Annotated in this window: 94 protein-coding genes, 3 tRNA genes and 2 pseudogenes (1 of these 99 running past the window's edge); 36 read left to right on the top strand and 63 right to left on the bottom strand. The window is 64.9% G+C overall.

Going from position 1 to position 95,560, the window contains the following annotated elements; genetic code table 11:
• Nucleotides 1-87: 87 nt before the first annotated feature.
• Nucleotides 88-1,803, bottom strand: a complete 1,716-nt coding sequence (locus tag PZ895_RS16440; RefSeq protein ID WP_275840073.1) for an electron transfer flavoprotein-ubiquinone oxidoreductase — start codon at nt 1,801-1,803, stop codon at nt 88-90.
• A 203-nt stretch (nt 1,804-2,006) separates the two neighbouring features.
• Between PZ895_RS16440 and PZ895_RS16435 the strand changes: the two genes are divergently transcribed.
• Entirely contained in the window at nt 2,007-2,855 is an 849-nt protein-coding gene (locus tag PZ895_RS16435; RefSeq protein WP_275840072.1) for a uracil-DNA glycosylase, read from the top strand.
• On the opposite strand, the gene PZ895_RS16430 is transcribed toward PZ895_RS16435, so the two are convergent.
• Nucleotides 2,839-3,795 (bottom strand): DMT family transporter, encoded by a 957-nt coding sequence (locus PZ895_RS16430; RefSeq protein WP_275840071.1) that lies wholly within the window; start codon nt 3,793-3,795, stop codon nt 2,839-2,841. The genes PZ895_RS16435 and PZ895_RS16430 overlap by 17 nt on opposite strands.
• 71 nt (nt 3,796-3,866) lie before the next feature.
• Nucleotides 3,867-6,170, bottom strand: coding sequence for a xanthine dehydrogenase family protein molybdopterin-binding subunit (locus PZ895_RS16425; protein WP_275840070.1), 2,304 nt, complete (start codon nt 6,168-6,170; stop codon nt 3,867-3,869).
• Nucleotides 6,171-6,317: 147 nt separating this feature from the next.
• On the opposite strand from PZ895_RS16425, the gene pepN reads away from it, so the two are divergent.
• Nucleotides 6,318-8,951, top strand: coding sequence for an aminopeptidase N (pepN, locus tag PZ895_RS16420; RefSeq protein WP_275840069.1), 2,634 nt, complete (start codon nt 6,318-6,320; stop codon nt 8,949-8,951).
• Between the two features lie 143 nt (nt 8,952-9,094).
• Nucleotides 9,095-11,422: a PAS domain-containing sensor histidine kinase gene (locus PZ895_RS16415; RefSeq protein WP_275840068.1), complete on the top strand. Its 2,328-nt coding sequence runs from the start codon at nt 9,095-9,097 to the stop codon at nt 11,420-11,422.
• 1 nt (nt 11,423) lies between these two features.
• Here PZ895_RS16415 and PZ895_RS16410 read toward each other — a convergent pair whose 3' ends face one another.
• From PZ895_RS16410 to PZ895_RS16260, 31 genes are all read right to left on the bottom strand, one after another.
• Nucleotides 11,424-14,372 (bottom strand): bifunctional [glutamine synthetase] adenylyltransferase/[glutamine synthetase]-adenylyl-L-tyrosine phosphorylase, encoded by a 2,949-nt coding sequence (locus tag PZ895_RS16410; protein WP_275840067.1) that lies wholly within the window; start codon nt 14,370-14,372, stop codon nt 11,424-11,426.
• Entirely contained in the window at nt 14,369-15,799 is a 1,431-nt protein-coding gene (locus tag PZ895_RS16405; RefSeq protein ID WP_275840066.1) for a HAMP domain-containing sensor histidine kinase, read from the bottom strand. The genes PZ895_RS16410 and PZ895_RS16405 overlap by 4 nt, the downstream gene beginning before the upstream one ends.
• Nucleotides 15,799-16,470, bottom strand: coding sequence for a response regulator transcription factor (locus PZ895_RS16400; RefSeq protein ID WP_275840065.1), 672 nt, complete (start codon nt 16,468-16,470; stop codon nt 15,799-15,801). Before PZ895_RS16400 ends, PZ895_RS16405 begins: the two co-directional genes overlap by 1 nt.
• 161 nt (nt 16,471-16,631) lie before the next feature.
• Nucleotides 16,632-18,173: a Do family serine endopeptidase gene (locus PZ895_RS16395; RefSeq protein ID WP_275840064.1), complete on the bottom strand. Its 1,542-nt coding sequence runs from the start codon at nt 18,171-18,173 to the stop codon at nt 16,632-16,634.
• A gap of 105 nt (nt 18,174-18,278) precedes the next feature.
• On the bottom strand, nt 18,279-18,737 hold the full coding sequence (locus PZ895_RS16390) for a cytochrome c-type biogenesis protein (RefSeq protein WP_275840063.1): 459 nt from the start codon (nt 18,735-18,737) through the stop codon (nt 18,279-18,281).
• Nucleotides 18,734-20,728, bottom strand: a complete 1,995-nt coding sequence (locus PZ895_RS16385) for a heme lyase CcmF/NrfE family subunit (protein WP_275840062.1) — start codon at nt 20,726-20,728, stop codon at nt 18,734-18,736. Before PZ895_RS16385 ends, PZ895_RS16390 begins: the two co-directional genes overlap by 4 nt.
• Nucleotides 20,729-20,735: 7 nt before the next feature.
• Nucleotides 20,736-21,173, bottom strand: a complete 438-nt coding sequence (gene ccmE / locus PZ895_RS16380; protein WP_275840085.1) for a cytochrome c maturation protein CcmE — start codon at nt 21,171-21,173, stop codon at nt 20,736-20,738.
• 7 nt (nt 21,174-21,180) lie between these two features.
• On the bottom strand, nt 21,181-22,251 hold the full coding sequence (gene ccmI / locus PZ895_RS16375) for a c-type cytochrome biogenesis protein CcmI (RefSeq protein WP_275840061.1): 1,071 nt from the start codon (nt 22,249-22,251) through the stop codon (nt 21,181-21,183).
• Nucleotides 22,252-22,318: 67 nt separating this feature from the next.
• Complete coding sequence (locus PZ895_RS16370) at nt 22,319-22,765, bottom strand: hypothetical protein (RefSeq protein ID WP_275840060.1); 447 nt, start codon at nt 22,763-22,765, stop codon at nt 22,319-22,321.
• Between the two features lie 97 nt (nt 22,766-22,862).
• Complete coding sequence (locus PZ895_RS16365) at nt 22,863-24,254, bottom strand: ATP-binding protein (protein WP_275840084.1); 1,392 nt, start codon at nt 24,252-24,254, stop codon at nt 22,863-22,865.
• 25 nt (nt 24,255-24,279) lie between these two features.
• Entirely contained in the window at nt 24,280-24,945 is a 666-nt protein-coding gene (locus tag PZ895_RS16360; RefSeq protein WP_275840059.1) for a response regulator transcription factor, read from the bottom strand.
• A gap of 45 nt (nt 24,946-24,990) precedes the next feature.
• Complete coding sequence (locus PZ895_RS16355) at nt 24,991-25,287, bottom strand: hypothetical protein (RefSeq protein ID WP_275840058.1); 297 nt, start codon at nt 25,285-25,287, stop codon at nt 24,991-24,993.
• Between the two features lie 62 nt (nt 25,288-25,349).
• Entirely contained in the window at nt 25,350-25,556 is a 207-nt protein-coding gene (locus PZ895_RS16350; protein WP_275840057.1) for a hypothetical protein, read from the bottom strand.
• A 14-nt stretch (nt 25,557-25,570) separates the two neighbouring features.
• The gene (locus PZ895_RS16345; RefSeq protein ID WP_275840056.1) at nt 25,571-29,428 is read right to left on the bottom strand and encodes a glycoside hydrolase/phage tail family protein; all 3,858 of its coding nucleotides are present in this window, start codon (nt 29,426-29,428) and stop codon (nt 25,571-25,573) included.
• A 12-nt stretch (nt 29,429-29,440) separates the two neighbouring features.
• Nucleotides 29,441-29,863: an NlpC/P60 family protein gene (locus tag PZ895_RS16340; RefSeq protein ID WP_275840055.1), complete on the bottom strand. Its 423-nt coding sequence runs from the start codon at nt 29,861-29,863 to the stop codon at nt 29,441-29,443.
• Nucleotides 29,860-30,690: a DUF2163 domain-containing protein gene (locus PZ895_RS16335; RefSeq protein WP_275840054.1), complete on the bottom strand. Its 831-nt coding sequence runs from the start codon at nt 30,688-30,690 to the stop codon at nt 29,860-29,862. Before PZ895_RS16335 ends, PZ895_RS16340 begins: the two co-directional genes overlap by 4 nt.
• The gene (locus PZ895_RS16330) at nt 30,687-31,322 is read right to left on the bottom strand and encodes a DUF2460 domain-containing protein (RefSeq protein WP_275840053.1); all 636 of its coding nucleotides are present in this window, start codon (nt 31,320-31,322) and stop codon (nt 30,687-30,689) included. Before PZ895_RS16330 ends, PZ895_RS16335 begins: the two co-directional genes overlap by 4 nt.
• Nucleotides 31,323-31,326: 4 nt before the next feature.
• On the bottom strand, nt 31,327-31,893 hold the full coding sequence (locus PZ895_RS16325; RefSeq protein ID WP_275840052.1) for a phage tail tape measure protein: 567 nt from the start codon (nt 31,891-31,893) through the stop codon (nt 31,327-31,329).
• Nucleotides 31,823-32,113 (bottom strand): phage tail assembly chaperone, encoded by a 291-nt coding sequence (locus tag PZ895_RS16320; protein WP_275840051.1) that lies wholly within the window; start codon nt 32,111-32,113, stop codon nt 31,823-31,825. Before PZ895_RS16320 ends, PZ895_RS16325 begins: the two co-directional genes overlap by 71 nt.
• The gene (locus tag PZ895_RS16315) at nt 32,110-32,442 is read right to left on the bottom strand and encodes a gene transfer agent family protein (RefSeq protein WP_275840050.1); all 333 of its coding nucleotides are present in this window, start codon (nt 32,440-32,442) and stop codon (nt 32,110-32,112) included. Before PZ895_RS16315 ends, PZ895_RS16320 begins: the two co-directional genes overlap by 4 nt.
• Nucleotides 32,439-32,855 (bottom strand): phage major tail protein, TP901-1 family, encoded by a 417-nt coding sequence (locus PZ895_RS16310; RefSeq protein ID WP_275840049.1) that lies wholly within the window; start codon nt 32,853-32,855, stop codon nt 32,439-32,441. Before PZ895_RS16310 ends, PZ895_RS16315 begins: the two co-directional genes overlap by 4 nt.
• Nucleotides 32,856-32,894: 39 nt before the next feature.
• The gene (locus tag PZ895_RS16305; RefSeq protein WP_275840048.1) at nt 32,895-33,305 is read right to left on the bottom strand and encodes a DUF3168 domain-containing protein; all 411 of its coding nucleotides are present in this window, start codon (nt 33,303-33,305) and stop codon (nt 32,895-32,897) included.
• The gene (locus tag PZ895_RS16300) at nt 33,286-33,438 is read right to left on the bottom strand and encodes a hypothetical protein (protein WP_275840047.1); all 153 of its coding nucleotides are present in this window, start codon (nt 33,436-33,438) and stop codon (nt 33,286-33,288) included. Before PZ895_RS16300 ends, PZ895_RS16305 begins: the two co-directional genes overlap by 20 nt.
• Nucleotides 33,435-33,767: a phage head closure protein gene (locus PZ895_RS16295; RefSeq protein WP_275840046.1), complete on the bottom strand. Its 333-nt coding sequence runs from the start codon at nt 33,765-33,767 to the stop codon at nt 33,435-33,437. The genes PZ895_RS16300 and PZ895_RS16295 overlap by 4 nt, the downstream gene beginning before the upstream one ends.
• A complete protein-coding gene (locus PZ895_RS16290) occupies nt 33,767-34,339 on the bottom strand; it encodes a head-tail connector protein (protein ID WP_275840045.1) in 573 nt (190 codons plus the stop codon). The genes PZ895_RS16295 and PZ895_RS16290 overlap by 1 nt, the downstream gene beginning before the upstream one ends.
• A gap of 87 nt (nt 34,340-34,426) precedes the next feature.
• Nucleotides 34,427-35,662, bottom strand: a complete 1,236-nt coding sequence (locus PZ895_RS16285) for a phage major capsid protein (RefSeq protein WP_275840044.1) — start codon at nt 35,660-35,662, stop codon at nt 34,427-34,429.
• Nucleotides 35,659-36,327: an HK97 family phage prohead protease gene (locus tag PZ895_RS16280; protein WP_275840043.1), complete on the bottom strand. Its 669-nt coding sequence runs from the start codon at nt 36,325-36,327 to the stop codon at nt 35,659-35,661. Before PZ895_RS16280 ends, PZ895_RS16285 begins: the two co-directional genes overlap by 4 nt.
• Complete coding sequence (locus PZ895_RS16275; RefSeq protein WP_275840042.1) at nt 36,324-36,656, bottom strand: DUF6107 family protein; 333 nt, start codon at nt 36,654-36,656, stop codon at nt 36,324-36,326. Before PZ895_RS16275 ends, PZ895_RS16280 begins: the two co-directional genes overlap by 4 nt.
• A gap of 10 nt (nt 36,657-36,666) precedes the next feature.
• Entirely contained in the window at nt 36,667-37,851 is a 1,185-nt protein-coding gene (locus tag PZ895_RS16270; protein WP_275840041.1) for a phage portal protein, read from the bottom strand.
• 11 nt (nt 37,852-37,862) lie between these two features.
• Nucleotides 37,863-39,209 (bottom strand): terminase family protein, encoded by a 1,347-nt coding sequence (locus PZ895_RS16265; protein WP_275840040.1) that lies wholly within the window; start codon nt 39,207-39,209, stop codon nt 37,863-37,865.
• Nucleotides 39,106-39,573 carry a hypothetical protein gene (locus PZ895_RS16260; protein ID WP_275840039.1) on the bottom strand — a complete coding sequence of 156 codons (468 nt, stop codon included), beginning with the start codon at nt 39,571-39,573 and terminating at the stop codon, nt 39,106-39,108. The genes PZ895_RS16265 and PZ895_RS16260 overlap by 104 nt, the downstream gene beginning before the upstream one ends.
• A 108-nt stretch (nt 39,574-39,681) precedes the next feature.
• Between PZ895_RS16260 and PZ895_RS16255 the strand changes: the two genes are divergently transcribed.
• Nucleotides 39,682-40,662: an IS1595 family transposase gene (locus PZ895_RS16255; protein WP_275840038.1), complete on the top strand. Its 981-nt coding sequence runs from the start codon at nt 39,682-39,684 to the stop codon at nt 40,660-40,662.
• A gap of 42 nt (nt 40,663-40,704) precedes the next feature.
• Here PZ895_RS16255 and PZ895_RS16250 read toward each other — a convergent pair whose 3' ends face one another.
• The 3 genes and pseudogenes from PZ895_RS16250 to PZ895_RS16240 form a co-directional block, all read right to left on the bottom strand.
• A complete protein-coding gene (locus PZ895_RS16250; RefSeq protein WP_275840037.1) occupies nt 40,705-41,022 on the bottom strand; it encodes a hypothetical protein in 318 nt (105 codons plus the stop codon).
• Between the two features lie 76 nt (nt 41,023-41,098).
• A pseudogene (locus tag PZ895_RS16245) lies at nt 41,099-41,443 on the bottom strand (type II toxin-antitoxin system antitoxin SocA domain-containing protein); the annotation flags it as partial.
• A 1,179-nt stretch (nt 41,444-42,622) separates the two neighbouring features.
• Nucleotides 42,623-42,943 (bottom strand): annotated as a pseudogene (locus PZ895_RS16240) (transposase); the annotation flags it as partial.
• A gap of 207 nt (nt 42,944-43,150) precedes the next feature.
• On the opposite strand from PZ895_RS16240, the gene PZ895_RS16235 reads away from it, so the two are divergent.
• The 4 genes from PZ895_RS16235 to PZ895_RS16220 all read left to right on the top strand — a co-directional run bounded on the left by PZ895_RS16235 (nt 43,151) and on the right by PZ895_RS16220 (nt 47,685).
• Nucleotides 43,151-45,304 carry a PBP1A family penicillin-binding protein gene (locus tag PZ895_RS16235; RefSeq protein WP_275840035.1) on the top strand — a complete coding sequence of 718 codons (2,154 nt, stop codon included), beginning with the start codon at nt 43,151-43,153 and terminating at the stop codon, nt 45,302-45,304.
• Nucleotides 45,305-45,397: 93 nt separating this feature from the next.
• Nucleotides 45,398-45,964, top strand: a complete 567-nt coding sequence (locus PZ895_RS16230) for a DUF1214 domain-containing protein (RefSeq protein ID WP_275840034.1) — start codon at nt 45,398-45,400, stop codon at nt 45,962-45,964.
• Nucleotides 45,957-46,496, top strand: coding sequence for a DUF1254 domain-containing protein (locus tag PZ895_RS16225; RefSeq protein ID WP_275840033.1), 540 nt, complete (start codon nt 45,957-45,959; stop codon nt 46,494-46,496). The genes PZ895_RS16230 and PZ895_RS16225 overlap by 8 nt, the downstream gene beginning before the upstream one ends.
• 340 nt (nt 46,497-46,836) lie before the next feature.
• Nucleotides 46,837-47,685: a hypothetical protein gene (locus tag PZ895_RS16220; RefSeq protein WP_275840032.1), complete on the top strand. Its 849-nt coding sequence runs from the start codon at nt 46,837-46,839 to the stop codon at nt 47,683-47,685.
• Here the strand turns inward: PZ895_RS16220 and PZ895_RS16215 are convergent.
• Genes PZ895_RS16215 through PZ895_RS16205 form a run of 3 tightly spaced genes read right to left on the bottom strand, consistent with a single transcriptional unit; the run spans nt 47,682 to nt 50,636 of the window.
• On the bottom strand, nt 47,682-48,014 hold the full coding sequence (locus PZ895_RS16215) for a DUF1491 family protein (protein WP_275840031.1): 333 nt from the start codon (nt 48,012-48,014) through the stop codon (nt 47,682-47,684). The two genes, PZ895_RS16220 and PZ895_RS16215, sit on opposite strands and share 4 nt — an antisense overlap.
• An 11-nt stretch (nt 48,015-48,025) precedes the next feature.
• A complete protein-coding gene (locus tag PZ895_RS16210) occupies nt 48,026-48,871 on the bottom strand; it encodes a peptidoglycan-binding protein (protein WP_275840030.1) in 846 nt (281 codons plus the stop codon).
• Nucleotides 48,843-50,636 carry a HAMP domain-containing sensor histidine kinase gene (locus tag PZ895_RS16205; protein ID WP_275840029.1) on the bottom strand — a complete coding sequence of 598 codons (1,794 nt, stop codon included), beginning with the start codon at nt 50,634-50,636 and terminating at the stop codon, nt 48,843-48,845. The genes PZ895_RS16210 and PZ895_RS16205 overlap by 29 nt, the downstream gene beginning before the upstream one ends.
• A 344-nt stretch (nt 50,637-50,980) precedes the next feature.
• Here PZ895_RS16205 and PZ895_RS16200 point away from each other — a divergent pair, with 344 nt between their 5' ends.
• Both PZ895_RS16200 and PZ895_RS16195 read left to right on the top strand, forming a co-directional pair.
• Nucleotides 50,981-51,349, top strand: coding sequence for a DUF5330 domain-containing protein (locus tag PZ895_RS16200; RefSeq protein WP_275840028.1), 369 nt, complete (start codon nt 50,981-50,983; stop codon nt 51,347-51,349).
• A 36-nt stretch (nt 51,350-51,385) separates the two neighbouring features.
• A complete protein-coding gene (locus PZ895_RS16195) occupies nt 51,386-51,820 on the top strand; it encodes a SufE family protein (protein ID WP_275840027.1) in 435 nt (144 codons plus the stop codon).
• On the opposite strand, the gene PZ895_RS16190 is transcribed toward PZ895_RS16195, so the two are convergent.
• Together PZ895_RS16190 and PZ895_RS16185 are read right to left on the bottom strand one after the other, a co-directional pair.
• On the bottom strand, nt 51,817-52,605 hold the full coding sequence (locus tag PZ895_RS16190) for a DUF6456 domain-containing protein (protein WP_275840026.1): 789 nt from the start codon (nt 52,603-52,605) through the stop codon (nt 51,817-51,819). The two genes, PZ895_RS16195 and PZ895_RS16190, sit on opposite strands and share 4 nt — an antisense overlap.
• An 8-nt stretch (nt 52,606-52,613) precedes the next feature.
• Complete coding sequence (locus PZ895_RS16185; RefSeq protein WP_275840025.1) at nt 52,614-52,919, bottom strand: helix-turn-helix domain-containing protein; 306 nt, start codon at nt 52,917-52,919, stop codon at nt 52,614-52,616.
• Nucleotides 52,920-53,282: 363 nt separating this feature from the next.
• Here PZ895_RS16185 and PZ895_RS16180 point away from each other — a divergent pair, with 363 nt between their 5' ends.
• Nucleotides 53,283-53,549: a cytoplasmic protein gene (locus PZ895_RS16180; protein ID WP_275840083.1), complete on the top strand. Its 267-nt coding sequence runs from the start codon at nt 53,283-53,285 to the stop codon at nt 53,547-53,549.
• A 7-nt stretch (nt 53,550-53,556) separates the two neighbouring features.
• Here PZ895_RS16180 and PZ895_RS16175 read toward each other — a convergent pair whose 3' ends face one another.
• From PZ895_RS16175 to PZ895_RS16140, 8 genes are all read right to left on the bottom strand, one after another.
• Nucleotides 53,557-53,982, bottom strand: a complete 426-nt coding sequence (locus PZ895_RS16175) for a MucR family transcriptional regulator (protein ID WP_275840024.1) — start codon at nt 53,980-53,982, stop codon at nt 53,557-53,559.
• A 256-nt stretch (nt 53,983-54,238) separates the two neighbouring features.
• A complete protein-coding gene (gene mnhG, locus PZ895_RS16170; RefSeq protein ID WP_275840023.1) occupies nt 54,239-54,613 on the bottom strand; it encodes a monovalent cation/H(+) antiporter subunit G in 375 nt (124 codons plus the stop codon).
• Nucleotides 54,606-54,938, bottom strand: a complete 333-nt coding sequence (locus tag PZ895_RS16165) for a cation:proton antiporter (RefSeq protein ID WP_275840022.1) — start codon at nt 54,936-54,938, stop codon at nt 54,606-54,608. The genes mnhG and PZ895_RS16165 overlap by 8 nt, the downstream gene beginning before the upstream one ends.
• Nucleotides 54,935-55,408: a Na+/H+ antiporter subunit E gene (locus PZ895_RS16160; RefSeq protein ID WP_275840021.1), complete on the bottom strand. Its 474-nt coding sequence runs from the start codon at nt 55,406-55,408 to the stop codon at nt 54,935-54,937. Before PZ895_RS16160 ends, PZ895_RS16165 begins: the two co-directional genes overlap by 4 nt.
• Nucleotides 55,405-56,970 carry a Na+/H+ antiporter subunit D gene (locus tag PZ895_RS16155; RefSeq protein WP_275840020.1) on the bottom strand — a complete coding sequence of 522 codons (1,566 nt, stop codon included), beginning with the start codon at nt 56,968-56,970 and terminating at the stop codon, nt 55,405-55,407. Before PZ895_RS16155 ends, PZ895_RS16160 begins: the two co-directional genes overlap by 4 nt.
• A gap of 6 nt (nt 56,971-56,976) precedes the next feature.
• Nucleotides 56,977-57,357 carry a Na+/H+ antiporter subunit C gene (locus tag PZ895_RS16150; protein WP_029660266.1) on the bottom strand — a complete coding sequence of 127 codons (381 nt, stop codon included), beginning with the start codon at nt 57,355-57,357 and terminating at the stop codon, nt 56,977-56,979.
• On the bottom strand, nt 57,354-57,770 hold the full coding sequence (locus PZ895_RS16145) for a Na+/H+ antiporter subunit B (RefSeq protein ID WP_275840019.1): 417 nt from the start codon (nt 57,768-57,770) through the stop codon (nt 57,354-57,356). The genes PZ895_RS16150 and PZ895_RS16145 overlap by 4 nt, the downstream gene beginning before the upstream one ends.
• Nucleotides 57,767-60,139, bottom strand: a complete 2,373-nt coding sequence (locus PZ895_RS16140; RefSeq protein WP_275840018.1) for a putative monovalent cation/H+ antiporter subunit A — start codon at nt 60,137-60,139, stop codon at nt 57,767-57,769. Before PZ895_RS16140 ends, PZ895_RS16145 begins: the two co-directional genes overlap by 4 nt.
• A gap of 193 nt (nt 60,140-60,332) precedes the next feature.
• Here PZ895_RS16140 and msrB point away from each other — a divergent pair, with 193 nt between their 5' ends.
• Both msrB and PZ895_RS16130 read left to right on the top strand, forming a co-directional pair.
• On the top strand, nt 60,333-60,737 hold the full coding sequence (msrB, locus tag PZ895_RS16135) for a peptide-methionine (R)-S-oxide reductase MsrB (RefSeq protein ID WP_275840017.1): 405 nt from the start codon (nt 60,333-60,335) through the stop codon (nt 60,735-60,737).
• A gap of 76 nt (nt 60,738-60,813) precedes the next feature.
• Entirely contained in the window at nt 60,814-62,913 is a 2,100-nt protein-coding gene (locus PZ895_RS16130) for a S9 family peptidase (protein ID WP_275840016.1), read from the top strand.
• Between the two features lie 91 nt (nt 62,914-63,004).
• Here PZ895_RS16130 and PZ895_RS16125 read toward each other — a convergent pair whose 3' ends face one another.
• The 4 genes from PZ895_RS16125 to PZ895_RS16110 all read right to left on the bottom strand — a co-directional run bounded on the left by PZ895_RS16125 (nt 63,005) and on the right by PZ895_RS16110 (nt 66,178).
• Nucleotides 63,005-63,901 carry a cytochrome c gene (locus PZ895_RS16125; RefSeq protein WP_275840015.1) on the bottom strand — a complete coding sequence of 299 codons (897 nt, stop codon included), beginning with the start codon at nt 63,899-63,901 and terminating at the stop codon, nt 63,005-63,007.
• Between the two features lie 3 nt (nt 63,902-63,904).
• Entirely contained in the window at nt 63,905-64,327 is a 423-nt protein-coding gene (locus PZ895_RS16120) for a cytochrome c (protein ID WP_275840014.1), read from the bottom strand.
• 274 nt (nt 64,328-64,601) lie between these two features.
• Complete coding sequence (locus PZ895_RS16115) at nt 64,602-65,204, bottom strand: superoxide dismutase (RefSeq protein WP_275840013.1); 603 nt, start codon at nt 65,202-65,204, stop codon at nt 64,602-64,604.
• Nucleotides 65,205-65,308: 104 nt separating this feature from the next.
• Entirely contained in the window at nt 65,309-66,178 is an 870-nt protein-coding gene (locus PZ895_RS16110; protein ID WP_275840012.1) for a branched-chain amino acid aminotransferase, read from the bottom strand.
• 153 nt (nt 66,179-66,331) lie between these two features.
• Here PZ895_RS16110 and PZ895_RS16105 point away from each other — a divergent pair, with 153 nt between their 5' ends.
• Both PZ895_RS16105 and PZ895_RS16100 read left to right on the top strand, forming a co-directional pair.
• Entirely contained in the window at nt 66,332-66,994 is a 663-nt protein-coding gene (locus PZ895_RS16105; RefSeq protein ID WP_275840011.1) for a haloacid dehalogenase type II, read from the top strand.
• Between the two features lie 223 nt (nt 66,995-67,217).
• A complete protein-coding gene (locus PZ895_RS16100; RefSeq protein WP_275840082.1) occupies nt 67,218-67,943 on the top strand; it encodes a L,D-transpeptidase in 726 nt (241 codons plus the stop codon).
• Nucleotides 67,944-68,022: 79 nt separating this feature from the next.
• Here the strand turns inward: PZ895_RS16100 and PZ895_RS16095 are convergent, their stop codons facing one another.
• Complete coding sequence (locus PZ895_RS16095) at nt 68,023-69,576, bottom strand: helicase HerA-like C-terminal domain-containing protein (protein ID WP_275840010.1); 1,554 nt, start codon at nt 69,574-69,576, stop codon at nt 68,023-68,025.
• A 207-nt stretch (nt 69,577-69,783) separates the two neighbouring features.
• Between PZ895_RS16095 and PZ895_RS16090 the strand changes: the two genes are divergently transcribed.
• A complete protein-coding gene (locus tag PZ895_RS16090; RefSeq protein ID WP_275840009.1) occupies nt 69,784-71,172 on the top strand; it encodes a methylmalonyl-CoA mutase family protein in 1,389 nt (462 codons plus the stop codon).
• 17 nt (nt 71,173-71,189) lie between these two features.
• On the opposite strand, the gene PZ895_RS16085 is transcribed toward PZ895_RS16090, so the two are convergent.
• The gene (locus tag PZ895_RS16085) at nt 71,190-72,188 is read right to left on the bottom strand and encodes an asparaginase (RefSeq protein WP_275840008.1); all 999 of its coding nucleotides are present in this window, start codon (nt 72,186-72,188) and stop codon (nt 71,190-71,192) included.
• 68 nt (nt 72,189-72,256) lie between these two features.
• Here PZ895_RS16085 and PZ895_RS16080 point away from each other — a divergent pair, with 68 nt between their 5' ends.
• Nucleotides 72,257-72,994, top strand: a complete 738-nt coding sequence (locus PZ895_RS16080) for a DUF3750 domain-containing protein (protein ID WP_275840007.1) — start codon at nt 72,257-72,259, stop codon at nt 72,992-72,994.
• 81 nt (nt 72,995-73,075) lie between these two features.
• On the opposite strand, the gene PZ895_RS16075 is transcribed toward PZ895_RS16080, so the two are convergent.
• Together PZ895_RS16075 and PZ895_RS16070 are read right to left on the bottom strand one after the other, a co-directional pair.
• Complete coding sequence (locus PZ895_RS16075) at nt 73,076-73,747, bottom strand: SDR family oxidoreductase (protein ID WP_275840006.1); 672 nt, start codon at nt 73,745-73,747, stop codon at nt 73,076-73,078.
• Entirely contained in the window at nt 73,744-74,910 is a 1,167-nt protein-coding gene (locus PZ895_RS16070; RefSeq protein WP_275840005.1) for an acetyl-CoA acetyltransferase, read from the bottom strand. Before PZ895_RS16070 ends, PZ895_RS16075 begins: the two co-directional genes overlap by 4 nt.
• Nucleotides 74,911-75,052: 142 nt before the next feature.
• On the opposite strand from PZ895_RS16070, the gene betI reads away from it, so the two are divergent.
• From betI to PZ895_RS16030, 8 genes are all read left to right on the top strand, one after another.
• Nucleotides 75,053-75,676 (top strand): transcriptional regulator BetI, encoded by a 624-nt coding sequence (gene betI / locus PZ895_RS16065; RefSeq protein ID WP_275840004.1) that lies wholly within the window; start codon nt 75,053-75,055, stop codon nt 75,674-75,676.
• A gap of 18 nt (nt 75,677-75,694) precedes the next feature.
• Nucleotides 75,695-77,215 carry a choline-sulfatase gene (betC, locus tag PZ895_RS16060; RefSeq protein WP_275840003.1) on the top strand — a complete coding sequence of 507 codons (1,521 nt, stop codon included), beginning with the start codon at nt 75,695-75,697 and terminating at the stop codon, nt 77,213-77,215.
• Between the two features lie 2 nt (nt 77,216-77,217).
• The gene (gene betA, locus PZ895_RS16055) at nt 77,218-78,870 is read left to right on the top strand and encodes a choline dehydrogenase (RefSeq protein WP_275840081.1); all 1,653 of its coding nucleotides are present in this window, start codon (nt 77,218-77,220) and stop codon (nt 78,868-78,870) included.
• Between the two features lie 62 nt (nt 78,871-78,932).
• Nucleotides 78,933-79,079 (top strand): hypothetical protein, encoded by a 147-nt coding sequence (locus PZ895_RS16050; protein ID WP_275840002.1) that lies wholly within the window; start codon nt 78,933-78,935, stop codon nt 79,077-79,079.
• Between the two features lie 21 nt (nt 79,080-79,100).
• Nucleotides 79,101-80,567 carry a betaine-aldehyde dehydrogenase gene (gene betB, locus PZ895_RS16045; protein WP_275840001.1) on the top strand — a complete coding sequence of 489 codons (1,467 nt, stop codon included), beginning with the start codon at nt 79,101-79,103 and terminating at the stop codon, nt 80,565-80,567.
• A 78-nt stretch (nt 80,568-80,645) separates the two neighbouring features.
• A tRNA-Pro gene (locus PZ895_RS16040) sits at nt 80,646-80,722 on the top strand.
• A 143-nt stretch (nt 80,723-80,865) separates the two neighbouring features.
• On the top strand, nt 80,866-81,090 hold the full coding sequence (locus PZ895_RS16035; protein ID WP_275840000.1) for a hypothetical protein: 225 nt from the start codon (nt 80,866-80,868) through the stop codon (nt 81,088-81,090).
• A gap of 157 nt (nt 81,091-81,247) precedes the next feature.
• A complete protein-coding gene (locus PZ895_RS16030) occupies nt 81,248-81,457 on the top strand; it encodes a cold-shock protein (RefSeq protein WP_024589137.1) in 210 nt (69 codons plus the stop codon).
• Between the two features lie 459 nt (nt 81,458-81,916).
• On the opposite strand, the gene PZ895_RS16025 is transcribed toward PZ895_RS16030, so the two are convergent.
• On the bottom strand, nt 81,917-82,816 hold the full coding sequence (locus PZ895_RS16025) for an alpha/beta hydrolase (RefSeq protein ID WP_275839999.1): 900 nt from the start codon (nt 82,814-82,816) through the stop codon (nt 81,917-81,919).
• Nucleotides 82,817-83,061: 245 nt separating this feature from the next.
• On the opposite strand from PZ895_RS16025, the gene PZ895_RS16020 reads away from it, so the two are divergent.
• Both PZ895_RS16020 and PZ895_RS16015 read left to right on the top strand, forming a co-directional pair.
• A complete protein-coding gene (locus tag PZ895_RS16020) occupies nt 83,062-83,478 on the top strand; it encodes a TadE/TadG family type IV pilus assembly protein (protein WP_275839998.1) in 417 nt (138 codons plus the stop codon).
• On the top strand, nt 83,478-85,196 hold the full coding sequence (locus PZ895_RS16015; protein ID WP_275839997.1) for a pilus assembly protein TadG-related protein: 1,719 nt from the start codon (nt 83,478-83,480) through the stop codon (nt 85,194-85,196). The genes PZ895_RS16020 and PZ895_RS16015 overlap by 1 nt, the downstream gene beginning before the upstream one ends.
• 1 nt (nt 85,197) lies before the next feature.
• Here the strand turns inward: PZ895_RS16015 and PZ895_RS16010 are convergent, their stop codons facing one another.
• Entirely contained in the window at nt 85,198-86,826 is a 1,629-nt protein-coding gene (locus tag PZ895_RS16010) for an alpha-D-glucose phosphate-specific phosphoglucomutase (protein WP_275839996.1), read from the bottom strand.
• Nucleotides 86,827-87,071: 245 nt separating this feature from the next.
• Here PZ895_RS16010 and PZ895_RS16005 point away from each other — a divergent pair.
• A tRNA-Gln gene (locus PZ895_RS16005) sits at nt 87,072-87,146 on the top strand.
• A 68-nt stretch (nt 87,147-87,214) separates the two neighbouring features.
• A complete protein-coding gene (locus PZ895_RS16000) occupies nt 87,215-88,345 on the top strand; it encodes a DegT/DnrJ/EryC1/StrS aminotransferase family protein (protein WP_275839995.1) in 1,131 nt (376 codons plus the stop codon).
• Here PZ895_RS16000 and cysQ read toward each other — a convergent pair.
• Together cysQ and galE are read right to left on the bottom strand one after the other, a co-directional pair.
• On the bottom strand, nt 88,342-89,151 hold the full coding sequence (cysQ, locus tag PZ895_RS15995; RefSeq protein ID WP_275839994.1) for a 3'(2'),5'-bisphosphate nucleotidase CysQ: 810 nt from the start codon (nt 89,149-89,151) through the stop codon (nt 88,342-88,344). The genes PZ895_RS16000 and cysQ overlap by 4 nt on opposite strands.
• Before the next feature lie 129 nt (nt 89,152-89,280).
• Nucleotides 89,281-90,270, bottom strand: coding sequence for a UDP-glucose 4-epimerase GalE (gene galE / locus PZ895_RS15990; RefSeq protein WP_275839993.1), 990 nt, complete (start codon nt 90,268-90,270; stop codon nt 89,281-89,283).
• A gap of 140 nt (nt 90,271-90,410) precedes the next feature.
• Between galE and glmU the strand changes: the two genes are divergently transcribed.
• From glmU to PZ895_RS15970, 4 genes are all read left to right on the top strand, one after another.
• Nucleotides 90,411-91,778 (top strand): bifunctional UDP-N-acetylglucosamine diphosphorylase/glucosamine-1-phosphate N-acetyltransferase GlmU, encoded by a 1,368-nt coding sequence (gene glmU / locus PZ895_RS15985; RefSeq protein ID WP_275839992.1) that lies wholly within the window; start codon nt 90,411-90,413, stop codon nt 91,776-91,778.
• A gap of 164 nt (nt 91,779-91,942) precedes the next feature.
• Nucleotides 91,943-92,018: transfer RNA gene (locus tag PZ895_RS15980), tRNA-Lys, on the top strand.
• Nucleotides 92,019-92,067: 49 nt separating this feature from the next.
• Nucleotides 92,068-92,256, top strand: a complete 189-nt coding sequence (locus tag PZ895_RS15975) for a type II toxin-antitoxin system HicA family toxin (protein ID WP_275839991.1) — start codon at nt 92,068-92,070, stop codon at nt 92,254-92,256.
• Between the two features lie 5 nt (nt 92,257-92,261).
• Nucleotides 92,262-92,663, top strand: coding sequence for a type II toxin-antitoxin system HicB family antitoxin (locus PZ895_RS15970; RefSeq protein ID WP_275839990.1), 402 nt, complete (start codon nt 92,262-92,264; stop codon nt 92,661-92,663).
• A gap of 162 nt (nt 92,664-92,825) precedes the next feature.
• Here the strand turns inward: PZ895_RS15970 and PZ895_RS15965 are convergent, their stop codons facing one another.
• A complete protein-coding gene (locus tag PZ895_RS15965; RefSeq protein WP_275839989.1) occupies nt 92,826-93,434 on the bottom strand; it encodes a TetR/AcrR family transcriptional regulator in 609 nt (202 codons plus the stop codon).
• A gap of 191 nt (nt 93,435-93,625) precedes the next feature.
• Here PZ895_RS15965 and PZ895_RS15960 point away from each other — a divergent pair, with 191 nt between their 5' ends.
• The 3 genes in view from PZ895_RS15960 to PZ895_RS15950 are tightly spaced (at most 11 nt apart) and all read left to right on the top strand, a layout consistent with a single transcriptional unit that may run on beyond the window.
• Nucleotides 93,626-94,468, top strand: a complete 843-nt coding sequence (locus PZ895_RS15960; RefSeq protein ID WP_275839988.1) for an FAD binding domain-containing protein — start codon at nt 93,626-93,628, stop codon at nt 94,466-94,468.
• An 11-nt stretch (nt 94,469-94,479) separates the two neighbouring features.
• Nucleotides 94,480-95,001: a (2Fe-2S)-binding protein gene (locus PZ895_RS15955; RefSeq protein ID WP_275839987.1), complete on the top strand. Its 522-nt coding sequence runs from the start codon at nt 94,480-94,482 to the stop codon at nt 94,999-95,001.
• A protein-coding gene (locus tag PZ895_RS15950; RefSeq protein WP_275839986.1) for a xanthine dehydrogenase family protein molybdopterin-binding subunit crosses the window boundary here: on the top strand, nt 94,998-95,560 show its 5' end (the start). The gene runs 1,819 nt beyond the window's last position; the window shows 563 of its 2,382 coding nt (coding positions 1-563); the start codon lies at nt 94,998-95,000; its stop codon lies beyond the right edge, outside the window. Before PZ895_RS15955 ends, PZ895_RS15950 begins: the two co-directional genes overlap by 4 nt.

The raw sequence follows: 95,560 nt of genomic DNA, 5'->3' as shown, positions 1-95,560 counted from the left end.
TGTAGTCGTTTCGGCTACTCACCAACGTCAAGGCCAAAAGCCGACCAACTCCCATTCACTATTCACCATTCACCATTCACTCCCTGCTCACATATTCGGATAGACCGGTCCCTCGCCGCCCTGCGGCGGAACCCAGTTGATGTTCTGGTTCGGGTCCTTGATGTCGCATGTCTTGCAGTGGACGCAGTTCTGCGCGTTGATGACGAAGCGGGCATCCGGCTCCGAATGTGAGACCTCGCCGCCCTTGGTCGGCGATGCCGGACCACCGGTCAGGCCGTTGCCGTCCGCATCCACCCATTCATAGACGCCGGCCGGGCAATAGCGCGTCGAGGGGCCGGAAAAGACCATATATTCCGACCGCTTCTGCAATTCCGGGTCCTTCACCTGAAGGTGGATCGGCTGGCTTTCCTCGTGATTCGTGTTCGACAGGAACACCGAGGACAGGCGGTCGAAGGTGAGGACGCCGTCGGGCTTGGGATAGGCGATCGGCGAATGCTTATCGGCCGGCTCGAGCGCGGCGTGGTCCGGCTTGCCGTGCTTTTGCGTGCCGAAGAAGGAGAAGCCGAAAAGCTGGTTCGTCCACATGTCGAGCCCGCCGAGTCCGACGCCGATCCAGGTGCCGAATTTCGACCAGAGCGGCTTGACGTTGCGCACCCGCTTCAGGTCCTTGCCGATGTCGCTTTGGCGCCATTCGGCCTCGTAGGCGGCCAGTTCGTCGTTGCTGCGTCCGGCGGCGAGCGCCTCCGCGACCTTCTCGGCCGCCAGCATCCCCGACAGGACCGCATTGTGCGAACCCTTGATGCGCGGCACGTTGACGAAGCCGGCCGAGCAGCCGATGAGCGCGCCGCCGGGGAAGCTCAGCTTCGGCACCGACTGGTAGCCGCCCTCCGTGATCGCGCGCGCGCCATAGGAGATGCGCTTGCCACCGTCGAACGTGTCACGAATCGCCGGGTGCGTCTTGAACCGCTGGAATTCTTCGAAGGGGGAGAGATAGGGGTTCTTGTAGTTCAGATGGACGACGAAGCCGACCGCAACCTGGTTGTCCTCGAGGTGATAGAGGAAAGAGCCACCACCCGTTTTCGAATTGAGCGGCCATCCAAAAGAATGCTGGACGAGGCCGGGCTTGTGCTTTTCGGGCGCGACCTGCCACAGTTCCTTCAGGCCGATGCCGAATTTCTGCGGCTGGGCGTCCTTCGAAAGCTCGAACTTCTCGATCAGCTTCTTGGCCAGCGACCCGCGCACCCCCTCGCCGATCAGCACATATTTCCCGAGCAGCGCCATGCCGGGCGCATAGGACGGGCCGTGCGTGCCGTCGCGCTCGACGCCCATGTCGCCGGTCACGACGCCGGTGACCACGCCTTCGTCATTGTAGATGAGGTCGGCCGCCGCGAAGCCCGGATAGATCTCGACGCCCAGCGCCTCGGCATGGCCGGCGAGCCAGCGGCAGACATTGCCGAGCGAAACGGCGTAGTTGCCGTGATTGTTCATCAAGGGCGGCATCAGGAAATTGGGAATGCGGATCGAACCGGCCGGGCCGAGCAGCAGGAACTGGTCGTCCGTCACCGGCGTGTTGAACGGATGATCGCTTTCCGAGCGCCAATCCGGCAACAGGCGGTCGATACCGATCGGGTCGACCACCGCGCCTGAAAGGATGTGCGCGCCGACTTCGGCGCCCTTTTCCAGAACGACGACCGAAAGGTCCGGGTTGAGCTGCTTCAAGCGGATCGAGGCGGCGAGACCGGCGGGACCGGCGCCCACGATCACCACGTCGAATTCCATGCTTTCGCGTTCAACTTCGCTCATGTCGATCTCCCACCCGCTTGTCTCGGTCGCGTCATCGACGACGCTGCCTGATGTCATAATGCGTGCTTATCGCATCGGTTTCCTTAGCGAAACCATATCTGTCTCCATGCGACAGGCCGTAGCGGCCAATCTATATTCCGTTGACGTAAACGTCAAACAATGACGCGCTTGGCCCCCTGCCCCGCGATGGGTATAGAGAATGAATGGCCGATACGATCAACCTGCGCGAACTCCTGCTCTTCTATGCCGATAGCGGCGTGGACGACGCGCTCATGGACGAGGCGGTCGACCGGTTCGCCGCGGCTGAACCGGCAAAGGCATCACATGTCGAGACGCGTCATAGTCCGGCCGCGCCGCCCGTCGATCCGCAGCGCGCCGCAGCCTATGCCAATGTGCCCGCTTCCCCGCCCCGCATAAAGGCGAGCGTCCCCGACGAGGGCAAAAGCGAAAGCGCGCGGATTCTGGCACGCGAGGCGGCGTCGCTTTCCGACCTGCGCGCGTGCCTTGAAGGTTTCGACGGCTGCAATCTGAAATTCACCGCCAAGAATCTCGTCTTCGGCGACGGCAATGGCGAGGCGGACATCATGTTCGTCGGCGAGGCGCCGGGCCGCGACGAGGATATCGAGGGCCGACCCTTCGTCGGCAGGTCGGGGCAGTTGCTCGACCGGATGCTGGCGGCGATCGCGCTCGACCGGACCAGCGCCTACATCACCAATGTCATCCCCTGGCGGCCGCCCGGCAACCGCACGCCGACGCCCATCGAAACGGAAATCTGCCGCCCGTTCATCGAGCGGCAGATCGAACTCGTCAAGCCGAAGGTGCTGGTGGCGCTTGGCGGGCCGTCGTCCAAGATCCTGCTCAACACGAGCGAGGGGATTACCCGACTGCGGGGAAGCTGGCGGGAGCACCGAACCGCAACCGGCCTGGCAATCCCGACGATGCCCCTTCTCCACCCGGCCTATCTCCTGCGCAACCCGGCGCACAAGAAACTCGCATGGCACGATCTTCTGGAGATCAAGGCACGGTTGAAGGTGCTCACGTCGGCGGCGTGACCTTGCGGGCCTGGCCGCGCTTGAGGCCAAGCCTCTGTTCGCGCCAGATGATGAAGAGGCCGGCTCCCACGACGATCGTTCCACCGACGAGCGTGTAGAGCGTCGGCAGGTCGCCGAAGACGAAGAAGCCGACCGCGATGCCGAGAATCATCGAGGTGTATTCGAACGGCGCGATGGTCGACATCGGCGCGTGGCGATAGCTTTCCGTCATCAGGATCTGGCCGACGCCGCCGCAAATGCCGGAGCCGATGAGACAGACGGCCTGCGCGCCGGTGAGCGCGACCCAGCCGAACGGAACGGTGCCGAGCGCGGCGACCGTCGACGTCAACGAGAACCAGAGCACGATGGTCGCGGTCTTTTCGGTGTGGACGAGGCGGCGCACGAGCAGCATGGCGATGGCCGAGACGCCCGCCGCGAGCAGCGCCGCGGTGACGCCCAGGGCCTCGTCATTGCCCATCGCCGAGCCGTCTGTGAAGAGCGTCAGCTTCGGCCAGGAGATGATGACGACCCCGACGAGCCCGACGACGACCGCGCTCCAGCGGAACAGCCGCACGACCTCCCCCATGAAAAGCGCGGAGAAGACGACGACCAGAAGCGGCTGCGCATAATTGAGCGTGATCGCTTCGGGTAGCGGCAGGCGCGTCAGTGCGAAGAAGCCGAGCCCCATCGAGGTGACGCCGACGAGACCGCGGGCAATGTGACTGAAGGGTCGCGCTGTCTTCAGTGCCGAGCGCAGTTCGTGGCGCCAGGCGAGCAGGATAAGGATCGGCAGGATGGCGAAGGCGGAGCGGAAGAAGACGATCTCGCCCGCCGGAACGCGGCCCGCCGCCTTGATGAGCGAGGCCATCGCCACGAAGGCTGCGACGGAAACGACCTTGAGCAGAATGCCGGTCAGCGGATTCCTGTCCGCGTAAAGAGCCTCCGCCTCTTGTCTGTTCATCCGCCCGCTTGCCACAAAATGCGCGGCGACGTTGCCGCCGCGCCGAATCGGAAATCGATTATCCAGTTAACCTATTTCGCATCCTGAATCGCCTGCCATACGCGCTGTGGCGTAGCAGGCATCTCGATGTGGCCGATCCCGTAGGCGCGCCAGAGCGCGTCCGTCACCGCGTTCAGCGCGGCCGGCGTGGCGCCGATCGTGCCGGCCTCGCCCGCGCCCTTGATGCCGAGCGCGTTGGTGGTGGACGGGACGTTGCGGGTTTCGAAATGGAAGTTCGGAAAGTCGTCGGCGCGCGGCACGGCGTAGTCCATGAAGCTGGCCGTGACGAGCTGGCCGTCCTCGCCATAGACCGCCTCCTCGCAAAGCGCCTGGCCGATGCCCTGCACGACGCCGCCATGGACCTGGCCGGCCAGCAGGACGGGGTTCACCGTCGCGCCGAAATCGTCGACGATCGTGTAGCGCACGACCTCGGTCCCGCCCGTCTCCGGGTCGATCTCGACCTCGCAGATATGGCTGCCGTTCGGATAGGTCGCCTCATCCTGAACGAACTCGCCGAAACCCTTGAGATCAGACTCGTTTTTTGCCGCGCGGGCAATGCCGGCGAAATCGATCACGCGGTCGGTGCCGACGATCTTCGCGGTGCCGTCGATGAGCTCGATATCGGCGGGCGATGCTTCCAGTTCCTCGGCCGCGATGCGCTTGAGCTTCTCGGCAAGGTCTTCACCGGCGCGCGCGGCCGAGACGCCGCCGAGCGGAATGGAGCGCGAGCCGCCCGTGCCACCGCCCTTTTCCAGCCGGTCGGTATCGCCCTGATGGACGGTGATGCGCGAAATGTCGATATTCAGCTTTTCGGCGACGAACTGTGCGTAAGCGGTCGCGTGGCCCTGCCCGTTCGACTGGGTGCCGATGGAAAGCGTGACGTTTCCGTCCGCGCCGAGTTCGACATGGGCCGGTTCGGAGCCGGCGAAGGCGCAGGCTTCGACATAGGTCGCCAGGCCGATGCCGCGAATGCGCCCTTTCGACTTCGCCACTTCGTTGCGGGCGTCGAAACCGTCCCACTCGGCGCGCTCGAGGGCGGTGGTCAGATGACCATCGAACTCGCCGACATCGTATTTGCGCCCGGTCGGCGTGGTGTAGGGGAACTGTTCGGGCCGGATGAAATTGCGCCGGCGAATGTCTACAGGCGAGAGTCCCATGTCGCGCGCGCACTGGTCGACCAGCTTTTCAAGCTGGAAGGCCGCTTCCGGCCGCCCGGCCCCGCGATAGGCATCGACGGGCGTCGTGTTGGTGTAGATGCCGCGGATCGTGACGTCGAGCGCAGGGATGTCGTAGACGCCGGTCGCCATCGTCGCTCCGATCCACGGGATGAACGGACCGACCTGCGAGCAATAGGCGCCCATATTGGCGTCGGTCTTCACGCGCAGCGCCAGAAAGCGACCTTCGCCATCCATCGCCATCTCGGCGATCGCGAGGTTGTCGCGGCCATGCGCGTCGGTCAGGAAGTGCTCCGCGCGATCGCTGGTCCACTTGACCGGCTGGCCGAGACGTTTCGCCGCTTCCAGCACCAGCGCATATTCGCGATAGACGAACATCTTGGTGCCGAACCCGCCGCCGACATCGGGCGTGACGACGCGCAGCTTGTCGTGGCCGATGCCGAAGACCTGGTCGCACAGGACCCGGCGCATCGAATGGACGCCCTGCGATCCCGTCGTCAGGGTGAAGCGATCCTCGTCTTCCACCCATTCGCCCAGCGCGGAACGCGGCTCCATGTAATTGGAAACCAGGCGATTGTTCCGGAACTCGATGCGCGAGACATGAGCCGCCTTTGCGAAGGCGGCGTCGGCAGCATCGGCCTTGCCCATCCGGTATTCGAAGGCGACATTCCCGTCGCGCTCGCTCCAGACCTGCGGGGCATCCTGCGCCAGCGCGGCCGCGATGTCCGCGACGGCATCTTCGGGCGCGTAGTCGATCTCGATGAGATCGGCGGCGTCCTGCGCCTGTGCCCGCGTTTCGGCGACGATGAAGGCGACCGCATCCCCGACATAGGCGACCTCATCCGCACACAGGATCGGGATGTCGCGCGTCGGCGCGCGGCTGCCGTCCGGCTGCTTCTGCATCGCGCCCGACTTCAATGCGCCGAGATGCGTGACGTCCGCGCCGGTCAGCACGAGCCTGATGCCCTCGCTTGCCAGCGCCGCTTCCGTCGAACCGATGGAGAAAGAACCCCTGGCGACGGATGAGCGGACCACATAGCCGTGCAGCACGCCCTCGCGCGTCAGATCGTCGGTATAGCGGCCCTGCCCCCGGATGAAGGCATCGTCTTCGAGGCGACGGACGGGCGCACCCATTCCGAACTTCGGCGTCATCACATTCATGGAAAACTTTCCGGATCGTGGGGAGGAATGCCAGTGAACTGGCGCGGAACGACAGTTTTGTCGAGGGCCAGCATCGTGTAAAGACCGGCCAGCATATCAATTCTCGCGGAGTGCGGCAGACCGTTTCCGCATATCCAGGGGCAACGCATGACGATCGACACCGGGAAGGTCTACCGCCTCGAGGACTACCGCACGAGCGACTACGCCATCCGCGCGACCCACCTCGTCTTCCGGCTCGACCCGCGCCATGCACGCGTGACCGCGACGCTTTCCGTCGAAAGACGCGAGGATACCGCGTTCGATGCGCCGCTGGTGCTCGACGGCGACGGGCTGAAGCTCCTGTCGGTGGCGCTCGACGGCACCCGACTGACCGCGCAGGATTACAGCGCGGCGCCCGATCAGCTCACCGTCGCCCGCCTGCCGAAAGGCCCGTTCACGCTCGTCATCGAAACCGAACTCGCGCCGGAGGCGAACTCGGCGCTGATGGGCCTCTATTTGTCGAACGGCGTCTACTGCACGCAATGCGAGGCGGAGGGCTTTCGCCGCATCACCTATTTCCTCGACCGTCCCGACGTGATGTCGGTCTATACGGTGCGGATCGAGGCGCCGAAGGCGACGGCGCCGATCCTGTTGTCCAACGGCAATCCGGTCGAAAGCGGCGACCTCGAGGACGGCTGGCATTATGCCGTCTGGCACGATCCACATCTCAAGCCGTCCTATCTCTTCGCGCTCGTCGCCGGCGATCTCGGCAAGATCACGGACGGATTCACCACCCGCTCCGGCCGCGCGGTCGAGCTCGGCATCTATGTCGAGAAGGGCAAGGAGGCGCGCGCGGCCTACGCGATGGACGCGCTCAAACGCTCGATGCACTGGGACGAGGACGTGTTCGGCCTCGAATACGATCTCGACGTCTTCAACATCGTCGCCGTGTCCGATTTCAACATGGGCGCGATGGAGAACAAGGGCCTCAACATCTTCAACGACAAATATGTCCTTGCCGACGAGGAGACCGCGACCGACGCCGACTTCGCCAATATAGAGGCGATCATCGCGCATGAGTATTTCCACAATTGGACTGGCAACAGAATCACTTGCCGCGACTGGTTCCAGCTCTGCCTCAAGGAAGGGCTGACCGTCTTCCGCGACCATGAATTTTCCGCCGACATGCGCTCGCGCGCGGTCAAGCGCATCGCCGAGGTGCGGACCCTCAAGTCGCTGCAATTTCCCGAGGACCAGGGGCCGCTCGCCCATCCGGTGCGCCCGCGCCGCTATCGCGAGATCAACAATTTCTACACGGCGACCGTCTACGAGAAGGGTTCGGAAGTCGTGCGGATGATCCGCACCATCCTCGGCGCCGACACGTTCCGGCGCGGCATGGACCTTTATTTCGAACGCCATGACGGCGACGCGGCGACGATCGAGGACTTCCTCAAAGTGTTCGAGGACGTCTCAGGCCGCGACCTTTCGCAATTCGCGCTCTGGTATCACCAGGCCGGCACACCGCATGTCAGCATATCCGCCGCCTATGACGAGGCGCGCGGCGAACTGACGCTCGACATCGAACAGTCGGTTCCGCCGACGCCGTCCGAAAGCCGCAAGCGGTTGATGCACATTCCGCTCGCCATCGGGCTCGTCGGTCAGGACGGCAGCGACCTCGAAGCCGTGTCCGCAGATGGCAGCTTCGTCGATGGCCTCATCCATCTGAAAAAGCGGCGTCAGGTGGTTCGCTTCGCCGGACTTTCGCAGCGGCCGGCAGTGTCGCTCAATCGCGGCTTTTCGGCGCCGGTCACGCTGGCGAGCGAGCAGAGCGTCGACGACCGCCTGTTCCTCGCCCGGCACGACAGCGACCTCGTCGCGCGCTGGCAGGCGCTGAACGGGCTTCTCTGCGACTATCTGATCGAGACGAGCAAGACCCCTGTCCGGCAAAGCAACATGACAGGACGGCTGGCCGAAGTGCTTGGCGCCATCGCCGCCGACGATACGCTGGAGCCCGCCTATCGCGCCCTCGCGCTGACGCCCCCGAGCGAGGCGGATGTCGCCCGCGAAATCGGCTCCAACATCGATCCCGACGCGATCCATGACGCGCGCGACGCACTCATCGATGCGATTGCAGCGGCAAATCGTCAATCATTCGAGGCACTTTACGGGGAACTCGAAGACACCGATTCATTCTCGTCCGATGCACAAAGCGCCGGCCGGCGCGCCTTGCGCAACGTGCTGCTCGACTACGCCTCCGCTGCCCGTCGCACACCGGAACTCGCCGCCGGTCAGTACTGCCAGGCGACCAACATGACCGAGCGCGCGGCAGCGCTTGCCGTCCTCGCCCATCGCTTTGCGTCGGAACCATTGTCCGTCTCCGCGCTTGCCGATTTCGAAACCCGCCATGCAGACAATCCGCTGGTGCTCGACAAATGGTTCCAGATCCAAGCGACCATTCCGGGCGATGCGGCTCTTTCCCGCGTCGAGAAGCTCACCCGGCACGGCGCGTTCTCGATCGGCAATCCGAACCGCGTGCGCTCGCTGATCGGCACCTTCGCAAGTTCCAACCAGACCGGCTTCCACCGGGCGGACGGCGCCGGCTACCGCTTCTTTGCCGACCGCATCATCGAAGTCGAAAAGCGCAACCCCCAGGTTGCGGCGCGGCTTGCGACGGCGTTCCGCTCCTGGCGTTCGCTGGAGCCCGGCCGGCAGGAACTGGCGCGGGTGGAACTGGCGCGCATCGTCGCCGTTCCCGGTCTTTCGACGGATCTGAAGGACATCGTCGACCGCACGCTTGCCTAACCGCCGCCATCGATGCGTCAATAATTTATCAAGATTTGGCCGCACGCTCTGGACAGCGCGAATCGGCTCTGATTCCTTATAGACGATTCGGAAGTGCGGCGTTGCCGGATCGATTCGCAAGGTTCGAAATTCGGGAGCCAACAATGGCACTAACGGACGCGTGGGGCGCGGCCGCGGGACATTTCTTTGCCTGGCGCAGGCCGCGCCACAAAGTTCGTCTCGCCGGACATGCGCGCTTCATCGCCGCGCCGGCCTATAAGCGGCTCCTGGCCGCCGAACCTTACTTGCGCCGCTCCATCCCCACGCTGGTCATCTGCTTCCTGCTTCTCATCGCGGCGATGCGCTCGCTGTCGCTCTTCGCCTGGAAAGAGGACCTGGAAGCGACGTCGAAAGGGCTGCTCGGCCTGACCGCCAGCCAGGTCTACCACGCCATGCGAACCAGCCATGGCGACGCGGCCCCTGACCGGCTGATCTCGGAAGCCGTTCTGCGTGACACGACGCGCCATTCCGTCATTGCCGACGCGCAGGTGCTGATCATCACCGACGCCGATTTCGAGATCGTGGCGACCACGGGCCAGCAGCATCTCGTCGGCCAGTCGCTGGAAAACCTGATCGTCGAGGGACAACCTCTCTTCATGTTCGGCCAGCGCGCCGGCGTGCTTGAAGTGACCGTGGCCGGCGAGAGCTGGTTCGCGGCGGCCGAACTTCTCGAAGGGCGCACCGGCGCGGCCTTCACGCTGATCTCGCGCGACAGGGTGCTGGAGGAATGGCGCAAGGCGCTCGCGCTCAACGTCACACTCTTCGTCCTGACCGCCGGAGTGCTCCTCGTCGTGCTCTATGCCTATTTCACGCAGGCCGCACGCGCCGAGGCCGCAGACCAGATCTACGAGGAAGCCAATCTGCGCAACGACATGGCGCTGACACGCGGGCGATGCGGCATCTGGGACTGGGATCTGGCCCGCGGTCGGATGCACTGGTCGCGCTCGATGTACGAGATGCTCGGCTACGAGCCCTGCGAAGGAATGCTTTCCTTCGGCTCGATTTCCGAAATCATCCATCCCGAGGACGGCGACCTGATGGCGATCGCGCAGCGCGTCGCACAAGGCGAAACCGACCAGTTCGACCAGATCTTCCGAATGCGCCACGCCAGCGGCGGCTGGGTCTGGATCAGGGCCAAGGCACAGGTCAACGACCCCGATGCCGCCGACATCCACCTCGTCGGCATCGCCGTCGACATCACCGAGCAGCGCCACCTCGCCCAGCGGTCCGAAACGGCAGATCTGCGGCTGCGCACCGCCATCGAGAACATCAACGAATCCTTCGTCCTGTGGGATGCCAACCAGCATCTCATCATGTGCAACTCGAAGTTCCAGAAGGATCACGGCCTGTCGGATGCCGACGTCTTCCCCGGCACCAGCCGCGAGACCATCGCCAAGCGGATGACGGCCTTCGCGCATGAGCGCAAGCTGGCCAATTCGAACGGGCCGGTCGGCGGGGCAACCTATGAGCGTCAGCTTGCAGACGGGCGCTGGCTACAGGTCAACGAACTGCGCACGCGCGATGGCGGCATGGTGTCCGTTGGCACCGACATCACGCCGATCAAGCAGAACCAGGAGAAACTGGTCGATTCCGAACGCCGACTGATGGCGACGATTCACGATCTGTCGCTCGCCCGGAAGGCCGAAGGCGAGCGCACCCGCGAACTGGTCGAACTCAACCGCGAATATATGAAGGAAACCGAGCGCGCCGAGGCGGCGAACCGGGCCAAATCCGAATTCCTCGCGAACATGTCGCACGAATTGCGAACCCCGCTCAACGCCATAATCGGCTTCTCCGAACTCATGTCGTCGCGACTGTTCGGCCCGCTCGGCTCGGAGAAATACGAAGAATATATCCGCGACATCCACGGCTCGGGCGCCTATCTACTCGGCGTCATCAACGACATTCTCGACATGTCGAAGATCGAGGCCGGCCAGTTCTCGATCGACCGCGAGGGCATCGAACTCAATCCGCTCATCGACGAGGCCATCCGCGTCGTCGCGCTTCAGGCGGCCAAGAAGCAGATCAATGTCGAGACCAAGATTTCCAACACGATGGAACTCTTCGCCGACCGTCGCGCGGTCAAGCAGATCATGCTCAACCTTTTGTCCAACGCGGTGAAGTTCACCGGCGAGGGGGGCAAGATCTCCATGCGCGCGCGCAAGATCGGCAATTCGGTCGTCATCAGCATCGAGGATACGGGCTGCGGCATTCCCAAGGATGCGCTGAAGAAGCTCGGTCGGCCGTTCGAGCAGGTTCAGAACCAGTTCTCCAAGAACCACACCGGATCCGGCCTCGGCCTTGCGATCTCGCGTTCGCTGGCCGAACTGCATGGCGGCGCGCTGAAGATCCGCTCGAACGAGGGCGTCGGAACCATCGTCTCTGTTCGCATCCCCGCCCGCGAGCAGGTGACGGTGAAGCAGGCGGCGTGAGCTATTTGCCGATCAGCTTCCTGAAATGCCCGGACACCGTCTTCGACGTGTCCTTCAGATGCGCCTCCAGCACCTTCAAGTCCGGCAGGTCCGTCGTGCGCAATAGAAGGTCGGCGAGACCCGGCGGCACGTCGTCCGGCTCGAACGGGCCGGTCAGGCACAACCGCAAAATCTGCGTCAGCGACGAGTAGAGTTCATGGGCGGCGACGAGTTCGTCGCGGATGTTAGGATCGCAAAAATCCGGTGACAGGCGCTGCAACGTCTCGACGGTCGAAGCGGTGTGCTCATCGCCGTCGGCGCGGCCGGTCAGCGTCGCCACCTGCGCGATGAATTCAAGGTCGATCAACCCGCCATCGACAAGCTTCACGTCCCAGACGTCGCGCGGCGGCTTCTCGCTCGCAATGAGCTTGCGCATCTCGTTCGCATCCGCGCGGACCTTGCCGGCGTCACGTTTCGTCGCCAGCACATCGGCGACATGCGCGTTGGCCACGGCGATCAGGTTTTCGTCGCCGGCGACTGCGCGGGCGCGCGTGAGCGCCATGTGCTCCCAGGTCCACGCCTCCCCGCGCTGATACTTCGCAAAAGCATCGACATGGGTTGCGACCGGCCCCTTGTTGCCGGAGGGGCGCAGGCGCAAATCAAGTTCGTAGAGCACGCCTTCGGCGGTCGGCGCCGAGACGGCGGCGATCAGGCGCTGTGTGAGCCTGGTAAAATAATGCGCCGGCGCGAGAGGCTTCTCGCCATCGGATTCCTCGACCTGCGCATCGTGATCGTAGAGCAGGATCAGGTCGACATCGGAGCCCGCCGTCAGTTCGCGGCTGCCCAGCTTGCCCATGCCGACGATGCAGACCTTGCCGCCTGCAACAGTGCCATGGCGGATCGCGAACTCCGCCTGCACTGCCTCCAGCGCGCAGCCGATCGTCAGATCCGCGAGATCCGAGAAGGCCTTGCCAGCGCGGCGATGGTCGATGGCGCCGGACAGAAGCCGGATGCCGATCAGGAATTTCTGCTCGGCCGCGAAGATGCGCAGCCGGTCGAGCAATTCCTCATGCAGTTCGACGCCCGTCAAAAAGCCGTCGAGACGTTCGGCGAGATAGGCCTTGTTCGGCAGTTCCGAAAGAAGCCCCGGATCGAGCAGTCCGTCGAAGACGTGCGGGCGGCGGGTGATGATCTGCGCGAGGCGCGGCGCGGCGCCCATGATCGTCGCCAGCAGTTTCAAGAGCGACGGATTCGACTGGAAGAGCGAGAAGAGCTGGATGCCGGCCGGCAGACCCTTCAGAAATTCGTCGAAGCGCAGAATCGCCTCGTCGGCGCGCTTCGTCTGTCCGAAGGCTTCCAGAAGCGCCGGCGTCAGTTCGGTCAGGCGCTCGCGGGCTTCGGCCGATTGCGTCGCGCGGTAGCGACCGAAATGCCAGGTGCGGATCAGCCGCGCGATGTCGCTCGGCCGCTCGAATCCGAGTTCGGAGAGCGTTTGCAACGTGTCCGGATCGTCGACATCCCCGGTGAAAACCAGATTGCCGACCCCGCGCGACAGTTGCGGGGCGGTCTCGAACAGCGCCGCATAGTGTCCTTCGACCAGTTGCAGCGAGGCCCGGAACGCCCCGGAGAACGCCGTCTCGTCCTCGAATCCGAGCATCAGGGCGATTCGGCGCAAGCCTTCATCGTCCTCCGGCAGAACATGGTTCTGCTCGTCCGCGATCATCTGGATCGCATGTTCGACGTCGCGTAGGAACCAGTATTGCCGGGCCAGCGCATCGCGTGCGTCCGCGCTGATCCAGCCGCGTTCGGCCAGCATACCCAGCATCGCGACCGTCTGACGGCCGCGCAATTCCTGGAAACGTCCGCCGGCAATCAGTTGCTGGGTCTGGACGAAGAACTCGATCTCGCGAATGCCGCCGCGTCCCAGCTTGACGTTGTGGCCCTTGACCGCGATCTCGCCATGGCCCTTGTGCGCGTGGATCTGGCGCTTGATCGAATGGACGTCCGCAATGGCCGCGAAGTCCATATATTTGCGCCAGATATAAGGGGTGAGTTCGCCGAGGAACGCCTTGCCTGCCGCTATGTCGCCCGCAAGCGGGCGCGCCTTGATCATCGCGGCGCGCTCCCAGTTCTGGCCGCGGCCTTCGTAATAGTTCAAAGCCGCCTCGGTCGGGATCGCAAGCGGCGTCGAGCCGGGGTCGGGCCGCAGCCGCAGGTCGGTGCGGAAGACGTAGCCGTGCTCGGTGCGGTCCTGCAGGATGCGGATCAGGCGGCGCGCAAGGCGCGAGAAAAGGTCCGTCGCGTCGAACGGATCGAGGATCGCTTCGGCCTCGACGTCGACGAACAGGATCAAATCGATGTCGGAGGAGAAATTGAGTTCATGGGCGCCGAGCTTGCCCATGCCGAGCACGACGAGGCCCGATCCCCTGCCCGGCTTCGCCGGTTCAGGCAGCTTGATCGCACCCCGCTCATGTGTCTCGATCAGAAGGAAATCCACCGCAGCGCCGATGCACGCATCGGCAAGCTCGCTCAGGCACCTCACCGTCGCCTCGGCGGAGTGAATGCCGGCAAGGTCGGCCAGCGCCAGCAAGGCGTGGCCCTCGCCCTTCAACAGGCGCAGCGACTTCATCAGCCCCGTCTCGCCATCCGCCTCGGCAGCGGCCGCGCATATTTCGGCGAGGATCGCCGCCAGTCGCTCGTCGAGCGGCGTCGCGAGGAGCCCTTCAAGAATGGCGGGGCGGCGGCGGGCCGCATCGCGCAGAAAGGGCGAAAGATCGAAGGCTGCTCCGAGGAATGCGGCCACGCCCTTGTCGGCCTCGATCGCATCGGCCACAGCCGCGCAACCGTCGCCGCGGGCGGTTTCGATTAAGTCGGCGACGAGTTCGGCCGCATGGTTCGGGCGAAGCGGCTTCAGCGACGCGCGCCCGAATGCTTGAAGTGTCGTCGGGCTCTTTGCGTCGCTCTTGGTCATGGAGTCGGGGAATCGCCTGCCGGGAAGATCATGGTGACGCATAATCCAGGGTTTTCGCCCGACAATTCAAGCCGTCCGCCGTGAAAGGTCATGACCGCCTTGGCAAGGCTCAATCCGAGACCGGAGCCCGGCTGCGAACGGCTCTGTTCCAGTCGCACGAAACGTTCGGTCGCCCGTCCGCGATCTTCTTGGGGAATTCCCGGCCCCGTGTCGCAGACGGAGACGACGATCTCGCCGTCCTTGCGGGCCGCCGACACGCGCACCTTGGGCGCGTCGCCGAAACCGGCGGAATATTTGATCGCATTGTCGACGACGTTCGACAGGGACTGACCGATGAGTTCGCGATTTCCGGACATGACCAGTTCGGCGGGCGCATCGGCATCGAGCGTGACGCCAACCTCTTCGGCTGCCGGCTCGTAGAGTTCCACCACATCCGCGACGATGGCGGCAATGTCGATCGCCGACGTGTGCTCGGCCGAGTAGCCCGATTCCAGCCGGCTGATCATCAGGATGGCGTTGAACGTGCGGATCAACTGATCGGATTCGGCGATCGTCGCTTCCAGGGCGGCGCGGTGCTGCGGCGCGTTGTCCCCGGCGAGCGCGGCCTCGGCACGGTTCCGCAGCCGCGTCAGCGGTGTCTTCAGATCGTGCGCGATATTGTCGGAAACCTGCTTCAGGCCCTCGTTGAGCGCACCGATCCGCGCCAGCATCTCGTTCAGGTTCTGCGATAGGCGGTCGAATTCGTCGCCTGCCCCGGTAACCGGCAGGCGACCGGACAGATCGCCGCCCATGATGCGCCGGCTTGCATCCGAGATGTTGTCGATGCGTTTCAGCGCGCGCCGCCCGACGAGGAACCAGATGGCGAGCGCACCAAGTCCCATCATGCCGAAGGCGACGATCAGCGCGCGGCGGATCACGTTGCCGAAGCGCTCGGGTTCGCCCAGATCGCGGCCGACAAGCATGATCATCTGGTTGGGAAGGCGCACGACCACGGCCATCGCCATATGCGGGCCTTGCCGTGCGGCGGGAACGTCGGCGCTGCGCGATTCGGCCTCGCCATAGCGTTCATAGGAGAACGGACGGTCGGTCCATCCCTCTTGTGCGAGCACCTGCGATTCGAGGCTTTGAACATTGCCGCCGAGGATGCGACCCGTCGGGTCGGCGATGATGTAGAGATAGGCGCCCGGCTGGCGCGAACGGTTTTCGACGAAGCGCACCAGCGTCGTCAGGCCGCCACGCTGATAGGCACGCCCGAGGCTCAGCACCTCTTCCGAGACCGTGTCCTGAATCTGGCCGGTCAACATGCGCATCGTCAGCGAGCCCATGTAGAAGACGAGCCCGACGGCGCAGATCGCGAACAACAGCAGATAGAGTGCGGAAAGCCGTGCGGCCGTCGTCTTCATCAATGCGGAGATCGAGGCCAGCATCAGGCTTTCAGCATGTAGCCGGCGCCGCGAACCGTATGCAGGACGGGCGTATCGAAGTCCCGCTCGATCTTCGAGCGCAGGCGCGAGATATGGACGTCGATGACGTTAGTCTGCGGGTCGAAATGATAGTCCCAGACATTTTCGAGCAGCATGGTGCGCGTCACGACCTGCCCGGCATGGCGCATCAGATATTCGAGCAGCCGGAATTCGCGCGGCTGAAGAACGATCTCCTTTGCCGCGCGCTTGACCGAATGGGACAGGCGGTCGAGTTCCAGATCGCCCACGCGATAGACCGTCTCGACGTCCTTCGAGCCCCCGCGCTTCTTCAGAACCTCGACGCGGGCGAGCAATTCGGAAAAGGCATAGGGTTTGGTCAGATAATCGTCGCCGCCGGCGCGCAGGCCGGTGACGCGATCGTCGACCTCGCCGAGCGCCGAGAGGATCAGCACAGGCGTGTCATTGCCGCGCGCGCGCAGGGCCGCAACGACCGAAAGTCCGTCGCGCCGCGGCAACATGCGGTCGACGACGAGGACGTCATACTCGCCGGAACTGGCCAGCGCATAGCCGGTTTCGCCATCGGCGGCGATATGGGCGCGATGACCGGCCTCGTCGAATGCCTTTTCGAGATACTCGGCCGCCTCGCGATCGTCTTCGATAACCAGAAGTTTCATCGGCAGCCTGTCTCCAGATAAAAGCGACGGCGGGTGATGGGGACCCGCCGCCGCCGGAACCGGCCGATAGTCTTGGACGTCAACCGGTCCGACGTCCAGCCATTGCGCAGTCTCGGAGCATCTGAAAGCGCGCCCTGACCTGGACCTTCGACTTCGCGGCGTCAGCCTTGGGAGATCGGCAGCGCGACGAAGCGGTTCGAATTGTCGCGGCTGACCTGAAGGAGCACGGCGCTGCGGCCGGCCTGCTCAGCCGACGAAACGGCGTTCGAGACGTCCTGCGACGACCGCACGGGCTGCGAGTTGACGGCGGCGATCACGTCGCCTGGCTCGATGCCGCGCTCGGCGGCCGCGCTGTCGGGGTCGACGTCGGTGACGAGCAGACCGTTTCCGTCTTCGGACGGGATGACCGTCAGGCCGAAATCGGCCAGCGCGACGTCGCCAGTGGGCGAGGTTTCGGACGGGGTCACCGAAGCGAGTTGATCATCGCCGGGAAGCGTGCCCAGTTCCACCTCGACCTCCTGGGTTTCGCCATTGCGCCAGATGTCGACGGTGACGGTGCTGCCAGGCGTCAGATTGCCGACGAGGCGCGCAAGTTCGCGGGGCGATGCGACTGCCTGGCCGTTCACGGCCGTCACGACATCGCCGGACAGGATGCCGGCGGCCACTGCCGGTCCGTCAGCCTGCGGCTGGCTGATCAGTGCGCCGCGCGCGCTTTCGAGACCCAGCGATTCGGCGATCTCGTCGGTGACGGGCTGAATCTGCACGCCAAGCCAGCCGCGCGTGACGGCGCCGTTCTCGATCAGGCTCGACACGACGGTTTCGGCCGTCGATGACGGGATGGCGAAGGCGATGCCCACATTGCCGCCGGACGGCGAGAAGATCGCGGTGTTGATGCCGACGACCTCGCCGTTCAGATTGAAGGCGGGACCGCCGGAATTGCCGCGATTGACGGCGGCATCGATCTGCAGGAAATCGTCATAGGGGCCCGCGCCGATGTCGCGGCCACGCGCCGAGACGATGCCGGCCGTCACCGAGCCGCCCAGCCCGAACGGATTGCCGACCGCCACGACCCATTCCCCGACACGCACATTGCTGTCGTCGGCGAAGGCGACATAGGTAAATTCGCGATCTTCCTCGACCTTGAGCACGGCAAGATCGGTCCGCGGATCGGAACCGACGAGTTCGGCCGAGAGTTCGGTCCCGTCGTCGAGCACGACCGTATAGGCCGAGCCGCCGCGAATGACGTGGTTGTTGGTCACGAGATAGCCGTCGGCCGAAATGAAGAAGCCGGAACCCTGCGAAGATGGCCGCGCCCGCTCGGCACGATCACGCGGGCCGCCGCGACGGCCTTCGGACTGCCGGTCCTGCCCGCGAAATTCTCTGAAGAAGCGGTTGAGAGGATGGTCGCGCGGAAGATCCTCGAAGCCGGGAGCACTGAAGGGCGAGCCCTGCCTGCGATCGGAAACCGGAGCGACCTGCGAATCGACACGCACCGAAACGACCGCCGGCGACACGCGTTCGACGACGTCGGCGAAGCCGGGGTTCTGCTGCGTCGTCTCGACGCGCACGGCCTCGGCGCTAACGGGCAGCGCGCCGGTGGTCACGGCGCCGAAACCGATGGCGCCGGCAAGCGCGAGCGAAGCGGCGGTCGCGAAAAGACGGCGCTTGCGTGTCTTGATCGGAGAAGTTCGATTTGTGTCCATGATAAACCCTCGTGAATCGAGAATGGTGCGATTGCACCTCATGGACCAAGAGATAGGCGCGGCGACATTACGGCGCCATTTCCCCGACATGAAACTTTCGTAATGTCAGTCCCGGTGTCCGAGAATATCGTCGAGCCTGCGCGCTTCCTCGTCGCTCAATCCGCCGGCACTCGTCCTGCGGCGGCGTGCCGAAAGAATCAGGAATGCGCCGCCGCCGACGAGCAGGATGACCGGCATTCCCCACAAAAGCGCATTGCGGGCCGTGAAGGTCGGCCTGAGCAGAACGAACTCGCCATAGCGCGAGACGACATAGTCCATCACCGCTTCGTCGCTGTCACCCGCGGCGATGCGTTCGCGAACGAGCACGCGCAGGTCGCGGGCAAGTTCGGCATCGGAATCGTCGATCGACTGATTCTGACACACCATGCAGCGCAATCCGGCCGACAGCGCCCGCGCGCGCGCCTCCAGCGCCGGATCGTCGAGCATCTCATTCGGGGCCAGCACGGCATGGGCGGCGACGGTCCAGAATGCGAACCAGACAAGGATCAGCCAGCGCGCGATCATTCGGCCGGCTCGATGGCGGGTCGGGCGGGTCTGGCCCGACGCGCGGCGGGCGCTCCGACACGCAGCCGTCTGTCGAGCAGCGAAATCGCGCCGCCGAGCATCATCGCCACGCAGCCGATCCAGATGAACAGCACCTGCGGTTTCCACCAGGCGCGCACGACTATCCCGCCATCGGGCGCCCGGTCGCCGAGCGCCACATAAAGCTGGCTGAAGCCGCGCGAGGCGATGCCGGCTTCGGTCGTCGGCATCTGGCGCGCAGTGTAAAGACGCTTGGACGAAACGATCTCGCCGCGCTCGCGGCCGGAACGGTCCGAATAGGTGAAGCGGCCCTGTTCTTCGGTAAAGTTCGGCCCCTGAACCGGGAACAGTCCATCGAAGCGCAATTCGTAACCTGCAACGTCCATCGCGTCGCCCGGCTGCATGACGGCGATCCGCTCGACTTCCAGTGCGCTCACCGCAACGATGCCGAGCGTCGTCAGGCCGAGGCCAGCATGGGCAAAGGCGGTTCCGAAAACAGAGCGCGGCAGGCCGATGAAGCGGCGCAGCGCAACCGAAGGAGAGACCTTGCCGATGCCCGACTTCAGCGCAAGATCGGTCACGGCGCCGAAGACCAGCCAGAACGCCACCGCGATGCCGAAGGCTGCGAGCGCGCTGACGCGATCGACGATGAAGAAAGTGGCGAGCGCGATCGCGAGCGACAGCCCGAACGCCACGAACAGCCGCTGGCTCGCCGCGTAGAGATCGCCCCGTTTCCATGCGAGCAGCGGGCCGAACGGAACGGCGAGCAAGAGCGGCACGATCAGCGGACCGAAGGTCATGTTGAAGAACGGCGCGCCGACCGAAATCTTCTCGCCCGACACCGATTCCACCAGAAGCGGCCAGAGCGTGCCGATGAGGACCGTCGCCGCCGCCGTCGTCAGGAAGAGATTGTTGAGGACGAGCCCACCTTCCCGCGAAATCGGATGGAAGATGCCGCCGGCCGTCAGCGAGGAGGCGCGAAAGGCGAACAGCGCCAGCGAACCGCCGATGAAGGCGATCAGGATCATCAGGATGAAGACGCCGCGCGTCGGATCGGTCGCGAAGGCATGGACGGAAGTCAGCACGCCCGAGCGCACGAGAAAGGTGCCGAGAAGAGAGAGCGAGAAGGTGAGGATGGCGAGCAGCACCGTCCAGATCTTCAGCGCAGAACGCTTTTCCATCACGATGGCCGAGTGGAGCAAGGCGGTGCCGGACAGCCAGGGCAGGAACGACGCATTCTCCACAGGGTCCCAGAACCAGTAGCCACCCCAGCCGAGCTCGTAATAGGCCCAGTAGGAGCCCATGGCGATCCCGCCCGTCAGCGCCGCCCACGCCGCCAGCGTCCAAGGCCGAACCCAGCGCGCCCAGGCCGCGTCGATGCGCCCTTCGATCAGGGCGGCAACGGCGAAGGAGAAGCAGATCGAAAAGCCGACATAGCCGAGATAGAGCAGCGGCGGATGGATCGCGAGGCCGATGTCCTGAAGGATCGGATTGAGGTCCTGCCCCTCTATCGGCGGCGGATTGATGCGCTCGAACGGATTGGAGCTTGCCAGGACGAAGAGCAGGAAGGCCGCCGCGATCATGCCCTGCACGGCAAGGACGTTTGCGCGCAACGTCGCCGGCAGGTTGCCGCCGAAGATTGCCACCAGCCCCGCGAATGCCGCCAGGATCAGGATCCACAGCAGCATCGAGCCTTCATGGTTCCCCCAGACGCCCGTGATCTTGTAGAGCATCGGTTTTGCCGAATGCGAATTCTCCCAGACATTCGCGACCGAAAAGTCCGACTGGACATAGGCGACCGTCAGGGCTGCGAAGGACAGCGCAATCAGCGCCAGGATGGAGAGCGACGCGGGCTCGGCGATGCCCATCAGCCGGGAATCGCCGATGCGCGCTCCGAAGAGCGGGACGACCGACAGCACGAGCGACAGCGCGAAGGCGAGCACGAGTGCGAAATGTCCGATCTCGACGATCATGGCGCGCCTACTCCCTGTCCTGCCAGATGCCGCGCGCCTTCATGCTGTCAGCGACCTCGCGGGGCATGTAGTTCTCGTCGTGGCGGGCGAGCACGGTGTCGGCGATGAAGTGGCCGGACGCATCGAACGATCCTTCCGCGATGACGCCCTGCTCCTCGCGGAAAAGATCGGGCAGGATGCCGCTGTAGGAAACAGTCACCGTGTCGATCCGGTCCGTCACGGCGAAGCTGACATCCGTCCCGCCGGCACGCGCGATCGAACCGGTCGCGACGAGACCGCCAAGGCGGATGCGCTCGCCGGCGGCAACGCCTTTTTCCGCGACGTCGGCGGGCGTGTAGAAATATGAGGCCTTTTGGCCGAGCGCGACCAGCGTCAGCGTGGTTGCCAGCGCGAGGAAGCCGAAAGCGCCGCCGATCACCGCCAGTCTCTTCTGCTTGCGCGTCATCGCCATCTCAACGTTCCACTTCAAGGCCGAGCGACAGTCCGAAGGCCGCCAGATGGCCGGCTTCCGGCGAACCGGCTCCTAAGGCGTCCCGCGCGCGCTCCAAAGCCGACTGCGCCTCCTGCGGCCTGTCCAATACCATGTAGGACCGGATCAGTTGCTGCCAGCCGTCCACATCGTTCGAATTGACTTCCAGACGCGCCGCAAGGCCCGCCACCATTCCTTCGATGGCCTCGGATCGTTCGGAGAGCATGTCCGCGCCGTCGCTTTCCAGCGCCGCAGCGATGACACCATGCCAGGGCGATCCCTCCGGCAAGTCGGCGCGCATGTCCTGCCACATCCGCCGGGCTTCGTCGCCATTGCCCGCCTGATCGGCAGCCAGCGCAACGAAATAGCGGCTTCGCAAATCGTCCGGCGCAAGCGCCAGCGCCTGTTCGAAGCGGGCCAGCGCGTCCTCGGTGACCCGTCCGTTCGCAGCCGCCGCAAGCGCCTCACCTTCGCCCGCAAGGCGGGCTGCGGTCGGCTCGTCGAGACGCGAAGCATTCGCAAAGGCCGTCGCTGCGTCGGCATAGCGGCCAAGCCGCAGATAGATCGGCGCCAGCACGTCCCAGCCGCGCGCATCGTCCGGCTTGGTCGCAAGATGCGCTTCGGCCCGCGCGATCAGTTCATCGACGGAAGCCTGCGACGGGTCGGAGTGGAGCCGGGCCTGCAAGGGCTGGTCGGCATAACCGGGCGAGCCGGTCGCCGCATAGAGTCCCCAACTCACCAGCGGCAGCGACAAAATGGCGAGCGCCCCGATCCAACGAGCGAGGGAATGCGATCGCGGCATCGATGCGGCCGCGTCGCGCGCATCCGAAAGACGGATGATCTTGCGGCCGATCTCAGCGCGCGCCAGTTCGGCTTCACCGGAACTGATCAATCCGCGTGCCGTGTCGCGGTCGATCTCGAGAAGCTGGTCCTTGTAGACCTCGATCTCATGGGCACGGCTGTCCGCCGCATCCGCCCGGCCGCGCGCCAGAGGTGCAAGCAGCACGAGACATATCCCGAAGGTCAACGCTGCGGCGACAATCCAGAAAACCATGCCCGTTCCTATCGGCAGACGGGTCGATTGCCAATCGCGCCGGGATGCGGCCTTTCGTATCGCCGGTTCAGACGAGCGGCGTCCAGCTTCCGTCCTCGTTGCGGCAGGCGGTACCGCGACCGACCCGCTCGGCGCCGTTCTGGCTGACCGTATGGGTGTATTGTCGGCAGTTCTGCGACCCGACGCGGTAGGGCGGCGCTGCCATCACCCGTCCCGACAAGCGTCCATCTCCCTGCCAGCTAACGGATTCGCCGGAGGCCGTATATTCAAGCGCTCGATATTCAGCCTCGAGCGCTCGTTGGCGGTCGGCGCGGTCGAGATTCTCGCCAAGCGTGCGGCCGATCAGGCCACCGGCCATCGCTTCGGCGATACTGGCCGACATGGGCTGCGCGCTGGCCGCACCCATCGGGCTGGCAAATGCTCCGACCAGCGCCGATCCACCGGTCGAGGGCGACGACATGCATCCCGACACGAGCAGGCCAGCGGCCAAAATTCCTGCAAATCTGATGATCATCTAAGCTGAAACGTCCCATGCTGAACGCGGCGACCGCGTCGATTTCGAGCAACGCATAAGCTAGGGTCTTGGCCGAACTTTGTCATCGGCACGACTTTCAATCGGCAAGTTCATCGCGCTGGCGTTGCAAACGGATCACGGCGCTCAACCCGCCTTGGTGGGAACGGCCGAGTTCGAACGACCCTCCATATTCCTTCACGAGGTCCGCCACGATAGACAGGCCGAGGCCGGTTCCCGGCTTCGTCTCGTCAAGTCTCTGGCCGCGTTTCATGGCAAGCCGCGCCTGGTCTTCGGGAATGCCGGGGCCATCATCTTCGATCGTCAGAACGAAACCCGGCTTGCGGTCGCCGCCGTCGCGCCGCACCGAAACCATGACTGCCGATTTACCCCATTTGGTGGCATTTTCCAGCAGATTGCCGACCAGTTCCTCGAAATCCTCCTTATCGCCGCTGAAGATGATTTCCTCATCGGGCGCGTCGAGCGAAATGTCGAGATGACGGTTGAGCTTGGACAGAACGCGCACGAGTCTTTCGAGCGTCGCGACGACCGGCGTGCGGAACAGCACGCTGTCGCGTTGCGCGGCCACGCGGGCACGTTGCAGATAATGTTCGACCTGGGATTGCATGGCAGTCGCCTGATCGACGATCAGCCCGCCCTTGTGCCCGCCCATCGCCGCGCCTTCGTTGAGAAGCACCGCCAGCGGCGTCTTCAGCGAGTGGGCCAGGTTGCCGACCTGCGTGCGCGAGCGCTCGACGATGCGCCGATTGCTTTCGATCAGGGCATTGGTTTCGTCGGCGAGCGGCGCGATCTCGGCCGGGAAACTGCCGTCCAGCCGCTGTGCGCTGCCGGAGCGGATTTCCGCCAGTGCGCGGCGCACGCGCGAAAGCGGTCGAAGGCCAAGCCAGATGGCAATCGCATTGATCGCGATCATGCCGAAACCGAACAGCGCCAGATAGATGTAGAGCTGGCGTTCGAAATCGGCGATCTCGGCCTCGAGATCGGACCTGTTGCCCATCACCCGAAAGCGCGCCACGCGCCCGGCATCGTCGAGCACGAACTCGCTTTCGAACACGTCGACGAATTCCTCGTCGAGCCCCATTTCGATGTAGCGGCGCTGGAAATCGGTGTCGAACGGCACCTCTTCGGTCGGCGGGGCCTCGACCGTTTCGATCATCGAGATCGAGCGCAGCGAGCCGCGCAGCCCCTCGGATACGGGCTCGACCGACCAGTACCAGCCCGAGCGCGGGATCGTGAACCGAAGGTCGCCGAGATTCGGGTTGCCCTGCAACCAGCCGTCTTCCGTGACGCTGACGGTGCTGATCAGGTTGAACAGATGCGCGGACAAAAGGCTTTCGAAACCGCGCTCGCTCGCCTGCCGGAAGAGAGTTGAGATGACCGTGGCGATGATGACGAGCGTCAGAAGCGCCCAGAGGGTCGAGAACGCGATGACACGGACCGTCAGCGAGCCGAGCCGCAGGCGCCGTTGCATCATCGGCGCGAGATCCCGCCCAGGCTCATGCGGCCGGCTCGCGCATCCGGTAGCCCATGCCGCGCACCGTCTCTATCATGTCGACGCCGAGTTTCTTGCGCAGCCGGCCGACGAAAACTTCGATCGTGTTCGAATCGCGGTCGAAATCCTGGTCGTAGAGATGTTCGACCAGTTCCGTACGCGAGACGACATCGCCCATATGGTGCATGAGATAGGCGAGCAGCCTGAATTCGTGCGATGTCAGGCGCAACGGCACGCCGCCGAGATCGGCCTTTGAGGATTTCGTGTCGAGCCGCAGCGGACCGCAGGAAATTTCGGACGAGGCATGGCCGGCGGCGCGGCGGATGAGCGCCCGCAGGCGGGCCAGCACCTCCTCAATGTGAAAGGGCTTGGCGACGTAGTCGTCCGCGCCAGCGTCGATGCCGGCCACCTTGTCGCTCCACCGGTCACGGGCGGTCAACATCAATACCGGCATCTTCCGGCCGTCGCGGCGCCAGCGTTCGACGACCGAAATCCCGTCCATCTGCGGCAGGCCGATATCCAGGATCACGGCGTCGTAAGGCTCTGTATCGCCGAGGAAATGACCTTCCTCGCCATCGAATGCCCGATCGACGACATAGCCGGCATCGACCAGCGCATCGCTGACCTGGCGGTTGAGATCCTTATCGTCCTCGACGACCAGAATGCGCATTGTTCAGTCCCGTCCCTTGGTCCGATTGCGAATCGCGCCCGCAGATTACATCGGCACGACGAATTCGGCACGACGGGGGCGCTGCCCGTCCTGGCCGGGCACCAGCACCACGATCACGCAGACCTGTTGGCCGCCGCGATCTTCAGGCGTGGCCTTGGCGAGCGTCCCGCCGTTTTCGGCAGCGATCTGCTGGCCGACCGCATAACAGTCGCCCTGCGCGAGTTGAATGCGCTGCGGCGTCGCGGGCGCGGCAGAGAAAATCGGCAGCGCGGATGCGGATGCGACTGCGCCGAGCGCCATCCATGCTGCCAATGCCAGAGTCGGGAAGCGATTGTTCTTCATATGTGACGTTCTATTACAGTCGGGCTGAACATCAAATGAACAACGCGGCTGCAAGTTTCAGGTCACTTGATCCGGGTCGTCGCGGCAAGCCGGCCGAAAATCGCCACCAGACCGGAGATGGCGGCCACCGCTTGCAGGACTGTGTCGGTCAGCATCGCGCCGTCGACGGCGTCGACCGGCACGCCGAAGGCTGCCGCACCTGCGCTCGCCACCGTTATGATCGAGGCCCAGATGGTCCGCGACGAATACCAGGGTTTTTCGATGTCCATCGTCTTTTCCTCTTCTACATGTTGATCTGGATTGAGCGCGTGGCCGCCATGCCCGGCCCGACCACGAGGCTGATCTGGCTGACGCGCAACTGCACCTCCGCGCGCCCATCGACCAGCGACGGCTCGACCTGCCATTGCGCCTCGTTCGTCTCGGCCTCGGCAACGATCTCGTCCCCGTCGAGAAGCGTCGCCCGGTAGCGTTCGTCGGCTTCGCCAAGCGGGATGTCCGCCGCCAGCCAGCTATCAGCATCGATCCGTCCACGACGCGTCCAGCGGAAGACGAGCGCGCCGTCCGCGCAATCGCCGCGCAGATGGCAGGGCGATAGCGGCGTCAGCGCCCGCACACCGCCGCTCGCAACGACGCCGGCCGCGTAGCGCTCGGACAGGTCATATCCGGCCGGCACGCATCGCCAGTTAAGTTCCCGGCCGATCTCGCTTTGCTGCAAACCCGCCGCCACCACCGCCCGGTCCAGAAGCACGAACCGGGCGCCGGCAATTGCGCCGGATGCAAGCGCATCCTCGGTGCCGAGTTGGCCGCGCAGAAGATTGGAGAGTTCCCACAGTCCCGGCGCGATCTCCTCGGCCCCCGCAAACTGCAAAATCTCCCATCCGCCGCCTTCACATTCGATCGCGCAGGCATTGGCGCCGTTCAGCACCTCGGCAAGCGTCACCGATTCCAGCGAACCGGCTTCCAAGCCAACGCGCAGGCGCGCTACCCGGTCGATCAAGCCGCTGCGGCCGGGCGGAGCGGGCTCGTCCAGCCGGCCGATGGTTGCCGGTCGGTCGATCCGGGCGCGCTGCGTGAAGCCGGCGGCTTGCGGCGACGCGAACAGCAGATGGCTGCGCCATGGCCGCGCCCTTGCGGCGACGCGGAACTGCTCTTCCGGTGGGCCTGCGTCCGGCCCCATCGGCAGGTCGAGCCAGACTGCTTCCGGCGGGCCGGGCATGGCCGGCGACCGGCGCACGGGCGGCTGGACGCCTTGCCAGCCGCTTGCGGCCCGCAAGCCGATCCGCCGCGCGACGATCCGCGCCGTCAGACCCTCCTCGATGGTCTCGGCACGATAGAGCCGGTCGCCGCGACGCGAAGGCAGTCGCACGATCTGTCCGGCCGTCAGTTCGGCCGGAACTGTGGCAAAGCTGATCGTCTCGCGCCCTGCCCGGTGTCGGTCGAGCCAGCGTTCCGCGAGCGCGGCGGCCTGCCCTTCCTCCAGCATTCCGGGGAAGCCGAGACGCGACCGGCTGTCGGCGCCCGGATCGAATGCGGTGGCCCGCACCTGCGCCGTCTGATAGTCGCGGAACGGATCGCGATAGGCGAGCTCGACCTCGCTGGCGACCTGCGTTCCGGCTTCGCTTGCCGTCTCGACCACCACCCCGCCATCGTCGACCAGGTCGACCAGGTCGACGATGCCTCCGACGAGTTCGGGATCGCGAAAGGTGATGGCTCCACCGCTTTCGTTCACCTTCAGGTCGAACAGTTCGACCAGCGGCTGCAAGGCCGCGCGCGCCGTGCCCGGCTCGTCGACGACGTAGCCTGCAATTGTCTGATGGACGTTCCTCACATCCGGCAGCGGCAGACCGTGACGCAGCATGATCGTTTCGATCAGCGACGCGACATCGACACCGCTTGCACGTCCGTTCAGCCAATGACCCAAGAACCAGTTCGCGCCGTCGGCCCAGACGTCGCCGAAGGTCGGAAACGCGGGAAAGGGCCGCGCATCCCAGGCCCAGACATAGAGCCGGTCGGGATCGACCATGCGCCCGCCTTCCAGCGCCGCCGCCGGATTGCGCGCGCCGTCGAAACCCGCATGATCCGGCTGCCACGCACCATGCTGCGCTTCGAGATAGCGCGCCTGCGCAACATCGCTTCTGGCTCCGTTTGAAAAGTACGGTGCGGCATTTTCGGAGCTTTTGGGATCGGGAAAGACATTCGGCTGGTTCGGTCCCTTGTCGATCGCCGGGCAGCCGATCTCCGTCATCCAGATCGGTTTCGAGCCGGGCACCCAATCTGTCGGTTCGGCGAGTTCCACACCGCCGATGCGGTTGAAGTGCGGGTTCTCCCACCAGGATTTGATGTCCTTGTAGCGAAACACCCAGTCCTTGCCGTAGGCTCCATCGCTGATCGGCGTGCGCTGCCGCGCGATCCGATCCTCCTGCGAGGCGTAGAAGAAATCATAGCCCTCGCCGCGCGAGACACCTTCGAGCAGGCCGTCGCGATCATTGGCCGACGTGAACCCGTCCGGGTTGCCGCCCGCCTCGTCACCGTCCCGCCAGTCCGACAGCGGCATGTAATTGTCGATGCCGACCGCCGAAACCGCCGGATGCGCCCAGAGCGGATCGAGATGGAACAAGACATCGCCCGATCCGTCCGCCGGCTGGTGGCCGAAATATTCCGACCAGTCCGCGCCGTAGCTGATCCGCGCCTGCGGCAGCATCGCAGCCACCTCCCCGGCCAGTTCGCACAAGACGTCGACGAACGGAAACACATTCGCCCCGTCGCGCAGCGTCGTCAGTCCGCGCAGTTCCGAACCGAGGAGGAAGGCATCGACGCCGCCCGCAAGCGCCGCCAGCCTCGCATAATGCAGCACGAGCCTGCGATAACCCCAATCGTCGGGCCGCAGGCACGCAATGTCCTCGCCAGCCGCGACGACATCCGCCGTCCCGACCTCGCCCGCAAAATCCGCGACGATGCCCCGCACCGCATTCGTCTTGTCCGGGCTTCCCGCCTGCCCCGGCGTCGGCATCGACGTAATTCGCCCGCGCCAGGGATAGGCCGCCTGCGCCGCCCCGCCATAGGGATCGGGCAATGTGTTTCCTGCCGGCACGTCCATCATGATGAAGGGATAGAGCGTCACCTTCAGCCCGCGCCGGTTGATCTCGGCGATGGCATCCAGCACGGATCGGTCGCTGGGCGTTCCGCCATAGGCGGCCGCATCGCCGATCTGCGAGACGACATAGGCCGCCTCGCGCGCGACGCCCGATACGGACCACGCCTGCGAAAAACCGCCGGGATTGCCCTGTGTCACACCGGGCCGCACGCGGCACGTCCCGGCCCGCAAATCGTCGCCGAACCATGTGACGACGAGCGCGACATGCTTCAGATTCGGGAACACCGCCTGCATCTCGTCGAGCGATGCTTCGAGGTCGCTGCCTGCGTGAAACACATGCCGGTTGACCGCCTCGGTCTCGCCGCCCGGCCGCGCGCGCGTCACCTCGGCAGGCGACAGGCCGTATTCGGTCGAGCCGGGGATCAGCGCCACAGCACGCACATCGTTCTGATACGCTCCGACCGGCCGCACCACCTCAAACTGGAACTGCGGCAGGCGATTGCCGAAATCGGTCAGCGGAAAGCGGTCGATGACGACATAGGCGACGCCGCGGTAGGCCGGCGCATCGCCCTGTTTCGCCGCGATCAGCGGGTCCGGTTGCTGATCCTCGCTGCCGCGATGGATGCGGATGTCGAAACGCTCGCGGTCGATCTCGCGCCCATCCGCCCAGATCCGCCGCACGCTCGCGATCTCGCCTTCGCAAAGCGCGAAGGCCGCATTGGCAAAATAGCTGTAGGTCGTGGTCTTTGGTCCGCCCTTGCCGCCCTGTCGCTCAGTCCGGCTCTCCTCCTCGAAACGCGTCGCCCAGATCAGATTTCCCGCGATCCTCCCCGTGCCGAATGCCTGCGCCAGCGGCACGCCCTCTTCCGCCTGAAACGGGCGCATCCCCGAAAGTCGCGGGCCTTCGATCCGCTGCGTGCCGTTGATCAGCGCGCGGTCGACGAGATAGCCGCCGATCGCCCCGGCAGCCGAGCCGACCGCCGCGCCGAACGTGCCGAGATAGCCGCCGAGAAACGACCCGGCAGCCTGTAGAACGATTGTCGCCATGAAATTCCCCGGTCAGTCTGGAAATCGAAAAACCGCCGCGATGCGCGACCGCCAGGCCGGCACGAGCGGCGAGACCGCCACCGCATGGCCTTCATAGGCATGGATGATGGTCTCGCTTTCACCGAGAATGGCGAGATGCTTGGCCGGCAGATGCCGACGCCAGCGAAAGGCCAGAACGTCGCCTGGCATCGCTTCGTGCGTCGCGATCTCGGCCATGTGCCGCCGCGCAGCCTCGAGCAGCGGATCGTCTGCGCGCATCTCGGCCCAATCGCGCGAATAGGCCGGCATCGCTTCCGGCTCGCGACCGTAGAGGCTGCGCCAGATGCCGCGCAGAAGGCCGAGGCAGTCGCATCCGACGCCGAGTCGCGATCCCTGGTGCCGATAGGGCGTGCCGATCCAGCGCCGCGCTTCATGCAACACTGCCGCGCGCCTCATGGAACGATCGCCCCGCCGTCGAAAATCCCGCCCTCGCTGACATAGCCATAGGCGACGTCATTGCCCGGCAAATGCGGAAAGCCACGGAAGTTCAATACGTTGGCAAATTTGTCTCGACAGGTCGAAAATGCCTTGTCGCAGCCCGCCGTGATGGTGAAGGCTGCTCCTGACGCAAGGTCGGCGGCTTCTTCAATGCCGATCAGAACGCCCTCCGTCCCCCAACGATGCGCGTTCACGCGGCAGGCCCGTCCATCGACGGTCAATGTCCCACCCCCGAACCAGCCGTCGGCATAGGTATCAAGCCCCGCGACGACATAGGTCCCGGTTCGCTGTCGCGAGACGATCGTGCCCGCCGCCTCGAAGCCCGCCAAGGCGACGCCGCACCTTGCATCACCAAGTTCGGCATCGCAGCTTCGCCGCAAATAGCGCCCGGCCGGCCGGTCGAGATTGCGTGCCAGGCTTTCGAGTTCGGCGACCAGCGCGCCATCGCGCCGCGTGATCTTGCCGATGGCGGAAACGCGGATCAGTTGCGCGCCTTCCGGGGCCGTCCAGTCTGCGCGAAACGTCTCGACCTTCGCACCGTCGAACGACCCGGCATCGATTTCGGCCTCCGAAAGCCGCACCGACGACAACGCCCCCTCGATCTCCGCCGTATCGACCGCCAGTCCCAGCGAAGATTGCGCCTCGCTTTGGGAAAACCCCGATTGCGGCTCAAAACTCGTGCCGCCAAAGACAAACATCCGGTCGTGATCGGTAAAGCCGAGCGCCGTCCCGTCCCGTTTCGTCACCCGCCAGCACAAGCACAGCGTCGTCGCCATATCGCTCATGCAAACACCTCGACGATCGGGATCGACGGGATCTGCCCCGCCTTGAAGGACGACAGGCTGATCTCCAGCCGGTCCGTGTCGAATCGCGCGGCGATGTCGAACAGGAAGCCGGCCGTCACCACACTTCCCGCCGCCGGGGCGGCGCCGAGCGTTACCAGTCCCGTTCCGGCATCGACGGAAAACGCGTTGTCATCAAGCTCGAACCCGTCCACCGCCACCCGCACCGAGCCTGCGACCGGCAAGGTGATCTCGCGTCGATACGCTTCCGCTCCGCCGCCGTAAATCTTGGCAAGTTGAAACGTGGAGCTTTCCCCGTCTCCGATGCCGATCTCCTGATCCATCGATTCCGGTTCGTCACCCAAGCCGCTGGATTTGTGGTCGAACGGGTCGCGGAAGCGGAATGCGTGAAACGCACCGCGACGGGCCTCGAAGAAGGCGACGATTTGGCCGAGATCGGAAAGCGCGCGAAGGCCCGTGCCGGCGTCGAAACGCCGTCGTGAGCGGCTCTGGCGCAGGTTCCGCCTCTCCTCGCCCGAAGTCATGGGGACGATCTCCACGCGCCGTTCCGTCCCGCCGGTCGCGCCGAAGGAAATCGCGGTCGGAAACCGCAGATCGTGAAATGCGTCCATCATCGCCTCACATGGTTCGCGTGCCGCGCGAGACGGCCCGCGCCAACATGCCGGTGATCTGCGCTTCGGATTTGCGGAACGAACTTGCGTCCGCCGCCGTCACGTTGAAGACGACATTGACACCGCCGCCGCCGCCACTCGCCGCCACGCCCAGCCGGCCATCGGCCGAGCGTTGCAGAGGCAGAATCGCCTCCGCCCCCGCCTCGCCCATCAGGCCGGCTCCGCGCGCCATCGGAAAGAGCGTCGGGCCCGACACCACACCGCCCTGGGCGAAGGGCGTGATTGAGCCCGGCACTCCGCCTCTGGCAAACGGCACGACGCCGCCAAGGAGCCCGCTCAACGCGGTCGACGCCAGCCCGCTCAAAGGCTTCAGTCCCTGGTTCAGCGCCATGCCGGCAAGGTTCAGGCCGATGCGGCGCAGTATGTCGTCCAGCGAGCGGCCGCTGACGGTCGCCGCCCGCAGCGCCCCGCCAAGCTGATCGCCGAAGCGCGACGACAGCTTTTCAAGGTTCGATAGCGCCGCGGCAAAGGACGCCGTGTCGGCCTCGATCGACACGGTGAAGGTCTCGTCCATCGTCGGTTACTCCTTCAAGGTCGGGAAAGCGCGCCATCAGCGCGCCAAGATCGTCCCGCGCCGGCACCGGGCGAGCCGCACGGTTCAGCCCGACGCACCAGGCGAATTCGCGCGGCGTCATCGCCCACAGCTCGGCCGGCTTCAGCCGCAGCAGGCCGAGGCCGGCTTCGAGGACATCGTCCCACGGAAACCAGCTCGTCGGCGCTGCTGCGGCGGTCAAGGGTTTGCGGGAGCTGCCTCTCCCGCAAACGTTGCGGTCAAAAGGTCGGAGACGATCGCGGCAAAGCCGGTCACCCCGCCGTCGCAATGCATCGCCAGCACCTCGTCATCGGCCACAGCATTGCCGCCGCCCCGCAGGCCGGCGCCGATGATCTTCGCCATGTCGCCGGCCGACAGCCTGCCCGTCGAAAACCGTTCGACGAGCGCGCCCAGATCGTTCGCCTCGAACGCGTTTTCGAGTTCGGCCAGCGCGCCCAGCGTCAGGCACAGCCGATAGGCGCAGCCGTCGAGCGTCGCGGAAATCTCGCCGCGCCGATGATTCACGTTCATGCAACCTCCGTGAAGGTGAGCGCGCCGGCGGATTCGAGCGCCGCCTCGAAGGTGATTTCGCCGTCATGGCTCCCGGCATATTCGAGCGCGGTGATCTGGAACGGCCCCTCGATCACGCCGAAATCGGGGATCGCCAGTTGCCAGGCCAAGATCGCGCCCTCGAAGAAGCGCTCGCGCAGCAGCGCGTCCGACGCCTGGTCCTTGAAGATGCCCGATCCGCTGACGGATGCGCGCTGCACGCCGGCGCCCGCCAGAAGCTCGCGCCAGCGGCCGGCCGAATCCGCATTGGTGACGTCGACGGTTTCGGAATTGAACGCCAGCCGCTTCGTCCGCAGTCCGGCGATGGTGACGAACGTGCCCGCCCCGTCCGCGTCGAGCTTGAGCAACAGATCTTTGCCCTTCTGAGCAACCATGAAGGCCTCCAGGTAAAATGTTCAACGATGTCAGTGAATTCAGGCCGCGGCTTCGGTCAGCGCGCGAAACCGGATCAGTCCGTGATGAACGTCATTGTCGTCCTCGTAGCGAACCTCGGAATACTCCATGCGCAGCCGGATCAGCGCATGGCCGTCAAGCGCCAGCGCCGCGTCGTCGAGCGCGCCCCGCACCGTCTCGATCAGCGCGTGGCATTCGCTCTTGCCGCGCGCCTTCGACCACACATGCAGCGTGACAAGATGTTCCGCGCCGGTCTCCGTATCGGTCGACCAGTCATAGACGCTGGTCCGACCGAATGTCAGATACGGGAATTTCGCATTCGCCGGCGCCTGGTCGTAAAGCCGCACCGTGCCCATGGCCGCGCTCAGGTCCGCATCGGCCAGCAACGCGGCGAAGACGCCCCGCTGAAGCTCAAGTGCCGCGCTTGTCATCAGCCCCCTCCTCGCTTGTCCGGCGCTCCCGGTCGCGACGATAGCCTGACGCCACATCCTCCGCCATGCCGTGCAGCAGGCTGCGCAGGCTTCTGACGAGATCGTCGCCGGTCGTTCGTATCGCCGTCTTCATCGCCCCGCCTCCCGCGTCTCGCAAACGAGATACCGTGCCGTCTCGTCAGGATCGGAGATCGTTTCGATGGCGAAGACGCGCTCGCCGCGGCGAAACCGCATCCGCCGGAAGATGTCGCCGCGATGGCGAAGGGTGATACGATGCGTGATGTCGACCTGACGCTGGTCCGCGCCGTAGCGCATCCGCGCCCGTACCGGCTCGACATGGGCGAACACCGTCGCCACCTCGATCCATTCGCGGCTGACACCGCCTGCCCCGTCGCCGCTTTCGATCGCGTCCTCCACGATCAGTTCCGTCCGCAGCATTCCCGCATCGATGAACTGCGCCATCACGCGATCCTCCTGCGCCTGAACGGCGCGATCAGCCGCTCGTAACCGGCCGGGTATGAGACCGGTTGGTCGCTCGCGCCATGGACGCCGCGAAATTCGTACCAGTGCGCCACCAGCACCAGCATTGCGCGCTTCAAAAGGTCGGGAACATCGGTCGCCGCTTCGCCATGCCCCGCCACGAAGTCGATCTCGATTCCGTTCAGGCTCGCCGTCGGCACGAGTGGCGTCTTAAAATGAACACGCGCCGGGCGCGACACCGCATCGACGGCGTAGCCCGCCGGATTGACCACCGATCCCTCGCCATCCTCGCCGAAAACCGTCACCGACAGAACTTCACGCACAGGATGCGGCGTCAGGCGCACGGTTCGGTCGCGCGGCAGCGCGTCGAGCACCTTTCGCCAGGTCTGCGCCATCAACGCCAGCCCGGTCGCCGCCTCCACCTCCTCGCGCGCGGCGCGGATCAGGCCCGTCACCAGTTCGTCCTCGCTGTCGTGCTGGAGGCGCAGATGCGCCTTGGCCTCGGCCAGCGTCACCGGCTCGCCCTCGGGGCCGGTCGTTCGAAATGCGGTCATCGCCACCTCGGTCTCTGGAAAAGAAGGCCCCGGCAGTAGCTGCCGGGGCCGGGCACGTCATTCGGGCAGGCAGGAGAGGACCTGCCTTTACGCCGTGCCGAACTTCAGGAGCTTGATCGCGTCGAAATCCTGCACCCCGCCGCCAACGCGCTTGGTCACGTAGAAGAGCACGTAAGGCTTGGCGGAATACGGGTCGCGCAGCACGCGCACGCCCGCCCGGTCGACGACCAGATAGCCGCGGCCGAAATCGCCGAAGGCGATCGGCGTCGCATCCGCGCCGATATCGGGCATGTCCTCGGCCTCGACGACGGAAAAGCCCATCAGCATCGCGCGCGAACCCGCGGTCGCCGGCGGCTGCCACAGATAGTTTCCGTCGGCATCCTTCAGCTTGCGGATCGCGGCCTGCGTCCGGCGGTTCATCACCCAGTTGGCATTCTGGCGATAGCCGCTCTTCAGCGCATAGACCGTGTCGATCAGCACGTCCGAGGCGTCCTCGGCCGGCAGCGCGCCGTCGACGCCGGTCGCGACATGGCCGAGGCTGCCCCACGCCCAGTCGCCTTCAGCCACCGAGCCATAGTCGAGGAAGCCGCGCGGCTTGTTGACGCCGTCGCCATTGACGAAGGCCGCACCTTCCTGCTCGGCGAAGGCGATCTCCACTTCGCCGGCGATCCAGTCGCCGAGATCGACGACCGCATCTTCCAGCAATGCCGCCGTTGCCGCCGGCATGGCGTAGAGTTCCATGGTCGGGAACTGCAACTCCTGCAACGCGGCCGTGGCCGTCTGCGGACGCGCCGCCGTCTCGCCGACCCAACCGACCGCCGGACCGTCGACGGCGAAGGGCTTCTTCAGGACGGCACCGGAAACCTGCCGCACCGTCGCGATCGAGCGGATCGGCGAAAGTTCACGAAGCCTTGCACCGATCGCCGTCTCGATCTCGTCGGGCACGAGATAGCCGCCGTCCTGGCCCGAACCGTAGTTCATCGCCTTCTGTTCGAGGTCGCGCAGCGAACGGTCCTCGCCGGCACGGACATAGGTATCGAAAGCGTGCTTGTGCTCGATTGCGACAGCCGCCCCGCGTTCGCCGCCCAGATGCGGTCGTGCCCGCTTCAGGCTCATCTCGTCCAGAGCGCGCTGCTGCCGGTCGAGCGCGGCTGAGAGGCGCTCCAGCTTGTCGGTGGTGATGACGTCGGCGCTCATGCGCTTTTCGATCTGCGACAGCCGGCTGTCATTGGCCTCGCGAAACGCGCCGAACGTCGTCATCAGATCGTCGAAGGCATCGCCGATCTCGCCGGTCGCCGCCTTGGTCTCGATGGAATGGTTCATCGAAGAATGGTCCTTTGATTGAGGGATCGTGCCGCCCGGCGGATACGCTCCGCCAGGCTCGTCTCTGCGTCCGGCGCGGCGTCCCGCTCGCGCCTCAGACTGGCGAAGCCATGCGTCACCACATGCCTCGCCTCCTTGCGCGTGAACTGCGCGTCCCGCGTCAGCCAGCGCTCGAATTCGCGTGTCGTCGGCAGCGCGGCGCCCTTGGCGATCCGCGCCCCGTCCTGCATCGGAAAGGTCACGACCGAGATTTCCCACAGATCGGCCTCGCGGATATGGCGGATGCCGGTCTTCGGATCGGTGTGCCCGCGCACCACCTTGAAGCCGATCGACAGCCCGTCCAGCGCGCCGTCGCGGATCAGTTCGCGCACCTCGCGCCCCTTGGCCGAGCCCGCCGAGAGCCGCCCGCGCACCTTCAGCCCGAACTCGTCTTCCGAAACCGCCGTCCAGGCGCCGATCGGCTGCGCCGGATCGTGCTGGAACAGCATCCGGATGCCGCCCGGCCCCTTCTTCGAAAGCGCCTTCGCAAAAGCCCCGCGCTCGACGATGTCACGGCTCATGTCGATCCGGTCGAACAGGCTCGCATAGCCTTCGAACACGCCCGCCTCGTCCACGCCGTCGATCGCCACGTCGACCAGCTTGCGCTCCAGTTTCACCATGTTCATCCCTTGTCGCCCCGCTCCATCTTTCCGTCCGCCCTGTCGAAGAGCCGCATCACGAGGCCGAGCGCCCACCAGGCGCTGAGGCTCGCGGCGGCCGAGCCCATCAGCATGATCTCGAAGGCGCCGAGCGCCGATCCGACATCGAGTTCGGAAGCGATCTTCAGTCCCGCTGCGCCGCCGAAGATCAGACCCGAAACGACGCCGACCGTGAACCGCAGCGCCGCCTCACGCCGGCCGCGCGGCAGGATGTAGGCGACCGAGATCGCCGAACCGGCAATCGCGCCGGCAAGTTTGGCCAGCCAGAGCCAGGCCGTTTCCATCGCAATGTTCATGTCGCCTCCTTCACGCAACCGGCCGCGGGCCGTAACCCACCGCCTCGCGCTTTTCCGCATCGGTCAGGAATTCCGCCGCCCCGACCCGCGCCCAAAGCGCCTCGCGCTCGGCCGCCAGCCCCTCGATCCGGTCAGCGTCGTAATGCAGCCTCAGGCGACGTCCGAAGCGCGGCGCCAGCCAGCCGCCGAGTTCCTGCGCGATGCGCTCGACCAGCGGCAGGACCGTCAGGCGGTAGAAGGCGCGGTTGGCCTCCTGGTAGTTCGCATAGGTGTTGTCGCCGGGAATGCCGAGGATCATCGGCGGAATGCCGAAGGCGAGCGCGATGTCGCGGCTCGCCGCGTTCTTGGCCTCGATGAAATCCATGTCGCGCGGCGTCAGCCCCATTGCCTTCCAGTCGAGCCCGCCTTCCAGAAGCAGCGGCCGCCCGGCCCGCACCGCGCCCGTATAGCCCTCCTCCAGTTCCGCCTTCAGCCGCTCGTACTGGTCGTCGGTCAGGTTGCCGCCTTCCTTCGGCGCATAGACGAGTGCGCCGGAGGGACGGGCCGAATTGTCGAGCAGCGCCTTGTTCCAGCGCCCCGTCGCATTGTGAACGTCGAGCGCCATCAAGGCGGCCTGCAACGGCGGAAAGCCGTAATGGTCGTCGAGCGGATGGAAGAGCGCAAAATGATGCGCCCCGCCGCCCTCGCCAAGACTGAGCGACACCTTCCGCGTTAGCGCCCCCTGCCGCTCTTCCAGTGCCACCGGCCATCCCGACCGGTCGGCCGAAACCGTCACCCGATCCGGCCGCAGGAGGTGCAGTTCGCGCGCGCCGGACGGCGTCTCGACCAGTTCGGCATAGGCGTTGCCGGCCATCATCAGGTGCCCGTAGAGCCCCTCCAGAAACGCCGGCCCCGACTGTCGCGCATTCGGCCGCGCGACGAGGTCGAGCAGCGGATGCTCGGTCAGTTCCTCGCCGTCCTCATAGAGCAGAAAGGGGATCGTCGCCGCCGCCTGCGAAATCATCCGCACCGAGCGATGCACCACCGGATTGCGCATGAAGCCCTCGCGGGCGAGCGCTGCATAGTCGCCGCGCGTCCACACCGCCTCGCCATTCATGTGCAGCGCGACGAAGCCCGGCGACAGGCTTGCGGACCGGGTTTCCAGCCGCGTGCCATCGTCCTCCGGGCGTCTCGCCCAAGGCCATTTCCATCCCATCGGCAATTCCTTCAGGTGAGTTTGCGGATGCGCGGTTGCTGTCCGCGCCCCAGAAGAAGTTCGTTCAGCGCCCAGACGAGCGCGTCGAGTCGGTCGGGCGAGCGTCCGTTCGACAGGCCGGCAGGCCCGAAATCGCACATTTCGTCTTCCAGTTCGGAAAAGCGGCGCGCATGGACCACCTTGCCCTGGTGATAGAGCGCTGCCACCGGCTCGGCCCGCAGCCACTTGCCGCGCGAGGCGTGGACCGCCTTCACCGGCAGGCTCGCATCGACCGCGGAAAGCACCGCGCCGACCATGTCGCCGCCCTGATTGACCTCCGCGACCACGCAATCGGCCTCGTGCCGGTGATAGGCATCGACGATCGTTGCTGCCCAGCCCTGCGGCTTCAGTCCCTGCACCGTCGCGTCCTCCAGCACCACCGCCCGTCCGTCAGCGCACAATCCCGCGACGACGATCCCGCACGCGTCCGCCTGCCTGCCCGAACTCGCCGGCGGGTCGACCGCGACCACGATCCGCGTCATCTCCGGCCGGCCATCGAGGCGCGCCGCCTCGAGTTGCCCGCGCGACCACAGCGCATCGTCGCGATCCTCGATCAGTTCGCCGTCGAGTTCCTGCCGCTCGAGCCGCGATCCGGCATAGCGCTTGCGGATCGTCTCGATGAATCCGGCGGCCAGGTTGTCGCGGTTGTCCATCGTCTTGAGCCGCGTCACGGTCACGTCCGTATCGGCCATCAGCGCCTTGATGAGCGGGATCGGCCGCGGCGTCGTGGTGATGATCTGCGCCGGCCGCTCGCCCAGCCGCAATCCGAATTGCAGCATGTCGAAACAGTCCTGCGGATGACGCCATTTGGCCAGTTCGTCGCACCAGGCCGCATCGAATTGCGGCCCGCGCAGGCTTTCGGGGTCTTCCGACGAAAACGCATGGGCGACCGCGCCGCAATCCCAAACCAGCCGGCGCCGTCCCGCCTCGTAGCGCGGACGGTTTCCCCGTGCCTGCGTGATGATGCCCGAAGCGCCCTCGATCATCACCTCGCGCACATCGCCCAGCGTCTCGCCGATCAGCGCGATCCGGCCATGCCTGGTTCCGCAACTGAAAGGCGGCAATCCGCGCACCAGCGCATTGACCCATTCGGTCCCGAGCCGCGTCTTGCCCGCGCCGCGCCCGCCCAGCACCAGCCAGGTCGGCTTCGTCCTTGCGGGCGGATATTGCGCGCCGTGGCAGTCGCGTACCCATTCACCGCGCGTCAGCGCCTCGTCACGCCCCGTCAGGTTCCGGTGCGCCCAACCGTCCTGCGTGATATCGGGCGATTTCTCGAATTCGTTCGTCGATCCGCTTGAGGGCGGCGGCAAGTTCGGCATCGTCTTTGATCTGCTTGTCCTTTGCGTCCTCGTCGGAGCGCATGGTTTCGCCGATTTTCTCCAGCGCCCGCACCATCGCCATGATGGTGTCGACGCGCGCCTTGTCGAAGGTCAGTCCCTCCCCTTCTTCGCTTCCGAGCGTCAGCCGCTCGATCTCGGCGATCAGCCGGTCATATTGCGTATCGATCCGCCGCCGCCGCTCGGCCACGCTGCCGACCGCCACCGGCTTCCAGCCCTCCGCCTCGGCCCGCATCCGCACCATCCGCAACGACCGCCCCGCGATCATCGCCAGATTCTCCAAAGACGGCTCCCCGCCCTCATGAACATGCCGCATCGCGGCGAAAACGCCCTCAGCGCTCCCCATTTATCCCCTCGCGACTTTGATGTGAGATGATCTCCGGCGAGCCCCTAATTATATACGTGACAAAGTAAGCGCCGTTTGCTATGAAGGATGCAACGGAGCAACTTAGCCATGAAACTCGACAGCCCGATCTTCACCGACAAGGACGCAGCCCGCATCCATCTTGAGGCGCAGCGCTGGCCGAATGGCCCGATCTGCCCGCATTGCGCTAACTCCGATCAGACCCGCATCACGTCCATGAAGGGCAAGGCGCACCGTCCCGGCCTCTATAACTGCTTGGAATGCCGCCAGCAGTTCACCGTGACCGTTGGCACCGTGTTCGAGCGCTCCAAGATCGCCCTGAACAAGTGGCTGCTTGCAACCTTCCTTATGACCTCGTCCAAGAAAGGCATGTCCGCTCACCAGCTTCACCGTATGCTCGGCGTCACCTACAAGACCGCTTGGTTCATGGCGCACCGCATCCGCGAAGCGATGAAGGAAGACGTTGCGTCCTCCGGCCCTATGGGCGGCGAAGGCAAGACCATCGAAGCCGACGAGACTTACATCGGCAAGCGCGAGACACCCCGCAAGCTGGCTCGTGGCCGCATTGCCAATCCGACCAAGTCGGGCAAGGCAGGCGGAGCACAGAAGCGCATTGTCGTCGGTTTGGTCGAGCGCGGCGGCAAGGCCCGCATGTTCCACCTCAACGACGCGACGAAGGAGACCGTCCGCGACGTGCTGGTTCGCAATGCCGACCGCGCCTCAACCCTCTACACCGACTCGTCGCGCCTCTACACACGCACTGGCGAGGAATACGCCTCGCACAAGACCACCAACCACGCACGCGGCGAATACGTCCGCTACGAAGGCGCGGAAGTCATTCACTCCAACACCATAGAAAGCGTGTTCTCGGTCTTTAAGCGCGGCATGATCGGCGTCTACCAGCATTGCGGCGAAGCGCACCTGCACCGCTACCTTGCCGAGTTCGATTTCCGCTACAACCGCCGCACGGCGCTTAAGGTGACGGACACCGAACGCCATGACGATCTGCTCTCAATGATCGGTGGCAAGCGCCTGACCTATCGGCGGATTGGTGAAGCCCGTTACGCCTAAGCAGAAGGCCCGCAAGATTATGGCCCGCCGCAGGAAGAAGGCCTAGCTTGCGCGCCTTGAGATGGTGGACATGATCTTGTCGATTATGGGTAGAACTTCGTCAATGCCAAGTCGATTAGCCAGCACCGTCAGGCCGAGCAACTGGAATACCCCAATCACCAGCGGACCGGTCCACGTATGCATGTGCTGGAACGCCCATACATCGAACACGATGACTGCAACGAGAACCCAGCCAAACCGCTCTTGGAGCCGAGAATCCCTTTCAGCTTCCAGTCTGGATTCGAGATTAGCTATAGTCTCATCAAGAGCCGTGACCTCAACATGAGAGCCAAAAATGCCCTTACGCTGCTCGTCGGTCATATTCGCTCTTGATGCTCTCGTTCGGTATTATAATGCCCTTGTTGCCCGGCCTGTAATATTCGGCCCAAGCACCCTCTGGCCAATGCGTAATTGAAACAAGCCTCCCCGGCGTAAAGCCGCGAGTATTTTTTACGGTGTCAACAAGAGACACGAATTCGCGCGAACCTTCGCTAATCGAAGGCACACTATGGAAAACATTCCCGATAGGGTCCGCGCCGAACCCCTTTAGATGTTGGTAAAGCCCTGGAACAACCGGTCCGTAATCCCAAGCCTCAAAATTGTCAGAAATCAGCGGCTCCCCATGTTCGCCCAGATGAACCATGTGGGCGATGTAGAGAAGTTTCTGAAGCTCAAGATTCGTTACCGTCCAATCCTTCAGGACGGCTAACGTCTTGGCGGCTTGATGGGCTGATACTGCCATTTTCTTTAGTCCGCTTGCGAGACGAGGACGACTTGGGAGCCCTTCGCTCTTGAGCTAGGTTACCATGTTGCTTGTGCGGCGTCTGTAGCATCCGCTTTAGCGTCTCATTGAAGGCGTCTTCGCCCCCTGAGTCGCCGTTTTTGTCAATATCTGACGCGGAATCCATCTCCGCTCCCTGTGAAGTAACGTTGATCTTGCGATTCGGACTTTGCGCGGGATCGCGAGTCACGTTTCTCTGTCCCTGCTGATGCGACGGGTGCAGGCGATTCGAGGGTGCAACCTCATTGAACCGCCTGCACGCCTTAAACGGCCCATTAGCTGGCGCAACCCTTACGGGTGCCTTCGGAGACGCCGTCGAGTTCTCCGTCGTATGCGTGGGGCTGTGGGACTGGTTGTCCCGGTGCGTAGATTTCCGACCTCCACCCTCGGGTTCGATCCCCGACAGCTCCACCGCATTCACATTAAGCGCCAAACGATTTTTGCCAAGTCGCTTGACGCCTTTTCTTTATCCACAAACCCGGCCTGTCACGCATCCGAATCATAGGCCAAAGGACGATACTTTGTCACGTATATAATTAGGATTATTTTCCTAATTATATACCTGACGTCCCAGAGGAAATAATACCTACTGATTCGCGACAGGCCGGTACAGATTTAGGAGGGGCGAACCCATCCACTGCTGAGGGCGAATTCCTCTATGCGGCCGATCGTTTGCGCGACGGCTTGCGACATTTGAACCAGCGTTGGAAACATGCGCTCGCTCTCAACAACGCCGGGCTCGTTCAAAAATATCTCAGCGGTAGGTTTTCCATAGCTCTCTATTTTGAGCCCGCCAGCACCGAATTGGGCGATGTTCCCGACGCCCCCAGCGCTCACCCGCGCAATGCAGTTGATCATCCGGTTGTCGTTCTTATCGACCACGTTAATCCCTCTAATGGTCTGGGGCACGAGGACCGGGATCAAGAGCCTGTGCTTGTCACGTCCGTCGAGTTTGCCGAGGGGCCAAAGAAACCCGTCGTCGGATTTGTAAGGGCGTATTTCATCGACAATGAATGTGCCAATGCCGTTAACGGCCATCTCTATGGCGGCATTCCGGCCTTTGCCTTTGGTTTTTCCCCCAACGGTTTCAGGTTGAGTTCGGAAGGACTCTACAAGTTCCTCCCGCTCTTCCCCCATAGGGAAGGTGAGCCGCGTGTCTTTCCAGCCAAGCAATTCATTCACGACATAGTCGAGGGAGCATCGAAGGTTGTGGACGGCATCGCCAAGGTAGCGGTGCAAGTGCGCTTCGCCGCAATGCTGGTAGACACCAACCATGCCGCGCTTGAAGACGGAGAAGACGCTTTCGATGGTGTTGGAGTGAACCACTTCCGCGCCTTCGTAGCGGACATGTTCGCCGCGAGCGTGATTGGTGGTCTTGTGTGAGGCGTATTCTTCGCCAGTGCGCGCATAGAGGCGCGACGAGTCGGTGTAGAGGGTCGAGGCGCGGTCGGCATTGCGCACGAATTTGCATTTCGCCATGCCCCAACGGCCACTGTTGCCCGTTAGCGACGCCCTTGTTTTTCCGTTCACGATACTGTGCCAAAGCCGGTCGCGACCCTTGTGGGGGAGCGACTTTTGGAGGACACTTCTCGCCTGAAGGGTTGTGCCGCCTTCGCTTCCTGGTTGCAGGTCGAGCGGGGGCGTTCGGGCATTGGGCGCAGTGGGCTAATGAAGAATCCGTTTTCGGCTCGCAAGAGGAAGGCGTCGCGGCCGGGCCGTCTGCTTGCGCTCGACGCGTGGATCGATTCCTCGCTCTACGAGGCCGGTTTTCGCGCGCGCGAGCGCTGGGAAAACGTCACCATCTTCTTCCGCCGTTTCAAGGTCACCGGCTGGCGCCGCGGCGTCGTCGAAATGTCGAGCGAAGCCTTCACGCTCGGCACCGCCGGCTCGATCGTCATGCTCGCTCTCGCCATGCCCGCCTTCGAGGAAACGGCGCGCGACTGGCGCAGTCAGGGTGAATACGCTGTCACCTTTCTCGACCGCTACGGCAACGAGATCGGCCAGCGTGGCATCATCCAGCGCGATTCGGTCCCCGTCGACGAGATGCCCGATCACGTCATCAAGGCCGTGCTGGCCACCGAGGACCGGCGCTTCTTCGAGCATTTCGGCATCGACGTCATCGGCCTTGCCCGCGCCATGTCGCAGAACGTGCGCGCCAACTCGGTCGTCCAAGGCGGCTCGACGCTCACCCAGCAGCTCGCCAAGAACCTGTTCCTGACCAACGAACGGTCGATGGAGCGCAAGATCAAGGAAGCGTTCCTCGCGCTCTGGCTCGAGGCCAATCTGTCGAAGAAGGAAATTCTCCAGCTCTATCTCGACCGCGCCTATATGGGCGGCGGCACGTTCGGCATCACGGCGGCCGCCGATTTCTATTTCGACAAGCACATCAAGGACGTGACGCTCGCCGAAGCCGCCATGCTGGCCGGCCTGTTCAAGGCGCCGGGCAACTACGCGCCGCACATCAACCTGCCCGCCGCGCGCGGCCGCGCCAATGTCGTCCTGAACAATCTCGTCGACAGCCGGATGATGTCGGAGGGCGAAGTGCTCTCGGCGCGCCTGCGCCCCGCAACGGCCGTCGACCGGGCCAATCAGGAAAGCCCGGATTATTTCCTCGACTGGGCGTTCGAGGAGGTGAAGAAACACGCGCCGAAGAACGGTCCGCAATCACTCGTCGCCCGTACGACGATCGATCTCGACATGCAGCGCGCCGCCGAGGAATCGCTCGAATTCCACCTTCGCCAGCACGGCTCCGAATATCGCGTCACCGAAGGCGCGATCGTTCTGATCGAGGACAATGGCGCGGTGCGCGCCATGGTCGGCGGACGGGACTACGGCCGCAGCCAGTTCAATCGCGCGACGCGCGCGCTGCGCCAGACCGGCTCGTCCTTCAAGACCTATGTCTATGCGGCCGCCATGGAGGCCGGCTTCACGCCGGATTCGGTGATTTCCGACGGGCCGATCAACTGGAACGGCTGGTCGCCGCAAAATTATGCCCGCCGTTTCTCGGGCCGCATGTCGCTCACCGAGGCGCTGGTGCGCTCGATCAACACCGTCCCGGTCCGTCTCGCGCGCGAGCATCTGGGCACCGAGCCGATCCGCGACATCGCCTATGCGATGGGCGTCGAATCGGAGATCAGCACGCACAAGACCATGGTGCTCGGCACGTCGAGCCTCACCGTCATGGATCAGGCGACCGCCTACAACACGCTGGCCGCCGGCGGCGTCGCCGGCACGCGCCACGGCATCAACCAGATGCTCACCCATGCGGGCGACGTGGTCTATGATTTCGGCCGCGACGCGCCGCCGCCCGTCCCTGCCCTGTCGCCCGAGGCGCTCTCGTCGCTCAACTCGATCCTCGTCCAGATCCCCGAATGGGGAACGGCCCGCCGCGCCGCCCTCGAAGGTATCCGCTCGGCCGGCAAGACCGGTACGACTCAGGCTTATCGCGACGCCTGGTATGTCGGCTTCACCGGCAACTACACCGCCGCCGTCTGGATGGGGAACGACGATTTCTCGACCACCAACAACATGACCGGCGGTTCGCTGCCCGCGATGACCTGGCAACGCCTGATGACCTATGCGCATCAGAACGTCGAACTGAAGCCCATTCCCGGCATCGAGAAGCCGTTCGTCGACGAAAAGCTCGTCGCCGAGGTCGGGACGGGCGAGGCGCAGGCTGCTGCGGACAGGGCCGAGCAGGAAGAGCGCCCCGCCTTGCTGTCGAACCGCACGACGCGCCTTCTCGTCGACATGTCCGACGCATTCCGGCAGGCGCCCGTCGTCAGGCTGCCGGACCAGCCCGAAACGCTGTCGGCACTTTGACAACCACATGATTTTTTATGGCGCGTCGTGTAAGTGCCGTTTGGCGGACAAGTCCGCCAAGCTGAACTCCGGCCGGCCTGAACGAAATTCCCGATGCTGAAATCCCTCCTACTCATCGCGCTTGCGCTCGTCATCGCCCTTGGCGGCGGTGCGGGCAGCGTCTGGCTGATGATGGAAGAGGTCGAGGATTTCGGCGCATTGACGATCGGCGAATGGAGCGTCAATCCGACCGAGGGAACACCGTTGGCCGATCCTTATGCCAAGGCCCGTTTCGCGCGCGAGGGCAAGCTGTCGCTGGGCGCGGCCGAAGGCGTGCAGTTCGTTGCCGCGCGCGATGCGACCGGCCAGCCGCTGCGCGGCTCGTGCGACTATGTCGTCACCGGAAGCGTGCCCGCCTCGCGGTTCTGGACCATCCATGCCGTTCAGCCAGGCGCAAGCGACGCGCCGCGCGCGCTCCAGTCGCTCGCGCTTCTGCGCGATGCGTCCGGCTCGTTTACGATCGCGCTGTCGCGCCGTCTTGCACCGGGAAACTGGCTTCAGATCGGCGCCGGCGGCGCTTTTCGCCTCGTCCTGGCCGTCTACGATACACCGACGATCGGCACGGCGGACTTCGCCGAGATCACCTTGCCGCGCATCGTTCGGGGGCACTGCGATGGGTAGGTTCCTGCGCGCCATCCTCGTCGGCCTCGTCGGCGCCGGCATCGTTCACGTTCTGGTGCTGCTGCTCATTCCGCATCTGACGGAGACCGATGTCTGGGCGCGGCTCGAAGCGCGCGCGCCGTTTTACGAAGTGGTGCGGATCGATCCGGCGTCTGGTGCCAACATGCTGCATCTGCCCGATCCGCTCTTCGAGGCCGCCGCCTGCCGCATCGACCTGTCGGAAGGCATCGTCCACCTCCAGGCGGAAGGTGACGTTCCCTACTGGTCGATGTCGATCTACGACCGGACGGGCCAGAACATCTTCTCGATCAACGACCGCACGTCGAGCGAGGGGCAGCTCGATTTCCTCGTCGCTACCTCGGCCCAGTTGACCGAGCTTCGCAACAGCCAGGCTGCGGATTTCGGCACGGCCGTCTTCGTGGAAACGGAGGTTCAGGAAGGAATTGTCGTGGTGCGCGCGTTCATGCCGGACCCGACCTTCGAGCCGACCGTCTCGCGCTATCTCGCCGGACTCGATTGCCGGCTGAGATGATCAGGCTTTCTTTCGGCGGGATCTCGGCTTGGTGGCCGGTGCGTCGGCCAGTCTTTCATAACGCACGCGTGGAAAGATGATGATCTTCCCCTCGCCCGGCGGTGCGGGTCGGGAGCGTGTCGTGGCCTTGGGCCGAAGCCTGACAATCGTCGCCATGGTCGTTGCTCGCAGTTCACGGTTCTTGGAGCTTCTACGCAACGCCTCCGAATCCGATATGCCGCGGCCACGGTTAATAAGTGCATAACGCATTTGCGCTAAGTTGAACGATGGGTGGCGGGCGTTCGGTTCGATCCTGCCGTCTCCCTGTGTATTCGAGTATCCGCGAGATCGGGCGTAACCAGTGTCCAGCGTCGAGTTCCGGCAGTTTGCCGCCAGTGCAGCACAAAGCACCAAGTCCGATCGCCTGTTGCGCGCGGCCGTCTCCGCCTTCTGTTCCATCCTGCGCCCCTCGCGCCAGGAGGTTGCCCAGATCGAGGATCTGGCGACACCTCTCCTCGCCCACGCCTCGCGCGAAACCCTGCGCTATGTCGCGGCCGCGCTGTCGGAATGCCTCAATCCGCCCGCCACGCTGGTGCGGCGCCTCTGCGCCGAACCCGTCGATGTCTGCGCCCCGCTTCTGGTGCGCTCGTCCGCGCTGCGCGACATCGACCTTCTCGCTCTGATCGGCCGGCACGGGCTTGGCCATGCGCTGGCCATCGAGCGTCGCCGCGACCTCGACCCGCGCATCGCGAACCTGATCGCCTCGCTGAAATCGCGCTCCGTCAACGAGGAAGCGGCCTCACCTGCCCCGACCTCCCTGCTACCCGCGACGCTCGACAGGCTGCGCGCGATGATGGCGCCCGCGGCCGAGACGCGCACGGCCCGCTGGACGGAAGCGCCCACGCCCTATCTGAAACTGCGGGCGGCAGCGCTCACCGGCAACCCGTCCATCGTCCGGGCCACCCTGGCAAGCCTGCTGGGAATCGACGAACACGCCGCCGCCGGTCTCCTGGCCGATCCGGTGATGACCACCCTTTCGGCGGCACTGAAGCGCCTCGGTCTTTCCGCTGAGGAAGCCTACCTCATCGCCTCCGCCACGCACCCACACCGCTTCGCCAAGCCCGCCGCCATCCGCGCTTTCGTCGAGGATTATCTGGCCGACACCGCAAGGTCGGCGTCGGTGACGCGGCTTGGCTCGGCCAAGCCTTAGAGCAATTCGTCGACCAGCCTCTGGTCCGCCTCGATCTCGACCACCCACAAATCCGTATCGAACCGCCGCTCCTTCTCTAACCGCGCCTCGATCGCCGCATCGTCGGCAGCTTCCAGCACGGCTGAGAAGATTCGCTCGTCGGGCCTTGCCCCACCGTAGTCGGATTGCGCGCGCGGCGCATAGAGCGTCGCCTCGCCCATCCGCGAGCGCACGACGATGAAGATCGCGCCGGCCTCGCTCGCGCCGCGCCTGACGACTGCGCCATAGCCGCCGGATGCGAAGACCCTTCGCAGCATGGCCGAAACCCAAAGGTCGGAAGTCACGCGCATGTCGGTGTCCGTCAGTCGGTCAGACCGATTTCCTTCATCTTGGCATAGGTCGGCTCATCCGGCGCTCCGGTCTCGGGCAGGCCGAAAAGGCTCTGGAATTCCTTGATCGCCGCCACGGTGCGCGGGCCGACCCGACCGTCGAGGTCGATACCCTGGTTGCCGAAGGCGCGCAGACCCGCCTGGATGCGCAATATGCGCTGGTCGCCGCCCGAAGGCGCGGATGCGGTCTGCATCTGGTCGGTCGCGGCGCGTGCGGCCCGCTCTACCGCTGCCGCCTCGCCCTCAACCTGCGTCCTGGCGCCCAGATGGCGCAGCAGCTCGCCGTCGATGCCGCCATCCGGCGCAAGCCCGATGCGCTCGCGATAGACCTGCACGGCCTCATCGGTCCGGGGTCCGGTCAATCCGTCGATCGCGCCGGTGTAGAGCTTCAGGTCCGCCAGCACCCGCTGGACCTCCGCCACCACGGCCTGACGGGCATCCGAAGGCGTGACCGACTGTATCGGCTGCGCAGGCATGACCGCCGGCCGCTGGCCGGCTTGAGGTCTTGCGACCGGTGTCGGCTGCATCGCCTCTTCCGGCAGGTCGATTTCCGGACGCAGTTCCAGCCGCGTCACGTCGACGGGTTCGGCCCGCTCGCGCGGCGGCAGATGCCGCGTTGCGAAGAAGGCGTTCGTGTGCTGGTGCGGCTGATACCAGATCGCATTGGCGGCGACGAAGGCGAAGGTGATGGCGAACGCCGTCACGCCGCCCACGCCCACGGGGCGTTCGGCAATCGCGCGTCCCGTCGCCGCCAGGCCCGCGGCCAGCAGACCGGGACTTTGCTTGCGCTTACGCGATTTTGCGGAACGTGCTGCCATGATTCCTTTGCCCATTTCCGTTCGCCGTCGTGTTCAGGACCGTCACCGGGTTCGTACGACGCTGTGCGGGAAAGCTCACGGTGACGGTGGTTCCTGCGCCGGGTGCGCTTTCGATGGAAAGGTCGCCGTCATGCAGCGCCACCAGTCCCTTGACGAGGGACAGGCCGAGCCCGGTGCCCTCATAGTTGCGCGTGTAGTCGTTCTGCACCTGTGCGAACGGCCGGCCGAGCCCGGCGAGATCGGCGGCGGCGATGCCGATGCCGGTATCGCTGACCATCAGTGCGATCCGCTCGCCCTGCCGTGCCGCCGACAGGGTGACGCGCCCACCCTGCGGCGTGAACTTGATCGCGTTCGAGACGAGGTTGAGCAGGATCTGCTGAACCGCGCGCTGGTCGGCGTCGAGTTCGCCGACGGCGCTTGTGTCCGCGATACCCAGTGCCACGCCCTTTTCGGCTGCCTGGCTCGCCATCAGCGAAGCGGTCAGTTCCAGCGCGGCGACGAGTTCGAACGGCTCGGGGTGAATCGAATAGGCGCCGGCCTCGATCTTCGAGATGTCGAGGATCGAATTGACCACCGCCAGAAGATGGTTGCCCGCCTCGCGGATGAGGCCGACATGCTCGGCCTGCTTTGCCGGCAGCGGCCCCGATACCGCCTGGTGCAGCAGAAGGTCGGAAAAGCCGATGATCGCATTCAGCGGCGTGCGCAATTCGTGGCTGACCGCGGCAAGGAAGCGGCTCTTGGCAATTTCGAGCGCAGCCGCCTGGTCTCCCGCATCGTCGAGCGCGGCGCGAAGATCGGAGACTTCCGTCGCATCGCGCAGGATCGCGGTCCATACCCCCTCGCCCCGCAGCAATTCGAGGCTCGCATCGAAATGGGCGGTGTCGCCCGGCAGGGCACCGGGGACACGCAGCGTCAGATGAAGATGCTGCGGCTCTGCGGTATCAGAGGCGAGCGCGCACAAGAGCTTCACCCGATCACTGACGCGCACGCGCTCGAAGAAACCCGCGCCTGTCAACAAATCCGGTTCGAGGCCCAGTATGCGCCGTGCCTGTTCGGATGCGCCGGCCACCTCGCCCTCGCGCGTCAGCGTCAGAATCACCGCGTCCATGCGCGCGTCGAGGCTCGCCTCGGCCTGCGTTTGCGCCGGCCGGGCAGTCACCAATCCGACGAGGCGCGGCAGCGCCAGCATCAGATATCCGATCGCTGCGCCCGCGCCGGTGATCGTCGCCGTCGCATCGGCCGCGTCCCTTGCGAAGAAGGCGGCCATGGCGAGCGGGATCGCTGCGACGGCCGCCTTGCTGGCCGAAGTCCGCGAGCCCGATACCCAGGCCGCCTCGCCGATCATCGCGAGCGCGAGGAGGAGGACGACCGGCGCCGGCGCGCCCATCCAGAGGCCGAGGCCGCCAATGGCCAGTGCCACAGCCAGGCCCGTGCCTGCGACCAACCGGAAATGTCCTCCCGAAGCGGCGATCACGGCCTGCGTCCATGACAATGCGAAGATCGCCGCGGCGACGCCCACAGCGGCATTGGCGCCCCAGGCGCCGAGCACCAGCGGCGCCGCGATCGCCGTCAGGAAGAAGGGCGCCCCGAGTTGCGTCGCGATCAGCCGGGCCTGGCGCTCGCGCGCCGCAGCATCGCCGAGGCGCGCATGGACAAGCCGCTCGCAGGAGCCAAGAATTTGGCCCATCCAGTCGAAGGATCGGGTTCGGCTCGATTTCAACTCAACGCACTCGCACACAGCCCGCTTTTCGCGGGTCGACATCATTGCGATCACCCTCGCATCCAGCGTTTAAGGAAAGGATAAAGCGCCGGATTTCCTGACCTGCAATCGATCTGGAATTGCACGAACCGGCATCGATTGCCGGGATGGTAAAGCGTTCGTAAGCCGGCCTTCCATGACGTTCCGAAGCACGTCTCCCAGCCGCCAAACCCCTGTTTTCCGGGCTTTCTCAGAACCCCGATCCGATCGCCCGAATGACGGTCGCCGGTGGTCGTTAAAACTTGAATGAAATTTGCCGAAAATTGCCGCGCCGTCCTCAAGCAGCCTTTTTCGTCCTCATGCTTTGATCTGGTCGAAGCCGGCACGGGGAATGCCGGCGACGGGGAAAGATGATGATCGGATTTCTGTTCAAAAGCGCCTTCTGGCTGTCGATTGCCCTCCTCTTCATTCCGCTTGCGCCGACAAGCGAGATCGGAGAGCCGCAGGTCGGCGCGGTGGATGCCTTCTTCGCCGCCCGTGAGGCGATCAGCGACGTCACCGGCATCTGCGAGCGCAAGCCCGAGGTGTGCGAGGTCGGCGGCGCGCTGGTCGGGTCGATGGGTATGCGGGCACGCGAGGGCGCGCGTCTTGCCTATGAGGCGCTCGACGGCCAGTTCGGCGAGCCTGAAGCCGAAAGCGTGCTTGCCCAGCCGAGCGAGACGGCGCCCGCCTTCGATCCCGAAATGACCACCGGCAGCGTGCCGGCACAGACCTTTTGACGTGACGGCGGGCCTGCCGGCCCCTATATCGGCTGCATGAGCATCAGCATCGACCAGATTTACGACGACTTCGCGTTCCTTGACGAATGGGAGGAGCGCTACCGCTACATCATCGACCTCGGCGCGGGCCTGCCGGCCTATCCGGAAGAGGCGCGCGATGCCGCCCACAAGGTTCAGGGCTGCGTCAGCCAGGTCTGGCTCAACTCCACCATCCGCGAGGGCGCCGATCCGACGATCACCTATGAAGGCGATTCGGATTCGCACATCGTCAAGGGACTCGTCGCCATCGTTCTCGCGCTCTATTCGGGCCGCCGCGCGTCCGAGATACTCGCCATCGACGCCGATGGCGTCCTGAAGCGACTCGGCCTCGACGAGCATCTGACCCCGCAGCGCGCCAACGGCCTGCGCTCGATGATCAAGCGCATCCGCATGGAAGCCGCGACCGTCGCCGAAGCCGCGCCGGCGAGCTAGATTTGCGGCCGGTAATCGGCTGTCCCCCAGTGCAGCACGCTTGGCCGTCCTTCGCGCCGTTGCGGGTTGTAATGGCGGGCAAGCGCGCCCAGCGCGGTTTTCAGCATCAGCTTGGCCGAACGGCGCGGCCAGCCACGCTCCGCTTCCACCAGTTCCAGCCCCTTCAGGAAGCAGCAGAAATCGATGAGGACGCCGCTGAGTTCCGGGCCGACGGCCTCGATCGCCCGGTCGACACGCTGGCGCGCAGCAAGCGCATCGTCGGCGAGGTCGGCCTTCGTGTTGCCGCCCCCGCGCCGTCCGCCTGCAACCGCCGCTTCCCAGTTGGCGCCGAGACGCGGTGCGATCTGACCGAAGCCGTAGTCGGCCCGCAAGCGCTCCCCCGCCTCGACCTCTCCGGTCGTCAGGAAGGCGCGGCCGTCGCGGTCCTTGCGCTGTGCAAGCACGGCCAGCGGGCTTTCGCGCAGATTGACCGTGGCCAGTTTCCACACGCCGGCAATGTCGATCGCGCGCATGTCGCGTTCCTGATGCTGAGCCTGAAAGCGGTCCTCGACGGAAGCCATCCTGCGCGCCAGCCACGCCGTTCCATCGCGGGCGACCGACAGGCGCGCGCCGGTGCGGACAACCATTCCCCGCACCAAGGCATCGTGCAGCGCCCCTTGCGGCACCTCGATCGCACCGCGTTCGCCCGCATCGATCCGCACCCGCCCGTCCCGTCCGCCGGCCTGGCAGCGCGCAGGTCCTTTCGCCAGGAAACTGATCAGCCGCATCAGGTGCCTGTCATCCATATTCGTCCTCATATCTGTTCGCGGCGCACGAGCACGCGCACCAGTCGCTCGACCTGATCGACGATGCCGTCGAACTCGCGGTCCTCGCGCCAGTCCTCGACCAGATTGACCGCGTGCTGCACCGTCGTGCGGTCGCGGGCGAAGCCGCAGCCGACATTCTTCATCGGAATCTGAAGAACGGTGTGGGCCGCATACATCCCGATCTGACGCACCCGCGCCACCGGCGCCGGCGAGCGCGTCGGATTGCGGATCTCCCGGCCCGAGACGTTGAAAAAGGCGGACACGATGTCGATCACGGCCTCGCACTCGCTCATCCAGCGTTCGTCGGTCTTCTTCGAAAGGGGATAGGGCGAAGGGGGGCGTTCCGCAGATGGACTTTCGGGATCGGGTTTTTGCTTCGGCGCCGCCACATTAACCTCCGAGATAGGAATAAATGCTTTCTAGCTCGGATTTGGCGATGTGAGAACAAATATCGAACATCAAAAGATTCGATTCCCACCAAATGATTGAATCGACATTGGATTTCGGCCTGCTTCTCGCCACCTGCAAAAAAACTTATCCCCGCCCGGCAAACCCGCGCACAGGATCGTCCTCAAAGACGAGGAGTGATCGAATTGGATTTGCAAAGCGAAGCACGGGTCTTTGTGACCGAGAGGGAACTGCGCCAGCGCAAGGCCATGCAGCGCGTCGCGCTCCTGTGCAATTGCGGCATCGAGATCGATCGGCTTCAGATGGCCGACCCGACTGCGCGCCTTGTGCTGGCCAAACGGCTGAAGCGGCTGATCGAACGCGAGCGCATCCGCGGCAGCAACCGCCATTGGAGCTATGACCTCAATCGGCACATCGCGTTGAAGCAGGCACTCGACGATCTCGAGGTCGCCAGGCCGCCCAAAACAAAACCGGCGCCAAAAAGGCGCCGGCAGAAGATCGTCGGTTATGCGTGAAACAGGTTCAGCGCGGCTTGCGCTTGCGTCCAAGGCCCATCTTCTTGGCCAGTTGCGAGCGCGCGGCGGCATAGTTCGGCGCCACCATCGGGTAGGTGGCGTCGAGACCCCACTTCTCGCGGTACTGCTCGGGCGTCAAACCGTAATGTGTCATCAAATGGCGCTTCAGCGATTTGAATTTCTTTCCGTCTTCCAGACAGACGATATAGTCCTCATGCACGGATTTCTTCGGGTTGACTGCCGGCTTCTGCTTGTCGGCAGGTACTGCCTCGGGTGCCGCCCCGACACGTCCAAGTGCCATGTGCACGTCGGCAATCAGGTTCGGCAATTCGCCGACGGGGACGGGATTGTTGCTGACATAGGCGGCAACGACATCCGCCGTCAGTTCGATCAACATGTCGCTGTTTCGTTGCAGGTCTTCGGAGATTTCCATATTCGGCCCCAATAATTGTCAATCGGTCGAGCGCCGGTCTTTTCGATTTGCCGGTTCTGCTTCACCGCCAGCGACGAATCCACAGTGCTTGATTAACAATTGATACGAAGATGGACGCAAGTCAATTAATCTTGCGGATTATTTAGCGCACAAATTGGACTACGCGATGCTTTGATTTCAAACGAGCGGTTCGATCTATCGAAATCTCCGTTCAGTTGTAATCGGAAGTTGCAAACAACTCCCTGCAACTGCGAGTTCACTTTTCTCCGTGAAGCTGCGGGGTTGCCTTTTGCTCGCGAATTTTCACGATCATCTCGTCCTTGACGGACTTGTTCCACAATTTGTAGCCCGCCTCATACGAAGCCTTGGCAAGAAGATGTGCGGCGACGGGCGCCGTCAGGAGAAGGAAGACGAAACCTGCAATCGCGCGCATCGCGGTCGCCGCGTCGTCGGCATGAACGGCCAGCGCCAGCAGGATGACGCCGGAGCCGAGCGTGCCGGCTTTCGAAGCGGCGTGCATCCGGCTGTAGACATCGGGAAAGCGGTTGATGCCGATCGACGCGACCAGCGAGAAAGCGGCTCCCCCGACGATCATCAGTCCGACGACGATATTGAAGAGCGCCTCAATCATCGCTCGCCTCCCGCAGGTTGCGCTCGTCTTCCTGCTTCACCCAGAGCGAACCCTTCGCCATCACGAAGCGGGCGAACGCCACGGTGGCCAGGAACCCGACGAGGCCGAGCGAGATCGCCACATCCACATAGAGCGTGAAACTCGTGCGGATGCCGATCAACGCGATGAAGCCGACGGCGACCACGACCAGCATGTCGAGCGCGATGATGCGGTCCGGCAAGGTCGGACCGACGATGACGCGGTAAGTTGTCAGGAGGAACGACAGGCTGAGCAGGATCAGGCCGATATATTCTGCAACCGACAGGAACCCTTCCGAAAAGTTCATCGGAACGCCTCCATGATCTTGCGCTCGAATCCGGTCGCGATGTCGTGGCGCAACTGGTCCGGGTCGGAACAGTCGAGCGCGTGGATGAAGAGGAAGCGGCGGTCTTCCGATACGTCGACCGACAGCGTGCCCGGCGTCAGCGTGATCAGATTGGCGAGCATGGTGATCTCCGCGTCCTTGTCGACCTTCAGCGGATAGACGAACATGCCCGGCTTGATGTCCATCTTCGGCGACAGCACCGTCAACGCCACCGTCCAGGACGATTTCACCAGTTCGACAAGGAACAGGACCATCAGCGAGACGACGCGGCGCATCCGCGCCAGATAGCCGAGCGAGCCGATCTCCTTGCGGATCAGGTAGAGCGCGCCCGCGCCGAGGATGAAGCCGAAGACGAGGTTCAAGAGCGTGAACGAACCGGTCACGCCGCCCCAGGCCAGCGCCAGAAGCACATTGACGAGAAGCAGGGTCATGAGCCGCCTCCGGCAGGCAGGACGAGAAGGGAATAGCTCGCCGGATCGAGCAGCGACGCGGCAGCGGCATCGGCCATCGCGAGCACCGGCTCGGGATAGAGCCCGATCCACAGGATCGGCATCACGATCAGAACGAGCGCGAACAGGCCCGAACGGTCGAGCGGCGTTGCCGGCACTGCCGCACCGTCGGCGCGCGGCCGCCAGAAGGCGAGCGCGAAGACCCGGCCGAGCGCCAGCGTGGTCAGCAGGCCGCTCAGCAGGATCGCGAAGGCCAGCCAGCCGGCATCGCCGTCGAGCGCCGACTTCACCAGCATCACCTTCGGCCACAAGCCCGAGCCGGGCGGCAGTCCCGCCGCCGACAGCACGAGCAGGAGCGCGATGGCGGCCAGCAGTGGATGCGAGCGGTAGAGCCCGCCAAGTTCCAGAAGCGAATAGGTGCCGCCGGCCCTGCGCATCAGCGCAACGAGCAGATAGAGCGCCGCCATCACCAGCATCGAATGGACGGCATAAAGAACGGTGCCCGCAAGCCCCGTCCGGTCGCCGAGCGCCAGCCCGGCCATCATGATGCCGATGCCGGAAATGACGATGAAGCCCATGATGCGGCGAATGTCGGTCTGCGCCAGCGCACCGACGACGCCGAAGATCATGGTCAGAACCGCAACGACCGCGATCACGCCGGACAAGGTGCCGCCTTCCTCGGGAAACAGGAGATACAGGGTGCGCAGCAGCGCGTAGATGCCGACCTTCGTCAAAAGGCCGCCGAACAGCGCCCCGACCACTAGCCGCGGCGTGTGGTAGGAGGCGGGCAGCCAGAAGTGGAGCGGGAACGCCGCTGCCTTCATGCCGAAGGCGACGAGGTAGAGCGTCGCCAGCATCGTCAGCGGCGCCTCATCGCGCAGATCGTCGGCCTTGAGCGCGATGTCGGCCATGTTCAGCGTCCCGAACACGCCATAGAGCAGGCCCGTCGCGATCAGGAACAGGGTCGTGGCGACGAGGTTGAGGATCGCATATTTGAACGCGCCGTCGAGTTGCGCCCGCTCCGACCCCAGGATCAGGAGCCCGAAGGACGAGATCAGGAAGACCTCGAACCAGACATAGAGATTGAAGATGTCGCCGGTGAGAAACGAGCCGCCGACGCCGGTCATCAGGAGCAGCACGAACGGGTAGAAGCCGTAGCGCCTGCCCGTCAGGTCGATCGAGGTCGAGCCGAACAGCGCGCAGACGAGCGCCACCAGCGCTGCGGTCGTCGCCAGCAGCACGCCCAGAATATCGGCGACGAAGGTGATGCCGAAGGGCGGCAGCCAACGTCCCATCGTCATCGCGAACGGGCCTTCGTCGAAAACGCGCGACAGGAGCGCGACGTTGGAGACGAGCACGATGCCGATCACGGCAATCGCGATCGGCGCATGAAGCCTCGGCCGGCTGCGCAGCATCACCAGAATGGCGGCGGCCAGAAGCGGCAGCGCGACGGGGAAGACGAGCAGCCAGTCCGCCAGCGCCACGCGCTCGACGATCATGGCCTGCGAAATATCGACGCCGTAGGGGTTCGAAGCGGATTCCATCGGTCCTCAGTAGCTCAGCGGCGGCAGCGGATCGGCCTTGGGCTCGGCGATGCGCATCTCTTCGGTATTGTCGGTGTCGAGATCCTGATAGGCGCGCCAGGCCAGGACGAGCAGGAAGGCGAAGAGCGAAAAGGAGATGACGATGGCGGTCAGGACGAGCGCCTGCGGCAGCGGATTGGCCGTCGCGATTTCGGGCACGTAGAGGTCGGGCGGGATCACCGGCGGCACTTCGCGCGTCAGCCGTCCGGCGGTGAAGATCGACAGATTGGCCGCGTTGCCGAGCACGACGACGCCCAGCATGATGCGGATCGTGTGCTTCGAGAGAAGCAGATAGACGGCGACGGCGAAGAAGATGCCGACCAGGATGGAAAGCGCGGTCTCGATCATTCGTCGTCCCTTTCTTCGAGCGCCAGCGCGACGGAGGTGATCGCGCCGAGGACGACGAGATAGACCCCGATGTCGAAGAACAGCACCGAGGAAATCTCGAAATCGATGCCGGGTATCGGCGGCGCCCAAAGCCCGGTCATGAAGGGCACGCCGAAGAGGATCGATGCGAGCCCCGCAAGGACCGACATGGCGAGGCCGGACCCCGCGATCGCCATCGGATGGAACCGCATCGCGCGCCGCGCCGAGGCGACGCCGCTTGCGATGCCGTAGATCGCGAAGGCGGAGGCAGCGAGCAGTCCGCCGATGAAACCGCCGCCGGGATCGTTGTGGCCGCGCAGCAGGACGAAGATCGAGAAGATCATCATCAGGGCGGCCAGATAGGGCGCGATGGTGCGCAGGATGAGCGTCTTCATGCCACCGTCTCCCGGCCCTCGACCTCGATTTGCGGTTCGGCATGTTGGACGCGGCGGCCAAGGCGCACCCGCACCAGCGCCAGGATGGCCAGTCCCGCGGCCATCACGACCGCGATCTCGCCCATCGTGTCCACGCCGCGATAGTCGACGAGGATGACGTTGACGATGTTGCGGCCGTGCGCGATCACGCGGGAATATTCGGTGAAGAACACGCTCAGCGCCGGGTCGAATGAAATCTCGGTCACCTTGAACAGCGCCAGCATCAGGCCGATGCCGCACAGGCTCGCCACGGTCACGTCGAGCGCCTTTTCGCCGGTCGGGCGGTGGTCGGACTTGGCCAGTTTCAGCCGCGTCATGACGAGCGCCAGAATGACCACCGAGAGCGTTTCCACCATGAACTGGGTAAAGCCGAGATCGGGCGCGCCGAACAGCAGGAAGATCAGCGCGACCGCAAAACCCTGGATGCCCAGCGAGACGATCGCGGTCAGCCGGTCGTCGGCATAAAGAACGGCACCGAGCCCGATGACGGCGAGCGCAAGAACGACGATCTCATACAGCGTCAGCACCGGAAGCTGCGGGAATGCCGGCATCTCGCCCGCACCGACGAGCGGAATGAGGAAGGCGAGCGCAATGATGCCGAAGGTCAGCGTCATATATGTTTCCATCCGCCCGTTCTGGATGAGGCCGGTGGCGCCGTGCGCGCCGCGCACGATGCCCCGCAGCACCTGGTCGAAGCCGCGGTCCGGGCCCCAGCCGATGGCTGCCAGAACCGCCGCCACCCGCGCCCTTACGTCGCCCAGCGTCCGGTAGATCGCATAGCCGAGCGCCACGGTGACGAGCGACAGGTAGAGCGGCAGGCCGATGGACGGGATCAGCGAAATGGTGATGTCGAGCGGTTCGCCCGCGACGGCGCTTGCCATCGGGATCGAGAACAGGCGATGGGTCAGCGGCGAAACAAGCGCGGCCAGAATGCTCGCGCCCGCCAGCACGACCGGCCCCAGCCAGAGCAATGGCGGCCCCTCATGCGCATGGTTCGGGGTTTTCACTTCAGCGCCGAGGAAGGGCTTCAGCGCCACCGCGAAGCCGATCGCGAACATCAGCGCATTGCCGAGGATCGCGACACTCGTAAACACTGCCGACCAGAGGCTGGCAAAACCGAGCGCGTAGTAGATTTCCTCCTTGGCGAGGAAACCGAAGAGCGGCGGCAGCCCGCCCATCGAGATCGCCGCGACGAGAGCCGCGCCGAACGTGACCGGCATCGCCTTGCGCAATCCGCCGAGCCGCGTCACGTCGCGCGTGCCGGCCTCGTGGTCGATGATGCCGGCGACCATGAAGAGCGCGCCCTTGAACAGCGAATGGGCAATCAGATAGAGCACCGCCGCCTCGATCGCGTGCTCGGACCCGAAACCGGTCAGCATGACGAGAAGGCCGAGCGAGGCGACCGTCGTATAGGCCAGCATCAGCTTCAAATCGCTCTGGCGCACCGCCAGGAAGCCGCCGACGAGCAGCGTCACGCCGCCGAAGAGCGGTAGCACCGTCTCCCAGACGGCCGTTTCGCCCATCACCGGGTTGAGCCGCATCAAAAGATAGACGCCGGCCTTCACCATCGTCGCCGAATGCAGATAGGCCGACACCGGGGTCGGCGCCTCCATCGCGTTGGGCAGCCAGAAATGGAACGGGAACTGCGCCGACTTGGTGAAAGCGCCGCCCAGGATCAGCACGAAGGCGAGGCCGTAGAGCGCGCTTTCGCGCAGCGCATTGTCGGTTTCGAGAAGTCCCGAAAGGCTCGTCGCGCCCGTCGCGTTCCAGATGACGAGTAGCCCCGCGAGCAAAGCCAGCCCGCCCATGCCGGTCACGATCAGCGCCTGCATCGCCGAGCGGCGCGAGGCTTCGCGCGAATGGTCGAAGCCGATCAAAAGGAAGGAGGTGATCGAGGTCAGTTCCCAGAACACGAAGAACATCAGGAAGGAGTCGGAGATCACCAGCCCCTGCATCGCGCCCATGAACATCAGGATGAACGAGAAGAACCGACCGAGATGCTCGTGCCCCTTCAGATAGCCGCCCGAATAAAGCACGATGAAGGTGCCGATGCCGGAAATCAAAAGCGCGAAAGTAAGGGACAGGCCGTCGAGGAACCACGAAAATTCGACGCTGAGGCTCGGCACCCAACGATGACCGCCGGTCACAACTTCACCCGAAGCGACGGTGCCGACGAGGCTGGCGAAATGGATGAAGAGCAGGGCCGGAACGATAGCCAGAACCCAGGCCACCTTGTGGCCCATGCGCCGCGTCAGGGCCGGCGCGAGCGCTGCGGCGACGAACGGAAGAAAGAGCGCGATGAACGTCAGCGAGTTGCCGTCTGTCTCCATCCCGTATTATCGCCCCGCCAGTTCGGATTCCGGTTCAAGTTCGAGTGCGATCCCTTACAGATTGAAATCGTGCCTCACAAGACCGCTCGTGACGATGCGTCATGCCTTCCAGCGACGATTTCATCTCCCGTCCGCCCGATGACATTCGGCCAGTGCGCACCTACATTGCAGCCAGTTCGAGAAGGATCATGCCATGGAAAAGACCATGCTCAAGATTGAGAAGTCAGACGCCGAGTGGCGCGAACAACTGACGCCTGAACAGTATCGCGTGACCCGCAAGCACGGCACCGAACGCGCCTTTACCGGCCCGAACTGGGACACCAAGGAACCCGGTCTTTATCGCTGCATCTGCTGCGACAAGCCGCTGTTCCGCTCCGAGGCGAAGTTCGATTCGGGAACCGGATGGCCGAGTTTCTACCAGCCGGTCGATGCCGATGCCGTCAGCGAGCACAAGGACCGATCCTTCTTCATGACACGCATCGAGGTGCGTTGTGCCGATTGCGACGCCCATCTCGGCCACGTCTTCAACGACGGCCCCGCCCCCACCGGCCTGCGCTACTGCATGAACGGCGTGGCGATGAGCTTCGAGCGCGACTGACCGCTTTCCCGTCGAGCAGGCGGTGCCGGGATCAAGCCCGCGCCGCCTTTTCCATTTGCAAGACCCCTGAGGTTCCATGAATTTCGCCAAGCCTGCCGCCCTTCACGCCGCCCCCGTCGCGCCGAAGCACGAGCATTTGCACACCCATCACGGCGTCACCGTCACCGATCCCTATCATTGGCTGCGTGCCGAAAACTGGCAGGAGGTCTTCAAGGACCCGGCGACGCTTTCCCCTGAAATCCGCGCGCATCTGGAAGCCGAAAACGCCTATCAGGCAGCGCTGACCGCAGGCGAGGAAGAACTGCGCAAGGCGCTCTTTGCCGAGATGAAGGGCCGCATCAAGGAGGACGATTCCTCCGTTCCGATGCCCGACGGCCCCTTCGCCTATGGCTCGTCGTTCAAACTCGGCGGCGAGCAACCGCGCTTCTTCCGCACCCCGCGCGAGGGCGGGGACGAGGAGATCGTGCTCGACGGCGACCTCGAAGCCGAGGGCAAGCCCTATTTCCGGCTCGGCGGCGTCGATCATTCCAGCGACCATGCCCGCCTCGTCTGGTCCTATGACGACAAGGGTTCGGAGTTCTACACGCTCAGGATCCGCGACATCGCATCCGGCGCCGACCTTCCCGACCTGATCGTCAATAGCGGCGGTTCGGGCGACTGGGACGCGACGAACACCGGCATTTTCTACACCGCCCTCGACGACAACCACCGCCCGTCGAAGATCTTCCACCACCGTCTCGGCGATCCGCAATCGGCCGACCGCCTCATCTACGAGGAAACCGATCCCGGTTTCTTCATGAGCGTCGGCGGCACGCGCACGAATGACTGGATCTTCATCGGCATCAACGATCACGAGACGACCGAATACCGCGTCCTGCCGGCCGGCGACCCGGCTGCGGAGCCGGTCATCGTCGCGCCGCGCCAGACCGGCATCGAATACGAACTGGAGGAAGGCGGCGACGTCTTTTTCATCCTGACCAATTCCGGCGGTGCCAAGGATTTCCGCATCATGACCGCGCCGGTCGCCGATCCGCGGCCGGAAAACTGGACGGAACTCGTCCCGCACGAACCGGGCCGGCTCATCCTCGCCATCATGGGCTTTGCGGATTACCTCGTCCGGCTCGAACGCAGGGACGGCCTGCCGCGCATCGTCGTGCGCGAGCGCGCCTCGGGCGAGGAACATATGATCGCCTTCGACGAGGAAGCCTATTCGCTCGGCCTCATCGGCTCGCTCGAATACGACACGAAAATCATCCGCTTTTCCTATTCGTCGATGACGACGCCCTCGCAACTCTTCGACTACGATATGAAGACCCGCGAGCGCACGCTTCTGAAGACGCAGGAAGTGCCCTCGGGCCATGATCCGGAACACTACGTCACCCGTCGCCTGATGGCGAAGGCCGAGGACGGCGAACTCGTCCCCGTCTCGATCCTTCATCACAGGAATACGAAGCTGGACGGTTCGGCGCCGTGCCTTCTTTACGGCTACGGTTCCTACGGCATCACCATTCCCGCCTCGTTCAACACAAATTGCCTTTCTCTGGTCGATCGCGGCTTCGTCTACGCCATCGCCCACATTCGCGGTGGCAAGGACAAGGGCTTTGCCTGGTACGAACAGGGCCGGCGAGAGAACAAGGCGAAGACGTTCCGCGATTTCATCGCCGTTGCCCGCCATCTCGTCGCCGAAAACATCACCGCGCACGACCGCATCGTCGCGCAGGGCGGCTCGGCCGGCGGCATGTTGATGGGCGCGGTCGCCAACATGGCCCCGCAGGATTTCGGCGCGATCGTCGCGGAAGTGCCCTTCGTCGACGTCCTCAACACCATGCTGGACGCTTCGCTGCCGCTCACCCCGCCCGAATGGCCCGAATGGGGCAACCCGCTCGCCTCGCCCATCGACTATGGCCGCATCGCCTCATGGTCGCCCTATGACAACATCGCCGTGCAGGACTACCCGCCGATCCTCGCGCTTGCCGGCCTCACCGACCCGCGCGTCACCTATTGGGAGCCGGCCAAATGGGTCGCGCGGCTGCGCGAGATGAAGACCGACGACCACCCGGTTCTCTTCAAGATCAATATGGACGCCGGCCACGCCGGCGCCTCCGGCCGCTTCTCGCGGTTGGAAGAGATCGCCTATGTCTATGCCTTCGCCCTGAAGGCGGTGGGGAAGGTATAGTCCCACGACGACAAGACTGATCTCCCTCTCGTTGTGGGGGATCACCCACTCGCCCGCCGCGCCGGAATAGGGGTGCTGCGGCGCTGACGACCTACTCGCCTTCCGCCACCTCGCTCCCTACCGCCGGCACCGTCTTCAGATAGGCCGCGATCGCCTCGCGGTCCTCCGCAGGCAGCCGCGCCATGTTGCGCACGACCGCTGCCATCCGCCCCCCGGCCGAGTCGAAATCCGGCGTGAACCCGCTTTCGAGGTAATAGGCGATGTCCTCTTCGCTCCAGTCGGCGATGTCGCCGCCGGGCGTGATGTTCGGCCGGCCGCCGAGCCAGCTTTCCGTCTCCAGCCCGCCGGTCACCGCCCGCGGCGTGTGGCACTCGCCGCAATGGCCGAGCGCCTCGACCAGATACTGCCCGCGCACCGCCTCCTCGCTCGCGCCGGCAAGCGCCACCTGCGGCTCGTCATTCAAATAGAGCCGCTTCCACAATCCGACGCCGCGCCGCACGTTGAACGGAAACGAGACCCGGTGCGCCGGCGCATCGCCCGCCACCGCCGGCAGGGTCTGCATGAAGGCGAAGAGATCGGCGACGTCCTCATCGCTCATGCGGCTGTAGGACGTATAGGGAAAGGCCGGGTAGTAGTGCCGGCCATCGGGCGACACCCCGCCCCGCACCGCATTGGCGAAGTCGCTTACCGTCCAGCCCCCGATGCCGTGGTTCGGATCGGTCGAGATGTTCGGCGCGACGAAAGTGCCGAACTCGCTTTCGAGCTCGACACCGCCCGCCAGTTCCAGCATCGCGTCGCCGCTGGCCTGCGGCGCGGCATGGCATGATGCGCAGCCCGCCGCCCAGAAGACACGTTCGCCGGCAGCAGCATCGCCCGGCGGAAGGTCGGCAGGTCCCGGTCGCTCGGGAGCCGAAAGCGCCCAGCCGGCCGCCGCTCCGGCGACCGCCAGAACGGCGGAGCTCAGCGCCAGTCGCCTGCCTCGCGCCATGGATCAATCCCTGTAGCTCTCATGGCAGGCACCGCAATTCTGCGCGGCAGGACCGAAAGTGGCGCGAAATGTGTCGAGATCCTGCGGCCCGGCTGCAAGCGCCGCCGCGACACCCTGCTTGAAACGCTCGTCGGCGGCGCGGAAACCGTCCATGTCGCTCCAGATCGCCGCCGCCGCATCGCCGCCCTCGCTTCCGGCCGGATAGAGCGCTGCCACGTCATGCGCCTGCGCATTCGCGTTGAGGCGCTCCAGCGCCGCCATCACGGTCGCCGCATCGAAAGGCTGGCGGCCCTGCGCGATCGGGCCGAGCGTGCGCATGATCTGGCCCCGCTCCTTCATGATCGCCTGTCGATCCTCGACCGGATCGGCAAGAGCGGGGGCTGCGAAGATCGCCACGACGGCGGCAATGACTGGCGGCTTGTTCAACACGATGTTCTCCCAATGGCTTGTCGACGGCATCATCGGGAATAAACGCGGCGACGGATACTGAATGGTTCAAGCCGGGCGTTCACGCTTGCGTTATGAGAACGGCAAAGAAAACCCCGGCGCGAGAGGCCGGGGTCTGGCAGGTGCTGACGCCTCCAAATTCGCGTCAAAGCGAGTCGAAAACAGCTGATTTCGAGAACCGGAGCGGAGTGTACTTCAGTACATGAGCTGCGGCGCGCAGAAAGCTGCCGTTTGCAGGCCGCTTTGACGTGAATTAAGCGGCGGCCTTTTCGTACATTTCCAGGACGTAGTCCCAATTGATCAGGCTGTCGACGAAAGCTTCGAGATATTTCGGCCGGGCATTGCGGTAGTCGATGTAATAGGAATGCTCCCACACGTCGACGCCGAGGATCGGCTTTGCGCCGTGAACCAGTGGATTCTCGCCATTCGGCGTCTTCATGATCTGGACCTTGCCATCCTTGACCGCGAGCCAGGCCCAGCCGGAGCCGAACTGGCCCACGCCGGCGGCGATGAAGTCGGCGCGGAACTTGTCATAGCCGCCCAGATCGCTGTCGATCGCCTTTTGCAGCGCACCCGGCAGGCTCTTGCCGCCGCCGCCCTTCTTCATCCACTTCCAGAAATGGATGTGGTTGTAGTGCTGGCCGGCATTGTTGAAGAGCGGCTGGTTCTTGCCGTGGCTCTGCTTGACGATCTCCTCGAGCGAGAGGCCGTCCATGCCGGCTTCCTTGGCCAGTTCGTTGCCCTTGTCGACATAGGCCTTGTGGTGCTTGTCGTGGTGATATTCCAGCGTCTCCTTCGACATGAAGGGCTGGAGCGCCTCGTAGTCGTAAGGCAGTGCGGGCAGTTCGAAAGCCATGATGTGTCTCCCTCTCGGTATTGGAAAAGCGATAGTCTCTACATAGTGGCGCGCCCTCGCCCCGCAACCGGGGCAGCCGGATTTTGCAGGCACGCGCGCTGCGCTTAGTTGGCGTGAGCCCAATCCCAGTACAATTGCCGCGCCTTTTTCGCGATCGGTCCGGGCTGAAGGTTGCGGTCCTCGATCTTCGTGATCGGGATGACCTTGGAGTGGTTACCGGTCGAGAAGATTTCGTCGGCCTCCATGAAGTCCTTGACGGTCAGGGTGCGCTCTGAAACCGAATGGCCTGCCTCCTTCAAAAGCCCCATCGTGCGGGCGCGGGTGATGCCGGGCAGGAACGTCCCGTTCTTCACCGGCGTGATCACTTCGCCGTCCTTGACCATGAAGACGTTGGACGAGCCCGTCTCGGCGACGTTGCCCAGCATGTCGAGCACCAACGCATTGTCGAAGCCGCGGCCCTTGGCTTCAAGAATAGCGCGGCCGTTGTTGGGGTAGAGGCAGCCGGCCTTGGCGTTGGTCGGCATGGTTTCGATCGTCGGGCGGCGGAAGGGCGAGACGGTGACCGAAAACCCGTCCGGCGCCTGCATCGGCGATTCATAGAGGCACAGGCAAAAGCGCGTCGACTCCGGGTCGGACGGCACGCCCATATAGCCGCCATGCTCGGCCCAGTACATCGGCCGGATGTAGACCGCCGTCCTGCCGTCGAACTTCTTCAGCCCCTCGAAGGTCAGGCGCACGATCTCGCCCGGCTCCACCGTCGGCTTCAAGCCGAGCGCGCGCGCCGAAGCGTTGACACGTTCGGCATGGAGGTCGAGATCGGGCGCCACGCCCTCGAACCAGCGCGCGCCGTCGAAGACGCTCGATCCGAGCCACATCACATGGCTGCGCGGGCCGACCAGCGCCACATTGCCCTCGTGCCAGCCGCCGTCGACGAAGGTCCAGGTTGCGCTTTGCGCCGGTACTGCGAGTGTCATGATGTTTTCCTGTTCGTGTTCGGCGCATATGCAAAGGCGAGCCTGCGCAGCGGGTCAACCGACAGACGAGCCAATCGATCGGTCCAAAGAGGGGCAATGCTTGACCGGAAACGGTCATTTGGGTCAAGTCCCCGCCATGAAGGGCCCACGCTGATGAAATTCTCCACCTACGTCTTCGATGCCTATGGCACGCTTTTCGACGTCCACGCCGCCGTGCGCCGCCATGCGGGCGAAATCGGGCCGGATGGGCAGATGCTGTCGGAAATCTGGCGTGCCAAGCAGCTCGAATATTCGTGGACCCTGTCGCTGATGGGCGAGTACCGGGATTTCTGGGAACTGACCGAGCGGGCGCTCGACGTCGCCTTCGCGCGCGTGCCCTCCGCCGACAAGGCTTTGCGCCAGCCGCTGCTCGATGCCTACTGGAAACTCGACTGCTACCCGGAAGTGCCGAAGGTGCTGAAAGCGCTCAAGGCCGGCGGCGTGCGGCTCGCGATCCTTTCCAACGGCTCGCCGGCCATGCTGGAATCCGCGGTGAAGAACGCCGCACTCGACACCATCATCGACGACATCGTCTCCGTCGAACGCATCCGCCGCTACAAGCCGCATCCGGACGTCTATGACCTGATCACGACCCAATGGCGGCTCTATCCGAACGCCGTCTCCTTCCAGTCCTCAAATCGTTGGGACGTGGCGGGCGCGGCCCGCTTCGGCTTCCGCACGATCTGGATCAACAGGGCCGGAATGCCGGACGAATATCCCGATCAGCCTGCCGGGCTCGTCCTGCCCTCGCTCGACGGAGTCATTGCGGGAGTGTGAACGGCGACACAAAGTAACGATCGTCATCACGGCGTCTTGACCGGCTGCCGCCTTCCACAACTGTGACATGTCGACCACACTGGTTTGCCGATCCGGTGCGGGGCGGGCGCAAACTTCCCGGTTTCCAGGGGGATGCGTTAACCCCGCCGCCAGACCGGCGACAACTTGCCGGAACCTTGCGCGACGTTGCCGCGTTCCTTCGCCTGATCCGCACTGGAGCCTCATTTTGGACACGATTGAACGCCTTTCCCGCCGCCGTTTCCTGGGCGCAGCCGCCGCGGGTGCCGCCTCGCTCGCCCTTTCCGCCTGCACCAGCAGCATTCCCCGCCGCGAGACGATCGGCGCCGTCGCGCCGGCCCCGGTGCGGCCGAATTACGACCTCGCCTACTATCAGGACATCTACAGCGCCCGCGTCGACGAGGGCTACGAACTGCCCGCCATTCCCGTCGAGCGAATCGACCCGGCTTATCTGCGCCAGATGGTGCCCGATCCGACCGGCGAGGTGCCGGGAACGATCGTCGTCGACCAGTCGCAGCATTACCTCTATCTCGTCCAGCCGGGCGGGCAGGCGATGCGCTACGGCGTCGGACTCGGCCGCGAAGGCTTCGCCTGGTCCGGCCGCGCGGTCGTTCAGTGGAAGCGCAAATGGCCGCGCTGGACCCCGCCGGACGAAATGGTCGCCCGCCAGCCCGAACTCGAGCCCTATTCGATCGAGAATGGCGGCATGGAACCGGGCCTGCAAAACCCGCTCGGCGCGCGGGCGCTCTACATCTTCCAGAACGGCGAAGACACGCTCTACCGCCTGCACGGCTCGCCCGAATGGTGGTCCATCGGCCAGTCGGTCTCGTCGGGCTGCGTGCGACTGATCAACCAGGACGTCGTCGACCTCTACGACCGCGTCCCGAACGGCTCGCCGATCCTCGTCGTGCCCAGCCTCGGCGTCGCGTAGTCTTTATCGAAGGGCCGCCACCCTTTATCCCTCTCCACAAGGGGCATAAAGGGTGGGGTGACTTCAACAAAACACTCCCCTAAAATCCCTTCTTCAAGCTCCCCAAGATCCCGCGCACCAGCGCCCGCCCGACCGAAGAGCCGACCGAGCGAACGACCGACTTCATCGCGGCTTCGGCTACCGACTGACGGTTCGAGGCGCGCGGCCGTGCCGGAGCGCGGTCGCGGCGGCCATCGCCGTTGATGTCCGGCAGCGTCCAGCGGCCGCGCGCCGCCTCTTCCTTCTGCGCCGCCTCGCGCGTCCGCTGGTCCTCCTCCGCGCGCGCCTTCGCCTCGGCCTGCTTTGCCAGCATCTCGTAGGCGGATTCGCGATCTATGGTCGTGTCGTATTGCCCCGCCACCGGGCTCTGGCCTATCACCTGCCGGCGTTCGTCGGGCGTCAGCGGTCCCAGCCGCGAGGATGGCGGGCGGATCAGGGTCCGCTGCACCATCGACGGCACGCCCTTTTCCTCCAGCGTCGAGACCAGCGCCTCGCCGGTGCCGAGCTGCGTGATCGCGTCGGCGCAGTTGAAATCCGGGTTCGGCCGGAACGTTTCGGCCGCCGTCTTCACCGCCTTCTGCTCGCGCGGCGTATACGCGCGGAGGGCATGTTGAACCCTGTTGCCCAATTGCGCCAGCACCGTCTCCGGCACGTCGAGCGGATTTTGGGTGACGAAATAGACGCCGACGCCCTTGGAGCGGATCAGCCGCACCACCTGCTCCACGCGCTCGACCAGCACCTTCGGCGCGTCGGAAAACAAGAGATGCGCCTCATCGAAGAAGAAGACGAGCTTCGGCTTGTCCGGGTCGCCGATCTCAGGCAGTTCCTCGAACAGTTCCGACATCAGCCACAAAAGGAAGGTCGCGTAGAGCCGCGGATTCATCATCAGGCGGTCGGCGGCGAGCACGTTGATCGCGCCGCGCCCGTCGCGCGTGGTGCGCATCAGGTCGGAGATGCGCAGCGCCGGCTCGCCGAAGAAGTGGTCGCCGCCCTGCCCTTCGAGCACCAGCAGCGCCCGCTGGATCGCGCCGACCGACGCCTTGGTGATGTTGCCGTAGCGGCTCGAGAGTTCGCTCGCGCGCTCGGCCATGGAGGCCAGCATGGACTGCATGTCCTTCATGTCGAGAAGAAGCATCCCCTCCTCGTCGGCCAGCTTGAAGGCGATGTTGACGACGCCTTCCTGCGCCTCCGTCAGGTTGAGAAGCCGCGACAAGAGCAGCGGCCCCATCTCCGAGACCGTGGCGCGGATCGGGTGGCCCTGTTCGCCGAAGAGGTCCCAGAAGACGACCGGGAATTCCTTGAATTCATAATTCGAAAGCTGGATCGCCTCGGCGCGCTTGGCGAGAAAGTCCTTCGGCTCGCCCGACTTCGCCAGGCCCGCCACGTCACCCTTGATGTCGGCGCAGAACACCGGCACGCCGGCATCCGAGAAGCCTTCGGCGAGGATTTGCAGCGTCACAGTCTTGCCGGTGCCGGTGGCGCCGGTCACCAGCCCGTGCCGGTTGCCGTATTTGAGAATCAGTTCCTCCGGCCCCTGATAGCTGTCGTCCGGCTTGCGGCTCGCGCCCAGGAAAATGCTCTCCGCCTGCCACATCGACGCCCCTCCACTGCCAAACCGCTCGCCGTCACGTTCATCATATGAGCAGCCAACGTCAAGTGGTCCGCCGCCTTCCAGGACGCATGTGCAACATCGTATGGGCAAAAGACACCTTGCCGCGCCCTGCCGCGTTGCGCGTGTCGTCCCGCACCCTTAAGTTCAATCGGGACGGGCTGCCCGCGTGCAGCCAAAGGAAGGGTGGAAATGGAAGCAGCAAGCGTCGGCACCAGATCGTTCACGGCGATGAAGCGGGAAAGCTGGCTCGAACGTCTTGCAGCCGCACCTGCGGCGTCGCCGCGCGTTCATTACGAGGTCGACGCGTCGGGTCTACAGATGCGCGCCGGCGGCGCGGCCCAGTGGAAGATCCTGCAACGGGTCGACGATCCCGATCCCGCCCGCGCCAACCAGCAGGCGCTGACCGATCTGGCCAATGGAGCCGACGGCCTCGCGCTGGTCTTCGAGGGGGCGCCGAACGCGTTCGGCTACGGCCTTCCCGCCACGCCCGAGGCGCTGCGCACCGCACTCAAGGGCGTTCCCATCGACAAGGTGCATCTGCGCATCGACGTCCATCCGGCCAGCCGCGCCTCGGTCGACTGGATGGAGACGCTTTTCCACAACTGGCCGAATGTCGATCCGGCCCGGCTCAGCCTGTCCTTCGGCGTAGATCCGGGCGCCGTCTTCGCCGGCACCGGCCGGCTGCGCATGTCGATCGAGGCGTTGCAGGCGTCAATGCCGCAGTCGCTGGCCCATTTCTTCTCCGTCGGCGCGCCGGCGGTCTTCCTCGAGGCCGACGGCCGCGTCGTCCACAATGCCGGAGCGACCGACGCGCAGGAACTCGGAATAATCCTCGCCTCGGCGGTCGGCCATCTGCGCATGTTCGAGGAAGCCCGCCAGCCGCTGGTCTATGCCGCGCCGCATATCGGCTTCGCCCTCGCCGCGGGTCAGGACCCGCTGTCGACCATCGTCAAGATCCGCGCCCTGCGCGCCCTTTGGGCCGCCGTGGAGGAGCAGTCCTCGCTGCCGCCGGTCCCGGCCAGCATCCATGCCGAAACCTCGTTCCGCATGATGAGCCGTCTCGATCCGGAAACGAATCTGACGCGTAACACGCTCGCAGCCGCGGCTGCGATAGGCGGCGGCGCAAATTCGGTTTCGGTCCTGCCGCACACCATGCCGCTCGGCCTGCCGGAAAGCGCCGCCCGCCGCATGGCGCTCGCCACGCAGACCGTGATGAAGCGCGAGGTGCAGCTTCGCCCGATCTCCAACCCGACGCCCGCGCCCGATCTTCAGAATCAGCTCATCGCATCCTTGTGCGAAACCGCATGGGAAGAATTCCGCCGGATCGAGAACGAAGGCGGCATCCTGCGCTCGCTTGTGGACGGCCGTCTTCAGGAACGCGTCCTCGAAGCCCGCCAGGCCCGCATCGAGACGGTCCGCGGCGGCCAGAACGTCATCGTCGGCGCCACCGTCTTCGAACCGCCCGTCCCGGTCTCGCAGCCCACGCTCGACGCCCCGGTCAAGCCGCTGCCCGAGGACGGCACCGTGTTTTGCGAAAAGCTCTCGCCGCGACGGCTGGAAGAGGATGTGGTGGGCTAAGGCGCGACGTCGCGGTCCTACGTGAGGCCGCCCACCGGCCGCACCGTCCCGACCTCGATCCCGTTCCAGTTCGTCATCACCGGCCGCGCCATCTCGCCGACCCGCTCCCCCAACTCCCCCTTCATCAATTGCGCGATCAGCGCCGCGACCATCGTCTCCGCCGCCCGCACCGCACCATCGTCGCATTTCAGCGCAAAGCCGAGCCCAAGCTCTGGCAACGCGCCGCAATAAACCCCCTCCGCGCCGACCTTGACGAAGATCCGCCCCACACCCGCAATCATCAGCCGCGTGTCCATCCGGTCCGTGCCCGAAACGTAGAACGGCTCGGCCATGCAGGCCGCGATCAGCCTCTTCGCCGCTGCCGCGCGTTTTTCTCCGAGCCCGCGCCCCGTCACCATCCGCGCAAAGCCGCGCGCCAGATCGGTCAGCGGGATCGCATAGGTCGGGATCGAGCAGCCATCGGTGCCGCAGGCGTCCTCAAAGTGCGCCGCGCCCGTCACAGTTTCCATCGCCTCGCGCACCATCTCCTGCGAGCGGTGCCCGGCCTTCAAATAGCCGCGATGATCGATGCCCAGATGCCGGCAGGTGCAGACGAACCCCGAATGCTTGCCCGAGCAGTTGTTGTGCAGGGCCGTCGGGGACGCGCCGGAACGCGCCAGTTCGACCAGCGCCTCCTGCCGCGTCGGCCAGTGCGCGCCGCATTCGAGCGCGCTTGCATCGAGCCCGGCACGCGCCAGCATCGACGCCGCGCGGTCGGCATGGCGCGTCTCGCCGGCGTGCGATGCACAGGCGAGCGCCAGATCGGCATCCGAAAATCCATAGGCATCCGCCGCGCCGCTCTCGACCAGCGGCAGCGCCTGGATCGACTTCACTGCCGAGCGCGGGAAAACCGGCCGCGCGACATCGCCGATCGACAGCACCTGCGTCCCGTCGCCGTCGAACACCGAAACCGCGCCGCGATGGCGGCTTTCGATCACATTTCCGCGCGTGACTTCGACCAGAACCGGATTCGCCATTATCTTCCCTCAAGAACCACTGCCCGCCACATACCGATTTGCCCGCCCGAAAGGAAGCGCGCCGCTTCATGACCATCGCCCTGCGTCTCGCCGCCCTCGTCTTCGTCTTCTTTCTGCTGCCGGCGCTGGCGACGCTCGCCTGGTGGTCGATCACCGACCGGCCCGATAGCTGGCGCGGCGCGACCTGGACGTCGTCCGGCCTGCTGCCGCCGCCCGCTGCCGACGATGCTGGCATTTACGTCCTCGCCGCGCGCACCGGCGGGCTCAAGGGCGCATTGTCGGTGCATAGCTGGATCGTGCTGAAGCGCCCTGGGGAGACGACCTACGAGCGCTACGACAAGGTCGGCTGGGGTTCGCCCGTCCGCCGCAACCATCGCGACGCGGACGGGTACTGGTATTCGAACCCGCCTTATGTGGTCCATTCCGTCCAGGGCGCGGCGGCCGGGCAGTTGCTGCCCCAGTTCGACGCCGCTATCGCGGCCTATCCCTATGCTGAACCCGGCGGCTACCGCATCTGGCCCGGCCCCAACTCCAACAGCTTCGTCGCCAATGTCCTCGACGCCGTCCCCGGCTTCGGCGGCCGACTCCCGCCCAACGCCGTCGGCCGCGACTACGCCCCCGGCCTCGGCACATTCGGCATGACTCCCGACGGCCGCGACTTCCGCGTCTCCCTCGGCGGCTATGCCGGCTTCACCATCGGCGCGGCGAGCGGCATCGAGTTTCACTTTCTGGGATTGGTGGCCGGCGTCGACCTGAAGCGGCTTGGTTTGAAAGTGCCGGGCTACGGGACGATCTCGGTTTACTGAACACCGCCGCCGTTCCCGCGCTGCCGACCCATCCGCCCCTGTCAGCCCGGCTCGCTTTCACAAGCAAGCCAGCACCCAGCCTCACCCCGCCTTCGACATCCCCCCGTCGACCACCAGCACATGCCCGCTGACATAGCTCGCATCGATCGACAACAGATACGCCACCGCGCCGGCAACCTCCTCCTCATCCGCCACGCGCCGCAGCGGCAGCGTCTCGACATGCTCGTCCGCTCCCGTGCAGACGCCGTTGACGCGCACGCCCTTCGGCCCGAGCTCGACAGCAAGCCCCTCGGTCAGCGCGCGGATGCCTGCCTGCGCGATGCCGTAGGCGAGCCGCCCCTGCCCGGCAGCGGCGCACAGATTGACGATCGCGAGTTCGTCGCCACGCCGCTCGACGCCCGCCCGGCAGGCGGTCAGCGTCGCGACGAGATTGACTTCCAGCACCTCGCGCAGGAACTCCCCAGTCGTCTCGTCAAGTCCGCCCGCAGGCGCATGGCTCGAGGCGTTGACGAGGGCTGCGAGCGGGCCGAAGGCGTCGACGCACTGGTCGAACGCCACTTCCATCTCCTCCTCGTCCGTCAGATCGGCGCGGATGAAGATCGCGTCCTCGTCGCCCAGCCGTTCCTCCGCTTCCGAGATCGCCTCGGCGTCGGCGTCGATGATGGCGACGGGCCAGCCATCGTCCAGCAGGCGCTCGGCAACGGCAAAGCCGATGCCGGTCGCCCCGCCGGTGACGACGGCCGGTCGTTTCACTTGATGCGCTCGAGGATCGAGACGTAGTTGGCGACCGCCGCGCCGCCCATGTTGAAGATGCCCGCCAGCTTGGCGTTCGGGATCTGGATGCCGCCCGCCTCGCCGGTCAGTTGCATGGCCGAAAGCGCGTGCATGGAAACGCCCGTCGCACCGATCGGGTGGCCCTTGGATTTCAGCCCGCCCGACGGATTGACCGGCAGCCTGCCGTCCTTCTTCGTCTGGCCTTCGAGCGCGATCTTGCCGCCCTCGCCCCGCTTGGCCAGCCCCATGGCCTCATATTCGATCAGTTCGGCGATGGTGAAGCAATCATGCGTCTCGACGAAGGAGAGGTCGTCGAGCTTGACGCCGGCGTTCTTAAGCGCCCGCGCCCAGGCTTCCTCGGCGCCCTCGAACAACAGGATGTCGCGCTTCGACAGTGGCAGGAAGTCCTGCACGTGCTCGTTGGCGCGGAAGGCGACGGCGCGCCTCATCCCGAGCGCGGTGCGCGTGTCGGCCAACACGATCGCCGCCGCGCCGTCGGAGACGAGCGAGCAGTCGGTGCGCTTCAGCGGACCGGCGACGAACGGGTTCTTCTCGCTCTCGTTGCGGCAGAAGTCGAAGCCGAAATCGGTGCGCATCTGCGCATAGGGGTTGTCGACGCCGTTCTTGTGGTTCTTCGCCGCAATGGCCGCCAGCGCGTCCGACTGGTCGCCGTGACGCTGGAAATAGGACTGCGCGATGCCGCCGAAGACGCCCGCGAACCCCGCCGGCGTGTCGCCTTCCTCCGGCAGATAGGATGCCTTCAAGAGGTTGCGGCCGACATCCGGCCCCTTGGTCGTCGTCATCTGCTCGACGCCGACGACGAGCACGATCTTCGCCGCATTGGCTTCGATGGCGCGGATGCCCTGGCGCACGGCGGCCGAACCGGTCGCGCAGGCATTCTCGACGCGCGTCGCCGGCTTGAAGCGCAGCCGGTCGTCGGCCTGCAACACCAGACTTGCGGTGAAATCCTGGGCCGAGAAGCCCGCATTGAAGTGCCCGAGCACGATCTCGTCCACATCCTCCGGCCCGATGCCGGCATGGGAGAGCGCGTCCGCCGCGACGGCCGTGATCAGGCTTTCGACGGTTTCTTCGGGCAGTTTTCCGAACTGGGAATGCGCCCAGCCGACAATACAAGCGGTCATGTGAATTCTGGCCTCCTAGGGAATGCGCGCACCCTACCATGCGTCAACCGCCTGTCGAAACCTGAAATTTGTTCAGTCCTGAACGAACATCCGTTTTGTTCCGGTTCTTGATTGACCAGTCAATAAACGATAAACCGGTTCCATGCCCAAGCTTGGAATGGAACCGCTGCGCCGCAAGGCGCTCATCGACGCCGCCATCGGCGCGATCGGTGAGCGCGGCTCGCTCGACGTGACGATGGCGCAGATCGCCAGGCGCGCGGGCGTGTCTTCCGCGCTCGCGCATCACTATTTCGGCGCCAAGGACGATCTCCTCCACGCCACCATGCGGCACATCCTGGCCGAGCTCGGCCGCGACGCCCGCATCGCGCTTGGCCAGGCGCAAACGCCCGAGGAGCGCGTCCGCGCGATCATCGCCGTCAATTTCTCCGCCCAGCAGTTCACCGCGCAGACGGTCGCCGCCTGGCTGACCTTCTATGTCGAGGCGCAGCGTTCCGAGCCGATGCGCCGGCTCCTGCGCATCTATGCCCGGCGTCTCCACTCGAACCTGATGAGCGGTCTGCGCCCGCTTGTGGCCGATGCCGAACAGACCGCCGAAGGCATCGCCGCGCTGATCGACGGGCTCTATATCCGCCGCGCGCTGAAGGACGGCGCGCCGGACGCGGCATCCGCCATCGCGCTCGTCAACGATTATCTCGACCTCAAAATCATCGCATCAAACCGAAAAACGGGCACCGGTTTTCGGACCCATTCGATGCACAGCCAATAACGTCCGGGGGGACACCAAGTGAAGCCGAACATCCTCATCCTCATGGTTGACCAGTTGACCGGAACGCTGTTCCCGGACGGCCCGGCCGACTTCCTCCACGCGCCGCATCTGAAGGCGCTGGCCGCGCGCGCGGCGCGGTTCGCGGCCAACTACACCGCCTCGCCGCTCTGCGCGCCCGGCCGCGCCGCCTTCATGAGCGGCCAGTTGCCCTCGCGCACCCGCGTCTACGACAATGCGGCCGAGTTCCCTTCCGCGATCCCCACCTTCGCGCATCATCTGCGCAGCGCCGGCTATCACACCGCGCTGTCGGGCAAGATGCATTTCGTCGGGCCGGACCAGATGCACGGCTTCGAGGAGCGGCTGACCACCGACATCTACCCCGCCGATTTCGGCTGGACGCCCGACTACCGCAAGCCCGGCGAGCGGATCGACTGGTGGTATCACAATCTCGGCTCGGTCACCGGCGCGGGCGTCGCCGAGATCACCAACCAGATGGAATATGACGACGAGGTCGCCTTCCACGCCGTCCAGAAGCTCTACCAGCTTTCCCGCCTGAGCGAGGACGAGAACCGCCGCCCCTGGTGCCTCACCGTCTCCTTCACCCACCCGCACGACCCCTTCGTCGCGCGGCAGAAATATTGGGACCTCTATGAGGATTGCGCGCATCTGAAGCCCGAAATCGGCTTCATCCCCTATGAGGAACAGGACCCGCATTCGCAGCGCCTCTACCACGCCAGCGACTACCCCGCCTTCGACATCGCCGACGCGGACATCGAGAAGTCGCGGCGCGCCTATTTCGCCAACATCTCCTATCTCGACGACCATGTCGGCGCGATCCTCGACACGCTCGACCGGACCCGCATGGCGGAGGACACGATCGTCCTCTTCTGCTCCGACCATGGCGAAATGCTTGGCGAGCGCGGCCTGTGGTTCAAGATGTCCTTCCTCGAAGGCTCCGCCCGCGTGCCGCTGATGATCGCCGGCAAGGGCATCGCACCCGGCAATCACGCCACCCCGACCTCGAATCTCGACATCTGCCCGACCATTTGCGATCTCGCCGGCATCGACATGAGCGCCATCATGCCATGGACGGACGGCACCTCGCTCAAACCGATGATCGACGGTAATGAACGCCACGAGCCGGTTCTGATGGAATATGCCGCCGAAGGCTCCTATGCGCCGATGGTGGCGATCCGCGAGGGCCGGTTTAAGTTCGTCCATTGCGAGATCGACCCGCCGCAACTCTTTGATCTGGAATCCGATCCGGCCGAACTCACCAATCTCGCCGCCGACCCCGCCCATGCCGATCGCGTCGCGGAATTCATGGCGAAGGTCCGCGCGCGCTGGGACATGGCGCGCTTCGATGCCGAGGTGCGCGAAAGCCAGGCCCGCCGCTGGGTCGTCTACCCGGCGCTGCGCAACGGCGCCTACTACCCTTGGGAATTCCAACCGCTGCAAAAGGCGTCGGAGCGCTACATGCGCAACCACATGGATCTCAACGTGCTGGAAGATCGCCAGCGCTTTCCGCGAGGCGAATGACCATGCTTGAAGCCGATTACGTCATCGTCGGTTCGGGGTCCGCCGGCGCCGCCCTGGCCTACCGCCTGTCGGAGGACGGCCAGAACTCCGTCATCGTCATCGAATATGGCGGCACCGATATCGGCCCCTTCATCCAGATGCCTGCCGCCCTCTCCTTCCCGATGAATATGAGCCTCTACGACTGGGGCTTCGAGAGCGAGGCGGAGACGCATCTGGGCGGGCGCAAGCTGGCCACGCCGCGCGGCAAGGTGCTCGGCGGCTCGTCCTCCATCAACGGCATGGTCTATGTGCGCGGCCACGCGCGCGATTTCGACCATTGGGCAAACGAGGGCGCGGCCGGTTGGGCCTATGCCGACGTGCTCCCCTATTTCAAGCGCATGGAAACCGCGCATGGCGGCGAGGAGGGCTGGCGCGGCACAGACGGGCCGATGCACGTCAGGCGCGGCCCGCGCCGCAACCCGCTCTACGCCGCCTTCGTCGAGGCGGGCCGACAGGCGGGGTTCGAGACGACGGACGACTATAACGGCTCCAAACAGGAAGGCTTCGGCGCGATGGAGCAGACCATCCATCACGGCCGCCGCTGGTCAACCGCCAACGCCTATCTGCGCCCTGCCCTCAAGCGGCCGAACGTCAGTCTCGTCAACGGCTTCGTCCGCCGCATTGTCATCGAGAATCAGCGCGCCACCGGCGTCGAGTTCGAAGCGCGCAGACAGATTCAATTCGTTAAAGCGAAACGCGAAGTCATCGTCGCCGCCTCGTCGATCAATTCGCCCAAGCTCCTGATGTTGTCCGGCATCGGCCCGGCCGCGCATCTGGCGCAGCACGGCATCAAGCCCGTCGCCGACCGGCCGGGCGTCGGGGCGAACCTGCAAGATCACATGGAGCTCTACATCCAGCAGGAATCGACGAAGCCGATCACGCTCTATTCGAAGCTCAACCTCTTTTCCAAGGCGCTGATCGGCGCCGAATGGCTGTTCTTCAAGTCCGGTCTCGGCGCGTCGAACCATTTCGAGGCCGCCGCCTTCCTGCGCTCGAAAGCAGGCGTCGACTATCCCGACATCCAGTATCACTTCCTTCCCGTGGCGATCCGCTACGACGGCAAGGCGGCGGCAAAGTCGCACGGCTTCCAGGCCCATGTCGGGCCGATGCGCTCCAAGTCGCGCGGTTCGGTCACGCTGCGCTCGTCCGACCCGCACGAAAAGCCGGTGATCCGCTTCAACTACATGTCGCATCCCGACGACTGGGCGGATTTCCGCCACTGCATCCGCCTGACGCGCGAGATCTTCGGCCAGGCCGCTTTCGACGACTATCGCGGCAGGGAAATCTCGCCGGGAGTCGAAGTCCAGTCCGACGACCAGCTCGACGCCTTCATCCGCGACCATGCCGAAAGCGCCTACCATCCCTGCGGCACCTGCCGCATGGGCCGTGCCGACGATCCCCATGCGGTGGTCGATCCCGAATGCCGGGTGATTGGCGTCGATGGCCTTCGCGTCGCCGACTCGTCGATCTTCCCGCGCATCACCAACGGCAATCTCAATGCGCCCTCGATCATGGTCGGCGAAAAGGCCGCCGACCACATCCTCGGCCGCCAGCCGCTCAGCCCATCCAACCAGGAGCCATGGATCAATCCGCGCTGGGAGACGTCCGACCGCTAGGCTTGAGTGCGAAACCGCAGTATGCCCGAGGCATTTCAACCATCCGATCAAGGCAATCAGTTATGCAGAAGAATCAGCTCTACATGCTCGTCGGCGCGCTCGTCGTGGTCGTCATCGGCCTCGGCATCTATGTCTACCAGAAGGAAAGCGAGCCCTCCGGCGTCCAGATCCGTCTCGACGAGACCGGCGTCTCGGTGGAGCAGAACTGACCAACACAGGGAGAAGGCCGCGTGAAAGCCCAACCGAAAGCATCGCATTTCATCAACGGACGCTTCGTCGAGGACGAAGGCGGACGGACGATCGAGGTGCTCTATCCGGCCACCGGCGAGGTGATCGCGAAGCTTCACGCCGCCACTCCCAACATCGTCGAGCTGGCCGTGGAAGCGGCCCGCTCGGCACAGGGCGAATGGGCACGGCTGAAGCCGATTGAGCGCGGCCGCATCCTGCGCAAGGCCGCCGATCTGCTGCGCGCCCGCAATGACGAGCTGTCGCGTCTCGAGACGCTCGACACCGGCAAGGCGATCCAGGAAACGCTCGTCGCCGACGCCGCGTCCGCCGCCGACGCGCTCGAGTATCTCGGTTCCGTCGTCGCGGGCTTCAACGGCGAGTTCATCGAGCTCGGCGGCCCCTTCGCCTATACGCGCCGCGAGCCGCTCGGCGTGTGCGTCGGCATCGGCGCGTGGAACTATCCGATCCAGATCGCGGCCTGGAAATCCGCGCCGGCGCTCGCCATGGGCAATGCCATGGTGTTCAAGCCGTCCGAGACGACGCCGCTCTCCGCGCTCGCGCTCGCCGAACTTTATATCGAAGCTGGTCTTCCCGCCGGGCTCTTCAATGTCGTCCAGGGCTATGGCGATGTCGGCGCCGCCCTCGTCGCCCACGAACATGTCGACAAGGTCTCGCTGACCGGCTCGGTGCCGACCGGCAAAAAGGTCATGGCGCTCGCCGGGGAGCACATGAAGCACGCCACGATGGAACTCGGCGGCAAGTCGCCGCTGATCATCTTCGACGACGCGCATCTGGAAAACGCCATCGGCGGCGCGATGCTCGGCAATTTCTACTCCACCGGCCAGGTCTGCTCCAACGGCACCCGCGTCTTCGTCCAGGACGGCGTCTACGACCGTTTCCTCGACCGCCTCGCCACCCGCGCCAAGACCATTCGCCTCGGCGATCCGCTCGATCTCGAAACCCAGATGGGCCCGATGGCGAGCCGTGCGCAGTTCGACAAGGTGATGGAGCATATCCGCATCGGCCGCGACGAGGATCGCGCCCGCCTTCTCACCGGCGGCAGCGCGCCCACCATGCAGGGCTTCGAGGGCGGAAATTTCATCGAGCCGACCGTCTTTGCCGATGTCACCGACACCATGCGCATCGCGCGCGAGGAGATTTTCGGCCCGGTCATGAGCGTGTTGCGCTTTTCCAGCGAGGACGAGGTGATCGCGCGCGCCAACGACACGCCGTTCGGCCTTGCGGCAGGCGTCTTCACCGCCGACCTTGCGCGCGGTCACCGCGTCGTCGGCCAGTTGCAGGCCGGCACATGCTGGATCAACGCCTACAACCTGACCCCCGTCGAAATGCCCTTCGGCGGCGTCAAGCAGTCGGGCATCGGCCGCGAGAACGCGCTTGCCGCGCTCGGCCATTACAGCCAGGTCAAGTCGGTCTATGTCGAGACCGGAGACGTTGCGTCACCCTACTGACGCATCGATTTCGCTCGAAAGGACCGGGCGGGCCTTGCGGGCATACCGAACCCCGGTTATAAGCCCGCCGTCTGGTCGCGGAGTGTAGCGCAGCCTGGTAGCGCACCTCGTTCGGGACGAGGGGGTCGCAGGTTCAAATCCTGCCACTCCGACCATAGACACTTCAGGGACTTCTCGCCCTGCTTCTGGCATTTCCCAGCGAAACGACCTATATTGGCTGAGAGCGCCGCAGGCGCTTCTTGTCGTTCGACCCGGTATTGCGCTCGGTCGCCCAGCCAATCGAGAGGTAGTTCCGGAAGTGTCTGATCTGAACAATCCCGTCTTCAAGACGGCCAAGCCGTCGCCTTCTGCCAAGGCCGACATCACGACGGCAGCCGCCCGCGCGATCATCGACGACGAGGTGACCGCACGCGAAAAGAAGACTGCACGCCTGCAATTGCTGCGGATGGAAAGGGAGGCCGCCGAGGCCAGGGAAGCGCCCGCCCCGAAGACCAAAAAGGCGGCGAAGAAAATAAAGGTTTGACTTTTGGGGGCGGCGACGCCACATCTGGCGCATCGATCTTGCTAGATGATTTTTGTTTTGCGCCACGGCGCCTGCGACGAACGTCCCTCCCATAATCGATCTAAACGCCCGATCCAAAAGGGCTTCTGTCTACACGAGCGATTCCAAGGAGATCGTTATGCCTACAGGTACCGTTAAGTGGTTCAATTCGACCAAGGGTTTTGGCTTCATCGAGCCCGACCAGGGCGGCACGGACGTTTTCGTTCACATCTCGGCCGTTGAGCGTTCGGGCATGAACGGCCTCAACGAAGGCCAGAAGATCAGCTTCGAAGTTGTCCAGGACAAGCGTTCGGGCAAGAATTCTGCCGAGAACCTTCGCGCCGTCTAAGAAATTCGGCTGGCGTCGAGCGCCGAACGCGCGTCTTGCGCGCGACGGACATGCTCTTGATGCCGCCGAAATGCCTGACGGGAATTGCTGACCACGGATGTACTGGCAGCGGATTTCCTCAGGCGACGGAAAGGTCGGGTTCAGCCCGGCCTTTTTTGTTTCCGGCGCTTCTTTTTGGTTTCGTCCTCCCCGCCCTTTTCGGTGGCATGATCGCCACGATCTGTCACACTGGGGATTGGAGCCGCTTCGGCTCCTGGAGGAACACCAGATGAAGCATCTACGCCTTTCCGCTTTCGAGTGGGTGCTGGGCGGCATCGCTGCCGCAATGCTCGGCTCTTTCCTCTACATCTTCCTGACCAGTATGCACTGGTAGCCGCCGATGACGGCGCGACTGCGCGGCTCGGGTGCGCGCCAACTTTCGCCGTGCGCGCGCCATTCCCATACATATATCGGCAATTGTCAGTAGACGTTGCTGACCGGCAGGACATGGGGCGCGTCGCCATAGGCCATGTCCGTCTGCGTTCCGGCCAGCGGCGCCTTGAGCTTTGCCAGAAAGCCATGCACGGCAGCAGCGCCGCCCTTGCGGATCAGGTTCAGGTGATTGCCGTCAGGCACCACGACCAGCGAGGTGCGGTCCGAATTCATGGCCGCGAGATGCTCGGCGAACCGCGCGGGGGTGATCTGATCCTTGCCGCCGGCAAGGATCAGGATCGGCGCCTCGACCTTGTTTATCCGCGAACGGGTGTCGAACTTCGTGCGCAGCAGCCACTCGGGAACCTGCGAGAACTGCTGGCGCACCGCATCCCCGAACGTCGTGAACGGCGCTTCCAGAACGAGACCCAGCGTCTCGGCCCGCGAGGCGACGTAGCTCGCCACGCCCGTTCCCATCGAATAGCCGTAGACGATGACGCCGTCCGGCGCGAGGTCGTCGGCCGCGATGCGATCCATCATCGCGGAGGCGTCCGCATAGAGCATCGCCTCGCTTGGCAGGCCCGGATTGCCGCCATAACCGCGATAGCCGGTCAGGAGCAGCCCATGGCCCTCCTCGGCGAGCGCCGTCAGGTGGCGTGGCTTGTAGATGATGTCGCCGAGCCGGTCGGGAAAGTAGACGATCAGCGGCTTGCCGGGCTGCGGCGCAAAGTAATAGGAGCGCAGCTTCAGCCCGTCCGCCGCCGTCAGGTCGATCGGCTCCAGCTTCAGCTTGCTGTCGAATTTCAGGATGTCGAGCGCCAGCCGGTCACGGAAGAGCACGTATTCGGGAACGGTATGCGCCGCGGTCGCCCAGGCGGCGACGAGGAGCATGATCAAGGTGGCGAAGGCTCGCGCCTGCTTCCTGCGTTTGCCCGAACGCATGATCATATCGGCCACTCTCCCTTGCGACGCGATTCGTTGGTGCTTGCCACCATGCCTCACAATTAGACCGATTTATGGTTACCGCGCGATACATTTTGTGAGACGCCCTGCGCATGGTGTGGCCTGCGTGGTGTTCAGGTCACAGCGCGATGCCGCACCCTTTTGTCCAAACTACAATTCAAGCGTGTATTTTGACGGTTTGTTCGTCTTTTATTGCAATCTTGACGTGCATTTAACCGATGGAGACAACCATGACGGCTGGATGGACATGCAGGAAGGGGTCGGCGGCGGTCGAGTTCGCGATCCTTTCGCCAATCTATCTGATGTTCCTGTTCGGGATCATCGCCTACGGCATCTATCTGGGCGCAGCGCATTCGGTGCAGCAACTGGCTTCCGAAGCGGCCCGCCTTTCGGTTGCCGGCCTGCACGAGGCGGAACGGCGCGACATGGCGCTGTCCTTCATCGCCAGCCACGCACGGGGCTATGGTCTTCTTGATCCGGAAAAATTGCAGATCAGTGTCGTCGACAGCGCGGTCGACGGCACGCGCTTCGTGGTCGACCTGCGCTACGACGCGCGGCATCTGCCCATCTGGAACCTCTTCGACGGCGTGGTGCTGCCTTCGACCACCATCGAACGTCGCTCGACGGTGCGGATCGGAGGCGTGTGATGCGGCGCCTCCTTCCTCGTCTCGCCCGTGACCGCCGCGGCAATTTCGCCACCATGACCGCACTCGTCAGCCCGGTGCTGATCCTCGTTACCGCCCTCGGCGTGGATGCCGGTTCCTTTTTCGTCGAGCGTCGCAGCGCCCAGAACCTGACCGACCTCGCGGCCATGACGGCAGTGCGCGCGCCGGAGCGCGCCGCACAGGCGGCCGAAGCCGTTTTCGCCGACAATGGCTGGTCGAATGTCACGGTCCGCACGCTGGCGGACCTTGCCGGCGACACGCAGGCCCCGTCACGGCAAGAAGAAATCGAACCGGCCGGCCGCGTCTTCGTGACGCCGGGCGCCTATTCGCCCGACCCGCAGATCGCCGCCGGCCAGCGCTTCGTTGCGGGCGCGCAGCCTGCCAATGCCGTCCGGGTCGAATTCGAAAGCCATGCGCGCCGCTACTTTTCCGCCTCGCTGGTCGATGCGCCGCTCATCCGCACGGCGGCCGTCGCCTCGATGGTGCCGAAGGCGTCCTTTTCCATCGGCTCGCGCCTTGCCAGCCTTGAAGGCGGCGTTGCCAACATGCTGCTGGCGAAGCTTCTCGGCGCGAATATCAGCCTCAACGCCATGGACTACCGCGCCCTGCTCGATACGGATGTCGGGCTTCTCGCCTTCGTCGAGCAGCTTGGCGTTCAGGCCGACCTGACGGCCGCGACATATGACGAGTTGCTTGCCGCCGAAGTCGCCATGCGCGACGTGTTGCGCGCGCTCTCGCAGACGCCCGGCGTCGGGCTGACCGCCCGCACGGTCCTGCAACGTCTTGCATCGGGCGTTCCCGCTTCACGAACGCTGCCGCTGCGCCGGCTCCTCGATCCGGGCACGCTGGAAATGGCGAGGATCGACGGCATCGCCGCCGGTCTCGATGCGGTGATCGGCGCGGTGCCGCTGCTCAACGCGGCTGCCGCTCTTGCCAATGGCAGCAACCAGGTGACGCTCGATCTCGGAAACTCTGTCCCCGGCCTTCTCGACCTCACAGCCACCGTCGCGATCGGCGAGCCGCCGCAGGGCAAGTCCTGGTTCGCGCTCGGCCCCGCCGGCTCGATCGTGCGCACGGTCCAGACCCGCATCCGGCTCGATGCCCGCATCGGCCCGCTGCTCGGCGTTGGCGTCCATGTCCCGCTCTTCGTCGACGTCGCCCATGGCGAGGCGCGGCTGCAATCGGCGTCCTGCCCGACGGGACGGCCCGAGAGCGCGCGCGCCGGCGTCGAGGCGAAGCCCGGCATCGTCGAACTTCATCTGGCCGAGGCCGACGCCGCAAGAATGCACGATTTCAGCCGCGCGCCGCATCTGAAGGACGCCCGGCTCCTGCATGTGCCGATACTGCTGACGGTCAATGGCCGCGCCCATGCGGCCGCCACCAACATGGCGGCAGACACGCTTCAGTTCTCGGCGAGCGACGTTTCAGCCGGAACGGTCAAGACGGTCCGCACGCGCAACACGCTCCAGACCCTTTCAGGTTCGCTGCTGTCCAACCTCAGGCTGGAGGTCAAGCCGCTCGGCCTTGGCCTCGGTATTCCTCCCGGCCTCACCGGCACGTTGGGCGGCCTTGTCGGCGACACACTCGGCGCCGTCGATCCCGTCCTCGACGGCCTCCTCGCCGCCCTCGGCATCTCGCTCGGCGAAGCCGACATCCGCGTCCACCATGTCGATTGCGGACGACCCGTGCTGGTTCAGTGAGTTACGTGATCACCGTCGGCGCGTTGCGCCCCGTCCGGCCGGAAATGCCCGCGATCGCCTCGGCGGCCTCGATCAGATCCGCCAGCGCGGTCTGCGTGTCGAGGTCGAGGCGGCCGCCGGCAGGCTCGAAGCGCTCGATGTAGACCCGCAGCGTCGCTCCTTCGGTGCCGGTGCCCGACAGGCGGAACACCGCGCGCGAGCCGCCTTCGAAGAGGATGCGGATGCCCTGCTTTTCCGTCACCGACTGGTCGACCGGGTCGCGATAGGCGAAATCGTCGGCCTGCGCGACGGCAAGGCCCGCGAAGATCTGGCCGGAAAGATGATCGAGCCGGCCGCGCAGATCGTCCATCAGCGCATTCGCCGCGCCCGCGTCGACCGCCTCGTAGTCGTGCCGCGAGTAATAGTTGCGCCCGAACCGCGCCCAATGCCCGCGCATGATGTCGGCGACGCTCTCCTTGCGCACCGCCAGGATGTTCAGCCAGAGCAATACCGCCCACAGCCCGTCCTTTTCCCGCACATGGTCGGAGCCGGTGCCGGCGCTCTCCTCGCCGCAGATCGTCACCTTGCCGGCGTCGAGCAGCGAGCCGAAGAACTTCCAGCCGGTCGGCGTCTCGTAGAGTTCGATCCCGAGCGCCCTCGCCACCTCGTCGGCCGCTGCGCTCGTCGGCATCGACCGCGCTATACCCACCGGCCCGCCAGCATAGCCCGGCGCCAGATGCATGTTCGCCGCCAGCACGGCGAGTGAATCGGAGGGCGTCACGAACATGCCCTTGCCGATGATCAGGTTGCGGTCGCCGTCGCCATCCGACGCCGCGCCGAAATCGGGCGCATCGGGCGACATCATCAGGTCGTGGAGTTCCTTGGCATGGACGAGATTGGGGTCGGGATGATGCCCGCCGAAATCCTCCGACGGCACCGCGTTGCGCGCCGTGCCCTTCGCCGCGCCGAGCCGCCTTTCGAGGATTTCCACAGCATAGGGCCCCGTCACCGCGTGCATGGCATCGAACGCCATCGTGAAGCCCGACGCGAAATGGGCGCGGATCGCGTCGAAATCGAACAGCGTCTCCATCAGCGCGGCATAATCGGCGACCGGATCGACCACCTCGACCGTCATGCCGCCGATCTCGCGCGATCCGGGCGCATCGATCTCGGCGTCGCCGATCTGCGCGATGGCGTAGCGGTCGATCACCTTCGAGCGCTCGTGGATCGCATTGGTCAGCTTCTCGGTCGCCGGCCCGCCATTGCCGGCATTGTACTTGATGCCGAAATCCTCGGTCGGCCCGCCCGGATTGTGGCTCGCCGAAAGCACGATGCCCCCGAACGCCTCGTGCCTGCGGATCAGGTGCGAGACAGCCGGAGTCGACAGGATGCCGCCCTGCCCGACGATGACGCGGCCGAACCCGTTTGCCAGCGCCATCTTGATGACGATCTGGATGACCTCGCGATTGTAGAACCGCCCGTCGCCCCCCACCACCAGCGTCCGACCGCGATACCCCGCCAGCGAATCGAAGATCGACTGGACGAAATTCTCGACATAGCCCGGCTGCCGGAAGACCGGTACCTTCTTGCGCAATCCCGAAGTCCCCGGCTTCTGGTCGTCGAAGGGGGTGGTCTCGATGATCGCGATCATGAAAGGCAAGTCTCCATTGGCGAGCATGGATCCGAAAAGCGGGGAGCGGTTTTCGGCGCGTTCCGATGCTGCATCGATAATCAGGCTTCGCTTTCTGCCCGGTTTCGTCCCGAATTGCCAGAAGGCAGGCGCGCATCCGTGCCCCGTCAAACCGGCATGTGCCGGTTTCGGTTCCGTCACCTCTCACGCCCGATTTTGCGCTTTACCTGCCGGGGTCGGCGCGATATGCACTCATCCGCTCGCATTGGGGCGTAGCCAAGCGGTAAGGCAGCGGTTTTTGGTACCGCCATTCCCTGGTTCGAATCCAGGCGCCCCAGCCACCTCCCGGATGCGCTGCCGCAAGCCGGCACCAAGCCGCCATCCGGCAATTTCGGATTGATCACGTCCCATGCAGTTCATCGATCTCGGCGCCCAGCGCGACCGCATTGCCGACCGTCTCAAGACAGCGATCGACAAGGTTGTCACTGAGGGCCGCTATATCCTCGGCCCCGAGGTCGGGGAATTCGAGAAGCGGCTGGCCGATTATGTCGGCGTCGATCACGTCGTCGCCTGCGCCAACGGCACGGATGCGCTGCTCCTGCCGCTCTATGCCTCCGGCATCGGTCCGGGCGACGCCGTCTTCGTGCCGAGTTTCACCTTCGCCGCGACCGCCGAAGTCGTCGCGCTCGCCAAGGCCGAGCCGATCTTCGTCGACGTCGATCCCGACACCTACAATATCGACATCGCCAGCCTCGAAGCCGCCATCGCCATGGTGAAGTCCGAAGGACGCCTGACGCCGAAGGCGATCATCCCGGTCGATCTCTTCGGCCTCGCCGCCGACTACGATGCGCTGAACGCAATCGCCCGTCGTGAAAATCTGCTCGTCATCGAGGACGCCGCGCAGTCCATCGGCGGCATCCGCAACGGCGCGAAATGCGGCGCGTTCGGCCATGTCGGCTCGACCAGCTTCTATCCCGCCAAGCCGCTCGGCTGCTATGGCGACGGCGGCGCGATGTTCACCAACGACGCGGCCTTCGCCGACAAGCTCCGCTCCTTCGCCTTCCACGGCAAGGGCGAGACGCAATATGACAACGTCCATATCGGCCTCAACTCGCGCCTCGACACGATCCAGGCGGCGATCCTGATCGAAAAGCTCGCCATCCTCGAAGACGAGATGGAAGCGCGCGAGCGCATCGCCCGGCGCTATAACGACGCGCTCGGCGATGTCGTCAAGGTTCCGAATTTGCCCGAGAACAACCGCTCGGCCTGGGCGCAGTTCGCCATCGAGCATTCCGCCCGCGACGGCCTCAAGGCGCATCTGACGTCCGACGGCATCCCGTCGGTAATCTACTACGTCAAGCCGCTCCACTTGCAGACCGCCTACAAACACTTCCCGCGCACCCCGGCCGGCCTGCCGGTCTCCGAGGGCCTCTCCTCGCGCATCCTGTGCCTGCCGATGCACCCCTATCTGTCCGAGGCCGATCAGGACAAGATCATCCAGTCGATCCGCAACTTCGTGAAGCGCAACGCGGCTGACTAAACAGGCAGGTCCACCCCGCAATCCGAGATGAACCACGGATTGGCGAAGGCGGCGACGTCCGGCTTGCCCGAGCAGCCATACCGCAGCGCCTCGCCATCCAGCGTGCGCGTGCGCCCGCCGGCAGCGCGCAGAACCGCGTCGCCCGCCGCCGTGTCCCATTGCATGGTCGGCCCGAAGCGCGGATAGAAATCCGCAGCTCCGCTGGCGATCATGCAGAATTTCAGCGACGAGCCGACCGAGACGATCTCGGCCTGCGGCAGCTTCGCCAGATAGTCGTTCGTCTCGATCGTGCGATGCGAGCGGCTGGCCACCACCACCGGGGTCGGCCCTGGCGCCTGCGTGTGAATCTCCCGCCGTCCTTCGATCTCGTGATCGTCAGTCGTTCGTGCCATCTGGCACCGGCCCGGCCGGCCGAGATAGAGCTGGTGGCGGGCCGGCGCATAGACGATGCCGAGCACCGGATCACCGTTGACGACCAACGCGATGTTGACGGTGAAATCCTCGGAGCGATTGACGAATTCGCGCGTGCCGTCGAGCGGATCGACGAGGAAGAACATGGTGTCGAGATCGGCGGGCATCCGCCCGGCGCTCACCTCTTCTTCCGCGACGATCGGTATCGCGGGAAAATCATGCCGCAGACCGGCAAGAATGATCCGTTCCGCCTCGCGGTCGGCAAAGGTCACCGGGCTGTCGTCGCTCTTGGTCTCGACGGCGCAGCCGCCCCGATAGGCGTCGAGCACGATCTTGCCGGCGGCCAGCGCCAGGGGTTCGAGCCGCGTCAGTGCCTCGCCATGGTCGATCGTCATTCAGCGCCCGCCGGTTTCGCGCGTCCCTCATTCGGTCCTAGCAGAAAACTCCGGCCGCATCGCCACAATTGCCAGCGATCCCCAGGACTCCCTCTTGCAGCGTCTACAAGACACGTCAGGGTTTTCTGGTCAGGCGGCGTTGAGGAAGCGCAGATGCTCTTCCCACTGCACGGCATGGGCGACAATCGTGTCGAGATCGGCATGGCGGGGCTGCCACCCGAATTCGGCCCTGGCGCGCGACGGATCGGCGACGATGGAGATGGCGTCGCCGGGGCGACGCGAGCCGGTGCGAACCTCGAAATCGCGCCCGACGACGCGCTTGACCGCGTCGATAACCTCGAACACCGAATAGCCCGTTCCATAGCCGCAATTGGCGATCAGGTTCCCGCCGCCTGCGCGCAACCGCGCCAGCGCCAGCGCATGGGCATCGACGAGATCGCTGACATGGATGTAGTCGCGCACGCAGGTGCCGTCCGGCGTCGGGTAGTCGGTGCCATAGACGTCGATGCCAGCGCGCTTGCCGGTCGCCGCTTCCGCCGCGACCTTGATCAGATGCGTCGCGCCCTTGGTCGATTGCCCCGCCCGCAGCCCCGGATCGGCGCCCGCGACGTTGAAATAGCGCAGCACCGTATAGGCGAGATCATGCGCCGCGGCCGTGTCGCGCAGCATGATCTCGGTCATCAGCTTGGAGGTGCCGTAGGGCGATTCGGGCTTCAGTTCCGCATTCTCGGCTACCGGCGACACGCTCGGCGTTCCGTAGACGGCGGCGGTCGATGAAAAGATGAAGTGCGGCACGCCGGACCGCACAGCGCTTTCGATCAGCGCACGCGACTTCACGGTGTTGTTCTGATAGTAGCCGAGCGGATCGGCGACCGAATCGGGCACCACGATCGATCCGGCAAAATGGATGATCGCGTCGACATCGCGCCGCCTGATCGTGGCCTCGACCAGTTCCTGGTCGGCGATGTCGCCGACGACGAGTTCTGCTTCTGCCGGAACCGCCCAGTGGAAGCCCGTCGACAGCCGGTCGAGCACCACCACATCCTCGCCCTGGTCGAGCAGACGCCAGACCATGTGCGATCCGATATAGCCGGCGCCGCCGGTCACGAGAACGGTCATCTGGAACTCTCAGCATTTTGAACCGACAGGCCACAGACTAGACGGGCGGACTTACCATCGCGTGAAGGAATTCACTCGTCTTGGCGCGAACCGTTCCAAGGTGCTAGACGATGCGCCGAACCAGCCGCAAAGAGAGATCGATGACCGAACGAACCTGCCTTGCAATCGTCCTTGCCGCCGGCGAAGGCACGCGCATGAAGAGCGCCAGGCCGAAGGTGCTGCACGAGGTCGCCGGCCTGCCACTGGTCTGTCATGCGGCGCGCGCCGCGCAGGCGGGCGGGCGCGCCGATCTTGCCATCGTCGCCGGCCGCCAGTCGGACGACGTGCTGAAGGCCGCGACGAACGTCGCGCCCGGCGCCCGGCTTTATCTCCAGCACGAGCGCCTCGGCACCGCCCATGCCGTTCTCGCTGCGCGCGAGGCCATCGCTGGAGGTTATGACGACGTCCTCGTCCTCTTCGCCGACACGCCGCTCGTCAAGGCCGAGGACATCGCGGCGCTGCGCAAGGGGCTTGCCGAAGGCGCTGCCGTCGTCGTGATGGGTTTTGAGGCCGCCGATCCTTCCGGCTATGGCCGGCTCCTGACGGATGGCGACCGCCTCGTCGCCATCCGCGAGGACAAGGATTGCACCGAGGCGGAGCGCGCCGTCACCTTCTGCAATGGCGGGCTGATGGCGATTTCCGGCGAACACGCCCTGTCGCTTCTCGAAGCCGTCGGCAATGCCAATGCCAAGGGCGAATACTACCTGACCGACATCGTCGAGATCGCCGCCACGCGCGGCCTCAAAGTCGTCGCCACGACGGCCGACGAGGAAAGCGTGCTGGGCGTCAACAATCGCATCCAACTCGCCGAGGCCGAATCCGTCTGGCAGGCGCGCAAGCGCCGCGAGACGATGCTGGCGGGCGTCACGCTCGTCGCGCCCGAAACGGTGCATTTTGCACACGACACGCAGATCGGCGCAGATACGATCGTCGAGCCGAACGTCGTTTTCGGGCCGGGCGTGTCCATCGGCGCGAACGTCACCATCCATGCCTTCTCGCATCTGGAGGGCGCAATCATCGCCGACCATGCCCAGATCGGCCCCTTCGCGCGGCTGCGCCCCGGCGCGCGCCTCGCCGAGAAGGTCAAGGTCGGCAATTTCTGCGAGGTCAAGAACGCCGATGTGGCGGCCGGCGCCAAGATCAACCACCTCTCCTATATCGGCGATGCGAGGATCGGCGCGGGCGCGAATATCGGCGCCGGCACGATCACTTGCAATTATGACGGCTTCCTCAAGCACCTGACGCAGATCGGCGCGGGTGCCTTCATCGGCTCGAATTCGGCTCTCGTCGCGCCGGTTTCCATCGGCGACAATGCCTATGTCGCCTCGGGCAGCGTCATCACCGCCGGCGTTCCCTCCGACGCACTTGCCTTCGGCCGCGCCCGGCAGGAGAACAAGGACGGGCTCGGCGCGCGGTTGCGCGAAAGGCTGAAGGCCGAAAAGGAAGCGCGGGCGGCGGCCAAGGGCTGAACGCCAACCCGCTCAACCCCCGAGGCAACGTTGACGCGAATGCGCGCGATTGCCCCATCGGCAGGGCGTTTTTGCAGTTGACCGCCCTGCCCCCTCTCCCTATGTTCCGCCGCAATTTCCGGGCCGCCACGGCCAGGATGCTTTCGGGCCTTGCAGCCCGTGGAGAGCGCGTAGCTCAGTTGGTAGAGCAACGGACTTTTAATCTGTAGGTCCAGGGTTCGAATCCCTGCGCGCTCACCATCGTTTTGCATCATTGAATTATACACACGAGTGTGTATATACTCGACATATGAAAAGCGCCGACATCATCGCAGCTTTGTTGTCGGACGGCTGGAGCGAAGTGGCGCGAAAAGGCAGTCACGTCCAGTTCAAGCACCCCGAAAAGCCGGGTCGCGTCACCGTTCCCCATCCAAAGCGCGACCTCCCGATTGGCACCTTGAAGAGCATCGAGAAACAATCCGGCCTGAAGCTGAGGTAAAGGGTATGAAGCAGTATATCGGACTCATCCACAAGGATGCCGACAGCGATTTCGGCGTGTCCTTTCCCGATTTTCCAGGCGTCATTACCGCCGGCACGGATCTCGACGACGCCCGCGCCATGGCCGAAGAGGCATTGGCGTTTCACATCGAAGGGCTGGTGGCGGACGGCGAGGCCATTTGCGAGCCCTCTTCGCTCGAAGAGGTCATGGCCGATCGCGACAATCGCGATGGCGTGGCGATCCTGGTTTCGGCCCGGAGCGCAGCCAGAAAGGCCGTCCGCGTGAACGTCACGCTGCCCGAAGACGTGCTTGAACAGATCGATGCCTTTGCGGAGTCGCACGGATATACGCGTTCCGGCTTTCTCGCGCAGGCCGCCAGAAAGGCGATGGAACTCGAATCGGCGTAGTCGCTATTCGCCGGGATGCAGATGATGGTCCTTGCGGCGATCACAAGCGATCCAGCCGAAAGCTCCCGCGCCGACAATGAGCGGAAAGACGTACCAGAAGAAGATTTCAAACGTCATTCCTGAAGACTCCCGAGAACGCCCATTAAGGCAGAAAGCTTACCCTCACTCCAGCCCGAAACTGTCGCAGAACCGATCCACCGCCGCTTCGACCGGCGGGGCGAAATCGTCGGGCGTCGGCACGCAATAGACGAATTTGCGGATGCCGATATAGACGATGCCGCCATGCAGGTTCCAGATGTCCTCCATCTGCGGTCCGCCCTTGGCTCCGGCCGCGCGCTGCATCTCGGCGCAGAGCGGCTCCAGCATCAGCTTGGCCAGATGGCCGAGATAACGCCGGTTGAGTTCTGCGCCGGCAAGGCCGGAGAACATGAAGATGCGCATCCATTCATAGGTGAAGATCGCACCGGTATATTCGCGGTAGAAGCGCTTGGCGCGCTCGCGCACCGGCAGCGACCGGTCGGCGATCAGCACCGGCCAGTCGGGCGACAGGCGGTCGAGATAGACGCGCTCGAACACCGCTTCCAGCAGATCGGCCTTGGAAGCGAAATAGGCATAGAGCAGCGACTGCGTGACGCCGAGCCGCTGCGAAAGCTCGCGCGTCGTCCCCTCCAGCCCGACCTCGGAAAAAAACGCCGCCGCCTCGTCGACGATCATCTGCCGACGCTCGTCGGGCGCAAATCTCTTGCGTTCGTTCGCTGCCTGTCCGGCCATGTCGCCCCTTCCCGCTCGCAGCCCCTCATATCCTCGTTCGCCGAATCTGGCGACGCGAAAAATAACCGCTTGCCAAGCGTCGCGTCATAATAGATCATTTGATCAATAAGAGCGCAATGAGGAACCGGTCCTTGCCGGAGCGCTCGCAAACGATCCGGCTTGCACGTTGGATCGTCCGGGAGGATTTCGAGATGAAGCCAGCGCCGATCGGCTATGTCCGCGCGACCGACCTTGCCCATGCGCTTGACCTGCTCGCGGCGGGCGATGGCGACGAAAAGGTGCTGGCCGGCGGCCAGAGCCTCGTCGCCTCGCTCAATCTGCGGCTGATCGAGAGCCCGAACCTCATCGACATCAACTTCATCGACGAGCTTGCCGGCATCACCGAAAGCGGCGACATGGTGCGCGTCGGCACCCTGACGCGCCATTGCGAGTTGATGGCGTCGGAAATCATCGCCCGTCACGTCCCGATCCTCGCCGAGGCCGCGCCGCTCATCGCGCACGCCGCCATCCGCACACGCGGAACCATCGGCGGCTCGCTCGCCAATGCCGACCCGGCGGCCGAACTGCCGGCCTGCGTCGTCGCGCTCGACGCGACCATCGTTCTCGCCTCGAAAGCCGACGGCGAGCGCCGAATCAAGGCGGCGGACTTCTTCCTCGGCCTGTTCGACACGACCCGCCGCGACGACGAGATTCTGGTCGCCATCGAGATCGCGAAGATCAAGCCCGGCGAGCGCCAGTCGATCCGCGAACTCGTCCGACGCTCCGGCGACTACGCGCTTGCGGGCCTTGCCATCGCCGGCCCCGCCGCCGCCCCGCGCCTCGTCTTCTTCGGCGTCGGCGACGCGCCGGTCGTCGCTTCCAGCGCGATGGCGATCCTCGAAAGCGGCGGTTCGGTCGACGACGCCGCGCTCGCTCTGGAAGACGACCTCGACCCGGCGGACGACATCAACGGTTCGGCCGGCTACAAGAAACACATCTCGCGCGTGCTCCTGAAGCGCGCTTTGTCGGACTTCCGGCAGTCCGACGCGGCATGAGGGAGAGCGCGATGACCGCACCATTCGCCCAGAGCACCGAGATCAATTTGAAGGTCAATGGCGAGCGCGTGCGCCGCACCGTCGATGCGCGTCGGCACCTGATCGACTTCCTGCGGCTCGATCTCGGCCTCACCGGCTCCCATGCCGGCTGTGAACAGGGCGTGTGCGGGGCCTGCACGGTGCGCGTCGACGGCGTCATCCTGCGCGGCTGCCTGACGCTCGCCGTCCAGCTCGACGGCGCGGATGTGTGGACCATCGAGGGCGTCACCGAGACGGGCGAGCTTGCCGATCTTCAGGACGAATTCGTCGCCCGCAACGCGCTGCAATGCGGCTTTTGCACGCCCGGAATGCTGCTCGCCGCCGCCGATCTTCTGGAAACGGGCGAAACGCCCGACCGGGCGCATATCCGCGAGCACATCTCCGGCAATTACTGCCGCTGCACCGGCTACGAGGCGATCGTCGATGCCATCGAGGCGACTGCCGCGAAGCGCTGCGGCGTGCCCGTCCCGGCCCTGAAGGAGGCTGCCGAATGACCATCGCTTTCGGCAATCCCGACCGTCCCAATTCCTATATCGGCCGCTCCGTCCCGCGTCCCAATGCCGGCAAGCTCGTCGCCGGCGCGGGCCGCTATGTCGACGATGTCGTCCTGCCGCGCATGGTCCATGTCGCCTTCCTGCGCAGCCCGCACGCCCGCGCGAAGATCGAGGCGATCGACATCTCCCCGGCGCTCGAAGTCCCCGGCGTCATCCGCGTCTTCACCGGCGCCGACATCGCCGCCGCCTGCACCCCATGGGTCGCCGTGCTGGCGCATCTCAAGGGCCTCAAATCCGCGCCGCAGCACGCGGTCGCCGTCGAGCACGCGACATGGGTCGGCGAGCCGGTCGCGGCCGTCGTCGCCGACAGCCGCGCCGCCGCCGAGGATGGTCTTGCCGCCATCGAGGCATCCTTCGCTCCTCTGCCCGTCGTGGTCGACATGCGCACCGCGCTCGATGCCGAGACGCCGCTCATCCATCCCGAACTCGGCGACAACCTGACCTTCCAGCGCCTGCACGAAAAGGGCGAGATCGACGCCGTCTTCGCCTCCGCCCACAT

Source organism: Mesorhizobium sp. YIM 152430 (assembly GCF_029210365.1).
In the GTDB taxonomy this organism is placed as follows: Bacteria; Pseudomonadota; Alphaproteobacteria; order Rhizobiales; family Rhizobiaceae; genus Aliihoeflea.
Note: the sequence above shows the minus strand (reverse complement) of the source record. Positions and strands in the feature narration are given on the sequence as shown.

Bases quoted from the DNA above. Each gene is read 5' to 3' on its own strand.
- PZ895_RS16440 (WP_275840073.1), bottom strand. From the start codon at position 1,803: ATGAGCGAAGTTGAACGCGAAAGCATGGAATTCGACGTGGTGATCGTG.
- PZ895_RS16435 (WP_275840072.1), top strand. From the start codon at position 2,007: ATGGCCGATACGATCAACCTGCGCGAACTCCTGCTCTTCTATGCCGAT.
- PZ895_RS16430 (WP_275840071.1), bottom strand. From the start codon at position 3,795: ATGAACAGACAAGAGGCGGAGGCTCTTTACGCGGACAGGAATCCGCTG.
- PZ895_RS16425 (WP_275840070.1), bottom strand. From the start codon at position 6,170: ATGAATGTGATGACGCCGAAGTTCGGAATGGGTGCGCCCGTCCGTCGC.
- pepN (WP_275840069.1), top strand. From the start codon at position 6,318: ATGACGATCGACACCGGGAAGGTCTACCGCCTCGAGGACTACCGCACG.
- PZ895_RS16415 (WP_275840068.1), top strand. From the start codon at position 9,095: ATGGCACTAACGGACGCGTGGGGCGCGGCCGCGGGACATTTCTTTGCC.
- PZ895_RS16410 (WP_275840067.1), bottom strand. From the start codon at position 14,372: ATGACCAAGAGCGACGCAAAGAGCCCGACGACACTTCAAGCATTCGGG.
- PZ895_RS16405 (WP_275840066.1), bottom strand. From the start codon at position 15,799: ATGCTGGCCTCGATCTCCGCATTGATGAAGACGACGGCCGCACGGCTT.
- PZ895_RS16400 (WP_275840065.1), bottom strand. From the start codon at position 16,470: ATGAAACTTCTGGTTATCGAAGACGATCGCGAGGCGGCCGAGTATCTC.
- PZ895_RS16395 (WP_275840064.1), bottom strand. From the start codon at position 18,173: ATGGACACAAATCGAACTTCTCCGATCAAGACACGCAAGCGCCGTCTT.
- PZ895_RS16390 (WP_275840063.1), bottom strand. From the start codon at position 18,737: ATGATCGCGCGCTGGCTGATCCTTGTCTGGTTCGCATTCTGGACCGTC.
- PZ895_RS16385 (WP_275840062.1), bottom strand. From the start codon at position 20,728: ATGATCGTCGAGATCGGACATTTCGCACTCGTGCTCGCCTTCGCGCTG.
- ccmE (WP_275840085.1), bottom strand. From the start codon at position 21,173: ATGACGCGCAAGCAGAAGAGACTGGCGGTGATCGGCGGCGCTTTCGGC.
- ccmI (WP_275840061.1), bottom strand. From the start codon at position 22,251: ATGGTTTTCTGGATTGTCGCCGCAGCGTTGACCTTCGGGATATGTCTC.
- PZ895_RS16370 (WP_275840060.1), bottom strand. From the start codon at position 22,765: ATGATCATCAGATTTGCAGGAATTTTGGCCGCTGGCCTGCTCGTGTCG.
- PZ895_RS16365 (WP_275840084.1), bottom strand. From the start codon at position 24,254: ATGCAACGGCGCCTGCGGCTCGGCTCGCTGACGGTCCGTGTCATCGCG.
- PZ895_RS16360 (WP_275840059.1), bottom strand. From the start codon at position 24,945: ATGCGCATTCTGGTCGTCGAGGACGATAAGGATCTCAACCGCCAGGTC.
- PZ895_RS16355 (WP_275840058.1), bottom strand. From the start codon at position 25,287: ATGAAGAACAATCGCTTCCCGACTCTGGCATTGGCAGCATGGATGGCG.
- PZ895_RS16350 (WP_275840057.1), bottom strand. From the start codon at position 25,556: ATGGACATCGAAAAACCCTGGTATTCGTCGCGGACCATCTGGGCCTCG.
- PZ895_RS16345 (WP_275840056.1), bottom strand. From the start codon at position 29,428: ATGGCGACAATCGTTCTACAGGCTGCCGGGTCGTTTCTCGGCGGCTAT.
- PZ895_RS16340 (WP_275840055.1), bottom strand. From the start codon at position 29,863: ATGAGGCGCGCGGCAGTGTTGCATGAAGCGCGGCGCTGGATCGGCACG.
- PZ895_RS16335 (WP_275840054.1), bottom strand. From the start codon at position 30,690: ATGAGCGATATGGCGACGACGCTGTGCTTGTGCTGGCGGGTGACGAAA.
- PZ895_RS16330 (WP_275840053.1), bottom strand. From the start codon at position 31,322: ATGATGGACGCATTTCACGATCTGCGGTTTCCGACCGCGATTTCCTTC.
- PZ895_RS16325 (WP_275840052.1), bottom strand. From the start codon at position 31,893: ATGGACGAGACCTTCACCGTGTCGATCGAGGCCGACACGGCGTCCTTT.
- PZ895_RS16315 (WP_275840050.1), bottom strand. From the start codon at position 32,442: ATGAACGTGAATCATCGGCGCGGCGAGATTTCCGCGACGCTCGACGGC.
- PZ895_RS16310 (WP_275840049.1), bottom strand. From the start codon at position 32,855: ATGGTTGCTCAGAAGGGCAAAGATCTGTTGCTCAAGCTCGACGCGGAC.
- PZ895_RS16305 (WP_275840048.1), bottom strand. From the start codon at position 33,305: ATGACAAGCGCGGCACTTGAGCTTCAGCGGGGCGTCTTCGCCGCGTTG.
- PZ895_RS16300 (WP_275840047.1), bottom strand. From the start codon at position 33,438: ATGAAGACGGCGATACGAACGACCGGCGACGATCTCGTCAGAAGCCTG.
- PZ895_RS16295 (WP_275840046.1), bottom strand. From the start codon at position 33,767: ATGGCGCAGTTCATCGATGCGGGAATGCTGCGGACGGAACTGATCGTG.
- PZ895_RS16290 (WP_275840045.1), bottom strand. From the start codon at position 34,339: ATGACCGCATTTCGAACGACCGGCCCCGAGGGCGAGCCGGTGACGCTG.
- PZ895_RS16285 (WP_275840044.1), bottom strand. From the start codon at position 35,662: ATGAACCATTCCATCGAGACCAAGGCGGCGACCGGCGAGATCGGCGAT.
- PZ895_RS16280 (WP_275840043.1), bottom strand. From the start codon at position 36,327: ATGAACATGGTGAAACTGGAGCGCAAGCTGGTCGACGTGGCGATCGAC.
- PZ895_RS16275 (WP_275840042.1), bottom strand. From the start codon at position 36,656: ATGAACATTGCGATGGAAACGGCCTGGCTCTGGCTGGCCAAACTTGCC.
- PZ895_RS16270 (WP_275840041.1), bottom strand. From the start codon at position 37,851: ATGGGATGGAAATGGCCTTGGGCGAGACGCCCGGAGGACGATGGCACG.
- PZ895_RS16265 (WP_275840040.1), bottom strand. From the start codon at position 39,209: ATGCCGAACTTGCCGCCGCCCTCAAGCGGATCGACGAACGAATTCGAG.
- PZ895_RS16260 (WP_275840039.1), bottom strand. From the start codon at position 39,573: ATGGGGAGCGCTGAGGGCGTTTTCGCCGCGATGCGGCATGTTCATGAG.
- PZ895_RS16255 (WP_275840038.1), top strand. From the start codon at position 39,682: ATGAAACTCGACAGCCCGATCTTCACCGACAAGGACGCAGCCCGCATC.
- PZ895_RS16250 (WP_275840037.1), bottom strand. From the start codon at position 41,022: ATGACCGACGAGCAGCGTAAGGGCATTTTTGGCTCTCATGTTGAGGTC.
- PZ895_RS16235 (WP_275840035.1), top strand. From the start codon at position 43,151: ATGAAGAATCCGTTTTCGGCTCGCAAGAGGAAGGCGTCGCGGCCGGGC.
- PZ895_RS16230 (WP_275840034.1), top strand. From the start codon at position 45,398: ATGCTGAAATCCCTCCTACTCATCGCGCTTGCGCTCGTCATCGCCCTT.
- PZ895_RS16225 (WP_275840033.1), top strand. From the start codon at position 45,957: ATGGGTAGGTTCCTGCGCGCCATCCTCGTCGGCCTCGTCGGCGCCGGC.
- PZ895_RS16215 (WP_275840031.1), bottom strand. From the start codon at position 48,014: ATGCGCGTGACTTCCGACCTTTGGGTTTCGGCCATGCTGCGAAGGGTC.
- PZ895_RS16210 (WP_275840030.1), bottom strand. From the start codon at position 48,871: ATGGCAGCACGTTCCGCAAAATCGCGTAAGCGCAAGCAAAGTCCCGGT.
- PZ895_RS16205 (WP_275840029.1), bottom strand. From the start codon at position 50,636: ATGATGTCGACCCGCGAAAAGCGGGCTGTGTGCGAGTGCGTTGAGTTG.
- PZ895_RS16200 (WP_275840028.1), top strand. From the start codon at position 50,981: ATGATGATCGGATTTCTGTTCAAAAGCGCCTTCTGGCTGTCGATTGCC.
- PZ895_RS16195 (WP_275840027.1), top strand. From the start codon at position 51,386: ATGAGCATCAGCATCGACCAGATTTACGACGACTTCGCGTTCCTTGAC.
- PZ895_RS16190 (WP_275840026.1), bottom strand. From the start codon at position 52,605: ATGGATGACAGGCACCTGATGCGGCTGATCAGTTTCCTGGCGAAAGGA.
- PZ895_RS16185 (WP_275840025.1), bottom strand. From the start codon at position 52,919: ATGAGCGAGTGCGAGGCCGTGATCGACATCGTGTCCGCCTTTTTCAAC.
- PZ895_RS16180 (WP_275840083.1), top strand. From the start codon at position 53,283: ATGCAGCGCGTCGCGCTCCTGTGCAATTGCGGCATCGAGATCGATCGG.
- PZ895_RS16175 (WP_275840024.1), bottom strand. From the start codon at position 53,982: ATGGAAATCTCCGAAGACCTGCAACGAAACAGCGACATGTTGATCGAA.
- mnhG (WP_275840023.1), bottom strand. From the start codon at position 54,613: ATGATTGAGGCGCTCTTCAATATCGTCGTCGGACTGATGATCGTCGGG.
- PZ895_RS16165 (WP_275840022.1), bottom strand. From the start codon at position 54,938: ATGAACTTTTCGGAAGGGTTCCTGTCGGTTGCAGAATATATCGGCCTG.
- PZ895_RS16160 (WP_275840021.1), bottom strand. From the start codon at position 55,408: ATGACCCTGCTTCTCGTCAATGTGCTTCTGGCGCTGGCCTGGGGCGGC.
- PZ895_RS16155 (WP_275840020.1), bottom strand. From the start codon at position 56,970: ATGGAATCCGCTTCGAACCCCTACGGCGTCGATATTTCGCAGGCCATG.
- PZ895_RS16150 (WP_029660266.1), bottom strand. From the start codon at position 57,357: ATGATCGAGACCGCGCTTTCCATCCTGGTCGGCATCTTCTTCGCCGTC.
- PZ895_RS16145 (WP_275840019.1), bottom strand. From the start codon at position 57,770: ATGAAGACGCTCATCCTGCGCACCATCGCGCCCTATCTGGCCGCCCTG.
- PZ895_RS16140 (WP_275840018.1), bottom strand. From the start codon at position 60,139: ATGGAGACAGACGGCAACTCGCTGACGTTCATCGCGCTCTTTCTTCCG.
- msrB (WP_275840017.1), top strand. From the start codon at position 60,333: ATGGAAAAGACCATGCTCAAGATTGAGAAGTCAGACGCCGAGTGGCGC.
- PZ895_RS16130 (WP_275840016.1), top strand. From the start codon at position 60,814: ATGAATTTCGCCAAGCCTGCCGCCCTTCACGCCGCCCCCGTCGCGCCG.
- PZ895_RS16125 (WP_275840015.1), bottom strand. From the start codon at position 63,901: ATGGCGCGAGGCAGGCGACTGGCGCTGAGCTCCGCCGTTCTGGCGGTC.
- PZ895_RS16115 (WP_275840013.1), bottom strand. From the start codon at position 65,204: ATGGCTTTCGAACTGCCCGCACTGCCTTACGACTACGAGGCGCTCCAG.
- PZ895_RS16110 (WP_275840012.1), bottom strand. From the start codon at position 66,178: ATGACACTCGCAGTACCGGCGCAAAGCGCAACCTGGACCTTCGTCGAC.
- PZ895_RS16105 (WP_275840011.1), top strand. From the start codon at position 66,332: ATGAAATTCTCCACCTACGTCTTCGATGCCTATGGCACGCTTTTCGAC.
- PZ895_RS16095 (WP_275840010.1), bottom strand. From the start codon at position 69,576: ATGTGGCAGGCGGAGAGCATTTTCCTGGGCGCGAGCCGCAAGCCGGAC.
- PZ895_RS16090 (WP_275840009.1), top strand. From the start codon at position 69,784: ATGGAAGCAGCAAGCGTCGGCACCAGATCGTTCACGGCGATGAAGCGG.
- PZ895_RS16085 (WP_275840008.1), bottom strand. From the start codon at position 72,188: ATGGCGAATCCGGTTCTGGTCGAAGTCACGCGCGGAAATGTGATCGAA.
- PZ895_RS16080 (WP_275840007.1), top strand. From the start codon at position 72,257: ATGACCATCGCCCTGCGTCTCGCCGCCCTCGTCTTCGTCTTCTTTCTG.
- PZ895_RS16070 (WP_275840005.1), bottom strand. From the start codon at position 74,910: ATGACCGCTTGTATTGTCGGCTGGGCGCATTCCCAGTTCGGAAAACTG.
- betI (WP_275840004.1), top strand. From the start codon at position 75,053: ATGCCCAAGCTTGGAATGGAACCGCTGCGCCGCAAGGCGCTCATCGAC.
- betA (WP_275840081.1), top strand. From the start codon at position 77,218: ATGCTTGAAGCCGATTACGTCATCGTCGGTTCGGGGTCCGCCGGCGCC.
- PZ895_RS16050 (WP_275840002.1), top strand. From the start codon at position 78,933: ATGCAGAAGAATCAGCTCTACATGCTCGTCGGCGCGCTCGTCGTGGTC.
- PZ895_RS16030 (WP_024589137.1), top strand. From the start codon at position 81,248: ATGCCTACAGGTACCGTTAAGTGGTTCAATTCGACCAAGGGTTTTGGC.
- PZ895_RS16025 (WP_275839999.1), bottom strand. From the start codon at position 82,816: ATGATCATGCGTTCGGGCAAACGCAGGAAGCAGGCGCGAGCCTTCGCC.
- PZ895_RS16020 (WP_275839998.1), top strand. From the start codon at position 83,062: ATGACGGCTGGATGGACATGCAGGAAGGGGTCGGCGGCGGTCGAGTTC.
- PZ895_RS16015 (WP_275839997.1), top strand. From the start codon at position 83,478: ATGCGGCGCCTCCTTCCTCGTCTCGCCCGTGACCGCCGCGGCAATTTC.
- PZ895_RS16010 (WP_275839996.1), bottom strand. From the start codon at position 86,826: ATGATCGCGATCATCGAGACCACCCCCTTCGACGACCAGAAGCCGGGG.
- PZ895_RS16000 (WP_275839995.1), top strand. From the start codon at position 87,215: ATGCAGTTCATCGATCTCGGCGCCCAGCGCGACCGCATTGCCGACCGT.
- cysQ (WP_275839994.1), bottom strand. From the start codon at position 89,151: ATGACGATCGACCATGGCGAGGCACTGACGCGGCTCGAACCCCTGGCG.
- galE (WP_275839993.1), bottom strand. From the start codon at position 90,270: ATGACCGTTCTCGTGACCGGCGGCGCCGGCTATATCGGATCGCACATG.
- glmU (WP_275839992.1), top strand. From the start codon at position 90,411: ATGACCGAACGAACCTGCCTTGCAATCGTCCTTGCCGCCGGCGAAGGC.
- PZ895_RS15975 (WP_275839991.1), top strand. From the start codon at position 92,068: ATGAAAAGCGCCGACATCATCGCAGCTTTGTTGTCGGACGGCTGGAGC.
- PZ895_RS15970 (WP_275839990.1), top strand. From the start codon at position 92,262: ATGAAGCAGTATATCGGACTCATCCACAAGGATGCCGACAGCGATTTC.
- PZ895_RS15965 (WP_275839989.1), bottom strand. From the start codon at position 93,434: ATGGCCGGACAGGCAGCGAACGAACGCAAGAGATTTGCGCCCGACGAG.
- PZ895_RS15960 (WP_275839988.1), top strand. From the start codon at position 93,626: ATGAAGCCAGCGCCGATCGGCTATGTCCGCGCGACCGACCTTGCCCAT.
- PZ895_RS15955 (WP_275839987.1), top strand. From the start codon at position 94,480: ATGACCGCACCATTCGCCCAGAGCACCGAGATCAATTTGAAGGTCAAT.